Origin of the sequence: Variovorax sp. VaC1, from assembly GCF_043658315.1 — a bacterium.
In the GTDB taxonomy this organism is placed as follows: domain Bacteria; phylum Pseudomonadota; class Gammaproteobacteria; order Burkholderiales; family Burkholderiaceae_C; genus Variovorax.
In genome coordinates this window covers 1055734-1167831 of sequence record NZ_JBIGLT010000001.1, presented here as the reverse complement: position 1 = coordinate 1167831, position 112098 = coordinate 1055734, and the positions used below count along the sequence as shown (strand labels likewise).

The 112098-nt window shown below is 65.7% G+C and carries 104 protein-coding genes and 1 tRNA gene (2 of these 105 cut by a window edge); 28 read left to right on the top strand and 77 right to left on the bottom strand.

Annotated elements, in window-relative coordinates:
- The 10 genes in view from fabG to ACGLHS_RS05495 are tightly spaced (at most 15 nt apart) and all read right to left on the bottom strand, a layout consistent with a single transcriptional unit that may run on beyond the window.
- Nucleotides 1-57, bottom strand: partial view of a 3-oxoacyl-ACP reductase FabG gene (fabG, locus tag ACGLHS_RS05540; RefSeq protein WP_394477589.1) — the 5' end (the start) only. It extends 675 nt beyond the left edge of the window; only the first 57 of its 732 coding nucleotides appear in the window; its start codon is at nt 55-57; the stop codon falls past the left edge of the window.
- Nucleotides 54-527 (bottom strand): hydroxymyristoyl-ACP dehydratase, encoded by a 474-nt coding sequence (locus tag ACGLHS_RS05535; RefSeq protein ID WP_394477587.1) that lies wholly within the window; start codon nt 525-527, stop codon nt 54-56. The genes fabG and ACGLHS_RS05535 overlap by 4 nt, the downstream gene beginning before the upstream one ends.
- Nucleotides 524-1291 (bottom strand): class I SAM-dependent methyltransferase, encoded by a 768-nt coding sequence (locus ACGLHS_RS05530; protein WP_394477585.1) that lies wholly within the window; start codon nt 1289-1291, stop codon nt 524-526. Before ACGLHS_RS05530 ends, ACGLHS_RS05535 begins: the two co-directional genes overlap by 4 nt.
- The gene (locus ACGLHS_RS05525; protein ID WP_394477583.1) at nt 1288-2130 is read right to left on the bottom strand and encodes a polysaccharide deacetylase family protein; all 843 of its coding nucleotides are present in this window, start codon (nt 2128-2130) and stop codon (nt 1288-1290) included. Before ACGLHS_RS05525 ends, ACGLHS_RS05530 begins: the two co-directional genes overlap by 4 nt.
- Nucleotides 2130-4523 (bottom strand): MMPL family transporter, encoded by a 2394-nt coding sequence (locus ACGLHS_RS05520; protein ID WP_394477581.1) that lies wholly within the window; start codon nt 4521-4523, stop codon nt 2130-2132. The genes ACGLHS_RS05525 and ACGLHS_RS05520 overlap by 1 nt, the downstream gene beginning before the upstream one ends.
- Nucleotides 4520-5170, bottom strand: a complete 651-nt coding sequence (locus tag ACGLHS_RS05515) for a LolA-related protein (protein WP_394477579.1) — start codon at nt 5168-5170, stop codon at nt 4520-4522. Before ACGLHS_RS05515 ends, ACGLHS_RS05520 begins: the two co-directional genes overlap by 4 nt.
- On the bottom strand, nt 5142-6152 hold the full coding sequence (locus ACGLHS_RS05510; RefSeq protein ID WP_093237575.1) for an acyl-CoA synthetase: 1011 nt from the start codon (nt 6150-6152) through the stop codon (nt 5142-5144). Before ACGLHS_RS05510 ends, ACGLHS_RS05515 begins: the two co-directional genes overlap by 29 nt.
- Nucleotides 6152-7864 (bottom strand): AMP-binding protein, encoded by a 1713-nt coding sequence (locus ACGLHS_RS05505; protein WP_394477576.1) that lies wholly within the window; start codon nt 7862-7864, stop codon nt 6152-6154. The genes ACGLHS_RS05510 and ACGLHS_RS05505 overlap by 1 nt, the downstream gene beginning before the upstream one ends.
- Before the next feature lie 15 nt (nt 7865-7879).
- Entirely contained in the window at nt 7880-8524 is a 645-nt protein-coding gene (locus ACGLHS_RS05500) for a hypothetical protein (RefSeq protein WP_394477574.1), read from the bottom strand.
- Between the two features lie 5 nt (nt 8525-8529).
- Nucleotides 8530-8841, bottom strand: a complete 312-nt coding sequence (locus ACGLHS_RS05495) for a phosphopantetheine-binding protein (protein ID WP_093237572.1) — start codon at nt 8839-8841, stop codon at nt 8530-8532.
- Nucleotides 8842-8940: 99 nt separating this feature from the next.
- Between ACGLHS_RS05495 and ACGLHS_RS05490 the strand changes: the two genes are divergently transcribed.
- Both ACGLHS_RS05490 and ACGLHS_RS05485 read left to right on the top strand, forming a co-directional pair.
- Complete coding sequence (locus ACGLHS_RS05490; RefSeq protein WP_394477571.1) at nt 8941-10458, top strand: helicase HerA-like domain-containing protein; 1518 nt, start codon at nt 8941-8943, stop codon at nt 10456-10458.
- A gap of 89 nt (nt 10459-10547) precedes the next feature.
- On the top strand, nt 10548-11498 hold the full coding sequence (locus ACGLHS_RS05485; protein WP_394477568.1) for a class I SAM-dependent methyltransferase: 951 nt from the start codon (nt 10548-10550) through the stop codon (nt 11496-11498).
- 21 nt (nt 11499-11519) lie between these two features.
- Here ACGLHS_RS05485 and ACGLHS_RS05480 read toward each other — a convergent pair whose 3' ends face one another.
- From ACGLHS_RS05480 to ACGLHS_RS05385, 20 genes are all read right to left on the bottom strand, one after another.
- Nucleotides 11520-12044, bottom strand: a complete 525-nt coding sequence (locus ACGLHS_RS05480; RefSeq protein ID WP_013542102.1) for a phosphoribosyltransferase — start codon at nt 12042-12044, stop codon at nt 11520-11522.
- Between the two features lie 17 nt (nt 12045-12061).
- On the bottom strand, nt 12062-13393 hold the full coding sequence (locus ACGLHS_RS05475) for an adenylosuccinate synthase (RefSeq protein WP_394477566.1): 1332 nt from the start codon (nt 13391-13393) through the stop codon (nt 12062-12064).
- Between the two features lie 23 nt (nt 13394-13416).
- The gene (locus ACGLHS_RS05470; RefSeq protein WP_394477564.1) at nt 13417-14577 is read right to left on the bottom strand and encodes an ATP phosphoribosyltransferase regulatory subunit; all 1161 of its coding nucleotides are present in this window, start codon (nt 14575-14577) and stop codon (nt 13417-13419) included.
- A gap of 44 nt (nt 14578-14621) precedes the next feature.
- Entirely contained in the window at nt 14622-14810 is a 189-nt protein-coding gene (locus tag ACGLHS_RS05465; protein WP_394477561.1) for a DUF2065 domain-containing protein, read from the bottom strand.
- Between the two features lie 13 nt (nt 14811-14823).
- The gene (gene hflC / locus ACGLHS_RS05460) at nt 14824-15723 is read right to left on the bottom strand and encodes a protease modulator HflC (protein WP_394477559.1); all 900 of its coding nucleotides are present in this window, start codon (nt 15721-15723) and stop codon (nt 14824-14826) included.
- Nucleotides 15724-15740: 17 nt separating this feature from the next.
- Complete coding sequence (hflK, locus tag ACGLHS_RS05455; protein WP_394477557.1) at nt 15741-17108, bottom strand: FtsH protease activity modulator HflK; 1368 nt, start codon at nt 17106-17108, stop codon at nt 15741-15743.
- 74 nt (nt 17109-17182) lie between these two features.
- Complete coding sequence (gene hflX, locus ACGLHS_RS05450) at nt 17183-18352, bottom strand: GTPase HflX (protein ID WP_394477555.1); 1170 nt, start codon at nt 18350-18352, stop codon at nt 17183-17185.
- Between the two features lie 54 nt (nt 18353-18406).
- Nucleotides 18407-18652, bottom strand: a complete 246-nt coding sequence (gene hfq / locus ACGLHS_RS05445; protein ID WP_012747311.1) for an RNA chaperone Hfq — start codon at nt 18650-18652, stop codon at nt 18407-18409.
- A gap of 194 nt (nt 18653-18846) precedes the next feature.
- A complete protein-coding gene (gene der / locus ACGLHS_RS05440) occupies nt 18847-20190 on the bottom strand; it encodes a ribosome biogenesis GTPase Der (protein ID WP_093237563.1) in 1344 nt (447 codons plus the stop codon).
- Nucleotides 20191-20250: 60 nt separating this feature from the next.
- Nucleotides 20251-21393, bottom strand: a complete 1143-nt coding sequence (bamB, locus tag ACGLHS_RS05435) for an outer membrane protein assembly factor BamB (protein ID WP_394477551.1) — start codon at nt 21391-21393, stop codon at nt 20251-20253.
- A gap of 7 nt (nt 21394-21400) precedes the next feature.
- On the bottom strand, nt 21401-22093 hold the full coding sequence (locus ACGLHS_RS05430) for a YfgM family protein (protein WP_394477549.1): 693 nt from the start codon (nt 22091-22093) through the stop codon (nt 21401-21403).
- A gap of 6 nt (nt 22094-22099) precedes the next feature.
- Nucleotides 22100-23410, bottom strand: coding sequence for a histidine--tRNA ligase (gene hisS / locus ACGLHS_RS05425; RefSeq protein WP_394477547.1), 1311 nt, complete (start codon nt 23408-23410; stop codon nt 22100-22102).
- Nucleotides 23411-23425: 15 nt separating this feature from the next.
- Nucleotides 23426-24703, bottom strand: coding sequence for a flavodoxin-dependent (E)-4-hydroxy-3-methylbut-2-enyl-diphosphate synthase (gene ispG / locus ACGLHS_RS05420; RefSeq protein WP_394477545.1), 1278 nt, complete (start codon nt 24701-24703; stop codon nt 23426-23428).
- Entirely contained in the window at nt 24700-25647 is a 948-nt protein-coding gene (locus ACGLHS_RS05415) for a helix-turn-helix domain-containing protein (protein ID WP_394477543.1), read from the bottom strand. The genes ispG and ACGLHS_RS05415 overlap by 4 nt, the downstream gene beginning before the upstream one ends.
- Nucleotides 25640-26494, bottom strand: a complete 855-nt coding sequence (pilW, locus tag ACGLHS_RS05410; RefSeq protein ID WP_093237557.1) for a type IV pilus biogenesis/stability protein PilW — start codon at nt 26492-26494, stop codon at nt 25640-25642. Before pilW ends, ACGLHS_RS05415 begins: the two co-directional genes overlap by 8 nt.
- A gap of 4 nt (nt 26495-26498) precedes the next feature.
- On the bottom strand, nt 26499-27647 hold the full coding sequence (gene rlmN, locus ACGLHS_RS05405) for a 23S rRNA (adenine(2503)-C(2))-methyltransferase RlmN (RefSeq protein ID WP_394477541.1): 1149 nt from the start codon (nt 27645-27647) through the stop codon (nt 26499-26501).
- Between the two features lie 21 nt (nt 27648-27668).
- A complete protein-coding gene (ndk, locus tag ACGLHS_RS05400) occupies nt 27669-28094 on the bottom strand; it encodes a nucleoside-diphosphate kinase (protein WP_013542117.1) in 426 nt (141 codons plus the stop codon).
- Nucleotides 28095-28245: 151 nt separating this feature from the next.
- Nucleotides 28246-30081 (bottom strand): pseudouridine synthase, encoded by a 1836-nt coding sequence (locus tag ACGLHS_RS05395; RefSeq protein ID WP_394477538.1) that lies wholly within the window; start codon nt 30079-30081, stop codon nt 28246-28248.
- Nucleotides 30078-31004, bottom strand: coding sequence for an SMC-Scp complex subunit ScpB (gene scpB / locus ACGLHS_RS05390; RefSeq protein WP_394477536.1), 927 nt, complete (start codon nt 31002-31004; stop codon nt 30078-30080). Before scpB ends, ACGLHS_RS05395 begins: the two co-directional genes overlap by 4 nt.
- Nucleotides 31005-31133: 129 nt before the next feature.
- Nucleotides 31134-32147, bottom strand: coding sequence for an RluA family pseudouridine synthase (locus ACGLHS_RS05385; protein ID WP_394478177.1), 1014 nt, complete (start codon nt 32145-32147; stop codon nt 31134-31136).
- Nucleotides 32148-32182: 35 nt separating this feature from the next.
- Between ACGLHS_RS05385 and ACGLHS_RS05380 the strand changes: the two genes are divergently transcribed.
- Complete coding sequence (locus ACGLHS_RS05380) at nt 32183-32989, top strand: outer membrane protein assembly factor BamD (protein ID WP_093237553.1); 807 nt, start codon at nt 32183-32185, stop codon at nt 32987-32989.
- A gap of 89 nt (nt 32990-33078) precedes the next feature.
- On the opposite strand, the gene ACGLHS_RS05375 is transcribed toward ACGLHS_RS05380, so the two are convergent.
- Together ACGLHS_RS05375 and ACGLHS_RS05370 are read right to left on the bottom strand one after the other, a co-directional pair.
- A complete protein-coding gene (locus tag ACGLHS_RS05375) occupies nt 33079-35133 on the bottom strand; it encodes an ATP-dependent DNA helicase (RefSeq protein ID WP_394477533.1) in 2055 nt (684 codons plus the stop codon).
- Nucleotides 35130-35333: a DUF465 domain-containing protein gene (locus ACGLHS_RS05370; RefSeq protein ID WP_093237551.1), complete on the bottom strand. Its 204-nt coding sequence runs from the start codon at nt 35331-35333 to the stop codon at nt 35130-35132. The genes ACGLHS_RS05375 and ACGLHS_RS05370 overlap by 4 nt, the downstream gene beginning before the upstream one ends.
- Nucleotides 35334-35439: 106 nt before the next feature.
- Here ACGLHS_RS05370 and ACGLHS_RS05365 point away from each other — a divergent pair, with 106 nt between their 5' ends.
- Complete coding sequence (locus ACGLHS_RS05365) at nt 35440-36210, top strand: PP2C family serine/threonine-protein phosphatase (protein WP_093237550.1); 771 nt, start codon at nt 35440-35442, stop codon at nt 36208-36210.
- 25 nt (nt 36211-36235) lie between these two features.
- On the opposite strand, the gene ACGLHS_RS05360 is transcribed toward ACGLHS_RS05365, so the two are convergent.
- The 8 genes from ACGLHS_RS05360 to ACGLHS_RS05325 all read right to left on the bottom strand — a co-directional run bounded on the left by ACGLHS_RS05360 (nt 36236) and on the right by ACGLHS_RS05325 (nt 47270).
- A complete protein-coding gene (locus ACGLHS_RS05360) occupies nt 36236-36901 on the bottom strand; it encodes a hypothetical protein (protein WP_093237549.1) in 666 nt (221 codons plus the stop codon).
- Entirely contained in the window at nt 36898-37995 is a 1098-nt protein-coding gene (zapE, locus tag ACGLHS_RS05355) for a cell division protein ZapE (protein ID WP_093237548.1), read from the bottom strand. Before zapE ends, ACGLHS_RS05360 begins: the two co-directional genes overlap by 4 nt.
- A gap of 76 nt (nt 37996-38071) precedes the next feature.
- Nucleotides 38072-39502, bottom strand: coding sequence for a dihydrolipoyl dehydrogenase (gene lpdA, locus ACGLHS_RS05350; RefSeq protein ID WP_093237547.1), 1431 nt, complete (start codon nt 39500-39502; stop codon nt 38072-38074).
- Nucleotides 39503-39516: 14 nt separating this feature from the next.
- A complete protein-coding gene (odhB, locus tag ACGLHS_RS05345; protein WP_394477529.1) occupies nt 39517-40782 on the bottom strand; it encodes a 2-oxoglutarate dehydrogenase complex dihydrolipoyllysine-residue succinyltransferase in 1266 nt (421 codons plus the stop codon).
- Between the two features lie 54 nt (nt 40783-40836).
- Complete coding sequence (locus ACGLHS_RS05340; RefSeq protein ID WP_093237545.1) at nt 40837-43713, bottom strand: 2-oxoglutarate dehydrogenase E1 component; 2877 nt, start codon at nt 43711-43713, stop codon at nt 40837-40839.
- 179 nt (nt 43714-43892) lie between these two features.
- Nucleotides 43893-45830: a propionate--CoA ligase gene (locus ACGLHS_RS05335; protein ID WP_394478175.1), complete on the bottom strand. Its 1938-nt coding sequence runs from the start codon at nt 45828-45830 to the stop codon at nt 43893-43895.
- 114 nt (nt 45831-45944) lie between these two features.
- The gene (locus ACGLHS_RS05330; protein ID WP_394477527.1) at nt 45945-46550 is read right to left on the bottom strand and encodes an isochorismatase family protein; all 606 of its coding nucleotides are present in this window, start codon (nt 46548-46550) and stop codon (nt 45945-45947) included.
- A gap of 12 nt (nt 46551-46562) precedes the next feature.
- Nucleotides 46563-47270, bottom strand: coding sequence for a TetR/AcrR family transcriptional regulator (locus tag ACGLHS_RS05325; protein ID WP_394477524.1), 708 nt, complete (start codon nt 47268-47270; stop codon nt 46563-46565).
- A gap of 123 nt (nt 47271-47393) precedes the next feature.
- Here ACGLHS_RS05325 and ACGLHS_RS05320 point away from each other — a divergent pair, with 123 nt between their 5' ends.
- From ACGLHS_RS05320 to ACGLHS_RS05310, 3 genes are all read left to right on the top strand, one after another.
- The gene (locus ACGLHS_RS05320; RefSeq protein ID WP_394477522.1) at nt 47394-49019 is read left to right on the top strand and encodes a 4-hydroxyphenylacetate 3-hydroxylase family protein; all 1626 of its coding nucleotides are present in this window, start codon (nt 47394-47396) and stop codon (nt 49017-49019) included.
- Between the two features lie 18 nt (nt 49020-49037).
- A complete protein-coding gene (locus tag ACGLHS_RS05315; protein ID WP_394477520.1) occupies nt 49038-49832 on the top strand; it encodes an alpha/beta hydrolase in 795 nt (264 codons plus the stop codon).
- A 419-nt stretch (nt 49833-50251) separates the two neighbouring features.
- On the top strand, nt 50252-50827 hold the full coding sequence (locus tag ACGLHS_RS05310; protein ID WP_093237539.1) for a C40 family peptidase: 576 nt from the start codon (nt 50252-50254) through the stop codon (nt 50825-50827).
- 412 nt (nt 50828-51239) lie between these two features.
- Here ACGLHS_RS05310 and lpdA (ACGLHS_RS05305) read toward each other — a convergent pair whose 3' ends face one another.
- The 4 genes from lpdA (ACGLHS_RS05305) to aceE all read right to left on the bottom strand — a co-directional run bounded on the left by lpdA (ACGLHS_RS05305) (nt 51240) and on the right by aceE (nt 58158).
- Nucleotides 51240-53060 (bottom strand): dihydrolipoyl dehydrogenase, encoded by a 1821-nt coding sequence (gene lpdA, locus ACGLHS_RS05305; RefSeq protein WP_394477517.1) that lies wholly within the window; start codon nt 53058-53060, stop codon nt 51240-51242.
- Entirely contained in the window at nt 53057-53650 is a 594-nt protein-coding gene (locus tag ACGLHS_RS05300; RefSeq protein WP_093237537.1) for an MFS transporter, read from the bottom strand. Before ACGLHS_RS05300 ends, lpdA (ACGLHS_RS05305) begins: the two co-directional genes overlap by 4 nt.
- The gene (aceF, locus tag ACGLHS_RS05295) at nt 53647-55317 is read right to left on the bottom strand and encodes a dihydrolipoyllysine-residue acetyltransferase (RefSeq protein WP_394477515.1); all 1671 of its coding nucleotides are present in this window, start codon (nt 55315-55317) and stop codon (nt 53647-53649) included. The genes ACGLHS_RS05300 and aceF overlap by 4 nt, the downstream gene beginning before the upstream one ends.
- Before the next feature lie 126 nt (nt 55318-55443).
- On the bottom strand, nt 55444-58158 hold the full coding sequence (aceE, locus tag ACGLHS_RS05290) for a pyruvate dehydrogenase (acetyl-transferring), homodimeric type (protein WP_093237535.1): 2715 nt from the start codon (nt 58156-58158) through the stop codon (nt 55444-55446).
- 219 nt (nt 58159-58377) lie between these two features.
- Here aceE and ACGLHS_RS05285 point away from each other — a divergent pair, with 219 nt between their 5' ends.
- The 5 genes from ACGLHS_RS05285 to ACGLHS_RS05265 all read left to right on the top strand — a co-directional run bounded on the left by ACGLHS_RS05285 (nt 58378) and on the right by ACGLHS_RS05265 (nt 65213).
- Nucleotides 58378-60918, top strand: coding sequence for a PAS domain S-box protein (locus tag ACGLHS_RS05285; RefSeq protein ID WP_093237534.1), 2541 nt, complete (start codon nt 58378-58380; stop codon nt 60916-60918).
- Nucleotides 60915-61547, top strand: a complete 633-nt coding sequence (locus tag ACGLHS_RS05280) for a response regulator transcription factor (RefSeq protein WP_012747279.1) — start codon at nt 60915-60917, stop codon at nt 61545-61547. The genes ACGLHS_RS05285 and ACGLHS_RS05280 overlap by 4 nt, the downstream gene beginning before the upstream one ends.
- A 76-nt stretch (nt 61548-61623) precedes the next feature.
- Nucleotides 61624-62475 carry a bifunctional methylenetetrahydrofolate dehydrogenase/methenyltetrahydrofolate cyclohydrolase FolD gene (folD, locus tag ACGLHS_RS05275; protein WP_394477511.1) on the top strand — a complete coding sequence of 284 codons (852 nt, stop codon included), beginning with the start codon at nt 61624-61626 and terminating at the stop codon, nt 62473-62475.
- Nucleotides 62476-62480: 5 nt separating this feature from the next.
- Complete coding sequence (locus ACGLHS_RS05270) at nt 62481-64538, top strand: M3 family metallopeptidase (RefSeq protein ID WP_394477510.1); 2058 nt, start codon at nt 62481-62483, stop codon at nt 64536-64538.
- Nucleotides 64539-64568: 30 nt separating this feature from the next.
- Complete coding sequence (locus ACGLHS_RS05265; protein WP_394477509.1) at nt 64569-65213, top strand: glutaredoxin family protein; 645 nt, start codon at nt 64569-64571, stop codon at nt 65211-65213.
- Nucleotides 65214-65232: 19 nt separating this feature from the next.
- On the opposite strand, the gene rpiA is transcribed toward ACGLHS_RS05265, so the two are convergent.
- A complete protein-coding gene (gene rpiA / locus ACGLHS_RS05260; RefSeq protein ID WP_394477508.1) occupies nt 65233-65955 on the bottom strand; it encodes a ribose-5-phosphate isomerase RpiA in 723 nt (240 codons plus the stop codon).
- 40 nt (nt 65956-65995) lie between these two features.
- On the opposite strand from rpiA, the gene ACGLHS_RS05255 reads away from it, so the two are divergent.
- Entirely contained in the window at nt 65996-67075 is a 1080-nt protein-coding gene (locus ACGLHS_RS05255) for a quinone-dependent dihydroorotate dehydrogenase (protein ID WP_394477507.1), read from the top strand.
- A gap of 18 nt (nt 67076-67093) precedes the next feature.
- On the opposite strand, the gene ACGLHS_RS05250 is transcribed toward ACGLHS_RS05255, so the two are convergent.
- The 4 genes from ACGLHS_RS05250 to ACGLHS_RS05235 form a co-directional block, all read right to left on the bottom strand.
- The gene (locus tag ACGLHS_RS05250) at nt 67094-67804 is read right to left on the bottom strand and encodes a phage holin family protein (protein WP_093237528.1); all 711 of its coding nucleotides are present in this window, start codon (nt 67802-67804) and stop codon (nt 67094-67096) included.
- Nucleotides 67805-67867: 63 nt separating this feature from the next.
- Nucleotides 67868-68164, bottom strand: a complete 297-nt coding sequence (locus ACGLHS_RS05245) for a DUF883 family protein (RefSeq protein ID WP_093237527.1) — start codon at nt 68162-68164, stop codon at nt 67868-67870.
- A gap of 161 nt (nt 68165-68325) precedes the next feature.
- Complete coding sequence (locus ACGLHS_RS05240; protein WP_394477505.1) at nt 68326-69429, bottom strand: NAD(P)/FAD-dependent oxidoreductase; 1104 nt, start codon at nt 69427-69429, stop codon at nt 68326-68328.
- A gap of 32 nt (nt 69430-69461) precedes the next feature.
- On the bottom strand, nt 69462-69584 hold the full coding sequence (locus tag ACGLHS_RS05235; protein ID WP_394477503.1) for a stereocilin: 123 nt from the start codon (nt 69582-69584) through the stop codon (nt 69462-69464).
- A gap of 294 nt (nt 69585-69878) precedes the next feature.
- On the opposite strand from ACGLHS_RS05235, the gene ACGLHS_RS05230 reads away from it, so the two are divergent.
- Together ACGLHS_RS05230 and ACGLHS_RS05225 are read left to right on the top strand one after the other, a co-directional pair.
- Nucleotides 69879-70481: an N-acetylmuramoyl-L-alanine amidase gene (locus ACGLHS_RS05230; RefSeq protein WP_394477501.1), complete on the top strand. Its 603-nt coding sequence runs from the start codon at nt 69879-69881 to the stop codon at nt 70479-70481.
- A complete protein-coding gene (locus ACGLHS_RS05225) occupies nt 70472-70849 on the top strand; it encodes a hypothetical protein (protein ID WP_394477499.1) in 378 nt (125 codons plus the stop codon). The genes ACGLHS_RS05230 and ACGLHS_RS05225 overlap by 10 nt, the downstream gene beginning before the upstream one ends.
- Nucleotides 70850-70917: 68 nt before the next feature.
- Here the strand turns inward: ACGLHS_RS05225 and ACGLHS_RS05220 are convergent.
- From ACGLHS_RS05220 to uvrB, 10 genes are all read right to left on the bottom strand, one after another.
- A tRNA-Val gene (locus tag ACGLHS_RS05220) sits at nt 70918-70992 on the bottom strand.
- A gap of 75 nt (nt 70993-71067) precedes the next feature.
- Nucleotides 71068-71775 (bottom strand): DNA polymerase III subunit epsilon, encoded by a 708-nt coding sequence (gene dnaQ, locus ACGLHS_RS05215; protein ID WP_093237523.1) that lies wholly within the window; start codon nt 71773-71775, stop codon nt 71068-71070.
- The gene (gene fdx / locus ACGLHS_RS05210) at nt 71775-72113 is read right to left on the bottom strand and encodes an ISC system 2Fe-2S type ferredoxin (protein WP_013542153.1); all 339 of its coding nucleotides are present in this window, start codon (nt 72111-72113) and stop codon (nt 71775-71777) included. Before fdx ends, dnaQ begins: the two co-directional genes overlap by 1 nt.
- Before the next feature lie 9 nt (nt 72114-72122).
- A complete protein-coding gene (gene hscA / locus ACGLHS_RS05205; RefSeq protein WP_394477496.1) occupies nt 72123-73982 on the bottom strand; it encodes a Fe-S protein assembly chaperone HscA in 1860 nt (619 codons plus the stop codon).
- Between the two features lie 4 nt (nt 73983-73986).
- The gene (gene hscB / locus ACGLHS_RS05200; RefSeq protein ID WP_093237748.1) at nt 73987-74505 is read right to left on the bottom strand and encodes a Fe-S protein assembly co-chaperone HscB; all 519 of its coding nucleotides are present in this window, start codon (nt 74503-74505) and stop codon (nt 73987-73989) included.
- Between the two features lie 63 nt (nt 74506-74568).
- Nucleotides 74569-74892 (bottom strand): iron-sulfur cluster assembly protein IscA, encoded by a 324-nt coding sequence (gene iscA, locus ACGLHS_RS05195; RefSeq protein ID WP_093237520.1) that lies wholly within the window; start codon nt 74890-74892, stop codon nt 74569-74571.
- A 1-nt stretch (nt 74893) separates the two neighbouring features.
- The gene (iscU, locus tag ACGLHS_RS05190; protein ID WP_093237519.1) at nt 74894-75307 is read right to left on the bottom strand and encodes a Fe-S cluster assembly scaffold IscU; all 414 of its coding nucleotides are present in this window, start codon (nt 75305-75307) and stop codon (nt 74894-74896) included.
- A gap of 50 nt (nt 75308-75357) precedes the next feature.
- The gene (locus ACGLHS_RS05185; RefSeq protein ID WP_093237518.1) at nt 75358-76578 is read right to left on the bottom strand and encodes an IscS subfamily cysteine desulfurase; all 1221 of its coding nucleotides are present in this window, start codon (nt 76576-76578) and stop codon (nt 75358-75360) included.
- A gap of 85 nt (nt 76579-76663) precedes the next feature.
- On the bottom strand, nt 76664-77200 hold the full coding sequence (iscR, locus tag ACGLHS_RS05180) for a Fe-S cluster assembly transcriptional regulator IscR (RefSeq protein WP_093237517.1): 537 nt from the start codon (nt 77198-77200) through the stop codon (nt 76664-76666).
- A 232-nt stretch (nt 77201-77432) separates the two neighbouring features.
- On the bottom strand, nt 77433-79550 hold the full coding sequence (gene uvrB / locus ACGLHS_RS05175) for an excinuclease ABC subunit UvrB (protein WP_394477492.1): 2118 nt from the start codon (nt 79548-79550) through the stop codon (nt 77433-77435).
- A 105-nt stretch (nt 79551-79655) separates the two neighbouring features.
- Between uvrB and ACGLHS_RS05170 the strand changes: the two genes are divergently transcribed.
- The 4 genes from ACGLHS_RS05170 (at nt 79656) to ACGLHS_RS05155 (ending at nt 83748) form a co-directional block, all read left to right on the top strand.
- Nucleotides 79656-80852 carry an amino acid aminotransferase gene (locus ACGLHS_RS05170; RefSeq protein ID WP_394477490.1) on the top strand — a complete coding sequence of 399 codons (1197 nt, stop codon included), beginning with the start codon at nt 79656-79658 and terminating at the stop codon, nt 80850-80852.
- 157 nt (nt 80853-81009) lie between these two features.
- Nucleotides 81010-82461, top strand: coding sequence for a polyhydroxyalkanoate depolymerase (locus ACGLHS_RS05165; protein WP_394477488.1), 1452 nt, complete (start codon nt 81010-81012; stop codon nt 82459-82461).
- 22 nt (nt 82462-82483) lie between these two features.
- The gene (locus ACGLHS_RS05160) at nt 82484-83113 is read left to right on the top strand and encodes an RnfABCDGE type electron transport complex subunit B (RefSeq protein WP_394477486.1); all 630 of its coding nucleotides are present in this window, start codon (nt 82484-82486) and stop codon (nt 83111-83113) included.
- Nucleotides 83110-83748, top strand: a complete 639-nt coding sequence (locus ACGLHS_RS05155) for a LysE family translocator (protein ID WP_394477484.1) — start codon at nt 83110-83112, stop codon at nt 83746-83748. Before ACGLHS_RS05160 ends, ACGLHS_RS05155 begins: the two co-directional genes overlap by 4 nt.
- A gap of 28 nt (nt 83749-83776) precedes the next feature.
- On the opposite strand, the gene yedA is transcribed toward ACGLHS_RS05155, so the two are convergent.
- On the bottom strand, nt 83777-84700 hold the full coding sequence (yedA, locus tag ACGLHS_RS05150) for a drug/metabolite exporter YedA (protein WP_394477482.1): 924 nt from the start codon (nt 84698-84700) through the stop codon (nt 83777-83779).
- A 118-nt stretch (nt 84701-84818) separates the two neighbouring features.
- Here yedA and ACGLHS_RS05145 point away from each other — a divergent pair, with 118 nt between their 5' ends.
- Nucleotides 84819-85316: an Lrp/AsnC family transcriptional regulator gene (locus ACGLHS_RS05145; RefSeq protein WP_394477480.1), complete on the top strand. Its 498-nt coding sequence runs from the start codon at nt 84819-84821 to the stop codon at nt 85314-85316.
- Here ACGLHS_RS05145 and ACGLHS_RS05140 read toward each other — a convergent pair.
- The 7 genes from ACGLHS_RS05140 to scpA are packed head-to-tail and all read right to left on the bottom strand — an operon-like array spanning nt 85306 to nt 94198.
- Complete coding sequence (locus tag ACGLHS_RS05140; RefSeq protein ID WP_394477478.1) at nt 85306-85800, bottom strand: VOC family protein; 495 nt, start codon at nt 85798-85800, stop codon at nt 85306-85308. The two genes, ACGLHS_RS05145 and ACGLHS_RS05140, sit on opposite strands and share 11 nt — an antisense overlap.
- A complete protein-coding gene (gene bioB, locus ACGLHS_RS05135) occupies nt 85797-86831 on the bottom strand; it encodes a biotin synthase BioB (protein WP_394477476.1) in 1035 nt (344 codons plus the stop codon). Before bioB ends, ACGLHS_RS05140 begins: the two co-directional genes overlap by 4 nt.
- Nucleotides 86831-88879 carry an acetyl-CoA carboxylase biotin carboxylase subunit gene (accC, locus tag ACGLHS_RS05130; protein ID WP_394477474.1) on the bottom strand — a complete coding sequence of 683 codons (2049 nt, stop codon included), beginning with the start codon at nt 88877-88879 and terminating at the stop codon, nt 86831-86833. The genes bioB and accC overlap by 1 nt, the downstream gene beginning before the upstream one ends.
- A gap of 20 nt (nt 88880-88899) precedes the next feature.
- Nucleotides 88900-90444: an acyl-CoA carboxylase subunit beta gene (locus tag ACGLHS_RS05125; RefSeq protein ID WP_093237507.1), complete on the bottom strand. Its 1545-nt coding sequence runs from the start codon at nt 90442-90444 to the stop codon at nt 88900-88902.
- A gap of 60 nt (nt 90445-90504) precedes the next feature.
- Nucleotides 90505-91554, bottom strand: a complete 1050-nt coding sequence (meaB, locus tag ACGLHS_RS05120) for a methylmalonyl Co-A mutase-associated GTPase MeaB (RefSeq protein ID WP_394477472.1) — start codon at nt 91552-91554, stop codon at nt 90505-90507.
- On the bottom strand, nt 91548-92021 hold the full coding sequence (locus ACGLHS_RS05115; protein ID WP_394477470.1) for a GNAT family N-acetyltransferase: 474 nt from the start codon (nt 92019-92021) through the stop codon (nt 91548-91550). The genes meaB and ACGLHS_RS05115 overlap by 7 nt, the downstream gene beginning before the upstream one ends.
- Nucleotides 92022-92035: 14 nt before the next feature.
- Nucleotides 92036-94198 (bottom strand): methylmalonyl-CoA mutase, encoded by a 2163-nt coding sequence (gene scpA / locus ACGLHS_RS05110; protein ID WP_394477468.1) that lies wholly within the window; start codon nt 94196-94198, stop codon nt 92036-92038.
- 125 nt (nt 94199-94323) lie between these two features.
- Here scpA and ACGLHS_RS05105 point away from each other — a divergent pair, with 125 nt between their 5' ends.
- Nucleotides 94324-94971, top strand: a complete 648-nt coding sequence (locus tag ACGLHS_RS05105; RefSeq protein WP_394477466.1) for a GntR family transcriptional regulator — start codon at nt 94324-94326, stop codon at nt 94969-94971.
- Nucleotides 94972-94989: 18 nt separating this feature from the next.
- On the opposite strand, the gene ACGLHS_RS05100 is transcribed toward ACGLHS_RS05105, so the two are convergent.
- The 5 genes from ACGLHS_RS05100 to ACGLHS_RS05080 form a co-directional block, all read right to left on the bottom strand.
- Nucleotides 94990-95775, bottom strand: coding sequence for an IclR family transcriptional regulator (locus ACGLHS_RS05100; protein ID WP_394477464.1), 786 nt, complete (start codon nt 95773-95775; stop codon nt 94990-94992).
- Between the two features lie 239 nt (nt 95776-96014).
- Nucleotides 96015-97025, bottom strand: a complete 1011-nt coding sequence (gene dusA / locus ACGLHS_RS05095; protein WP_394477462.1) for a tRNA dihydrouridine(20/20a) synthase DusA — start codon at nt 97023-97025, stop codon at nt 96015-96017.
- A 24-nt stretch (nt 97026-97049) separates the two neighbouring features.
- The gene (locus tag ACGLHS_RS05090) at nt 97050-97868 is read right to left on the bottom strand and encodes an AraC family transcriptional regulator (RefSeq protein ID WP_394477460.1); all 819 of its coding nucleotides are present in this window, start codon (nt 97866-97868) and stop codon (nt 97050-97052) included.
- 28 nt (nt 97869-97896) lie between these two features.
- Complete coding sequence (locus ACGLHS_RS05085) at nt 97897-98694, bottom strand: acetoacetate decarboxylase family protein (protein WP_394477458.1); 798 nt, start codon at nt 98692-98694, stop codon at nt 97897-97899.
- A gap of 74 nt (nt 98695-98768) precedes the next feature.
- Nucleotides 98769-99158 carry a response regulator gene (locus ACGLHS_RS05080; protein WP_394477456.1) on the bottom strand — a complete coding sequence of 130 codons (390 nt, stop codon included), beginning with the start codon at nt 99156-99158 and terminating at the stop codon, nt 98769-98771.
- A 113-nt stretch (nt 99159-99271) separates the two neighbouring features.
- Here ACGLHS_RS05080 and ACGLHS_RS05075 point away from each other — a divergent pair, with 113 nt between their 5' ends.
- The gene (locus ACGLHS_RS05075) at nt 99272-101011 is read left to right on the top strand and encodes a hypothetical protein (protein ID WP_394477454.1); all 1740 of its coding nucleotides are present in this window, start codon (nt 99272-99274) and stop codon (nt 101009-101011) included.
- A 27-nt stretch (nt 101012-101038) separates the two neighbouring features.
- On the opposite strand, the gene ACGLHS_RS05070 is transcribed toward ACGLHS_RS05075, so the two are convergent.
- Entirely contained in the window at nt 101039-101449 is a 411-nt protein-coding gene (locus ACGLHS_RS05070) for a PaaI family thioesterase (protein WP_093237497.1), read from the bottom strand.
- Between the two features lie 162 nt (nt 101450-101611).
- Here ACGLHS_RS05070 and ACGLHS_RS05065 point away from each other — a divergent pair, with 162 nt between their 5' ends.
- Nucleotides 101612-103171 (top strand): cation:proton antiporter, encoded by a 1560-nt coding sequence (locus tag ACGLHS_RS05065; RefSeq protein WP_394477451.1) that lies wholly within the window; start codon nt 101612-101614, stop codon nt 103169-103171.
- 145 nt (nt 103172-103316) lie between these two features.
- On the opposite strand, the gene ACGLHS_RS05060 is transcribed toward ACGLHS_RS05065, so the two are convergent.
- On the bottom strand, nt 103317-103499 hold the full coding sequence (locus ACGLHS_RS05060) for a hypothetical protein (RefSeq protein WP_394477449.1): 183 nt from the start codon (nt 103497-103499) through the stop codon (nt 103317-103319).
- Nucleotides 103500-103659: 160 nt separating this feature from the next.
- Here ACGLHS_RS05060 and ACGLHS_RS05055 point away from each other — a divergent pair, with 160 nt between their 5' ends.
- The gene (locus ACGLHS_RS05055) at nt 103660-105039 is read left to right on the top strand and encodes an NHL repeat-containing protein (protein ID WP_394477447.1); all 1380 of its coding nucleotides are present in this window, start codon (nt 103660-103662) and stop codon (nt 105037-105039) included.
- A 108-nt stretch (nt 105040-105147) separates the two neighbouring features.
- Here ACGLHS_RS05055 and ilvB read toward each other — a convergent pair whose 3' ends face one another.
- Nucleotides 105148-106929 carry a biosynthetic-type acetolactate synthase large subunit gene (gene ilvB / locus ACGLHS_RS05050; RefSeq protein ID WP_394477445.1) on the bottom strand — a complete coding sequence of 594 codons (1782 nt, stop codon included), beginning with the start codon at nt 106927-106929 and terminating at the stop codon, nt 105148-105150.
- 65 nt (nt 106930-106994) lie between these two features.
- On the opposite strand from ilvB, the gene ACGLHS_RS05045 reads away from it, so the two are divergent.
- Together ACGLHS_RS05045 and ACGLHS_RS05040 are read left to right on the top strand one after the other, a co-directional pair.
- Complete coding sequence (locus tag ACGLHS_RS05045; RefSeq protein WP_394477443.1) at nt 106995-107489, top strand: Lrp/AsnC family transcriptional regulator; 495 nt, start codon at nt 106995-106997, stop codon at nt 107487-107489.
- Between the two features lie 47 nt (nt 107490-107536).
- The gene (locus tag ACGLHS_RS05040; protein ID WP_394477440.1) at nt 107537-108193 is read left to right on the top strand and encodes a hypothetical protein; all 657 of its coding nucleotides are present in this window, start codon (nt 107537-107539) and stop codon (nt 108191-108193) included.
- Between the two features lie 12 nt (nt 108194-108205).
- Here the strand turns inward: ACGLHS_RS05040 and ACGLHS_RS05035 are convergent, their stop codons facing one another.
- Nucleotides 108206-109189, bottom strand: coding sequence for an OmpA family protein (locus tag ACGLHS_RS05035; RefSeq protein WP_394477438.1), 984 nt, complete (start codon nt 109187-109189; stop codon nt 108206-108208).
- Nucleotides 109190-109400: 211 nt separating this feature from the next.
- On the opposite strand from ACGLHS_RS05035, the gene ACGLHS_RS05030 reads away from it, so the two are divergent.
- Nucleotides 109401-110576 (top strand): serine hydrolase domain-containing protein, encoded by a 1176-nt coding sequence (locus tag ACGLHS_RS05030; RefSeq protein WP_394477436.1) that lies wholly within the window; start codon nt 109401-109403, stop codon nt 110574-110576.
- Between the two features lie 96 nt (nt 110577-110672).
- Here ACGLHS_RS05030 and ACGLHS_RS05025 read toward each other — a convergent pair whose 3' ends face one another.
- Nucleotides 110673-111146 (bottom strand): Lrp/AsnC family transcriptional regulator, encoded by a 474-nt coding sequence (locus ACGLHS_RS05025; protein ID WP_394477434.1) that lies wholly within the window; start codon nt 111144-111146, stop codon nt 110673-110675.
- Nucleotides 111147-111438: 292 nt separating this feature from the next.
- Between ACGLHS_RS05025 and ACGLHS_RS05020 the strand changes: the two genes are divergently transcribed.
- Nucleotides 111439-112098 carry the beginning of an amino acid permease gene (locus ACGLHS_RS05020; protein ID WP_394477431.1) on the top strand. Its footprint extends 774 nt past the window's final position, so only the first 660 of its 1434 coding nucleotides appear in the window; it begins with the start codon at nt 111439-111441; its stop codon lies beyond the right edge, outside the window.

Here is a 112098-nt window from a genome sequence, read left to right as displayed (position 1 = left end):
GGCACCGAGCGCACCGCTTGCGCCCGTGATCAGTGCGCGTTTTCCTTCGAGACTCATGACGGGGTTGTGCTTTCTGCTGCCAGCGGCGTGTTCAGGACCACCACGGCGCGGCCTTCGGCCAGCATGCGACCGTCGTCGGCCTTCACCGTGAACTCATAAAGGATCTGGCGTTCGTCGCCCGACAGGCGCCTGGCCTGCACCTGCAACGCGCCAGCAATGTCGTCGAGCCGCGCCACGGACAGCTTCACGTTGCGGGCGCTCGCCAGGAAGCCGGCCGAAGGCGTGCTGCCTTCAGCGGCCAGCAGGCCGCCGTGCAGTGCCATTGCCTGCGCGGCGTATTCGATCGCGTTCGGCGCCAGCAATCCGCCGGCGGTGCGCAGCGGGTTGCTCGCATCCGCGTGCGTCGTGGTGCTGCAGTGGATCGCGTCGGCATCCCAGCTTTCGAGCCGCTCCAGCAGGCACATGCTGCCGCTGTGCGGAATGCGCTGCGCGATGCCTGCGCGGTCGAGTGTCTGGGGTGCGCTCATGCAGCCGCTTCCAGATCGGCCACCAGCAGCACGTTCGCGAAGGGCGTGCCCTCGCTCATCGGAATGCTCTGCACGCGGAACCCGAGGCGCTGCAGCAGCGCCTTCCATTCGGCCAAAGGCCTGCCCCATGTCGGCGAAACCTTGTGGCCGCGGATGCGCGTCACCGTGCGGTCGACCCACTGGCTGATCGCAAAGCCGCGCCGGCTCGATGCATCGCCCACGCGCAGCAGCAATCGGGCCTGCGGATTGCCGCCACCCGCCAATGCGCTGTGCACGCGCTGCAGCACGCCCTCTTGCGCTTCGAGGTCCACGTAGTGCAAAACGTCGAGGATCACCACGAGGTCGCAGTCCGGCAAGGCTGCCGAGCACATGTCGCCGCACACCAGTTGGGGCGTGGGCTGCAGATGGCCGATGGAGGCCTGTGCGCGCGCCACATCTTTCGGCATCAGCTCGATGCCGGTGTAGTCGGCGGCGGCCGGCGTGGTGGACCACGACGACGGCCAACGGCCCTTCTGCTGCATCGCGCTCATCGACGCCAACAGGCTCGCGAAAAGGCCCTGCCCGCAACCGATGTCGACCACGCGCTGGTGCTGCGCACCGACCAGGCCGCGCTCCAGCAGCCCGCGAAACACCGGATCGCGCCCCAGCTTGCCGCGCGCGAAATGCCAGGCGAAGCTGCCGCCCTTCTTGTACGGAACCGTGGCGGCCTCATGCAGTTCACGCCACGCGGTGTCGGTGGATGCCGACGACATCACCGCGCTCATGGCTTGAGTCCTTCGGGCAGGGTGACGGCGCGCAATCCATCGGCGCGCAGGCGTTCGAGCAACAAGGGCAATACCTCCAGCAAAACGGGTTTTCCTTCGGCAGTGCACGCGGCGTTGCCGTCGTGCAGCAACAGGATGTCGCGCGCCTGCAGGTTGCGGCCGAGGCGCGCCATCACCTTGGCGGCATCGCCTTCGCGCGTATCGAAGCCGCGGCGCGTCCAGCTCACGAGCGACAGGCCCAGGCGATGCAGCACGGGTTCGAGAAAAGGGTTGCGCAGGCCGGCAGGCGCGCGAAAGCAGGTCGGGCGCTGGCCGGTGACTTCGGTCAGGATGTCCTGCGCGCGCGCGATTTCCTTGGCAAAGCCGCGTGGCCCCAGGAAAGAAAAGTTATGCCGGTGCTGCGCCGTGTGGTTCTGGATGCTGTGGCCCCGCGCCACAATCTCACGCGCCAGCTCGGGGTGTGCCAGCACGCGCTCGGCAATGCAGAAAAACGTGGCGCGCTGGCCGCAGGCGTCCAGCAGGTCGAGCACTTGGGGCGTGACCTCGGGCTCGGGCCCGTCGTCGATGGTGATCGCCACTTCGCGTCGCGCGGCGGCCGCTTCGGGCAGCCGCGTGACGTTGGGCCCCAGCAGGTTGCTGCGGGGCGTCAACCCGGCACCGGTGATCAGCGCATGGTTCAGCACGATGGCGCCGATGGCCCACGGCCACGCGCCCGGCACCAGCACGCCCGCGCCGATGGCGGCCACATGCCACGCCGCGCTGGCGCGCATGGCCGGCGGCCAGGGCCACGATTCGGAAGGTGCGGAGGCGGAAGAAGACATCGGGGCGGATTTTCCCATCAGCCCTGCGCCTTCGACGGCGCCACATGCCGTGCGAACGCAGCCGACAACAGCAGTGCCAACAACGCCCCCGGCGCAACCACGCGGCCGATGGACGACAGCGCCGGAATGTCCGAGATCGCGATCAGCCCGAACGACACCACCGTCGTCAGGTTGGCCAGCATCAGCGACGCCAGCGTGTCTTCGTCGGCACGCCCTGTCGTGCGCAACTGGTCGAAGAACAACGCGTAGTTCGAGCCCACCGCCACGATCAGCAGCAGCCCCACCAGGTGCAGGATGCCGAGCGCCGCCTGCATGACGGCCATGCCGCCCAGCGTGAGCATCACCGCGAACACCAGCGGCTGGCACACGGCCAGCAGACGGCGCCACGAACGCAGGTAGATGCCGAGCAGCACGACCACCGCCAGCGCACCCAGCAGCACCTGCACGAACGCCTCGTGCAGATAGCGCTGATAGAGGCCCGCAAGTTCGCGGCCGACGTCGACCACCTGCACCTCGGGGAGGCCCGCCAGCGCGGCTTCGAGCCGGCCCTGGTCGAAGGTCGCGCCGGGGTGCAGCACGACCAGCGTCGACCAGCCACCACCCGGGCGCTGGTACATCAAGGTGTTCACCACCGAGCCGAGCGGGCCGCCAACGAGGTCTGCCCGCTGCACCGGCGCGAGCTTGCGCGCGGCCTCGACATCGGCCAGGAACGGCCCGAGCCGCGACGCTGGCAGCGGCAGGCCCTGCGTGGCTTCGGCCAGGTGGGTGCGCAATCTGTCGCCGTCCGGCAGGCTGGCAAGGCGTGCCGTTTGCGCAGCCACGCTCGGCAGCACGCGCGTGACGGCCTCGTAGCCGACGAGTTCGCCCTTGTCCACCAGCGCGTCGAGGCGCGAGGCGGCAGCTTCGGTGTTGCGCAGCGCAGCCTGCTCGTCGTCGCCGTAGGCCACCACCAGCACGCCGCCGTCGCTGGCGCCGATGTCGTTGCGCAGCATTTCGTCCAGTTGCTGGGCCGCCTTGGGCACGGGGCTCATCGCGCCCAGGTCGGCACGCCACAGATGGCCGCCCTGCCACAGCACCAGCCCGAGCGCGGCCACGCCGAGCGCGGCCAGCGGCCAGCGCAGGCGCGGCAGCCCGCGCACCAGCACGCCGGCAGCCTTCGCCATGTGGCGGCGCATGCCCATGCCGGTGGCGCCATCGGGCGCGAGCATCGGCAGCACGTAGCGCGTGGCCAGCGCGGCGGACACCAGCCCGGCGATGGAGAACACACCCAGTTGCGCCAGTCCCGGAAAGCCCGAGAACACCAGCGCCGCAAAGCCGCACACCGAGGTCAGCAGCCCGAGCCGCACCGTGGGCCAGTGCACCTCGCGCCAGCGCCGCCAGCCGGTGCCGGCCACGGCGGCGCCGCGGGCCTGGATCAGGTAGTAGATGGCGTAGTCGACCGTCTCGCCGATCAGCGTGCTGCCAAAGCCCAGCGTCAGGCCGTGGACCGAACCGAACACGAGGCTCACGGTGGCCGTGCCGATCACCACGCCGGTGGCCACCGGCAGGAAGGCGATGACCAGGGCACGCGGCGAAGCGAAGGCCAGCAACAGCAGCCCACCCATCACGATGCCGCCCACGATGGCGAGGTGGATGGCCTCGGTCTTGATCTTGTCGCGGCTCATCACCGAGAACACCGGCGGCCCGCTCAGCAGCAGCGTCGGCCTGGCTTCGCCCATGTCGCGCGTGGCGGCCTCGAAGGCGGCGTGCACCTTCGCGATGGCCACCGCCTGCGCGTCGAGGTCGCTGCCGGCGGCGCGCGTGGTGGCGATCATGAGCGCGCGCGGCGCGGTGCGCGACATCCAGACGCCGTCTTCGCTGCGCGGCGCGCTGGCGGGCACCAGTTCCATCGCGATGCGCTGCGTTTCGCCGGTCGGATCGCGATCGAGAAATGGCTTGATGACGTTGCCGGCCGGCGTGCCGAGCATCGACAGTGTTTCGTTGATCGCATCGCGCAGGCCGGCGGCGGTGAACTGCGCGGGCGTGACGCCGGGCGACAGCTGGTAGCGATGGTCGAACACCCAGGTGCCCGCCTCGCTCCAGTCGCCGACATCGCCGTTCTGGATCAGGTCGAAGAGCTGGCTCTCGCGCATCGCCTTGCCGACCGCGCGGGACACCGCGGCACGCTGCTCGGCGCTGCTGCCGCCTTCGATGCCGAGCATCAGCGTGCGCGAGGCAACGCCGCTTTGCAGCTGCTCGATCAGCACGCGCTGGCGCAGGTCGGGGCTCTTGGGCAGGAAGGCCGAGAGGTCGGCGCCGATCTGCGTGCGGGCGATGACCATGGCGCCGCACAGCAGCACCAGCAACCACGCCACCAACACCACCGCCCTGCGCCGCCAGCCCGGCGGACCGCCCGCCTGCTGCGTGGTCACGGCGTGGCGCGTCCCGCCGCCGAGCCGGACGGGGCCGCGTTGGTTGGCACGGCCGCCGGCGCGTTCGGCGAGATGTTCATGACCGAGCGGTCACCGCCGACGAATTCCATTTCGAGCCCGAGCACATCGCTCGCGCGGCCGCTGATGCGGATGCTGCGCACCTGCGCGGCCAACCGGCTGTCCAGAGGCGTGAGGTCGAGTGTCCACCTGGTCGGCGCGCCGGTCACCGTGCTCTTGAAGTAGCGCTGCAGCGTGGCGCCATCGCCGGTCAGCGTGCCGCGCATGGCTTCGACGAGGCCGAGCAGCTCGGGCATGCTGTCGAGCGCCAGCGTGCGATTGCGTCCGCCGCGCGACAGCGTCAGCGTGTTGCCCTCGACCGCCATCGTCTCGATGCGCGGCGACAGCGTGCGGCGCACCAGCTTGTCGGGCGCGTCGAAGCTCAGCGTGCCGCTGGCATCGAGCGGGCCTTCGAGGCCATGCACGAAGCGTTGTTCGGTGAAGCGGGCCTCGCCGCTCTTCTGCTTGGCCAGGAGGCCCATCAGCTCGGGCAGGTCGAACGCCGCCCAGGCCGGCATGGCGCAGAACGCCAGTGCCAGCACCACGGCCCTGCAGAGCCAGTCAAGCCGAATCTTCGAGCCAGAAATCATGAAAGTTGAACCAGTTGTACGGGTAGGCGCGACACAGCGCTTCCAGGCGGGCGACATAGGCTTCGAGCGCCGCGCGAATGCGCTGCTCGCGCTCGGCGGCGCTGGACACCGGCTCGCCGAAATCGGCCAGCGGGTCGAAGCGGACATCGTAGCGCGCACCGCCGCCATAGAGGCCCGCCATGAAGAACACCTTGCGGCGCAGCAAGGCCGCCAGCCGGAAGGGGCCGTCGTTGAAACTGGCCGGCTGGCCCAGGAACGGCAGCACGATGTTGTTGCCGCGCTGGTGCGCGGGCTGGTCTTCGCTGCCGGGCAGCGTGCGGTCGGCCAGCATGCCGCCCAGGCCGCCGCCATCGAGCCAGTCGCGCAGCGCGAGCATCGAATGCGGGCGCCCCAGCGCGATGACGTGGGGCCGCAGCTCGGGCAAGGCGATGGCGTTGAGGATGGCCGTGATGCGCTGCGCGTTGTCCGGGTACATCAGCATCGCCAGGCGCAGGTTGTTCCGGTGCACCTGCTGCTTGCACGCGCCCATGGCCTCGAAGCTGCCCACGTGGGCGCCGAGCAGGAAAGCGCCCCGCCCTTGCGCGACTTCGGCGTCGATCGGCGCGTTGCCCTCGACCGTCACCTTGAACAGGTCCATGCGGCCGCGCAGGAAGTACACGCGGTCGAGCACCGTCGAAGAAAAGGCGTGCAGCAGGCGGTAGCCGTCGATCCACCCGGCCCGCGGGCCGACGGCCCTGAAAAGGTAGCGCTTGATGTGCCGGCGCTGCGCGGGCGCGAAAAGAAGAAAGTAGATGCTGATCGGCGGCAGCAGCAGCCGCGTGATGCGGCGCCCGCACACCAGCGCCATCAGGCAGATGAAGCGCAGCGCCAGCATGTTGCTGCGCTCGGGCGCACGGGTCCAGTCGCCCTTGGGCACCACGGCCCCCTGGTGGGTCTGCGCGGCCTCGTTGACGGCCTGCGCCTCGGCATCGGTGTGCTTCATCAGGCCGACTCTTGCACAGCCACCCATCGGCCACTGACAGCCACGACGCCGTCGCAGCGCACGTCGAATCGCACGCCACGGCCGGTTCCGGCTTCGGGAAGCAGCTCGATGGAGAGCGTGCTCCCCGGCCGCACCGGCGCCAGGAACTTGGCAGCCGCCAGCGTGGGATTCGCGCCCAGCCGCGCGACCAGCGCCGGCACCCGATGGATGGCTTCCATGACTTCGGCCAGCACCAGAGCGCCCGGAAGCAGCGGCTGGCCGGGGAAGTGGCCCGCGAAAACGGGGTGATCGGCCGGCACGGCCAGGCCCATCTGGACCGGCGTGTCGTCTTCCGCCAGCTGCGCCAGCGCGAATTCGCGCAGCGCCCGCACGGTGAGCTTGCCCGTGCCTTCGCGCGGGAAGGCCTTGACCTGCATCACGCGGCGCGGCACGAATACGGGTTCGAGGCGTTGCCGCAGCGCAGCAATGATCTCGTTCGCCGAAAGCGTCGGCGCCACGACAAACGCCACGGGCCGCACCACGCCGTCGGCCACTTCGTCGGGCAACCAGAAGGCGCCGTCCTCGACGCCCGGAATGCTGTTCAGGTGGTAGTTCAGGTGGGCGAGCGAGCTGCGCCGACCCGCCACGTGGATCAGGTCGTTGGCGCGGCCGAACAGTCGGAAGCGCCGTTCGTCGAGCAACTCGAGCACGTCGGCCATGGGCGTCGGCTCAGGCATGAAGTCGCCCTCGAAGATGAAGCGCTCGGGGCCATCGCCTTCGCCCGGCTCCGCATGGACGCGGATGTCGCCGAAGGTTTCCCAGACTTCGCTTTCGGTGGTGCGCCGCGTGGCGACCTGACCGGATTCGGTGCTGCCGTAGATTTCAAGGAGCACGCCGCCCATGGCCTGCTCGGCCTGCAGCGCGAGCTGTGGCGACAGCGGCGCGGTGGCCGACAGGATCAGGTCGACCGGCGGCAGTTCGATGCCCGACAGCAGCAGCGTCTTGAGGTGAAACGGCGTGGTGACCAGGGCGCGCGGGCGCGGCACCGAGGCAAGCGTCTGCGCCACGTCGGCCGGAAAGAATGGTCGGCCGCTTTCGAAGGCGGCACCGCCCAGCATGGCCAGCAGCACCGACGACTCGAGGCCGTAGCTGTGTTGCACCGGCACGGTGGCGACCAGCGTCACGCCTTCCAGGGTCGGGCGTTCGAGCACCCTGCACAGCCGCTTGACGGCCACCGCCACGTCGCCCACCAGCGTGCGCCAGGTCTTGGCATGCGGCTGCGGCACGCCGGTCGAGCCGGAGGTCAGCAGGCTGGCCGCGTGCATGGCGCCGTCGATCGACGGCACGGCGCTATCGCCTGCACCCGTTGCATCGCCGGCGCGGTCTTCGATCAGCACGCGCCGCATGCCGGGCGTCTGGAGCTTCGGGTCGTCGGTGAGTGCGAAAAGGCGGGTGCCGCCGGATTCGAGCAGGCGTGCGAGCGTGTCGGGGCGCGCATCGGGTGGCAGCAGGCTCGCGTGGCCTCGCACCAGCGCGGCCCCCAGGCTCACGGCAAAGGCGTAGCGATCGACGCAAAGATTGACCGCCGGCCCCTCGCCCGGCAAAAGCGGCGCGAAGCGGGCCACGTCGGCCAGGAACTGCCGCGTGCTCACCGGCACGCCGGCGCGCCATGCGAGCGGTGCATCGGGGTCGCGGTCCGCGAGCAGCGGCAGGAAATGGGTGTCTGTCGTCACGCGGGCTGCGCCTGTTTATCGGCCGCCGGCGCCGTGGTCCACCGACGAGGTGCCGTAGAACGCGCGCACAGCATCCACCAGGCGCGTGCGCTCGAACTCGGGATGCAGCCGGTAACGCACCAGGTGCTCGCCCACGAACAGCACCGCCACCATCACCGGCGACAGCACGTTGGCGAACAGCGACCAGTCGGAAAACGGCCGTGTCATGTAGATCGCGATCGACGCCACCACGACGAGGGCGAAGTACCCCGTCCAGATACGCGTGAGCTGCGTGGTGTAGGCCAGCATGTGGCCCTTGAGCGGATGAACGCGCTGGGCGAACTGTGTGATCAGCGGCGTGCTGTTGCCGCGCAGCGTGGAGCCGAACCAGCCGCACAACGCGCTGTTGATGGCCACGTGCTGCAACACATAGAGACGGTTGGGGTCGCCTGCTTCACCCAGGAACACAAGTGCAAAACCGCCGATGCCCAGCACCGCGACGGCAACGAAGCCCCAGCGGCCGAACCAGCTGGCGGCAAGGCCCATCGCGGCGAGCCAGAGAGGTCCGAGCAACACCACCACCGCCCACGGCGCCGTGGCGTGGAACAGGGTCATCCAGTGAGAGAGCCCGGCATAGGCGACTCCCACCAGCAGCAGGAGTGCCAGTCGCCATCGTGACATGGGGATCAGGAAGCGGCGCGATGCTGTGCGACGTGGGTCGCGAGCGTGCGCAGCGACTGAAAGATCTGCTGGTTGCGTTCGTCGTCCGAACGCAGCTGGAAACCATAGCGCCGCGAGACTTCGAGGGCGACTTCGAGAATGTCGATCGAGTCGAGCCCGAGGCCTTCGCCGTACAGCGGAGCGGTCGGCACGATCTCCTCGGGGGCCACCTCGAGATTGAGCGCGTTCACAAGCAGCACGGCCAGCTCTTTTTCAATCGGCGACTGTTCTGGCGCGTCGCCAGTGGCGGGAATGGGGGGCTGAGCAGTCGATGACAAAAAAACCTCCTGAAACTTTTTCCTGAACTACCGTGCGGGCCGTGGATTATAGGAGTGCCGCTTGATTAGACTGCCCGTTTCGATACGACGGAGCACCCCATGGCCGACCCCCTTCTGATCGCACGCCACGACACCATCGAGTGCAACCTGCTGCCCAGCCTGGCCAACCGCCACGGCCTGATCACCGGCGCCACCGGCACCGGCAAGACGGTCACCCTTCAGACGATGGCCGAGAAGCTGTCCAGCATCGGCGTGCCGGTGTTCATGGCCGACGTGAAGGGCGACCTCACCGGCATCAGCCAGAAAGGCGCCATCGGCGACAAGCTGGCCGCCACGCTCAAGGAGCGCGGCATCGAGGTGCCCGAGCCCTCCGCCTGCCCCGCCACGCTGTGGGACGTGTTCGGCGAACAGGGCCACCCGGTGCGCGCCACCATTTCCGACATGGGCCCGCTGCTGCTGAGCCGCATGCTCGACCTGAACGACACCCAGGCCGGCGTGCTGAACCTGGTGTTCAAGATCGCCGACGACAACGGCCTGCTGCTGCTCGACCTGAAAGACCTGCGCGCGATGCTGCAGTACGTGGGCGAAAACAGCAGCCAGTTCACCACCCAGTACGGCAACATCAGCGCCGCCAGCGTGGGCGCCATCCAGCGCGGGCTGCTGCAGATCGAGACCCAGGGCGGCGACAAGTTCTTCGGCGAGCCGATGCTCAACATCGCCGATTTCATGCAGACCGTGGGCGGCAAGGGTGTCATCAACATCCTGGCGGCCGACAAGCTGATGAACTCGCCGCGCCTGTACGCGACATTCCTCTTGTGGATGCTGTCGGAGCTGTTCGAGCAGTTGCCTGAAATCGGCGACCCCGAGCAGCCCAAGCTGGCCTTCTTCTTCGACGAGGCCCATTTGCTATTCAACGAAGCGCCCAAGGCGCTGGTGGAACGCATCGAACTGGTCGTGCGGCTGGTGCGCTCCAAGGGCGTGGGCGTCTATTTCGTGACGCAGAACCCGCTGGACATTCCCGATTCGGTGCTGGCCCAACTGGGCAACCGCGTGCAGCACGCGCTGCGCGCCTTCACCCCGCGCGACCAGAAGGCCGTGAAGGCGGCCGCCAGCACGATGCGGCAAAAGCCCGGCCTCGACATCGAGACCGCCATCACCGAACTCGCCGTTGGCGAGGCGCTCGTGAGCTTCCTCGACGACAAGGGCCGCCCGAGCGTGACCGAGCGCGTGTTCGTGCTGCCGCCGGGCAGCCAGCTCGGCCCGATCACGCCCGACCAGCGCAAGGCGCTGATCGCCAATTCGCTGGTGGCCGGCGTCTACGAAAAATCGGTCGAACGCGAGTCGGCCTATGAAAAGCTCAAGGGCCGCGCCGACAGCGCGCCCAATGCGCCGCCGGCCACCCTGCCGGGGAATAAACCCGCGACAGAAGCCTCGGGTTCAGGCATGGGCGGCATGCTCAACGACATGCTTTTCGGCACCACCGGCCCGCGTGGCGCAAAGCACGACGGCTTGGTGCAGACCATGGCCAAGTCGGCCGTGCGCACCATGGGCACGTCGGTCGGCAAAGAGATCCTGCGGGGGGTGCTGGGCGGGATCTTCGGCAGCAAGAAGCGCTGAAGAAAACCTCTGCCCGATTCCGCGGTTGGATTCGCCACGGCGCGGCGGCATCACTATGATGGCGCCCCCGCACGACATCCCCAAGGACCATGCCGCACGCCCACGAAGCGCTTTCCGAGACCGTGCAGCGCCTTTCGCGGGACAGGTTCACCCGCTTCGGCCGGCTGCCGCTACAGGGCTTCCAGACGGCTCGTGAACGCTTCGTGCGGCTCGACCCAGAGGCGACCCGGCTGCTGCAGGCGAAACGCGGTGAAATGCTGGACCTGCTGGACGACGAAACCGTGCGCGAAGCGTGGATCTCGGAGCACGCGCGCCAGCTGAGTGAAGTCGCCTATCGGCACAACCAGTTCCTGTCTCCCGCCGACATCGAGAGCTCACCAGCCGCGCCGATCTACAGGGAATTGCTGGCGCGGCTGCGCACGGCGCTGGCTGCGCCCTCTTCCCTGATGCCCCTCGACCAGGCCTTGCAACCCTTGCTGGCGGCGCACCACGCGGCGCTCTGGCGCTGGTCCACCGGCCTCTTGGCCGAACGTTTCGGGGATTCACTCGCACAACCGGTCTGCAGCGAGTACCGGGCCGAACTCCAGCTGAAGGTACTGGGCATCGACGTGCATCAGCTGGCGGAGCCGATCCTCGACCTGGGTTGCGGCGAAGGCGCTCACCTCGTGCGGCATCTGCGTGCGCTCGGACTCGCGGCCTGGGGAATGGACCGGCTGGCCGCACCCGACCACGTCGTCTGGCAAGGCGACTGGCTGGATGCCGACGCGCCGCTGCAGCCGCAAAGCTGGGGCACGGTGATCTCGCACATGGCTTTTTCCAACCACTTCCAACATCAGCACCTGCGGCGCGACGGCTCGGCGGCGGCCTATGCGGCGCGCTACATGAAAGTGCTGGAGGCGCTGAAACCGGGCGGGCGCTTCGCCTACGCGCCGAGCCTGCCCTTCTTTGAAGCGCTGTTGCCGCAGCAGCGTTTTCAGGTCACGCGGCGGCCCGTTGCGGGCACCGCGATGGAAGCGACCGAAGTGCTGCGGCGCACCTGAGCCTGTGGGCTCAGGGCGTGGTCAGACCGACCACTTCTCGAGCAGCTTTTCAGCGCCGAGCGAGTCGTAGCCCTCGAAGGGCTGATGGATCCAGGGGTTCGTCGCCAGGTACTCCACCGAGTAGTCGGGGGTGAAGGTCGACAGCGCCTTGGTCCAGATCACGGCGCTGCGCAGCTCGGTGATCGGCTTGTAGTTGTTGCGCAGCATGTCCATCACCGCATGCAGCGTGTGGCCCGAGTCGGCCAGGTCGTCGACCAGCAGCACCTTGCCGGCGATCTCGCCCTTGGGCGTGGTGATGAAGCGCGCGATGTCGAGGTGGCCCTGCACCGTGCCGGCATCGGCGCGGTAAGAGCTGGTCGACATGATGGCCAGCGGCTTGTCGAAGATGCGCGAGAGCACATCGCCCGGGCGCATGCCGCCGCGCGCCAGGCACAGAATGGTGTCGAACTCCCAGCCCGACTGGTGCACCTTGATCGCGAGCTTCTCGATCAGGTTGTGGTACTCGTCGTAGCTGACGTAGAGATGTTTGCCGTCTTCGGTCAACATGGTTCTTCTTTTCCTCTTCAGTCGGCCAGGTAGGGGTGGCGCATCATGATCGTGTGGTCGCGGTCGGGGCTGGTCGACACCATGTGGATCGGCACGCCGGTGACCTGCTCGATGCGCTGCAGGTACAGGCGCGCATTGATCGGCAGCTTGTCGTACTGCGTCACGCCGACGGTGCTTTCGCTCCAGCCTTCGAGGGTTTCGTAGATCGGCGTGCAGCGCTCGATTTCGTCGGCGCCCATCGGCAGGATGTCGGTGATTTCGCCGTCGAGTTCGTAGCCGGTGCACAGCTCCAGCTTTTCGAGACCGTCGAGCACGTCGAGCTTGGTGATGCACAGGCCCGACAGGCCGTTGACCTGCGCCGAGCGCTTGAGCAGCGCGGCATCGAACCAGCCGCAACGGCGGCTGCGGCCGGTGGTCACGCCCTTTTCGGCGCCCACGGTGCTCATGTGGTAACCCGGCGTGCCCGGCGTGGCCCAGTCGAGCTCGGTCGGGAACGGACCACCGCCCACGCGCGTGCAGTAAGCCTTGGTGATGCCCAGGATGTAGTGCAGCATGCCCGGGCCCACGCCCGAACCGGCAGCGGCGTTGCCGGCCACGCAGTTGCTGGAGGTGACGTACGGGTAGGTGCCGTGGTCGACGTCGAGCAGCGTGCCCTGCGCGCCTTCGAACAGCAGGTTGGCGCCGTTCTTGTGTGCGTCGTTCAGCTCGCGCGACACGTCGGCCATCATGGGCTTGAGCAGCTCGGCGTGCTTCATGGCCTCGTTGAAGACTTCGTCGAAGTCGATGGCCGGTGCGCTCAGAACCTGCGTCAGCACATGGTTGTGCAGGTCGAGCAGCACGCGCAGCTTGGCGGCGAAGCGCTCGGGGTGCTTCAGGTCCTGCACGCGCAGGGCGCGGCGGGCGATCTTGTCTTCGTAGGCCGGGCCGATGCCGCGACCGGTGGTGCCGATCTTCTCGATGCCGCCCTTTTCGCGGTAGGCCTCGCGCGCGATGTCGAGCGCGGCGTGGAACGGCAGGATCAGCGGGCAGGCCTCGCTGATGCGCAGGCGCGAACGCACTTCGACGCCCGCCTTCTCCAGCCCTTCGATTTCCTCGAACAGCTTGGCGGCGGAAAGCACCACGCCGTTGCCGATGTAGCACTTGACGCCGGGTCGCATGATGCCGCTCGGGATCAGGTGCAACGCGGTCTTCACACCGTTGATGACCAGCGTGTGGCCCGCGTTGTGGCCGCCCTGGAAGCGGACCACGCCCTGGGCGCTTTCCGTCAGCCAGTCGACCAGCTTGCCTTTGCCTTCGTCGCCCCACTGGGTACCGACGACGACCACGTTTCTTCCGGTGGTTACGCTCATGCTCGTTCCATTACTTCAAAAATTCAGATCGCTCGGACATTCCACTGGCCCGCTTGCTCGACGAGCTCGCGGTCACAGTGGAATTCATCGATTTCGCTGCCGTGTCCTGGCAGCACGCAGACAACCGTTTCACCGGCCTTGCGCAATTGGGCAATGGCCTGCCGCAGCCCGGCCGCGTCGCTCCAGGGCGCACGGATCGCGGCGCGCAGCGGCCGGGCCGGCAGCACGCCGACCAGTTCGCGCACGTCCAGGCTGAAGCCGACGGCCGGACGATTGCGGCCGAACACGGCGCCCACCTCGTCATAACGGCCGCCGCGCACCAATGAATCGGCCGCGCCCGGCACGTAGATGCCAAAGCGCATGCCGCTGTAGTAGGCATAGCCGCGCAGGTCTGCCAGGTCGAAGCTGATCTGGCGGCCCGCAACGCCGCTCAGGCCGGCCGCGAGCTGCTTCAGGTCGGCCAGCGCGGCGCCCACGGCGGGCGTGCCTTTCAGGGCCTTGGCGGCCTCGTCCAGCACCGACACGTCGCCGTACAGCTGGACCAGCGTCCGCAGCCCGTCGCGCGAGGCCGCGGGGAAATCCTTGGTGAGCGACTGCAGCTCGCTCGCGTCCTTGGCGGCCAGCGCCGCGTGCACGCGGGCCAGGGCCGCCCCGTCGACCGGCACGCCGGCGAACAGCGCACGCACGATGCGGGCATCGGCCAGGTCGACGATGACGCCGTCGCGCAAGCCGGCTGCGTCGAGGCAGTCAAGCGCCAGCAACAGGGTTTCGGTGTCGGCCTCGAGGCCGGCGTGGCCGTAGATCTCGGCACCGAACTGCAGCGGCTCACGCGTGGCGTGCGGCCGGTCGGGCCGGGTGTGAAGCACCGGGCCGCAGTAGCACAGGCGGGTCACGCCTTCGCGGTTCAGCAAATGGGCATCGATGCGCGCCACCTGGGGGGTGGTGTCAGCACGAAGGCCCATGCTGCGGCCGGAGAGCTGGTCGACGAGCTTGAAGGTTTGGAGGTCGAGCGCCTCGCCGGTGCCAGACAGCAACGACTCGAGATGCTCGAGCAGCGGCGGCATCACCAGCTCGTAGCCATAGCCACGGGCGGTATCGAGCAGCTGGCGTCGAAGTTCTTCGATGTGGCGCGCCTCGGAAGGCAGCACATCGGCAATGTGATCCGGGAGGACCCAGGCGGACATGGGAATCGGGGGCGTGGTTAAACCGGGATTCTACCGGGACCGCGCTACCCCAAGACCCAAAGGAGTGCCAAACCCAGCAAGATGCTGCAAAGTCCAAAGAAACGGAGCTGGCCGTCGCGCAGCTGCATGAGCTGCCCGAAGCCGCGCCGCCACCCTCCTGGCGACACGAAAGGCAGGACGCCTTCGATCACCAGGACGAGCGCCAGCGCGCTCCAGAATGTGTCGGCGCTCACGGCTCCGAACGAATCAACGACGAGGCGCGTTGGTGGTCGATCCCGAACCCTGCATGGCCCGGAAGAAGTCCGACGACGGGTCGAGCACCAGCACGTCGCTCTTCTTGTTGAAGCTCTGCTTGTAGGCCTCGAGACTGCGATAGAACTGGGCGAATTGCGGGTCGCGGCCAAAAGCCTCGCCGTAGGCGGAAGCGGCCTGGGCATCGCCCTCGCCCTTGATCTTCTGCGCGTCGCGGTAGGCATTCGCCACGATCACTTCGCGCTGGCGGTCGGCATCGGCACGAATCTTTTCGCCTTCGGCCGTACCGGTCGAACGCAGCTCGTTGGCAACACGCTTGCGCTCGGCTTCCATGCGGCGATAGACCGATTCGGTGATGGCTTCGACGTAGTCGACACGGGTGATCCGCACGTCGACGACATCCACACCCCAAGGCTTGGCGCCCTTCACCACCGACAGCACTTCGCGCTGCACGTCGGCCATCAGGGCCTCGCGACGCACCGAGATCAGGTCGCGCACGGTGCGCTTGTTGATGTTTTCCTGGAACGCATTGCGCACCACGCGGTTGAGCTGCATGGCACCCGCGTTTTCGTCGAGGCCGACGTTGCGGATGTAGGCCTGCGGATCGGAGATGCGCCAGCGCACGTACCAATCGATCACCACGCGCTGCTTTTCCGCGGTCAGCATGGGCTCGGTGTCGAGGCTGGACAGCGTCAGCAGGCGCTTGTCGATGTACGACACGTTCTGGAACGGCGGCGGCAGCTTGAAGTTGAGGCCCGGCTCGGTGATGACCTGCTTGATCTGGCCGAGGGCATAGACCACGCCGAACTGGCGCTGGTCGACCACGAAAAGGGTCGAGCTCAACAGCACGAGCAAGACGAGGATCGACGATGCGATGAATCCGATTCTGTTCATGTTCTTCTAGGCCTTTCTCAACGCACGTCGCGGTCACGCGAGCGGCCGTCACGGGCGCGCACATCGCTCGTCACAGGCGCCACCGGAATCACCGAGGACTGGGTCGGCGCGGTGTTGGCCGCGCTGGAGCTGGCCGCATCGACGGGCGTCGCCGCCGCGCTGTTGCCGCTCAGCTGCATCAGCTTGTCGAGCGGCAGGTACAACAGGTTGGAGCCCTGCTTGCTGTCGACCAGCACCTTCGTGGTGCTGGCGTAGATTTGCTGCATGGCATCGGTGTACATGCGGTCGCGGGTAACCTGCGGCGCCTTCTGGTACTCGGCCAACACGGCACTGAAGCGGCCGGCATCACCTTGCGCCTGGGCAACGATCCGCGCCTTGTAGGCTTCGGACTCTTCCTTGAGGCGCGATGCGGTACCCGTTGCAAGCGGCACCACGTTGTTGGCGTAGGCCTGGGCTTCGTTCTTGGCGCGTTCGCGCTCCTGGCCGGCCTTGAGCACATCGTCGAATGCAGCCTGCACCTGTTCAGGCGGACGCACGCCACCTTGCTGCAGGTTGATGCCGACGACTTCGACGCCGACCTTGTAGCGGTCGAGGATGGTCTGCATCAGCGCACGCACGCGCGGCGAAATCTGGTCACGCTCTTCAGCGAGCGCCGCATCCATCTTCATCTTGCCAACCACTTCGCGCACGGCAGTTTCGGCCACCTGCACAACGGTTTCGGCGGGCGACTTGCTCTCGTAGAGCCAGGCACGCGCATCGCTCAGGCGGTACTGCACGGCGAATTTGATTTCGACGATGTTCTCGTCTTCGGTCAACATGGCCGACTCGCGCAGGCCGGTGGAACGGACGATCGCGTCGCGCCCCACGTCGGTGGAGCGAATCTGCGTGGTCACGACCACTTCGTGGCGCTGGATCGGGTATGGCAGACGCCAATTGAAGCCGGCGCCCACGGTGGTCTTGTAGCGACCGAACTGGGTGACGACGGCCTGCTGGCCTTCGTTCACGATGAAGAAGCCGGTGCCCAGCCAGATCAGGACCGCCACGCCCAGCACAAGGCCAAGGCCGAAACCTGCGTTCTTCATGTCGGGCTTGAAGCCATTGCCGCCACCATTGCTGTTGCCGCCATTGGGACGATTGCCACCGCCCTTGCCGCCGCCGAAGAAACCGCCGAGCTTGCGATTGAGATCGCGCCAGAGTTCATCAAGATCGGGCGGACCCTGGTTGGGGCCTTGACCACGGGGGCGGTCGCCGTTGTTGTTGCCCGAAGGCGGAGGCGTCGGTGCGCCCGGGGGATTGGCATCAGGGGGGCGGTTGCCGGCCGGACGGTCGCCGTTGGAGGATGGCTCGTCGCCACGACCCCACCGGCCATCGTTCAGGTTGAACATGCCCAGAAACCCTCTCCGCGCTGGCTTTGAATTCATTCGCTTTGTTCTCTTGTCAGTGGCGGGATTGTGCCCAATCAATTGGCGGCATCGTGCAATTCAGCGTCCGCCTCAGGGGTCATCGTATCGGCTACGGAGCCCGACTGCCGAGCGAGCTCGGCGCGCAGCAGCGGCACGCCCTCGCCGCTCTTGGCGCTGAGGAAGATGCGGGGAACCTGCACGCCGTCGATTTCCATCTCGTCCTGCAGATGCAGCGGATGCTGCGCGCTTTCAAGGGCATCGAGCTTGTTGAATACCAACAGTTGCGGAACGGCTTCGGCGCCGATTTCGCGCAAGACCGACTGGACCTCGGCCATCTGCTCGGGGTAATGCGGATTGGAGGCGTCGATCACGTGCAGCAGCAGGTCGGCATCGACCGCCTCCTGCAGCGTCGCCTTGAACGCGTCGACCAGGCCGTGCGGCAGGTCGCGGATGAAACCCACGGTGTCGGAAATCGACACCTGGCGCCGAGCATCGCCCAGGTAGAGATTGCGCGTGGTGGTGTCGAGCGTGGCGAAGAGCTGATCGGCGGCGTACGCACGGGCCTTGACCAGCGCATTGAACAGAGACGACTTGCCAGCATTCGTGTAGCCGACGAGCGAGATGTTGAAGGTCTCGCGCCGCTCGCGCTGGCGGCGTTGCGTGCCGCGCTGCTTCTGGACTTTGGCAAGGCGCTCGCGTGTTCGCTTGATCGACTCGTTGATCATCCGGCGGTCGAGCTCGATCTGCTTTTCGCCCGGACCGCCGCGCACACCCGCGCCACCGGTCTGGCGCTCCAGGTGGGACCAGCGACGAACCAGTCGCGTGCTGAGGTACTGCAGACGAGCGAGCTCCACCTGCAACTTGCCTTCGTGCGAACGGGCGCGCTGGGCGAAGATTTCGAGAATGAGGAAGGTGCGGTCGTATACGGCCACATCGAGCTGGCGCTCGAGATTGCGCTGCTGCGCGGGGCTCAGGGACTGGTCGAAGATGACTTCGCTCGCCCTGTGCAGGGCGGCCAGTTCCTTGATTTCCTCGGCCTTGCCGCTGCCAACGAACAGCGCGGCATCGGGGGCCTTGCGTTTGCACGCGAGACGAGCGACAGGCGTCAGGCCCGCGGTCTGCGCGAGCAGGCCGAGTTCCTCGAGTTCGCTGTCGAAATGGGGCAGACCGAAGTCAACGCCGACGAGAACGGCGGCGCCTTCCTGGCGTGGGATCAGTTCAGACAAGCGGGATCAGAAATAGGGAAAAAGCGCGACGGCAAACCGCCGCGCTCCGCGCGATCAGGCTGCGGCGTCGTCGTTCTCGGCAGCCGAGAAGTTGACGGCACGACCCGGCACGATGGTGGAAATGGCGTGCTTGTAGACCATCTGCGTCACAGTATTGCGAAGCAACACGACGTATTGGTCAAAAGACTCGATCTGGCCTTGCAGCTTGATACCGTTCACCAAATAAATGGAAACCGGCACATGCTCACGACGCAAGGTGTTCAGAAACGGGTCTTGCAGAAGTTGCCCTTTATTGCTCACGATATTCTCCGTGTTCAAGAGTAGTTGTTGGAGAGAAGACCTTAACACAGGGTTTCTGCGCTGCAGCAACCGGGGTCAAAAGCCTTGAGAAAATAACGGCACTCAAAAGAGGGAACTTCTGCACCTGCTGCAACTCATCGGCAGCCATCGGCGCTCAAGCCCGCTCAAGCCCGCTCAAGCCCGCTCAAGCCCGCTCAATCGTCTTTGTCGGCAAACGGGTTTGCAGAGCTCTTGAACTGGATTCGCAAGGGCGTGCCGACAAGATCAAATTCCTTGCGGAAACGGCCTTCGAGAAAGCGCTTGTACGCCTCCGTCACATGCTCCAGCGAATTGCCATGAATGATGATCACCGGCGGATTCATGCCGCCCTGGTGCGCATAACGTAGCTTGGGACGGAACATGCCACCCCGCTTGGGCGCCTGGAATTGCACCGCCTCCAGCAGCAACCGGGTCAGCACCGGGGTCGACATCTTGCGAGTGGCCGATTTGTGGGCCTGCGCAATGGCCTGCCACACCGGACCCAGGCCCTGGCGCTTGATGGCAGAAATGAAATGCAGCGCCGCAAATTTCAGGAACGGCAGCCGCGTTTCGATCTGCCGCTGGATCTGCTCGCGCTGATAGCTGTCGACCGCATCCCATTTGTTGATGGCGATCACCACCGCACGGCCGCTTTCGAGGATGTAGCCCGCAATGTGCGCATCTTGATCGGTCACACCTTGCGTCGCATCGAGCAGCAACAGCACGACATTGGCCGATTCGATGGCCTGCAGCGTCTTGACCACCGAGAACTTCTCGATCGCCTCGAACACCTTGCCCTTGCGACGCAAGCCAGCCGTGTCGATCAGTTCGAAATGCTGGCCATTGCGCTCGAAGGGCACCGAGATGGCATCGCGCGTGGTGCCTGGCATGTCGAAGGCCACCAGCCGCTCTTCACCGAGCCAGGTGTTGATCAGCGTGGACTTGCCCACGTTGGGCCGCCCGGCCACTGCCAGCTTGATCGGCTTGTTGGCGTCGTCCTCGTCCGCTTCATCGTCCGGATCGGGCAAATGCAGCGGCTCGAGCGCCAGTTCGATCAGGTCGCGCATGCCCTGCCCGTGCGCGGCAGACACGCCGTGCACGTCGCCGAAACCCAGCTCGTAGAAGTCCACGAGCTTGGTGCCGTCATGCATGCCCTCGGCCTTGTTGGCCGCCAGCACGCAGGGCTTGCCGAGCCGGCGCAGTTCGTTGGCGATGTCGTGGTCTTGCGCCGAGAGGCCTTCGCGGGCATCGACTACGAAGATCACCACATCGGCTTCAGCCACGGCCTGCCGCGTCTGCTTGGCCATTTCCTTGTAGATGCCGCTGCCCGCGTCGGGCTCGAAACCGCCGGTGTCGATCACGATGAACTCGTGCTTGCCCAGGCGACCGTTGCCGTAATGGCGGTCGCGCGTGAGGCCGGCGAAGTCGGCGACGATGGCGTCGCGCGTCTGGGTCAGGCGGTTGAACAGCGTCGACTTGCCGACGTTGGGACGCCCGACCAGGGCCACGACCGGCTTCATGGCCGGCCTTTCGATGGCGCGGTTTTCATGGTCGGGCCTTGGGAGTGAGAAAAGGAGAAGTTATTCAGGGCGGTAACCAAACACGCCACCCTTGGCGGTCACGATCACGACCGTGTTGCCAGCCAAGACCGGCGCGACGGTGATGGCTGAACCATCGGGCGTGACGCGATTGAGCAGTGCGCCGTCTTCGCGCGAAACGAAGTGCAGGGTTCCGGTGTTCTCGCCAATGATGAGCGAGCGGCCCACAGCCAGCGGCGAGGTCAGTTCACGGTTCTTGAAGCGGGTCGATTGCCAGGCGCGCTCGCCGTCGGTACGACGCCAGGCCACGACGCTGCCGTCGGTCTCGGTGCCGTAGACAAAGCTCTGGTCCCCGCTGACGCCATCGGCGCCCATGGCCGGCTTGCTCCACGCCAACGCGCCGCGCTGGGTTTCGACGCAGCCGACGCTGGCGTAGTACGCACGCGCGCAGACCGAATCACCGACGCGGCTCACGCTGCCGGTCAGGTCGACCAGACGCTCCACGTCGTTGGTGCCACGCGGCGCCGCGATGGGCGACTCCCAACGCGAGGTGCCGTTGGCCGGGTTGATGCCCACCAGGCGGCCACCGATGCCGGCCACCAGCGTGTCGCCCACGGCGATCAGCACACCGGCCTTGCGCAGCACGAGGTTTTCACCAGCGCGCTGCTGGATCCAGAGGCGACGGCCGCTCTGGCCGTCCCAGGCGCTGATGCTGCGGTCGGCGGTCTGCACAAACACGCGACGACCAGCGACCAGCGGTGCGGTGAAGGCTTGGGCCGACAGCTTCTGCTTCCACAGGACCTTGCCGTTCTGCAGCGCAACCAGTTCGTTGTTGGTCGTGACCACGGCGGCCATCGCGCCGTCGCTACCGACGCCCGCAGCCAGCGGGGCGCCGGCATTGCCACGCCAGGTTTCACGACCGGCACGTGCGTCGATAGCGACCACCGTGCCGTCGCTGCCCGCCACGGTCACCGTGTCGCCGCTGACATCGGTGGTGAGAGGGAAGCCGACGTCCGGAATCTTCACCGTCCAGGACTGGCGCACGCCCATCAGGGACGGGTTGGCAGGAAGCTCGGCTGGCTTCGGCTTGCTGGTGCCAGAACAGGCGGCCAAGAGTGCTACCAAAACAATAGCTGATCCCGCACGCAGGGCGGTCGATTCAGGCATGAGACGCTTGAAATTCATGATGCGGTCAGGGAGTTTTGGGGGCGGCGGGAGTGACAGTGACGACCGGGGCAAGGCTCTTCGGGTCGACACCGACGGCGTTGAGCTTGATCTCGATCAGGCGGCGATAGTCGGAGGCGGCACCCAGACCCGTCCAGGCCTTGCGGTACTCGAGCTGTGCTTCGTCGCGCTTGCCTTGGGCCAGGTAGATGTCGCCCTTGCGATCGGCCACCAGCGGCTCGAATTCTGCGGGGACCTTGCCGTCGAGCTGCTTCAAGGCTTCGTCGTAGGACTTGCTGTCGAGCAGTTCGGCCGAGAGGCGCAACTTGGCGATCACCTGGTAGCCGGGGTCGATGGCGTTCTGAGCCACCCAGCCCAGCGCGGCGCGCGAGCCTTCGGCATTGCCCTTCTCGTACAAGGTCTTGGCGACCAGCAGGCCAGCCTGTTGCGCATAGGTGGTGGTGGCGAAACGCTCTTTCATGTCGCCCAGCACGCGCTGGATGCGCTCGACGTCGCCGGACTGCGTGCTGCGCTCGACCTCGTCGTAGAGCGCGGCAGCCTGCGCCGCCTTGTTGCGCTGGAAGTACTGCCAGCCGTTCCACGCCAGGAAAGCACCGGCGGCAAGCAGCACGACCCAGGTGATCAGGGTGCCGTAGGTATTCCAGAAATGCTTGAGCTGGTCGAGCTGTTCCTGTTCTTCGAGATCGAGATGGGTTGCCATGCGCTGTCAGATGTTGGGAGCCGGCGATTGTAGGGTGGCGGCCCAGGTGGCCACTTCAGCAAGCGTTCGGAAAGTTTGCGCGCCGCTTCCGTCGCGCAGCGCCTTGAGAGTCACTTCACCGCGTGCAAGTTCATCGGCACCGAAGATCAGGGCGTAGGTGGCACCGCTGTTGTCGGCCCGCTTGAACTGCGACTTGAAGCTGCCAAGGCCGTCGACCGTGGCCGCATGCATCTGCACGCGCACGCCTGCATCGCGCAACTGCTGCAGTGTGTGCAACACCACCGGCATGGCCGCGGCATCAGGCACGACCGCGTAAACGTCGGGCACGGGCATCGGGATGTGGGTGCCCTGCTCTTTCATCAGGTCGAGCACGCGCTCCACGCCCATCGCCCAGCCTACGGCAGGCGCCAGCTTGCCGCCGATCTGCGTGATGAGATCGTCGTAGCGGCCGCCCGCGCACACCGTGCCCTGCGAGCCGAGGCGATCGGTCACGAACTCGAACACGCTGAGGTTGTAGTAATCGAGCCCACGCACCAGACGCGGATTGATGGTGTAGCTCACGCCATTCGCATCGAGGATGGCCTTCAGGCCATTGAAATGCGCAAGCGATTCGGCCCCCAGAAAGTCGATCAGCTTCGGTGCCGACTCGACGACTTCCTTCATCGCCGGATTCTTCGTGTCGAGGATGCGCAGCGGATTGCTGTGCAGGCGGCGCTTGCCGTCCTCGTCGAGCTTGTCGGCATGCGCCTCGAAGTGGGCGATGAGCTGTGCGCGGTGCTGGGCCCGCTCCGCGGGCTGGCCCAGGCTGTTGAGTTCGAGGCGAACGTCGGTCAGGCCGATCCGCTTCCAGAGCGCGTTCGCGAGCAGGATCAGCTCGGCATCGACGTCGGGGCCGGCAAAGCCGAGGGCCTCCGCGCCGATCTGGTGGAACTGGCGAAAACGCCCGCGCTGCGGCTTCTCGCGACGGAACATTGGGCCGATGTACCAGAGGCGCTTGCCGCCGTCGTAGAGCATGTTGTGCTCGATCACCGCGCGCACCAGGCCGGCGGTGTTCTCGGGCCGCAGCGTCAGGTGATCGTTGTCGCCGTACTTGTCGGAGCGGTCGTGGAAGGAATACATCTCCTTCTCGACGATGTCGGTCACCTCGCCGATGCCGCGCACGAACAGCGCGGTGTGCTCCAGGATCGGCGTGCGGACGTTGCGGTACGCATAGCGCCCCATCAGGTCGCGCACGGTGGCTTCGAGCCACTCCCAACGCGCCGATTCGGGCGGCAATATGTCGTTCATGCCTTTGACGGCATTCAATTTTTCAGCCATGAGTCTGCGGAGGTGTCAGGCAGCGACGGCGTGCTCGCCGCCGAAGCGCTTTTCGATGTAGGTTTCGACGAGTTGGTGGAACTCGTTGGCGATATTGTCGCCGCGCAACGTGAGGGCCTTTTCGCCGTCGATGAAGACCGGCGCAGCGGGCGCCTCGCCCGTGCCGGGAAGGCTGATGCCGATGTCGGCGTGCTTGCTCTCGCCAGGGCCGTTGACGATGCAGCCCATGACGGCCACCTTCATCGTCTCGACGCCCGGATATTTCTTGCGCCAGACCGGCATCTGCAGGCGCAGGTAGTCGTCGATCTGCTTGGCCAGTTCCTGGAAGGTCGTGCTCGTGGTGCGGCCACAGCCCGGGCATGCGGTGACGCTCGGCACGAAGATTCGTAGGCCCAGGGCCTGGAGGATCTCAGAGGCAATCACGACTTCCTGCGTGCGCGATTCACCCGGCTGCGGCGTGAGCGACACACGGATCGTGTCGCCAATGCCCTCTTGCAGCAGGATCGACAAAGCCGTGGCCGATGCCACCGTGCCCTTGGTGCCCATGCCGGCCTCGGTCAGGCCGAGGTGCAGCGGGTAGTCGCAACGCTTCGCGAGTTCGCGGTAGACCGAGATCAGGTCTTGCACGCCGCTCACCTTGCACGACAGGATGACCTGGTTGCCGGCCATGCCCATCGATTCGGCCAGCCTGGCAGATTCGATGGCCGAGGTGATCAACGCTTCGTACATCACCTGCTTGGCGTCCCAGGGCTCGGCACGCTGGCTGTTGATGTCCATCAGGCTCGCAAGCAGTTCCTGGTCGAGGCTGCCCCAGTTCACGCCGATACGCACCGGCTTGTTCCAACGCATGGCGGCGTCGATCATCTGGCCGAACTGGCGATCGTGCTTGTCACCCTTACCGACGTTGCCGGGGTTGATGCGGTACTTGCTCAGCGCCTCGGCGCAAGCCGGATAGTCGGTCAACAGGCGATGGCCGTTGTAGTGGAAGTCGCCGACCAACGGCACGTCGATGCCCATGCGGTCGAGCTGCTCGCGAATGTAAGGCACCTGCGCCGCCGCCTCGGGCGTGTTAACGGTGATGCGCACCATCTCCGAGCCAGCAATGGCCAGTTCCTTGACCTGGATGGCCGTGCCGATGGCATCGACCGTGTCGGTGTTCGTCATCGACTGAACGCGAACCGGCGCGTCGCCACCCACCGTGACGACACGCGAGCCCCAGACCACGCTGGCCTGGCGCGAACGGCGCGGCTTCGGGGCCGCCGATTCGATGGGCTGGGGAGTGCAATCGGTCACGATGTCACCTCGAAACGTGCCACGCCACCACCACGGGTGACAGGCTTCAGATCGTAGGCCTTTCCGCGCACCTGCACATCGACAGCCGAGGCGCGGCCCACCACCACGGACAGCGGCAAGGTGCCCGACAGCCCGACCGTTTCGCCGGCCTGCAGGCTGCGGCGCAGCAGTTGCTTGCCGCCGGCCTCGGTCACGGTGATCCAGCATTCTTCGCGCGCGACGAAAACGAGCTGCTGGCTGCTGCTCTCTGCCGGGGCTGCGGGAGCGGCAGCCACTGGCGCCGCCGCAGCGTTGGTATTGGCTGCCGGCGCATCGCTCACAGGGCCGCTCGGCGCCACAGATTGCGTGGGAGCGGCTTCAGCCGCCACGCCCGTGCCGCCCGAAGGTTGTCCGCTCGCAGGGGGCTCGATCGTCGAAGCGGCGTCGGACTCACTGCGCGCGGTCAGGCGCGAGACGGAGGCGCCAATCTGATCAAAGACCGACTGGGGCAGCCAGAACAGCGCACCCGCGCCAACCAGCAGCAGCACCACGACCGTGAGCACCGCACGCGAAGGCAATCCGCTCGAGCGGCCACCGTTGTTGTTCCAGCGCGGCGTTCCCGAGCTGATGTTCGTCTTGATGGTGCGGTCGGCCACGGCCAGCGACACTTTCTGCGTGCTCGGCAGCTTTGCCAGCACCGGCGCGGGGTCGATGCGCAATGCCCGGCAGACGCTGCTGGCCAATGCACGCGCGAAGACCGGATCGGGCAGCGAGGCGATGTCGTCCGCTTCGAGCGCCATGAGTTTCTGCGGCGGCACCTTCAGCGCGGCCGCCACCATCTCGATGTGCAGCCCGTGGGCCTCGCGCGCTTCGCGAAGCAGGTCGCCAGCCGTCTTGTGCGTGATGTCGCCTTCCTCGAGCGGCTGCGCCGCGGAAGTGCCGAACTCCGAAACCCGATCAGTCATTGAAATTCCCGCGCTCGTACGCTGATGCCTCCCGCGACTGGGGGAAACGTCGCTGCAGTTGGCCTCCCAACTGTGCAACGGCCTCGCGGTTGTTGAGCTTGCGCTCGATCTTGATGCCGAGCCAGAGCGTCTCGGCGCTGGCCGAGGGGCTGTTGTTGACGCGGCGGATGTAGAACTGCGCGCGCGACCATTCTTCGCGCTGCGCGAGCACCGAGGCCAGGTTGAAGCCGACCACCGGATTGCCGGCATCGAGTTCGTAGGCCTGCATCAGGCTGCGCTCTGCCTGCGGGCGAAGGCCGGCCTTGAGCTCGCAGACGCCTTGCGTCATCAGCGTCTTGGCACGGTCGGTATAGCCGGGCACCGCGAGCGCTTCGGTGAACTGCTGCGCCGCATCACCATAGCGGTTCTGCTGGCACAGCAGCCAACCGTAGTTGTGGCGGATGTTGGGGTCGCGCGGATTGATGGCAATGGCACGGCGGAAGCTGTCTTCGGCCATGCCGGCATCTTCGAGCCGCATGTAGACCAGGCCGCGCAGGTTGTAGGCGTCGGCATAGTTTGGGTCGGCGACCAGCGCCTGCTTGATCTCGTCGAGGGCCACGGTGGTCTGGCCGTTCTGGAAATAGCCGGAGGCGAGTTCCATGCGCAGGCGCGCGCGGCGCTGCCGGCTGGTCTCGTCGGACTCGGTCACGATCTCCGAGCCCTGGCTCGAACTGCTGTCGGCCAGGCTGGTGGTGGTGGTCCGCGTGTTGACGCAGCCTCCGAGCAGAAACGCCACGGCAACGCCGGCAAAACTCGCGGCCAGCATTCGCTGCGCGCTTGCGGTCGTCATCGGAAAGGCCATGCTCATTGCGTCAATGCTCCTGGGGGGCGGTCTTTTGGACCGGATGCAAAACAATGGGTCGCTCGGTCGCGCGGCGCTGGGCCATGCGCTCGGCCGCGCGGGTGCGGTCCTTGACGTCGCCGGCGAGCTGTCCGCAGGCGGCATCGATGTCGTCGCCGCGCGTCTTGCGCACGGTCGTCACGAGCCCGGCCTCGCTCAGCGTCTTGGCGAACTCCAGCACACGCGGCTGCGGCGAACGCAGCAGGCCCGAGGCCGGAAACGGATTGAATGGAATCAGGTTGAACTTGCACGAAACGCCATGCGTTCGCACGAGTTCGATCAATTGCTTTGCGTGCTCGGGCTGGTCGTTCACGCCATCGAGCATGCAGTACTCGAAGGTGATGAAGTCGCGCGGCGCATGCACCAGATAGCGCTTGCAGGCTTCGAGCAGTTCGGCAATCGGATACTTGCGATTGAGCGGCACGAGGTCGTCGCGCAGCGCATCGTTGGGCGCATGCAGCGACACTGCCATCGCAACGGGGCAATCGGCGCCCAAGCGGTCGATCATCGGCACGACGCCGGAGGTCGACACGGTCACGCGGCGACGCGACAGCCCGTAGGCGTTGTCGTCGAGCATCGTGCGCAAGGCGGGCACCAGCGCCGAATAGTTCTGCAGCGGCTCGCCCATGCCCATCATCACCACGTTGGAGATGACGCGCTCATCGCGCTTCAGGTGTTTGCGAAGGAAGTGCTCGGCAAACCACAGCTGAGCAACGATTTCGCCCGTACCGAGGTTACGGCTGAAGCCCTGATGCCCGGTCGAGCAAAAGCGGCAACCGACCGCACAGCCGGCTTGAGACGACACGCACAGGGTGCCGCGGTCGTCTTCGGGAATGAATACGGCTTCGACGGCATTGCCGTCACCGACGTCGAACAGCCACTTGATCGTGCCGTCCTTGGATTCGTGCTGCGTGAGAACCGGGAGCGCCTCGACGCGCGCGGTGGTGGCGAGTTTTTCGCGCAGCGACTTGGCCAGATCCGTCATCTGGGTGAAGTCGCTGGCGCCACGCTGGTGAACCCAGCGGAACAGCTGCGTGGCGCGGAAACGCTTCTCGCCGAGTTTTTCGCAGAACGCAGCCAACCCCTCGAGATCGAAGTCGAGCAGGTTGGCCGTGGTCATGGAATCAGTCGACAGACAGCTTCAGCGTGCGTAGACGTTGAGGCCGGCGAAGAAGAACGAGACTTCGTTCGCTGCGGTTTCAGGGGCGTCCGAACCATGGACTGCGTTGGCGTCGATGCTGTCGGCGAAGTCGGCGCGGATGGTACCGGCGGCTGCCTTCTTCGGATCGGTGGCGCCCATCAGGTCGCGGTTCTTGGCGATGGCGTTTTCGCCTTCGAGCACTTGCACGAACACGGGGCCCGAGATCATGAACTCGACCAGGTCCTTGAAGAAGGGACGCTCCTTGTGCACCGAGTAGAACTGCTCTGCTTCGTTGCGCGACAGGTGCACCAGCTTGGCGGCGACGATCTTGAGGCCGGCAGCCTCGAAGCGGGAAACGATCTTGCCGATGACGTTCTTGGCGACGGCGTCGGGCTTGATGATGGAAAGGGTACGTTCGATAGCCATTGAAATGCTTCCTGAGCTTGATTTTGAAGTGTTTTGTCACAACTGCAACGAATTTGTTGCGTCACAAGTCGACAAAGCCTCTGATTTTAACCGGCGCAAGCCCCGGGATTGGCGAAAACCCCGTGAAAGGCCGCGCTGAAACGGCAGGCTTTCAGCGCCCGCGACGGCGTCCGCCGCCTTGGCCACCCTGGCCACCGAAGCCGCCACCACCGCCTCCGCCACGGCGACCACCCGGGCCACCGCGTTGCTCCTTGCGCTGGCGCGAGAAGCTGTCGGCGCCGATGTAGCCCAGCGAGGTCTTCATCGGATCGGGCTGGTTGGCACCGCTCGGCTGACGGTCGTCGCCCTGCTGGCGATTGCCTCCGCCCTGGCGGTTGTTACCGCCGCCATTGCCACGGCGCCCCTGCCCTTGCGGAGGGCCACCGTTGCCACCGCCACGGTTGGCACGACCGCCCCGGTCGCCACGCGGAGGACGGCCATCGCCCAGCGGACTGGGGATCGGCGCATCGCGCCCCTCGTCGCGCGGATCGCGCATCTCGCGCGGTTGCTGGCCGCCACCGCCATTGCGATTGCCACGGCGCTTCTTGTTGCGACCATTGCGGCCACCACCTTCGGGGCCGCCCGGGCCGCGTTGCGGCGGGCCCGCCGGGCGCGCGGCCGCACCACCGGACGCCTGGAACAGCGCGCGGATGTCGCGCTCGTCCAGTTCCATCCAGGCGCCGCGCTTCAGGCCACGCGGCAGCACCATCGCGCCATAGCGGATACGGATCAGCCGGCTGACCGCATGGCCCACCGACTCGAACAGCCGGCGAACCTCGCGGTTGCGGCCTTCGGAAATGGTCACGCGGTACCAGCAGTTGGAGCCTTCGCCACCGCCCTCTTCGATCGTGCCGAACTGGGCCATGCCGTCTTCGAGGCGAACACCGTCAAGGAGCTTCTGCTTTTCTTCGCTGCTGAGCGCACCCAGCACGCGCACCGCGTACTCACGCTCCAGGCCGAAGCGCGGATGCATGAGCTGGTTGGCCAAGTCACCAGAGCTGCTGAACAGCAGCAGGCCTTCGGTGTTCAGGTCGAGCCGGCCGACGGACTGCCACTTGCCCTGCTGCAGGCGCGGAAGCTTGCGAAACACGGTCGGCCGGTTCTGCGGATCGTCGTGCGTGACGACCTCGCCGGTGGGCTTGTGGTACGCGATCACGCGCGGCGGCGGTGGCGCGATGCGATAGCGGATCGGCTTGCCGTTGATCTTGACCTGGTCGCCGTATTGGATGCGCTGGCCGATATGGGCGGGCTCGTTGTTGACCGAGATCCGGCCCTGCAGGATCAGCGCCTCCATTTCGAGCCGCGAACCCAGGCCGGCCTGTGCCAGCACCTTGTGCAGCTTGGGCGAATCGGCTTCAGGCAGCAGCACGCGCTTGAGCGGTGGCACCTCGGGGCTTTCTTCGTCGGCATCGAACTGGCCCGAAATGACGTCGGCAAAGCGGATCGGCTCGGGCGGAAGCGCGTTGCGCTGCTCGCGCTCGGCGGCGCGGCGTGCGCGGTCGAGGTCGTCTTCCTCTTCGTCGGGCTCTTCTTCGTCCTCGTCGTCACCATCGTCCTGGTCATCGCGATGGCCGTGGACCACTTCTTCCGAAGGACGCGACGCCTCGACTGGTGCGGGAGCGCGATCTTCTTCGGGCGCCACGGCAGCGACCGGGGCCGCTTCAACTGCGGCAGCCGCGACAGCCGCGCCAGCTTCAGGGGCCGGGGCAACTGGCGCCGCTTCGAGCACGGTCGCCACAGCTTCATCGGCCACAGGCTGTTCGACAGGCTTTTTCTTGCGGGCACGCGGCTTCTTGGGCTCTTCGGCCTCCACCGGCGCAACAGCCTCAGGCGCTACCGATTCAATAGCATCACCCGCAGCCTTCTTGGGCGCAGCCGCTCTTTTCTTCTTCTTGATTTCGGGCTCGACCGGCGGCATTGCCGCGTCGTCGGTGTCGGATGGGCTCATGAGGTTTTTCCGGGAGAAACTGCGTGGGGATCGGCCTCGTCCAGGGACGTGGTGTCGGGTTTTGGCTCTGGCTGTGATGGGAATTCGGGCGCTGGGGCGGCCTCGACAGACGGCACCGGGTCAGCGTCTGCGTCCGACTCGGCAGCCGGTTCGGCGATGGGTTCGTGCTCGACCGTCGCCTCGGACGGGATCTCGACCGCGTCGGCTGCGGCTGCGTTTTCGGCCACCTGTGCCGCAGCGGCCTCCAAGACCTCGGGCGCAGCCTCCACGGTCGCGGGCTCGCCCACTGGAGCGGCAGCCTCTTGCGAAGCACCCTCCTTCGCAGAGGCTTGGGCCGTGCCCTCTTCGACCAACAGGTCCGGCTGGTCGCCCGACGCCTGCTCGAGCGCATCGACGAGCGCAGCCTGTTGCGCCGGGGTTTCGATCAGCGGCAATTCGCTGAGCGACGCCAGGCCCAGGTCGTCGAGAAACTGGCGCGTGGTGGCATAGAGCGCCGGCCGACCGACCGTTTCGCGATGGCCGATGACCTCGACCCAGCCGCGGTCCTCGAGCTGCTTGAGGATCAGCGAGTTGATCGTGACGCCGCGAATGTCTTCCATGTCGCCACGCGTGGCCGGCTGACGATAGGCAATGATGGCCAGCGTCTCGAGGGCGGCGCGCGTGTAGCGCGGCGGCTTTTCAGGGTGCAGGCGATCGAGGTGGTCGCGCATCTCGGGCCGGCTCTGGAAGCGCCAGCCACTGCCGACGCTCACCAGCTCCAGGCCGCGTTGCGCCCAGTCTTCCTGCAATTCAAGCAACAGCACCTTGATGGTGTCCACTCCCAGCTCGTCGTCGAAAAGCACGCGCATGTCGCGCACCGGCAGCGGCTGGCTCGAACAGATCAAGGCGGTTTCGAGAATGCGCTTGGCATCCGCCGTATTCATGGTTCGCGTTATCCGGGAAAAGGCGCCTGGTAGACGCTTGTTCAGAAGGATGAAAGAAGGAGGCGTTGCCGGCACTCGGCGAATGCAACGCGGGGCCGGCATCGAGGGGCCGGCGAGGCCCTCGGGCCGTCAGGCGCGATTGTAGTCCAGCCCCCAGGACTGCAAAGCCCGGGCGAGATCGGGCGGCGGCGGCGAGCGGAACTCCATCGCAGCCTGCGTGACAGGATGCACGAAGGCGAGCCTGAATGCATGGAGCGCCTGCCGCTCCAGCCCGACGGCAGGTGCGCCGCCATAGAGCGCATCGCCGACCAGCGGATGCCCGATGGACGCCATGTGCACGCGAATCTGGTGGGTGCGGCCGGTTTCGAGCGTGCACCGCACGGCACAGCCGTCGGCATGGGAATCGAGCCGCTCGATCAGCGTGCGCGCCGTCTTGCCCGGATGGCGCTCCAGATCGACCACCGCCATGCGCAGGCGATTGCGCGGATCGCGGCCGATGGGGGCGTCGACCTGTCGGGCGGCGCCGCCGAGCCAGGGCTTGTGCGCCATCGCCAGATACTGCCGCTTGACCTCGCGCGCGGCGATCAGCGCCACCATCGCGTCCATGGCGGCCCGCGTGCGCGCCACGACCATCAACCCGCTGGTGTCGCGGTCGAGCCGGTGCACGATGCCGGCGCGCGGCAGCAGCACGGCCTTCGGGTCCAGCGCCAGCAGGCCATTCAGCAGCGTGCCGCTCCAGTGGCCCGGCGCCGGATGCACGACCAGCCCAGCCGGCTTGTCGATGATGCGCAGGTGTTCGTCTTCGTGCACGGTGACGAGGTCCATCGACTCGGGGCGGAAGGCCTGGCTCTGCGGCGTGGGGCGCAACTCGATGCGCCCCGCCTGCCCCGCCTTCACCGTCGCCGAGACCTTGGTGAGCGTGCGCCCCTGAAGCTCCACCGCCCCGGCCTCGATCAATTGCTGCAGGTAGCTGCGGGAAAACTCGGGCACCAGCGCAGCAAGCGCGCGGTCGAGCCGCTGCCCGTGCTGGGCCTGGTCCACGACAAAGGGCCGCAGCTCGCTGGCTTCGATCGGATCAGCGCCCTCTTCGTGTTCGGACGCCTCCACAGTTTCAGGGGTATTGCCCGAAGGGCCGGTCGATATAATTGAGGGCAACTGTTTCACGAAAGCCGTATGTGATGTTTCGCGCCAAATTATCGGTCCCCACCTGGATCGCGCTCGGCTTAGCGGCTGCACTTGCAGCTGGCTGCTCTTCCACCAAGGAAGACAAGACCGCCGGCTGGAGCCCCAACCGCATTTATTCCGAAGCCAAGGACGAAGCCGGATCGGGCGGCTACGACAAGGCAATTCCGCTCTACGAGAAGCTCGAAGGCCGTGCCGCCGGCACGCCGCTCGCGCAGCAGGCTCAGCTGGAAAAGGCCTACGCCCAATACAAGTCGGGCGAAAAGGCGAATGCCATCGCCACCATCGACCGCTTCATGAAGCTGCATCCGGCCAGCCCGGCGCTCGACTACGCGCTGTACCTCAAGGGCGTGATCAACTTCAACGACGACCTCGGCATGTTCGCGTTCCTGACGCGCCAGGACCTGTCCGAGCGCGACCAGAAGGCCGCCAAGGAATCGTTCCAGTCCTTCAAGGACCTCGTCACGCGATTCCCCGATTCGCGCTACGCGCCCGATGCGCGCCAGCGCATGAACTACATCGTGAACTCGCTGGCTCAGTACGAAGTGCACGTGGCCCGCTACTACTACACGCGCGGCGCCTACCTGGCCGCCATCAACCGCGCCCAGATCGCGCTGTCCGACTACCGCGAAGTGCCGGCGCTCGAAGAAGCCCTGTACATCATGGTGAAGTCGTACGACGCCCTCGGCATGAAGGACCTGCGCGACGACGCGCAACGGGTGCTGACCACCAACTATCCCCAGAGCACGTTCCTTGCGAACGGCTTCCGCGGCAAGGACGATCCCTGGTGGAAGGTCTGGTAAGCCGGGACTTTTTTCCGCTTTCCAACAAAATCTCGCGCCTCGGCGCGTAACGCCAAAGCCTCCCTTACGGGAGGCTTTGGCGCTTCTGGCTAGCTCTTGAGCGCTTCCAGCGCCGCGTTGAAATCCGATTCGTTGTCCAGCCGGCGCATCGGTGGCAACGCCGCCAGCAGCCGGCGCCCGTAACCCATAGCCACCAGGCGCGTATCGCAGATCGCCAGCACGCCGCTGTCGGTCTCGCGCCGGATCAACCGCCCCGCGCCCTGCTTCAGCGCCACAGCCGCTTCGGGCAACGAGTAGTCGCTGAACGAACTCCGGCCCTGCGCCTCGAGACGCTGCGAACGCGCCTCGACCAAGGGATCGTTCGGCGGCGGGAATGGCAGCTTGTCGATCACTACGAGTTGCAGGGCATCGCCGGGCGCATCGAAGCCCTCCCAGAACGAAGCGGACGCGACCAGCACACAGCCCGCACGACCGTCGCTCGCGCCTTCCCGGAAACGGTCCATCAGCACGCGCTTGGGCAACTCGCCTTGCACCAGCACCTCGGGCCGCGCATCGGTTTCGAGCAGCTCGAACTGCTGCCGCATTGCGTCGCCGATGGTGCGCAGGGCTCGCAGCGTGGTCGTCAGCACCAGGGTGCGGCCACCGAGTTCGGCCGCACCATGCGCGGCCAATTGCGCGACCCGTTGGCTGTGCACCGGATCGTTGGGCTTCGGAAAAGCACGCGGCACGTACAGCGCAGCCTGCGAGGCGTAGTCGAAGGGGCTCTGCACACGCAGCACTTCCGCATCGTGCAGACCGCAGGGCTCGGTGAACCATCGCAACGTGGGCTCGTCGCCCAGCGTGGCCGACGTGAAGACCCAGGCGCGGCCGCCGTCCTCGTGCACCGGCTCCTCGCGCGCAACCTCTTCGCCATAGCCATCGACTTCGGTTTCGACCTCTGCAATCTTGAGCACGCGCTTGCGCATGGCCTCGGCGATGTCGAGCGGCGACTCGATCAACCGCAGCTGCGAGCCCACATCGACCCAGCGCACCGAATCGACCTCACAGGGCAATGCGAAGCGCGCCGTGCGCTTCGCGAGTTGCCGTGCCCGCTCGTGCAAACGCACGAAGTCGGGAGAAATTTCGCTGACCGTATCGAGCCCCTCGGCCGCCAACTCGAAAGAATGCTGCAGGTCGTCGAGCGACTGCTGCCAGGCGTCCGGATCGATGCCCTCGGGCGAAGCGCCCAGCCAGCGCAGCTTGGTGCCCGGCCATTGCTTGCCCACCACCAGCCGCAGCTCGCGCGCGGCGCGTTCGACCCCCGCGACCAGCTGCTGCCAGTCGACCAGTCCACGCGCATGCTGCAGCCCGGCACCGAGCATGTCGCGCGCGAAATCGAGCGCCTGCCCGCTGCCGAGTTGTGCGCCCAGGAACTGCACGCCGGTTTCGTTGAGTTGATGGGCTTCGTCGAACACCACCACGCTCACGGTCGGCAGCAGCTCCGCCATGCCGGTTTCGCGCACCGCCAGGTCGGCAAAGAACAGATGGTGGTTGATGACCACGATGTCGGCCGCCAGCGCCTCGCGCCGGGCCAGATTGACATGGCAAGGCTTGAACTGCGGACACTGCGCGCCCAGGCAGTTCTCGCGCGTGGACGTGATCAGCGGGATCAGCGGCGAACGCTCGTCGAGCCCCGGCAATTCGGCCAGATCGCCCGTGCGCGTGGCCTTCGACCATTGCTCGATCTTGGCGAGCGTGCGCAGGCTGCCGCGCTCCGGCAGCGACGCGTCGTGCCGTGCCGTGTCGAGGCGATGCAGGCACAGGTAGCTGCCGCGCCCCTTGAGCAGCGCCGTGCGCACCGGCAGCCCGAATGCCTCGACCAGCCGCGGCAGATCGCGGCCGAACAGCTGGTCTTGCAAGGTCTTCGTGGCGGTCGACAACAGCACGCGCTCGCCGCTCAGCAGCGCCGGCACGAGGTACGAAAAAGTCTTGCCCACACCGGTGCCGGCCTCGACGACCAGCACGCCGCCCTGGTCGATGGTGCGTGCAACAGCCATCGCCATTTCGGTCTGGCCCGAGCGTTCGCGGAATTGATCGGCAGCGCGCGACAACGCACCGTCGGGCGCGAAGGCGTCGCGCACCTTGTCTTCGAGGCTTTCCGTCACGCAGGTTCTCTCGGGTCGAGCATGTTTTCGACGCGCGTGATCTGGTCACGCAGCGCAAGGCGGCGCTTTTTCAGGCGCCGCAGCAAAAGCTCGTCTTGTGGCAACGCCTCGGCCAGCCGGTCGATGGTGGCGTCCAGATCGGCATGCTCGATGCGCAATTCGATCAGTTGGCGGGAAAGGGAATGAAGATTGGAGTCCAACGGTGGGGAGCGAACGCGGGGTTTTCGCGGCGCATGTTCATTCGATAATACGTCCTGACAAGAATCCCCGAGAAGACAGAAAACGCGCCCTGAGCGCATACGCCTCATGACTCAAGGCTTTCGACTTGCCGCGGCCACCGGACTCCACAAGGGTGACCGCCCCTACCAGCAGGATCAGGTGCTGATGATGAGCCATCCGCGCGTGCCCGGCTGCGTGCTGGGCGTCGTGGCCGACGGCATGGGTGGGCGCAGCGGCGGGCGCAAGGCCTCCGACCAGGTGCTGATGACCGCGCGCCAGCTCTTCACGCGCTACCAACCCGGCCGCGACAACCCCGAGGCCATGCTCAAGCAGATGCTGGAAGACTCGCACACGGTGATCAAGCTCACCGCCATCTCAAGCGAACAGGAACCTCACAGCACCCTCGCCGCCTTCCTGATGAATCCGAAGGGCGACTGCGCCTGGATCCACGCCGGCGATTCGCGCATCTATCACTTTCACGACGGCCAGCTCATCAAGCGCACACGCGACCATTCGTACGTGCAGGCGCTGATCGACCGCGGCCAGATCAGCGAAGCCGAGGCCAACACGCACCCGCAAGGCAACATCCTGCTGGGCTGCCTGGGCATGGCGACAACGCCACCGCCCATCGATCCGCACTACATCCCCAAGATGGAATCAGGCGATCTGCTGATGGCCTGCAGCGACGGCCTCTGGCACTACTTCAGCCCCGAAGAACTGGCGAGCGTGCTCTACGCGCAGCCGCCGCGCGATGCGGTTGAAATTTTGGTGGGGGAAGCACGCCGCCGGGCCCGTGGCACCGGCGACAACATTTCGATTGCCGTCCTGAAGCTCGACGCGCTCCCGGCAGCGGACTGACCGGCAGGCCGCTCCCGTATCTGCCTCAGCGCGCGGGCGCCGAGGCGGCCGGTGCCGGCGGCAACGGTGCGCCACGCGGCTTGCTGCGGTTGGCATTCTGCCGCTCGCGGCTGGCCCGGTGCTCCTCGGCACGCTTTTGCTTGTTTTCGTACTGCTGGACGGCAGTCGGCGCCTCGGCCCGGCGCTGCGCAGCCTTGGCCTGCTCGTCGGCGTTCGCCTTTTGCTTGGACTCGAACTGGCGCTGGCGCTCAGCATCCTGCGCCGCTGCCGAAGCCCGGCTGGCCGCATGGTCGGCGGCGCGCTGCTCGCGGTCCTTCTGGTTCTGGATCGACTGGTCCCGCTTCTCGGGCGAATCCTCCGAACGCGGCGTGCTCGCCTTCTGGTCGAGCTTCTGCAGCTCGGCCGCGCCACTGCGCTGGCGCTGGATGTCGTTGATCGCCGTTTCCTGGCGCTTGATGTTGGCCGTGTCGACGCGCCGCCGGTCGCGGCTCTCGCGCAGGCAGTCTTCGACCGCGAATTTTTTGTAGCAGGCCACCCGCTCTTGCAGAAAGCGCTTTTCGACGGCCTCGCGCTCGGCGGAAAGCCTGCTGCGTTCGGCATCGAGGTCGACACCGCCCGACGCCGCATTGGACTGCGCCCAAAGCGGCAGGCTGGCCAGTGTCATCAACAGGGCAAGAGCGATTTTTTTCATGTAAGTCGGGTGTCGACGACGCGTCGTTCGAGGGCAAGAAACTCGCTCGACTGCATCTCGGTGAGCCGGGAAACCGTGCGCGGAAACTCGTGCGCCAGGGGCCCCTCGGTGTACAACGCCTCCGGCGGAACCTCGGCCGACATGATGAGCTTCACGCGCCGGTCGTACAAGACGTCGATCAGCCAGGTGAAACGACGTGCTTCAGAGGCCATGCGCACCGGCATGTGCGGCACGTCGGACAGCAGCACCGTATGGAACTGGCTGGCAATTTCGAGGTAATCGTTCTGCGAGCGCGGTCCGCCGCATAACGTCTTGAAGTCGAACCAGACCACACCGCCGGCTTTGCGTCGTGCGCGGATCTCGCGCTGCTCGATGTGCAGCACGGGGTTTTCATCGGCCGTTTCGGCCAGCTTGTCGAAGGCCTTGCGCATTTCCTTTTCGGACGCCGCATCGTTGGGCGTGAGGTACATGCGCAGTTGCTCGAGCGTGCGGCGCCGGTAGTCGGTGCCGTTGTCCACGCTGAGCACTTCGAGCTTCTCGTTGAGCAGCGCAATCGCGGGCAGGATGCGGTCGCGATGCAGCCCGCCGGGGTACAGGTCGTCGGGCTTGAAATTGGAGGTGGTGACAAAGCCCACGCCGTTCTCGAACAACGCCACCAGCAGCCGATGAAGAATCATCGCGTCGGTGATGTCCGCGACGTGGAATTCGTCGAAGCAGATCAGCTTGTAGCGCTTGGAAATGCGCAGCCCCAGCTCGTCGAGCGGGTTGACGGTGCCCTGCAGCTCGCGCAGTTCGCGGTGCACCTCGCGCATGAACTCGTGAAAGTGCAGGCGCGTCTTGCGCCGCAGCGGCACGGCGTTGAAGAACAGGTCCATCAGGAAGCTCTTGCCACGCCCGACGCCGCCGTACATGTACACGCCGCGCGGCAGCTCCGGCCGGTTGATGAACTTCTTCAGCGCGTTGGAACGCTGCGCCTTGTACTCGGCCCACTCGTTCGCGCAGCGATCGAGCGCCTGGACGGCACGCAGTTGCGCGGGATCGCTCTTGAACCCGCGCGCCGCGAGTTCCGCTTCGTAAGCCTGTATGACGCTCAAGGGATTCAGATCGCTGGAAATTGAAAAGCTTCAATCACCCGGTTGACGGGCGATTGAAGCCGGTTCGCTCAAACAATCAGAAGTTGAGCGTGCGCTTGTCGACCGCCAGGGCCGCTTCCTTCGTGGCTTCCGACAGCGACGGATGGGCGTGGCAAATGCGCGCGATGTCTTCGGCGCTCGCCTTGAACTCCATTGCCACGACGGCTTCGGAGATCAGCTCGCTGGCTTGCGGGCCCACAATGTGCACGCCCAGGATCTCGTCGGTCGCGGCATCGGCCAGGAACTTGACCATGCCGGTCGTGTCGCCCAGCGCGCGTGCGCGGCCGTTCGCCAGGAACGGGAAGGTGCCGGCCTTGTAGGCGCGGCCCGAAGCCTTGAGCTGCTGCTCGGTCTGGCCGACCCATGCGATCTCGGGGTTGGTGTAGATCACCCAAGGCACGGTGTTGAAGTTGACGTGACCGTGCTGGCCCGCAATGCGCTCCGCCACGGCAACGCCCTCTTCCTCGGCCTTGTGCGCCAGCATCGGGCCACGCACCACGTCGCCGATAGCCCACACGTTGGGCAAGTTGGTCTTGCAGTCGTCGTCCACGGCAATCGCGCCACGCTCGTCGAGCTTCAGGCCCACGGCTTCGGCGTTCAGGCCGATGGTGTTGGGCACGCGGCCGATCGAGACGATCAGCTTGTCGACTTCCAGCGTCTGGGCTTCGCCCTTGGCGTCGGTCCAGGCCACGCTCACGCCCTTCTTGGACGACTTGATCTCGCCGACCTTCACGCCGAGTTCGATCTTGAGCTTCTGCTTGTCGAAAGCCTTCTTGGCTTCCTTGGCGATCTGCTCGTCGACCGCGCCGAGGAAAGTCGGCAGCGCTTCGAGCACCGTGACTTCGGCGCCCAGGCGACGCCACACCGAGCCCATTTCGAGGCCGATGACGCCCGAGCCGATCAGGCCCAACTTCTTTGGCACCGCGCCGATGCGCAGTGCGCCGTCGTTCGAGAGGATGTTCTCCTCGTCGAACGGCACGCCCGGCAGCGCGCGGGCGTTGGAGCCCGTGGCAACCACGATGTGCTTGCCGCTGATCGACTCTTCGGCTGCGCCCGCCACCTTGATCTCGTAGCCGGTTTCATCGGTCTTCACGAACGATGCGCGGCCATGGAAGAAGGTGATCTTGTTCTTCTTGAACAGGTACAGGATGCCGTCGTTGTTCTGCTTCACGACCTGGTCCTTGCGGGCCAGCATCTTGTCGAGGTCGAGGCCCAGGCCTTCGACCTTGATGCCGTGGTCGGCGAAGTGGTGGCCGGCCTGGTCGAAGTGCTCCGACGATTGCAGCAGTGCCTTCGAGGGGATGCAGCCGACGTTGGTGCAGGTGCCGCCCGGTGCGGGGCCGCCCTTGCCGTTCTTCCACTCGTCGACACAGGCGACGTTGAAGCCGAGCTGCGCCGCGCGAATGGCTGCGATGTAGCCGCCAGGGCCGCCGCCGATGACGATGACGTCGAATTGTTTGTTTGCCATCTGGTTCTCTCTCCTCAGATATCGAACAGCAGACGCGACGGATCTTCCAGCGCTTCCTTCATGGCAACCAGGCCCAGCACGGCTTCGCGGCCGTCGATGATGCGGTGGTCATAGCTCATGGCGAGGTAGTTCATCGGGCGGATGACGATCTGGCCGTTTTCGACCACGGCGCGATCCTTGGTGGCGTGCACGCCGAGGATGGCCGACTGGGGCGGGTTGATGATCGGGGTCGACAGCATCGAGCCGAAGGTGCCGCCGTTCGAGATCGAGAACGTACCGCCGGTCATGTCTTCGATGCCCAGCTTGCCGTCCTGGGCCTTCTTGCCGAACTCGGCGATCTTCTTCTCGATATCGGCAAAGCTCATCTGGTCGGCATTGCGCAGGATCGGCACCACCAGGCCGCGCGGCGAACCGACGGCGATACCGATGTCGAAGTAGCCGTGGTACAGGATGTCGTTGCCGTCGACCGAGGCGTTGATCACCGGGTACTTCTTCAGTGCGTGCACCGCGGCCTTCACGAAGAAGGACATGAAGCCGAGCTTCACGCCGTGTTCCTTGGTGAAGCTGTCCTGGAAGCGCTTGCGCAGTTCCATGACGGGTGCCATGTTGACTTCGTTGAAGGTCGTCAGGATGGCGTTGGTCGACTGCGATTGCAGCAGGCGCTCGGCGATGCGGGCGCGCAGGCGGCTCATGGGCACGCGCTGTTCCGGACGCTCGCCCAGGTCGGGCGCGCCGGTCGGTGCGCTCACCTGCGGCAGCGCGGGCTTGGCAGCCGGCGCGGGGATGGTGGCAGCCACGGCGGGCTTGGCGCCTGCAGCGACCGCGCCGAGCACGTCACCCTTGGTGACGCGGCCGTCCTTGCCGGTACCGGCCACGTCGCCGGTCTTCAGGTTGTTGTCTGCCAGCAGCTTGGCGGCGGCGGGCATGGCCACGTCCGACTTCGAACCACCAGTGGCGGCGGCAGCTGCTGCGGGGGCAGGCGCTGCTGCAGCCGGCGCAGCCGCGGGAGCAGCTGCCGGTGCGGCGGCCGAAGCCTTGCCTTCGGTGTCGATCTTGGCGATCAGCTGATCGGCCACCACGGTGGCGCCATCGGGCTGCACGATCTCGGCCAGCACGCCAGCCGAAGGCGCGGGCACTTCCAGCACGACCTTGTCGGTCTCGATCTCGATCAGGATTTCATCGACGGCGACGGCTTCGCCGGCCTTCTTCTTCCAGGTGAGCATGGTGGCCTCGGCCACGGATTCGGAAAGTTGGGGAACTTTGACTTCTACGATAGACATTTGGAGTGAGCTCCGTTTTGTTCTTGAGGGTGTTCGTGTGAAAGAGAACGGGTTTTACTTGGTCAGCACGAAGCCCTTGAGCTTGCCAAATGCGCCATCGACGAGCGCCTTCTGCTGTTCCTGGTGCAGGTGCGAGTAGCCCACCGCCGGCGATGCCGAGGCGGCACGGCCGGAGTAGCCGAGCTTCTGGCCTTCCTGCATGTTTTCGTGGATGTAGTGCTGCACGAAGAACCAGGCGCCCTGGTTCTGCGGCTCGTCCTGGCACCAGACCACGTCCACGAGGTTCGGGTACTTCTTGATCTCGGCGGCAAAGGCCTTGTGCGGGAACGGATAGAGCTGTTCGACGCGGATGATCGCCACGTCGTCGTCGCCCTTTTCCTCGCGCTTCTTGGCCAGGTCGTAGTAGACCTTGCCCGAGCAGGCGATCAGGCGCTTGACCTTCTCGGCCTTCAGTGCCTTGCTTTCCGGGATCACGGTCTGGAAGCTGCCCTTGGTGAACTCGGCCAGCGGCGAGGTCGCGTCCTTGTTGCGCAGCAGCGACTTGGGCGTGAGGATGATCAGCGGCTTGCGCAGGTTGCGCACCATCTGGCGACGCAGCACGTGGAAGATCTGGCTGGCCGTGGTCGGCTGCACCACCTGCATGTTGGTGTCGGCGCTCAGCTGCATGAAGCGCTCCAGGCGTGCCGAGCTGTGCTCGGGGCCCTGGCCTTCGTAGCCGTGCGGCAACATCATCGTCAGGCCGTTGATGCGGCCCCACTTGACTTCGCCCGAGGCGATGAACTGGTCGATCACCACTTGCGCGCCGTTCACGAAGTCGCCGAACTGGGCTTCCCAGATCACGAGCGTGTTCGGGTCGTTCGAGGCGTAGCCGTATTCGAACGCGAGCACGGCTTCTTCCGACAGGATCGAGTCGATGACGACGAACGGTGCCTGGTTTTCAGCGACGTTCTGCAGCGGCGTGTAGGTGCCGGTGTCGAACTTCTCGCGGTTCTGGTCGTGCAGCACGGCGTGGCGGTGCGTGAACGTACCGCGGCCCGAGTCTTCGCCCGACAGGCGAACCGGGTAGCCGCTGGCCACCAGCGAGGCGAAGGCCATGTGCTCGCCCATGCCCCAGTCGACGTTGACTTCGCCGCGGCCCATCGCGGCGCGGTCGTCCAGCACCTTCTTGACGAGCGGGTGCACGGTGAAGCCTTGCGGGGCGGTGGTGATCTTTTCGGCCAGGCGCTTCCACTCGGACGACGGAATGGCGGTGTCGCCGGCGTCGGTCCACTTCTTGTTGAGGTACGGGCTCCAGTCGACGGCGTACTTGCTCTTGAAGTTGGTGAGCACGGGGTCGACCGTGTTCTTGCCTTCGTCGAAAGCGGCGCGCTGCGCCTTGACCATGTCGTCGCCGAGCGTGTCGCCCAGGCCTTGCGCAGCCAGCTTGTCGGCGTACAGCTTGCGCGTGCCGGGGTGGGCGGCGATCTTCTTGTACATCAGCGGCTGGGTGAGCGAAGGCGTGTCCTGCTCGTTGTGGCCCAGCTTGCGGAAGCAGATGATGTCGACGACCACGTCCTTCTGGAACTCCATGCGGAAGTCCAGCGCGAGCTGGGTGGCGAGCACCACGGCTTCGGGGTCGTCACCGTTCACGTGCAGCACCGGTGCTTCGATCATCTTGACGATGTCCGAGCAGTACAGCGTCGAGCGGCTGTCGCGCGGGTCGCTGGTGGTGAAGCCGATCTGGTTGTTGATGACGATGTGCACCGTGCCGCCGGTGGAGTAGCCACGGGTTTCGGCCAGCGCCAGCGTTTCCATCACGACGCCCTGGCCTGCGAAGGCGGCGTCGCCGTGCACGATCACGGGCAGCACCTGCTTGCCCAGCGGGTCGCCACGGCGGTCCATGCGGGCACGCACCGAGCCTTCGACCACGGGGTTCACGATTTCAAGGTGCGAGGGGTTGAACGCAAGGCTCAGGTGCACCGGGCCGCCGGGGGTGGTCACGTCCGAGCTGAAGCCCTGGTGGTACTTGACGTCGCCGCTGGGCAGCTCTTCGGGGGCGGTGTGGTCGAACTCGGCGAACAGGTCGGCCGGCATCTTGCCGAGCGAGTTGACCAGCACGTTCAGGCGGCCTCGGTGGGCCATGCCGATCACGATTTCCTGCACGCCCTTGACGCCGGCCTGGTTGATCAGCTCGTCCATCGCGACGATGAAGCTTTCGCCGCCTTCGAGCGAGAAGCGCTTCTGGCCGACGTACTTGGTGTGCAGGAAGCGCTCGAGGCCTTCGGCGGCCGTCAGGCGATTGAGCACGTGCTTCTTCTGCTCGGCGCTGAGCTTCGGATTGGTCCGGGCGCCTTCGAGGCGCAGCTGCCACCAGCGCTTGTGGTTCTGGTCGGTGGTGTACATGTACTCGGCACCCATCGTGCCGCAGTACGTTTCGCGCAGTGCGTTGAGCAGGTCGCGCAAGGACATGGTGTCCTTGCCGAAGAATGTGTTGCTGGTGTTGAACACCGTCTCGAGGTCGGCATCGGTGAAGCCGTAGAACGAGGGCTCGAGTTCCGGAATGGCGGGACGCTCGGCGCGCTTGAGCGGGTCGAGGTCGGCCCAGCGGACGCCGACATTGCGGTAGGCGGCGATCAGCTGCTGGACGGCGGTGCGCTTGCGGCCGAGTTCGGAGTCGGCGCCGCTGGCCTGCACCACCTTGGTCGTGCCCTGCTTTGCGCGTTCGGCGAAAGCGTTGATGACCGGCAGGTGGGGGACGTCACGGGTGTTGCTGCCATCGGCAGCGGGCACGTTCTGCAGGGCGTCGAAATACGAACGCCAGTTGTCAGGCACGCTGCCGGGGTTGGAGAGGTAGTTCTCGTACATCTCTTCGACATAGGGCGCATTGCCGCCGAAGAGGTAGGTGTTGCCTTGGTAGGCGCTGTACGCCGATGGCGTCGATGAATCGCTCATGATTCGCTGACCTTCGCTTCCCTGTGGGAAGCACTAGCTGGTTAAGAAACCTTCCGCGACACGGCTGAACCGGTTGGCGGATGCGACTGTGGCTGGGGAAGGGCCTGAGTACCTTGGCATTGTGCCACGTCAACCATATGACGATTCGAGGAGGCTTCGCAACCCCCTACCCCGCTAACTCAGGCCAAAGAAAGTAACTGTTTGATTTGCTGCAGCGTGGCGGGGTCGTCGATGGTGGTCAGGTCGCCCGGATCGCGCTGCTCGCACACGGCCTGGATGGCGCGCCGCAGCAATTTGCCGCTGCGGGTCTTGGGCAGGCCACTGACGAAGCGCACGCGGGCGGGCCGCGCCAGCGCGCCGAGCTGGTCGGCCACCACTTGCATGATCTCGCCTTCGAGCTTGAGCGCCACGTCGGCGTCGGCCACGGCGCGGCCGTCCTTGGGAACGACGAAGGCCATTGCCACCTGCCCCTTGAGCGCGTCGGCCACGCCAACCACCGCCACCTCGGCCACGTTGGCATGGCCCGAGATGCTCTCTTCGATCTCGCGCGTGCCGAGGCGGTGGCCCGCCACGTTGATCACGTCGTCGGTGCGGCCCAGGATGTAGAAGTAGCCATCCGCGTCGCGAATGCCCCAGTCGAAGGTCGAATAGACCATCTTGCCCGGTACGCTCTTCCAGTAGGTATTGACGAAGCGCGCATCGTCTTTCCACACGGTCTGCATGAAGCCGGGCGGCGTCGGCCCCTCGACCACGACGACGCCCTTTTCATGCGGCGCGGTCAGTTCCTCGCCGGTCGACTCGTGCAGGATCTTGATTCGGTAGCCGTACATCGGCACGCCCGGGCTGCCGAACTTGCTGGCCTTGGCCTCGACGCCGTTGGCGATGGTGATCATCGGCCAGCCCGATTCGGTCTGCCAGTAGTTGTCGATGATCGGCACGCCCAGGCCTTCGCTGATCCAGCGCGCGGTCGGCTCGTCCAGCGGCTCGCCGGCCAGGAACAGCGCGCGCAGGCTCGACAAGTCGTATTTCTTGAGCAGCGCCGGGTCTTGCTTCTTGAGCACGCGCACCGCGGTGGGCGCGCTGAACATCACCGTCACCTTGTACTTTGCGACCAGCCGCCACCAGATGCCGCCGTCGGGCTGCTGGTCGATGCCTTGGGTGGGCAGGCCCTCGTACATGATGGTCGCCATGCCGGCGATCAGCGGGCCGTAGACGATGTAGCTGTGGCCCACGACCCAGCCGATGTCGCTGGTCGAGAAGTAGGTTTCGCCGGGCCTGCCGTCGAAGATGTGCCTCATGCTCGCAGCCAGCGCCACGGCATAGCCGCCCACGTCGCGCTGCACGCCCTTGGGCTTGCCCGTCGTGCCGCTCGTGTAGATCGTGTAGCTGATGTCGGTGGAAGCCAGCCAGGTGCAGGGCACTTCGGCCTTCAGGTGTTTCTGCCGCAGCTCGCTGGCCAGATGGTCCCGGCCCGCGACCAGCTCCATGGGGGCGAGGCCTCGGTCGGTCAGCAGCACTGCCGAGGGCTTGTGCTTCGACAGCCGGATCGCCTCGTCGAGCAGCGGCTTGTACGCAATGACCTTGCCGCCGCGCGAACCCGCGTCCGCGCTCACGACCACCTTCGGCTCGGCATCCTCGATGCGGGTGGCGAGCGATCCGCTGGCGAAACCGCCGAACACCACGCAGTGGATCGCGCCGATGCGCGCGCAGGCCAGCATCGCGAAAGCAGCCTCCGGAATCATCGGCATGTAGATGAGCACGCGGTCGCCCTTGCCCACGCCAAGTTCGATCAGGCTGGCGGCCGTGCGCTGCACCTCGGCGTGCAGTTCCTTGAAGCTGTAGCTTTTCTCGACGCCGGTTTCGGTCGAAACGAAGATCAGCGCCGGCTGGCCGCCCCGATCGGCCAGGTGGCGATCGACCGCGTTGTGGCACAGGTTGGTGGTGCCGCCGACGAACCAGCGCGCAAAGGGCGGCTGGCTGGCGTCGAGGATCTGTTGCGCGGGCGTTCCCCAGTCGATCAGCTTCGCCTGTTCGGCCCAGAAGGCCTCGGGCGCGTCCACGGACTGGCGATAGAACTCTTCGTAGCGGCTCATCTGGACTTGTCTCCTGTTCTGTATGTACTCCGTTCCGGCGGCATCGCCAAAACTGAATTCATAATTATGGAGACCGATCTTGCAGCAGGCTGACAACTGGAACAATCCGGTCGCGCCCTGCTGGCGGTCGCAGGCCGGCTATCGAATCAGCGCCTGGAGGTCGCGAAATGCGGGGTGTTCGGCCGTGCGCAGCCACTCGAAGCCGACCATTTCGGTGGTCACCAGCTCGGCGCCGGCACCGGCAAGCCGGTCGAAAGCGGCGTCGCGGTTGCGCTCGGTGCGCGAGCCGCAGGCATCAGTCACGACCCAGACTTCGAACTCGTCTTCCAGCAGGTCGAGCGCCGTCTGCAGCAGGCAGACATGGGCTTCGCAGCCGGCGATCACGATGGTGTTGCGTTCTTCGGCCGCTGCGGCGGGCTTCTGCAGATGCTTGGGCAGGCTGCGGGCATTGCCTTGCGGCACGGCCTTCGCCGGCGGGCGCAGCCATTCGCCGAGCCCTTCTTCGACGCCGCTGAAGTGCATCTTGGCCAGGGTCTTCTTGCAGAGGGTGCGGATGTCCGGCAGGTTCTCGCCCAGCTTCGACGGGTTCTGCTCGGTGCCCCACACCGGCACGTCGACCCATTGCGCCATCGTTGCGAGACGCACGGCGTTCTTCGCAACAGCCTCGTTCTCGAAGACCGCCGGCATCAGCCGAGCCTGGTAGTCGACCAGCACGAGTTGGGATTGCGAGGCGTCGAGCAGCATGAACCGATTCTTTCAGGTGATGTTTGGATTGGGCTGAACCGTACCACCGAAAAGATCGGCCTGGCCGGCGTCGCCGTCATCGGGCGCATCTTCTTCCATGCCCGGGGACGCGGCGCACCGCAGCACCAGTTGCGCCAGGTAGGCCTTGAAGAGCGCATCGGCCGACTGCCTGAACATGCGGATGCGCCCCGTGTGCTTCATCAGCAGCAGGCCGACACCGTGCGCGAAAAGCGCCGTGTTTTCCTGGAGCGCATGTGCCGCGTCGAGGCCGAGTGCCAGCAATGCGTCTTCGCAGGGGCGCAGGGCGTCATAGAGGCGGTCGTTGAGTTCGTGGTCCAGCTCGCTGGTCAGCCCGCGGGGTCGCATGCCGTGCACCAGATAAAAGCCAAGGTCGAGATCGCGCGGGTTGGCCGCGTAGAAATCGAACCAGGCCTGCGCCCTGGCGGCGAGCGTCTTGTCCGGCCGGCCCTTCGACACCAGGGCCTCCGCAACGGCGGCCTGCAGGCGCAGCAGCGACTCGTCGAGCAACGCGGCGTAGATCGCCTCCTTGCTGTCGAAGTACGAATAGATGGCGCCCGGCGTGTACCCAGCCCTTTTCGCGATCTCCCGAATGCTCGCGCCCTCGATGCCCGCCTCCGCGAACACCGCACGGGCTGCGTCGAGCACCAGCGCACGGCGTGCGTCGGTGAGCGTCTGGCGGCGCTGGAGCTTGGCTTGCATCGGCGGAATATAGCCGCTACCAGGTCAGTCGTTTATTATTTTTTACATTGATTGATAAATTGAACGATGTTCAAATAATTGACAGAGTCGCCAAAAACGAGCGACTTCATTGGAGACCACACGATGAACGCCCCACTTCCGACCTCGACCTTGATGTCTGGCGCCGACTACCGCGAGTCGCTACGCCGCTACCGCCCCACCGTGTTCGTGGACGGCCGCCGCGTCGACAGCGTGGCCGACGAGCCGGCTTTTCAGCCCGGCATCAATGCCATCGCCCTCACATACGACTACGCGCTCAAGAAAGAGTACGAGCCGCTGATGACCGCCATTCAGCACACCAGCGGCAAGCGGGTGAACCGGCTGTCGCACCTCAACACCAGCGCCGGCGACCTGCTCAACAAGCTCGAAGCCGTGCGCCTTGTCTGCCAGGAAACCGGCTGCGCCCAGCGCTACCTGACCCACGACGCGCTCAATGCCATCGCCCAGGTGTCGGCCCGCATCGACGATGCGCATGGCAGCACCGAGCACACCGCCCGCTTCCAGGAGTACCTGCACCGCATCCAGGACGAAGACCTGACGCTCGGCGTCGCCATGACCGACGCCAAGGGCGACCGCAGCCGCCGCCCGCACGAGCAGGCCAACGTCGACAGCTACCTGCACGTGGTGGAGCGCAACGCGCGCGGCATCGTCATTTCGGGCACCAAGGCCATCGTGACCGGGGCGCCCTATGTGCACGAACTGCTGGTCATGCCCTGCCGCAACATGGGCAAGGAAGACGCCGACTTCGCCGTCTGCTGCGCGGTGCCGCTGGATGCGCCGGGTCTCACCATCGTCGCGCGTCCGGCCGGCCGGCCCGGTGAAAAGCTCGAGCATGGCGACGCCCTGTTCAGCCGCAAATACGGCCAGAGCACCGGCGTGTGCGTGTTCGACAGGGTGTTCGTGCCGTGGGAGCGCGTGTTCTACGCCGGCGAGTGGGAGCACTCGGGCCATCTGACCTACAGCTACGCCACGCACCATCGCCACAGTTGCATCGGCGCCCGCGCCGGCTTCGGCGACCTGTTGATCGGCGCCGGCGCGCTGATGTGCGAAGCCAACGGCTTCGACCCGGGCAAGGAAAGCCATCTGCGCGAGCAGATGGTCGAACTCATCACCATCACCGAAAGCTTCTTCGCCTGCGGCGTGGCGGCCAGCGTCTACGGCAAGGCCGATGAACACTGCGAGGTCTTCATGCCCGATCCGGTGTTCAGCAACATCGGCAAGCTGCTGCTGGCCACGAAGATCTACGACATGCACCGCATCGCGCACTACGTGAGCGGCGGCCTGATCGTCACCCTCCCCGGCCCCGACGAAGACCACAACCCCGAGACCGCCGCCCGCCTGTCGGACGTGCTGCGCGCGAATCCGGCCGTTCCCTACGAGCAGCGCATCGAGACCGCCCGCCTCATCGAAGACCTGACAGCCGGCTACCAGGGCGGCTGGTACAGCGTGATCAGCCTGCACGGCGGTGGCTCGCCGGCCGCGATGAAGCAGGAGATCTGGCGCAACTACCCGGTCGGCTCCAAGGTCGAGCTGGTCGAACGCATCCTCGAGCGCGGCATCGCGGCCGATGGCTCGCCCGCCGCGGCGCCGCACGATCCGTCGCGCGCCATCACGAAGAATCGCCAGCCCGGCAAGTGCTGCGACACAGGCTGCACCACGCCCGGCCAGCCCGTGATGGTCGATCTGCCGGTGTCGTCACGACGCACCTGACTCAATAAACTGCGGCGAATGACGTTCTTCTCGAAACGGTTGGCCCTTGTCGCGCTGGGTCTTGGGGCCGCACTGCTTGCCGCAAGCTGCGGTGCCGTGCGCAAGACCACGGTGCCGATGACGACCAACCTGGAGAAGAGCGGCTGCATGCGCGACGCCGACACCCTGCTCGTGATGCTGCCGGGCGCGTATTCGACCCCCGACGAATTCGAGCGCGAAGGCTTCGTCCAAGCCCTGCGCGACAACCGGGTTGCGGCGGACGTGATGCTGGTCGATGCCCATCTCGGTTACTACAACGACAAGACCATCCTCGAGCGCCTGAGCGCAGACGTGATGGCACCGGCGCGCAGCCAGGGCTACCGCAAGATCTGGATCGTCGGCATCTCGGTCGGCGGCTTCGGCGGACTGCTCTATGCGCAGACGCACCCCGGCGAACTCGCGGGGCTGGTGACGCTTGCGCCCTACCTCGGCGAACGCACGTTGAGCACCGACATCGCCAACGCCGGCGGCATCGCGTCGTGGAAGGGTCCGCTGGTCGATCCGGCCGAGGCCGCCCCACGCACGCCGAACGACACCCAGCTATGGCAATGGCTGCGCGGGTACGCGGGCTTCACGCAGACAGGCACTGCCCGGCCGCCGCTCTACCTGGGTTATGGCATCGACGATCGCTTTGCCTTCAGCCACCGGCTGCTCGGCGCGGCGCTTCCCGCCGAGCGCGTCTTCACCACCGAAGGCGGCCATGACTGGCCGGAATGGTTGCGCCTCTGGCGCCGCATGCTCCCGACGCTGCCGCTGCAGAGCTGCCCCGCCTGAAGCGCAGCGAAAAAGCGCGGTTCAGTTCGGCTGCAGACGTGGCAGCTTGTGCTCGGCGATCACCTTGTCACCCTTGATCGGACCACTCCTGCGCCACGGCAGTGACACAAAACCCCAAGCCTGCAGCAGAGGCAAGGCGGTGAACAGAGCGAGAAAACACCAAACCCTGGAAGTTCATGGATTTACCCGGCAGTTCGCCCAATCTTGGCGGCAAATAGCGACCAAACCCAGAAGGACCGACGTTTCACGCACGACTGACAGGCCCGCTCAAGGCCAATCGCTTATGGGCCATAAACGTCCACCGTTACATTTTTTCTTCCGCGGGATTCAGAATCCTCAGGCAAATCAACGACTTACATATGCAATCGCTAATTCAGTTTAAATTGACATAACCGCGCGTCATCAATATCCTACGCGCCATGCGTTTTTTCGTCCTACCCGCGTCCCTCCTGCTTGCCGTCGCTGCCCACGCAGCCCCCCAACAGGACCGATCAGATGACGAGATGGCCCGCGTGCTCGCCGACAAAGGTCTGGTCGGGCAGTTCCAGCAGGTCCGTCAAACCGTCGCAGAACGAACTTCCGATCTGGTGGTGACTGCCATCGGCTTCCTCGGAGTCCCCTATCGCCGTGGCGGCAATTCGGCGGAAGCCGGCTTCGATTGCAGTGGCTTCGTTCGCGCCATGTACAACCAGACGGTCGGCCACATGCTCCCGCGCCGCGCCGAAGAACAAGCCGCCGCGACTGAAAAGATCGATCGCAGCCAGCTCAAGCCCGGCGACCTCGTCTTCTTCAACACGATGCGCCGCGCTTTCAGCCATGTCGGCATCTACGTCGGCGAAGGCAAATTCATCCACTCGCCCCGCTCCGGCGCACAGGTTCGTGTCGAAGACATGAATGGCAGCTACTGGCAACGCCGCTTCGATGGCGCGCGCCGCGTGCTCAGCGGGCCTGCGGACGAGGTCAAGGCGGCGGCTGTCGCCAACACCGGCAACTGAAAAGCCGGCCTCGACTCTTCCCCAAACCCGCCAATGGCGGGTTTTTGCTTTCTGGCTGGTTTGCAGGTGGAGGGACACTCGGCGGGCGATCTGTTTTTGACAGGTGAAGTTTGCCTCACGCATCTAAAGATCAGCTGAAGGCCCGCCACTCGCAGCCGCAAATCCAACGAATCCAATCCGGCAACTGGAATCAGCCCGACCGGGCCACCTTGCGCTTCCAGATCGCGCCGCCCACGATGTAGTGGTGAAAGTCGACCTTCAAGTGCAGCACGAGGACAACCTGGAACAGGGTCCACGTCAGCCGCGCCGCGCTTGATCAACGCCTACTGCGCAGCGCCGAAGAGAATGCAGCAGCCGCTGAGTTCTCCTGGGAGGGGCGGCAAGCCAAATTGCCGCCCGATTCCCTTCGGATCTACTTCTTCGCCGGCGGCAGATCGGTACAGGTACCGTGCGCCACTTCCGCCGCCATGCCGATGCTTTCGCCCAGCGTCGGATGCGGATGGATGGTCTTGCCGATGTCGATCTCGTCCGCACCCATCTCGATGGCCAGCGCGATCTCGCCGATCATGTCGCCCGCATGCGTGCCGACGATGCCGCCGCCGAGGATGCGATGCGTCTCGGCATCGAACAGCAGCTTGGTGAAGCCTTCGTCGCGGCCGTTGGCGATGGCGCGGCCCGAAGCCGTCCACGGGAAGTGGCCCTTCTTGACCTTGATGCCTTCCGCCTTGGCCTGGTCTTCCGTAAGACCCACCCACGCCACTTCAGGGTCGGTGTAGGCCACGCTGGGAATCACGCGGGCATTGAATGCCGCGCTCGACAGTTCCTTGTCGCCCTTCTGCTCGCCGGCGATCACCTCGGCCGCCACGTGCGCCTCGTGCACCGCCTTGTGCGCCAGCATGGGCTGGCCCACGATGTCGCCGATGGCGAAGATGTGCGGCACGTTGGTGCGCATCTGGATGTCGACCGGAATGAAGCCGCGGTCGCTCACCGTCACGCCGGCCTTTTCGGCGCCGATCTTCTTGCCGTTCGGGCTGCGGCCCACGGCCTGCAGCACGAGGTCGTACACCTGCGGTTCCTTCGGTGCGTTCTCGCCTTCGAAGGTGACCTTGATGCCCTCCTTCGTGGCCTCGGCGCCGACCGTCTTGGTCTTCAGCATGATGTTGTCGAAGCGCGGCGCGTTCATCTTCTGCCAGACCTTGACGAGGTCGCGGTCGGCGCCCTGCATCAGGCCGTCGAGCATTTCGACCACGTCGAGGCGCGCGCCGAGCGTCGAATACACCGTGCCCATTTCGAGGCCGATGATGCCGCCGCCCAGGATCAGCATGCGCTTGGGGTCGGTGCCCATCTCAAGCGCGCCGGTCGAATCGACCACGCGCGGGTCCTTCGGCATGAAGGGCAGGCTCACGGCCTGCGAGCCGGCCGCGATGATGGCGTTGCGGAACTTGACGGTCTGCTTCTTGCCCGTGGTGTCCCAGCTCGTGCCCGAGGTCTCTTCGACTTCCAGGTGGTACGGGTCAATGAAGTTGCCGACACCGCGCAGCACCGTTACCTTGCGCATCTTGGCCATGGCCGTGAGGCCGCCGGTGAGCTTGCCCACCACCTTGTTCTTGTGGCCGAGCAGCTTGGCGCGATCGACCGTGGGCGCGGCGAAGCTCACGCCCAAGTCGGCGAAGTGCTTCACCTCGTCCATGACGGAAGCCACGTGCAACAGCGCCTTCGAGGGGATGCAACCCACATTCAGGCAAACGCCGCCGAGCGTCGCATAGCGCTCGATGAGCACGACTTTCAGGCCGAGGTCGGCTGCGCGGAAGGCCGCCGAGTAACCGCCAGGGCCCGCGCCGAGCACGATCACATCGCACTCGACGTCGACCTTGCCACCGTAGGTAGACGCGACGGGCGCAGCGGCCGGAGCCGGTGCAGGGGCCGCTGCCTTGGGCGCCGGAGCCGCCGCGGCAGGTGCTGGCGCAGCGGCTGCGGGAGCAGGCGCCGCGGCGCCATCGACTTCCAGCGTCAACACGACCGAGCCTTCCTTGACCTTGTCGCCCACCTTCACCGCCAGCGACTTCACCACGCCAGCAGACGACGACGGAATCTCCATCGAGGCCTTGTCCGATTCGACCGTGATCAGCGATTGCTCGGCCTTGACCGTATCGCCGACGTTGACCAGCACCTCGATGACCGCGACTTCGTCGAAGTCGCCGATGTCGGGCACCTTGATTTGTTGTTCGCTCATTTGGACACTTTCAGTTTGAGTGTGAGAACGTCGACCGGTGGGGCCGAATTGCGATCGAATTCGCAGGCGGCGGCGATCCCCGCCTCCGCCACGTCGCGCGAGCTGCGCGACTTGATGTCATAGGCCGCGTGCATGGCGCCGAGCGCAAAGCTGCGTCCCGAGCCGATGGCCCAGAACTGCTTGAACTCGAACACCTCGCGGTAGCTGTAGATGCCGTAGATGCCGCTCTGGTTGGCCATCAGCATCGTGAACTGGCTCGACTCGTAGGGCTCGTGCTCGTCTTCCTTGGTCTGCATGAAGAACGAGTCCTTCAGCACCGGATGCAGCATCGTGAAGGTGCGAAAGATCTCGTGCTTGCTGCCGAACAGCAGCTTCTCGCGCTCCTGCGCGGCCAGCGCGTGCTGCAGCACCAGAAAGTGCGCGGCGGCGCCGGCCATGGCAAACAGGCTGGTGCCCGCCGCGTCCTCGACGGTGAAGATCTTCTGGTTCGCTTCGGCGTTGTGCGACAGGCGCGTGTCGCCGAAGGTCACCAGAGAATCGGCTGCCATCGTGACCTGGCCACCCTTTCGGACGGCCACTACGGTGGTCATAGCAGGATTCGACGGTAGTCCGCGAGGACCTGGCCCAGGTAGGCGTTGAAACGCGCTGCCAGGGCGCCATCGATCACGCGGTGGTCATACGACAGCGACAGCGGCAGCGTCAGGCGCGGCACGAACTGCTTGCCATCCCACACCGGCTTCATCTGGCCCTTGGAGAGGCCGAGGATGGCCACTTCGGGGGCGTTGATGATGGGCGTGAAATGCGTGCCACCGATGCCGCCGAGCGAGCTGATCGAGAAGCAGCCACCCTGCATGTCGGCCGAGCCGAGCTTGCCGTCGCGCGCCTTCTTGGCGAGCTCGCCCATTTCGGCGCTGATCTGCAGGATGCCCTTCTTGTCGGCATCTTTCAGCACCGGCACCACGAGCCCATTGGGCGTGTCCGCGGCGAAGCCGATGTTGTAGTACTGCTTGTAGACGAGCTGGTCGCCATCGAGGCTGGCGTTGAAATCCGGGAATTTCTTCAGCGCCGCAACCACCGCCTTGATCACGAAGGCCAGCATCGTGACCTTGATGCCCGACTTCTCGTTTTCCTTGTTGGTGGAGACGCGGAAGGCTTCGAGCTCGGTGATGTCGGCTTCGTCGTTGTTGGTGACGTGCGGAATCATCACCCAGTTGCGGTGCAGGTTCGCGCCGCTGAGCTTCTTGATGCGCGACAGGTCCTTGCGCTCGACCGGGCCGAACTTCGTGAAGTCGACCTTGGGCCACGGAATGAGGCCCAGTGCCGCACCGTCCGCGCTGCCACCGCCCGCCGGCGCCTTGGCCGCCGAGGCCTTGGTGCTGGCCTGGCCGCTCATCACGGCCTTGGTGAAGCTCTGGACGTCTTCCTGCGTGATCCGACCCTTGGGACCGGAACCCTTGACCTCTTCGAGCGGCACGCCGAGTTCGCGCGCAAATTTGCGCACCGAAGGCGAGGCATGCGGCAGGTTACCGGTCGGTGCCACGGTGGGCTCGTGCGGCGCGGCGGCCGCCGGGCTTGTAGCGGGTGCTGGCGAAGCGGCGGGTGCCGGTGCACTGGCGGTTGCGACGGCCGGTGCGGCTGCCGCAGCTTGTGCCGGCGCAGGTGCCGCGGCACCTGCTGCACCTTCGAGCACGGCAATCAGGTCACCGATGTTGACCGTGTCGCCGACCTTGACCTTGAGTTCCTTGAGCACGCCGGCAGCCGACGACGGAATTTCCATCGAGGCCTTGTCCGACTCCACCGTGATCAGCGACTGCTCGGCCGCGATCGTGTCGCCCGGCTTCACCAGCACTTCGATGACGGCCACGTCCTTGAAGTCGCCGATGTCCGGCACCTTGATCTCGACCGGGCCCGAAGCAGCCGGTGCGGCTGCTGGCGCCGCAGCGACAGGTGCGGGCGCTGCCGCCGCGGGTGCGGCAGCCGCCGGGGCCGATGCCGGAGCCGGCGCTGCAGCAGCCGCGCCTTCGGCGTCGAGCACCAGCACCACGGAGCCTTCCTTGACCTTGCCGCCGACCGCGACCTTGATTTCCTTGACCACGCCGGCGGTCGACGACGGAATCTCCATCGACGCCTTGTCCGACTCCACCGTGATGAGCGACTGCTCGGCCTTGACCGTGTCACCCACCTTCACAAGCACCTCGATCACCGCGACTTCATCGAAATCGCCGATGTCCGGCACCTTGACTTCCACTGCTGCCATATCGTTTGTCTCCCGCCGTGAGGCGCCGTTTCGTTCGTTGATTGGTAAGCCCCCAGGGCCGGGCTGCGCCCCGCCCGCCCCCGAGAGGGTCAAGCAAAGTGGTAAAGCCACTTTTGCTTGAGAGGGTCAGGCGTAGAGCGGATTGACCTTGTCGATGTTGATGCCGTACTTCTTGATCGCCTCGACCACCTTGGCCACCGGCACGGTGCCATCTTCGCTCAGCGCCTTGAGTGCGGCCACCACGATGTAGTGACGATTGATTTCAAAGTGCTCGCGCAGCTTGTTGCGGAAGTCGCTGCGGCCGAAGCCGTCTGTGCCCAGCACCTTGTAGGTACGGCCCTTCGGGATGAAGGGGCGGATCTGCTCTGCATAGGCCTTCATGTAGTCGGTCGATGCCACCACCGGGCCGGTCGAAGGCGCGAGTTGCTCGGCCACGAAGGGCACGCGCGGCGTCTGGTCGGGGTGCAGCAGGTTCCAGCGGTCGGCGTCCTGGCCGTCGCGCGTCAGCTCGTTGAAACTCGGGCAGCTCCACACGGAAGCCGACACGCCCCAGTCCTTCTCGAGCAGCTCTTGCGCTGCGAAGCTCTCACGCAGGATCGTGCCGCTGCCCAGCAGTTGCACGGTCGGCGACTTGGCCTTCAGTGCGGGGCCCTGTTTGGCCAGGTACATGCCCTTGATGATCTGCTCTTCGGTGCCGGGCTGCAGGCCGGGCATCGCGTAGTTCTCGTTGAGCAGCGTGATGTAGTAGTAGACGTTGTCCTGCTTCTCGACCATGCGCTTCAACCCGTGGTGCAGGATCACGCCCACTTCGTGCGCGAAGGTCGGGTCGTAGCTCACGCAGTTCGGAATGGTGTTGGCCAGGATGTGGCTGTGACCGTCTTCGTGCTGCAGGCCTTCGCCGTTCAGCGTGGTGCGCCCCGAGGTGCCGCCCAGCAGGAAACCGCGCGCCTGCATGTCGCCGGCCGCCCAGGCCAGGTCGCCGATGCGCTGGAAGCCGAACATCGAGTAGTACACGTAAAACGGCACCATGATGCGGTTGTTCGTGCTGTACGACGTGGCGGCAGCAATCCAGCTCGACATGCCGCCGGCTTCGTTGATGCCTTCCTGCAGGATCTGGCCGGCCTTGTCTTCCTTGTAGTACATGACCTGGTCCTTATCGACTGGGGTGTACTGCTGGCCATGCGGGTTGTAGATGCCGATCTGGCGGAACAACCCTTCCATGCCGAAGGTGCGTGCTTCGTCCACCAGGATGGGCACGACGCGCGGGCCGAGCGCCTTGTCGCGCAGCAGCTGCGTGAGGAAGCGCACATAAGCCTGCGTGGTCGAGATCTCGCGGCCTTCGGCCGTGGGTTCGAGCACCGCCTTGAAGGTGTCGAGCGCGGGCACCGTGAAGCTCTCGTCGGCCTTGACGCGGCGGTGCGGCAGGTAGCCGCCCAGTGCCTTGCGGCGCTCGTGCAGGTAGCGCATTTCCGGCGTGTCGTCGGCCGGCTTGTAGAACGGCAGCTCGGCGATCTGGCTGTCGGGAATCGGAATGTTGAAGCGGTCGCGGAAGGCCTTGATGTCTTCGTCGCCGAGCTTCTTGGTCTGGTGGACCGTGTTCTTGCCCTCGCCGATCTTGCCCATGCCGAAACCCTTGACGGTCTTGACGAGCAGCACGGTGGGCTGGCCCTTGTGGTTCTGGGCCGAATGGAAGGCAGCGTACACCTTCTGCGAGTCGTGACCGCCGCGCTGCAGGTTCCAGACCTCGTCGTCGGTCATGTGCTCGACCATCTTCAGCGTACGCGGGTCGCGGCCGAAGAAGTTCTTGCGAACGTAGGCGCCGTCATTGGCCTTGAACGACTGGTAGTCGCCGTCGTTGCACTCCATCATGATCTTGCGCAGCGCGCCGTCATGGTCCTTCTCGAGCAGGGCGTCCCAGCCCTTGCCCCAGATCAGCTTGACGACGTTCCAGTTGGCGCCGCGGAACTCGCCTTCGAGCTCCTGGATGATCTTGCCGTTGCCGCGCACCGGGCCGTCCAGGCGCTGCAGATTGCAGTTGATGACGAAGATCAGGTTGTCGAGGTTCTCGCGTGCGGCCAGGCCGATGGCGCCGAGCGATTCGACCTCGTCCATTTCGCCGTCGCCGCAGAACACCCACACCTTGCGGTTTTCGGTGTTGGCGATGCCACGCGCATGCAGGTACTTGAGGAAACGCGCCTGGTAGATGGCCATCAGCGGGCCCAGGCCCATCGACACGGTGGGGAACTGCCAGAACTCGGGCATCAGCTTGGGATGCGGATAGCTCGACAGGCCCTTGCCATCCACTTCCTGGCGGAAATTGAGCAGTTGCTCTTCGGAGAGGCGGCCTTCGAGGTAGGCGCGGGCATAGATGCCGGGCGATACGTGGCCCTGGATGTACAGCAGGTCGCCGCCGTGGTTTTCGCTCTCGGCGTGCCAGAAGTGGTTGAAGCCGGCGCCGAACATGCTGGCCAGCGAGGCGAAGGAGCCGATGTGGCCGCCCAGGTCACCGCCTTCGGCCGGGTGGTGGCGGTTGGCCTTGACCACCATCGCCATGGCGTTCCAGCGCATGTAGGCACGCAGGCGCTGTTCGATCTCGAGGTTGCCGGGGCTTCGGGCCTCCATCGAAGGCTCGATGGTGTTGACGTAGCCGGTATTGGCCGAGAACGGCATGTCGACGCTGTTCTGGCGGGCGTGTTCGAGCAGTTGTTCTAGAAGGAAGTGCGCCCGCTCGGGGCCCTCGCTCTGGATGACGGAAGACAGTGCATCCATCCATTCACGGGTCTCCTGGGCGTCCGCGTCATTCGCGGCCGAGCCGAACAGGTTCTCGGGATTTGCCGACATGCTTGTCTCTCCTTTTAGGGCTGTGGCTGTAATTTAGTGCGCTATGCAGCGAACGCGCGGGAGTTTCCCATAGAAATCTCAGAATTTCAAATGGCGCCTGACGATTTCTTAATGTGACATTTTGAAGATTCAGAAGAAGCGCGTGAACCCGACCGCGCCACGAGCAGTGGCACCGTGCCTTTTCGATGTTTCGCAGGGGGCATCCCCTAAACTCGGCCCATGTCCTTTCCCTCCCCGCTGGCGGCTGCCCGCAGTGCCGTGAATGCCTCGCCGTTGTCCTGGTGGCGCCGCTGGTGGCGCCGGCAGACGCCGGTGCTGCAGGACGCCGTCGCCATGCTCGCGCCGATGGCGGCCGTGCTGCTCTTTCTTGCGGCCATCGTCTCGGCCTTCTGGTATCTGCGCACCGAGGAAGTCGAGCGCGAGCAGGAGTCCGTGCGCCGCGACGTCGAGTACGCACAGCAGCGCATGCGGCTGCGCCTGCTCGAGCGGCAAGAGCAGCTGATGCGCATTGCGCGCGATGCCTCCAACCACGAGATCGACCCGATCGAGTTCACCAGCCGCGCCGAGTCTCTGGTCAGCCAGTTCCCCGAGCTGCAGACGATCACCTGGGTCGACGACCGCCGCCGCTTCAAGGCCGGCTATGCGGCACCCAGCGTGCACCCCGCGCAACAGCATCTGATCGGCGACGTGCTGCGCCCCGGTGACATCGAAAGCAACTACGCCCTGGCGCGCGAACTGCGCCAGCCGGTGTATTCACAACCCGTGGCCGGCGGCGACCCGCCAGCGATGCTGCAGCTGCATATTCCGCTGTTCGACCAGGGCCTGTTCGCGGGCGTTGTGCTCGGCGAGTTCTCGGTCGATGGCCTGCTGCGCTATGGCATGCCCTCCGAGGTACAGGCGCGCTACGCCGTCTCGCTGCTCGATGCCAAGGGCAACGTGATCGCCGGCAACACCACCAATCTGAAGGACAGCGGCACACGCCTGCTGCCATGGACCGAGCGCACCAACGAATACGAAGTGCCCGTGTCCCCGGTCGGCAATGCACTGGTGCTGCGCGCGCAGGCCTATCGCACCTCGCAGGGCGTGGTGGGCAACGGCCTGTTCTGGCTGGTCTGCGCGTTGAGCGTGCTCACGAGCTGGATGCTGATCGGCACCTGGCGCCACACCCGGCGACGACTGCAGGCACAGCAACGGCTGGTGGCCGAGACCAACTTCCGCCGCGCGATGGAAAACTCCATGCTGACCGGCATGCGCGTGCTCGACCTGCAGGGCCGCATCACCTACGTGAATGCCGCCTTCTGCGCGATGACGGGATGGAGCGAGGCCGAACTGGTCGGGCAATCGCCGCCCTTCCCCTATTGGCTGGAGTCCGACCGCGAGGTGATGAACGAACGCCTCGAAGAAGAACTGCACGGGCGCGCCCTGCCCGGCGGCTTCCAGGTCCGCGTGAAGCGCAAAAACGGCAGCGTGTTCAACGCCCGGCTCTATGTGTCGCCGCTGATCGACGCGCGCGGCCACCAGACCGGCTGGATGACCTCGATGACCGACATCACCGAGCCCACGCGCATCCGCGAGCAGCTCTCGGCGTCGTACGAGCGCTTCACCACGGTGCTCGAAGCCCTGGACGCCGCCGTGTCGGTCGCCCCCATCGGCAGCGAGGAACTGCTGTTCGCCAACAAGCTGTACCGCCTGTGGTTCGGCTCCGACACCGTGGGCCACCTGGGCATGGTGGCGCAGGCGGGCGTGCCGGCATCGAACGCGCACGACGAAGGCCTGGACGACGTCGACCCCTACGCCGGCCTGCCCATCGACACGCTGACCGCCGCGCAGACCGCCAACAACGAAATCTTCGTGCCGCACCTGGGCAAATGGCTCGAAGTGCGCTCGCGCTACCTGACCTGGGTCGACGGCCGCCTTGCGCAACTGGTGATTGCCACCGACATCACGCCGCGCCGCGACGCCGAGGAGCAAGCCGCGGCGCAAGCCGATCGCGCACAGGCCGCCAGCCGCCTCATCACGATGGGCGAAATGGCGTCGAGCGTGGCGCACGAACTCAACCAGCCGCTGACCGCCATCACCAACTACTGCAACGGGATGATGTCGCGCATCAAGGGCCAGACGATCGACAACGACGCACTGCTCGCCGCGTTGGAGAAGACGTCGAAGCAGGCCCAGCGCGCGGGCCAGATCATCCAGCGCATCCGCTCCTTCGTGAAGCGCAGCGAACCCAACCGCACGCCCGCTGACGTGGCGACCATGGTGAGCGAAGCGGTCGAGCTTGCCGGCATTGAACTGCGCCGCCGCAATGTGCGGCTGAACCACTACGTGGCCGCGCGGCTGCCGGTGGTGCGCGTCGACCCGATCCTCATCGAGCAGGTGATGGTCAACCTGCTGAAGAACGCGGCCGAATCCATCGACATCGCCGACCGCCCGCTGGCGCGCCGCAGCGTCGAACTCCGTGTGTTGCCGAAGGTTATCGAAGGTCATAACGCCATCGAGTTTTCGGTGCAGGACACCGGCAAGGGCCTGGCGCCGGAAGTGATGGACCGGCTCTACGAAGCCTTCTTTTCCACCAAGCCGGAAGGCATGGGCATCGGGCTCAATTTGTGCCGCACCATCGTCGAGTCGCACCGCGGCCGGATGCAGGCGGAGAACATCTACAATGGCCCGGATGTGATCGGATGCCGTTTTTCCTTCTGGATTCCGGTGTTGGACGCTATCAGTTCCGTAGCTAGCGACGAGGCAAAGGTACCTGCATGAGTTTGATTCCGAAGAAGGGCACGGTCTACGTCGTCGACGATGACGAAGCCGTACGCGATTCGCTGCAATGGCTGCTCGAAGGCAAGGACTACAGAGTCCGCTGTTTCGATTCCGCCGAATCCTTTCTCTCCCGATACGATCCGCGCGAAGTCGCCTGCTTGATCGTCGACATCCGGATGGCCGGCATGACCGGCCTCGAATTGCAGGATCGGCTGATCGAGAGGCGCTCCCCGCTGCCGATCGTGGTCATCACCGGCCATGGCGACGTGCCCATGGCGGTCGACAGCATGAAGAAGGGCGCCATGGATTTCATCCAGAAGCCTTTCAACGACGAAGAGCTCGTCACGCTGGTCGAGCGCATGCTCGAACATGCGCGCGGCGCGTTCACCCAGCACCAGCAGTCGGCCAGCCGCGACGCGCTGCTGTCCAAGCTCACGGGCCGCGAGGCGCAGGTGCTCGAGCGCATCGTCGCCGGCCGGCTGAACAAGCAAATTGCCGACGACCTCGGCATCAGCATCAAGACGGTGGAGGCGCACCGCGCCAACATCATGGAAAAGCTCAACGCCAACACCGTGGCCGATCTGCTCAAGATCGCCCTCGGACAGGCCGCACCGGCCGCCAAAGCCTAGAAGCTGTCCGACCGATAGCAATGGATGTCCCCCACGCCTGCGCAAGCGGGCGTTTTTACTTGGAAATTCGAAACCGATGACCGCCCAACTGATCGACGGCAATGCCCTCGCCAAAACCATCCGTGCCGAGGTCGCCGGCCGCACCGCCGCGCTGAAGGCCAGTGGCGTGAACCCGGCCCTCTCCATCATCCTCGTGGGCGACGACCCGGCGAGCCAGGTCTACACCAAGCACAAGGTCAACGACAGCACCGAGACCGGCCTGGAGGCCACGCTGGAGCGCTACCCCGCCGACATGAGCGAGGCCGACCTGCTCGCCCGTGTCCGCGCCCTCAACGACGATCCCAAGGTGCACGGCATCCTGGTACAACTGCCGCTGCCCAAGCACATGGACAGCCAGAAGGTCATCGAGACGATCTCGCCCGCGAAAGACGTCGACGGCTTCCACGTTGCCAGCGCCGGCGCCCTCATGACCGGCGCTCCCGGCTTCTGGCCCTGCACGCCGCACGGCTGCATGAAGATGCTCGAATCCATCGGCTACGACCTGCGCGGCAAGCACGCCGTGGTCATCGGCCGCAGCAACATCGTAGGCAAGCCGATGGCCATGATGCTGCTGGCCAAGAGCGCCACCGTGACCATCTGCCACAGCGCCACGCAAGACCTGGGTGCGCTCACACGCCAGGCCGACGTGGTCGTCGCCGCGGTCGGCAAGCTCAATCTGCTGACCGCCGACATGGTGAAGCCCGGCGCGGTCGTCATCGACGTGGGCATGAATCGCAAGGCAGACGGCAAGCTCGCGGGCGACGTCGATTTCGACGGCGTCAAGGAAGTGGCCAGCTGGATCACGCCCGTGCCGGGTGGCGTCGGCCCCATGACCCGCGCCATGCTGCTGGTCAATACCCTTGAAGCCGCGGAACGCGCCGCCAAGTAACTTCCATGGCCATGACGAACAACCCCCTCCTCGACTTCTCCGACCTTCCGCTGTTCGACCGCATCAAGCCGGAGCACGTTGCGCCCGCCGTCGATGCGCTGCTTGCCGAAGCCGAGACCGCACTGCAAACCGTCACGGCACCGGAGTTTCCTGCGGACTGGAATGCAATTTCGAAGGTGCTCGAAGTGGCGTCCGAACGCTTTGGGCGCGCCTGGAGCGCTGTAGGCCACCTCAACGCCGTGGCCGACACGCCAGAGCTGCGCGCCGCCTACAACGAAGCCATGCCCCGCGTGACCGCCTTCTGGACCAGCCTGGGCTCCGACGAGCGGCTCTACGCCAAGTACAAGGCCATCGATGTGGCCACGCTCAATGCCGAGCAGCGCCAGGCGCACCGCAACGCCGTGCGCAACTTCGTGCTGGGCGGCGCCGAACTGAAAGGCGAAGCCAAGAAGCGCTTTGCCGACATCCAGGAGCGCCAGGCCGAACTGAGCCAGAAGTTCAGCGAGAACGCGCTCGACGCCACCGATGCCTTCGCCTACTACGCGAAGCTGGGCGAGCTCGAAGGCGTGCCCGAAGACGTGGTGAGCGCGGCCCGCGCCGCCGCCGAAGCCGACGGCAAGGAAGGCTACAAGCTCACGCTCAAGATGCCCTGCTACCTGCCGGTGATGCAGTTTGCCAAGAGCAGCGCCTTGCGCGAAACGCTCTACCGCGCCTACGTCACGCGCGCCAGCGAATTCGGCGATGCTGCCCTCGACAACACGCCGCTGATCACCGAGATCCTTGCGCTGCGCGAAGAAGAGGCCAAGCTGCTCGGCTACAACAATTTCGGCGAGCTGTCTGTCGTGCCGAAGATGGCCGAATCGCCCGAGCAGGTCGTCAAGTTCCTGCGCGATCTCGCGACCAAGGCCAAGCCCTACGGCGAGCGCGACCTGGCCGACCTGCGTGCCTTCGCCTCGGAGCAACTGGGCATCACCGATCCGCAGCCTTGGGACTGGAGCTACATCGGCGAAAAGCTCAAGGAGGCGCGCTACGCCTTCAGCGAGCAAGAGGTGAAGCAGTACTTCCCTGCGCCGAAGGTGATGGCGGGCCTGTTCAAGATCGTCGAGACGCTGTTCGAAGTGTCGATCCGCCGCGACAGCGCGCCCACTTGGCACCCGAGCGTCGAGTTCTATCGCATCGAACGTGGCGGCCAGAAGGTCGGCCAATTCTACCTCGACCCCTCCGCGCGTGCAGCCAAGCGCGGCGGTGCCTGGATGGACGACGTGCGCGCCCGCTGGCTGCGCCCCGACAACGGCGTGCTACAAACGCCCGTGGCGCAATTGGTCTGCAACTTCGCCAGCGGCGTCGACGGCAAGCCGCCGCTGCTCACGCACGACGACGTGACCACCCTCTTCCACGAGTTCGGCCACGGCCTGCACCACATGCTCACGCAGGTGAACGAGCGCGACGTCTCGGGCATCAGCGGCGTCGAGTGGGATGCGGTCGAGCTGCCGAGCCAGTTCATGGAAAACTTCTGCTGGGAGTGGGACGTGCTCAGGCACATGACGGCCCATGTCGACACCGGCGAGCCACTGCCGCGCGCGCTGTTCGACAAAATGACCGCCGCCAAGAACTTCCAGAGCGGCCTGCAGACGCTGCGCCAGATCGAGTTCTCGCTGTTCGACATGCTGTTGCACACCGAGTACCACGCCGCCACCGCCAAGCCGGGCGATGTGATGGCGCTGCTCGGCAAGGTGCGCGCCGAAGTGGCAGTGATGCCCTCGCCGCCGTTCAGCCGCACGCCGAATACTTTCAGCCACATCTTCTCGGGCGGCTACGCGGCCGGCTACTACAGCTACAAGTGGGCCGAGGTGCTGAGCGCCGATGCCTACGCGGCCTTCGAAGAAACCGTGGGTGCCGATGGCGAGCCGAACATCGAGACCGGCCGCAAGTACCGCCAGGCCATCCTGGAAGCCGGCGGCAGCCGCAGCGCCATGGATTCGTTCAAGGCTTTCCGCGGCCGCGAACCCCAGCTTGATGCGCTGTTGCGACACCAGGGCATGGCGCAGGCACAGCCCGCTTGATGCGGCGCTGAAGCTTGCGATACTCGGGCGATGTATCCGATCTCTTACAAATTCCCGCTGCATCGCCTGGCTGGCCTCGCCCTTGTGCTCGTCGCTGCGAGCGCCATGGCACAGCCGGTCTACCGCCAGGTCGACAAAAACGGCAAGGTCACCTTCTCGGACCGCGCCCCCTCGGCCAGCGCCGAGCAGGCGGCGGGGCCGCAAGGAGGCATCAGCTCACCGGCCAATGCGGGGCTTCCGTATGAACTGCGACAAGTGGCGCAGCGCTACCCGGTCACGCTGTACAGCAGCGAAGACTGCGCCCCTTGCGGCGAAGCGCGCACGCTGCTCACCACCCGAGGCATTCCCTTCGAGGAACGCACGATCAAGAGCAATGAAGAGGTCGAGGCGCTGCAACGCATGAGCAGCCAGACGGCGCTGCCGCTGCTCACGATCGGATCGCAGCAGCTCAAGGGCTACTCGGACGGCGACTGGTCGAAGTACCTCGATGCGGCCGGATACCCCAAGAGCAACATCCTGCCCGCTGGCTACCGCAACGCGCCGGCCCGGCCGCTGATTGCCCAGCAGGCGGCGCCTGCACCGCGCCCTGCGGCGACGGCACCGGCGGTGCAACCCGCGCCGCCGCCGGCATCGAGCGAGCCGAGCCCCAACAACCCGGCCGGCATCAAGTTCTGACCCTGCCCGGTTCGCCTCTTCAGGCGAACTGCATCGTCTTCACGCCCGTGGCCGTGCCCAGCAGGCATACGTTGGCCTTCTGGTGCGCGAAAACGCCGACCGTCACCACGCCCGGCCATTGGCTCACTTCGGATTCGAAGGCGAGCGGGTCGCTGATCTGCAGGCCGGTCACATCGACGATGTGCTGGCCGTTGTCGGTCACCAGGGGCAAGCCGTCCTTCTCGCGAACCTGCGCAATGCCGCCCATGCTGGCGAACTGGCGCATCACGCGCTGTGCGGCCATCGGGATCACTTCGACCGGCAACGGGAAGGCGCCGAGCGTGCCGACAAGCTTGGACTCGTCGGCAATGCAGACGAACTTGCGCGACTGCGCCGCAACGATCTTCTCGCGTGTGAGCGCCGCGCCACCGCCCTTCACCATGAAGCCCCGGTGGTCGATTTCGTCGGCGCCGTCGATGTAGACGGCCAGTTCTTCCACCTCGTTGCTGTCGAAAACCGGAATGCCCAGCGCACGCAGCCGCTCGGTCGAGGCCACCGAACTGGAGACGGCGCCCTTGATCTGGTCCTTGATCGTGGCCAGCGCGTCGATGAACTTGTTGACCGTCGAGCCGGTGCCGACCCCGACGATCTCGCCCTTGACCACATAGGCCAGCGCGGCACGGCCGACCTGGGCCTTGAGTTCGTCCTGGGACAGCGGGGCGGAGGCTGCGGGAGCGGAAGATGGGGAGGCGGGTGCGGTCATCGCGGAGAATCCTTGGCTCATTGAAGTCGAGAATTATCCGATGCCCCTGCTGATGCCCTCCTCGCTCTACGGCCTGGCCCGCCCTTTCCTCTTTGGTTTCGACCCCGAACACGCCCATGAACTGACGCTCGACGGACTGGCGCGCACGCAGAACACGCCGCTGGCCTGCGCGTATTCCGCGCCACGCGTCGACGACCCCATCCAGCTCGCCGGGCTGACTTTTCCGAACCGCGTGGGCCTGGCGGCCGGCCTCGACAAGAACGCGCGCTGCATCGACGCCTTCTCTGCCATGGGTTTCGGCTTTGTCGAAGTCGGCACGGTGACGCCGAAGGCGCAGCCCGGGAACCCCAAGCCGCGCATGTTCCGCCTGCCGCAGCGCGACGCGCTGATCAACCGGCTCGGCTTCAACAACGAGGGGCTGGACGCCTTTCTTGCCAACGTGCAGAAGGCGCGCTTTCGCAAGGCCGGTGGCGGTGCGAAGGCACCGATGCTGCTGGGCCTGAACATCGGCAAGAACGCCGCCACGCCGATCGAGCGCGCGGTGGACGACTACCTGGCCTGCCTCGACGGCGTGTACCCGCATGCCGACTACGTGACGATCAACATTTCGAGCCCCAACACCGCCAACCTGCGATCGCTGCAGAGCGACGAAGCGCTCGATGCGCTGCTGGGCGCGGTGGCCGAGCGACGCGAAACGCTGGCGGCGCGCCACAACAAGCGCTCGCCACTGTTCGTGAAAATCGCACCCGATCTCGATGAAGCCCAGGTCGCAGTCATTGCCGCCACCCTGAAACGGCACGGCATGGATGGCGTAATCGCCACCAACACCACGCTCGCGCGTGATGCAGTCGCCGGCCTGCCTCATGCCGAGGAAGCGGGCGGACTGTCGGGAGCGCCGGTGCGCGAAGCCAGCAACCGCGTCATTGCGCAATTGCGTGCAGCACTGGGGAAGGATTTCCCGATCATCGGGGTCGGGGGCATCCTGAGTGCGGCCGATGCAAAGGCCAAGGTCGCGGCCGGTGCGGATGTGGTGCAGATCTATACGGGGTTGATCTACCGCGGCCCCGGGCTGGTCCGCGAAGCGGCTCAGGCGCTGCTGCGGGACCGCAGCAAGGCCTGAGGCTTTTTCTTCTCTTCTTCAGCGCATGCGCCAGAGAATCGGCGCAATGACTGCGGCCCAGCGCAGCAGGCGCTTGGGGCGGATCACCACGACGGCAGCTGCCGCGACCACGCCAGTGGCCACGGGATGCGCCTTTGCGATACGCAACGCCGCAGCGGCCGCTGTCTCATTGGGCGGTGGTTCGGCAGCGGCGCTTGCGGGCTGGGTCTCGCGACCGCCCTGCATCGTTGCGATGCGCTCGCGCTGACGGTCCATGCGCGCCAACAGTTCTTCGCGCGTGGCCGGTCGCGGGGGACGTGGCTCGTCTTCGTGCTGTTCCGGGTCTTTGCCAAGGCCGAAACGGTCCTGCACCCAGGCCCAGTCGCGCTCGAACTCATGGCGCGTCGGAATGAAGTTGCTGGACGCGTTGCGCAAGGTCAGCAGCAGGCCGATGGCCGCAGCAAGCCAGAGCGCAACCCACACACCGGCCACCCACCAGGCGGCCGTGGCGCGATACGGCGTGTCCCAGAAGTGCACCACCACCGCCATCGACAACAGGGCCACCGCCACCGTGGTCAGGCCCAGCACGGCAACCACGAACACGAGCATCAGCTTCAGGCGCTGCTTCTCGTCTTCCCAGGTCATGCGCAGCAGCTGCACCCGGTCTTCGGCCGCCAGAGCGCCTTCGGCGGCGGCTATGCGCAGCCGGCGAATCCGGGCATCGAGTCCGAACAGGGACCGTAGCCTCATGGGCTGGCTCCGTCAGTACGCCGGCAAGCCGGCGGGACGATGCCGCAGTGCGCGCTCAGGTGATCAGCGGCGGCCAAGCAACAGGCCCACCAGCACGCCGACCGCCAGTGCGGCGCCAGCGATCTGCCATGGTTCGTCGTGTGCGTAGGCGTTGGTGGCGGAGGCCGCGTCGCGCGCCTTCTTGGCAGCGAGCTTGCTCTTTTCGGCGGCGAGCTCGCGCGCGATGGCGAGCTTGGTGTCGATGCGTTGGCGAAGCGCCTTGATGTGGGGAACCGAATCCAGGTCCTTGCTGGCCAGCACGCCGCGCACGTCGCTTGCGATGTCTTCAGCTGCTGCTTCAAGATTTTGGGATGCACTCATTGGAATCTTTCCTCCGTGATGACACCGGCACCGCGCCGGCGGCTTCACGCCAGCATATGGCGTGCTGTCATGTTACAGGCTCGAAAGCCCCTCATGCGCGACAGATGTGCGGACTTGTGCCCGCGATCGCACGTCGAGGCCTTTCCATGCGCCCTGCTGGCTCAAGCGTCGGCCAGCATGGCGGCCACATAACGGCCGATGGCAAGGCTGCTCGTGAGGCCCGGGGACTCGATGCCGAAGAGGTTCACCACCCCCGGCACACCATGCGCCTCGGGCCCGTCGATCACGAAGTCGGCGGCCGGTTCGCCGGGGCCGGAAATCTTGGGCCGCATGCCCGCATAACCCGGGATCAGCGCGCCGTCGGGCAAGGCGGGCCAGTACTTTCGCACCTCGGCATAGAAGCCCTCGCCGCGCGCCGGGTCCACCACCAGGTCATCGGCGGAAGCGACCCATTGCACGTCGGGTCCGAACTTGGCTTGCCCGCCCAGGTCGACAGTCAGATGCACCCCCAGGCCGCCCGGCTCGGGCACGGGGTAGATGAGTCGACCAAAAGGTGCCTTGCCCGACAGGGTGAAGTAGTTGCCCTTGGCGAAGTATTCCGTTGGAACCGCTGCAGCGGGCAGGCCTTCGAAACGCCGGGCCAGCGCGGGCGCGCCGAGGCCCGCTGCATTGACGACGCTGCGGCAGCGCAGCGTGGTGCCGTCTTCCGCGATCAGCACGATGGCGTCGCTTTCGCATTCCGCACGCGTGATGGGCGATTTCAGCGCCAGCATGCCGCCCGCGTTCTCCAGGTCGCCCAAGAGGCTGAGCATGAGTGCGTGGCTGTCGACGATCCCGGTGCTCGGTGAGTGCAGCGCCGCCACGCAATGCAGTTGCGGCTCCATCGCGATGGCCTGCTCGGCACTGATCTGCACCAGGTCATCGACGCCGTTGGCCGCGGCCTTCGCCCGGATGGCGTCGAGCTGGCCAGCCTGCTCCGCCGAAGTCGCCACGATGAGCTTGCCGCAACGCTGGTGCGGCACGCCGCGCTCTGCCGCGTAGGCGTACAGCAGTTGCTTGCCCTCCACGCAAAGCCTCGCCTTGAGCGAGCCCTGCGGGTAGTAGATGCCCGCGTGAATCACTTCGCTGTTGCGCGAACTGGTCCCGGTGCCGATGGCACCTTCGGTTTCGAGCACCAGCACTTCCCGGCCGGCGAGCGCCAATGCGCGCGCCACGGCCAGCCCCACCACACCACCGCCGATGACGACGCAATCGATTTCGTCCATCGTGCGAGCTTAGCGCGGCTCGCGCGCGGGAATCACGACACGGTGGGTGGTGGCTCGGGGTCGGTGGGTTCGTCGGGCGGCGGACTTGGCCCTTCGTCGGGCTCGACGGGCAGGTTCGGCATGACAGGCGTCGGAAAATCAGGATGGGTGGCCACGGTCGCTCTCCTTTCCCTGCCGTTGTAGGCCGCTGCACGAAGGTCTGCGCCGGCGCCAAGCTGCACTTGCCGTCAGCGCGCACTGACAGCTCCGTTGGTCAACGCGCCTTGTGCCATCACAGGGGCCCGCAGAGACGGGCATTGCCATCGATCGCGACATCGCAACCGTGCGCAGGGCCCGCGAAACGCCTCCCTGCTGTACTACTTCCTTCGGCTTTGAAATCCCCAGTGGGTGTGTTGTACTTTCACGCGCTGCCACAGCTCGGCCAAGCCTTGTTTTCTTGAGGGAGAGAAATGTCCACCATCGATGCAAACGGGATGCTGATCGATCCCAAGGTGATTCTTCGGCGTTCGTCCGGAATCGAACACGGCGCGCTTCCCAGTGTGCTGGCCATCGTCGTTCACCAAACCGACTCGTCGACTGCCGAAGCCAGTCTCAACGGCTACCAGGTGGGCGGCAACGGCGCCCACTTCCTGATCGACAAGAACGGCCAGATCTACCAGACCGCCAGCGTCTATGCGCGCTGCTACCACGTCGGGAAGCTCATCAAGTCGAAGTGCCTGACCGTCAACAAGAGCAGTTGCGACACGGCCGCGATGGCCAAGATGCTGGCGATGTCCTGGACAAGCCAGATCAACGCGTTGGATGCACACGAACGCGCCAAGTCGTATCCCGACCGCTATCCAGTGAACAGCGACGCCATCGGCATCGAGCTGGTCGGTATGCACATCGACGACAAGACCTATGAGGCTGTGACGGCGGCGCAGAACACATCGCTCCAGTGGCTGATCGATGCGCTGTATGTGCAGTTCAACCTGAAGTCGAGCGACGTCTACAGGCATCCGACGGTCTCTTACAAGAACCCGGGCGAAGCGAGTTCAGCGGTATGGAAATGAGAGCTCGCGTCGTTGCGCTGATGGCGGCCGCGATGCTCGCGACATCTTGCGCTGCACCCGATGCCGCATTCACGAACATCTACATGGCCGACTTCCATTCCGACGAACCGGCCAGCTGCCGCACCTCCGACGTGCCGCAGAGCCATGGCAAGGCGCAGGAGTTCTTCTCGCGAGCCCGGCAGGTCGACTACAAGACCTTGCACGACAACTACGAGCTCGCGCCCTGCTATGTCGAGGGCACGCTGAACCGGCAGGGCAAGTCGTGCGACTGGCAGATTCGCGCCGGTGCCACGGGTTCGGTTCAATGCGGGGAGCAGAAGCTGTACTTTGCGTGCGATAGCTGCAATGACCTGTTCGGAGCCAAGTAGCTCCGGTCGTTTCGAGCAGCGCCCAAAACAAAAAAGCGACCTGGAAATCCAGGTCGCTTTTAAAAGTATGGTGGGCGGTGGAGGCTTCGAACCTCCGACCCCAGCAGTGTGAATGCTGTGCTCTACCCCTGAGCTAACCGCCCTTGACGCTGCTGTTTGACTGCAGCGTCTTGAAAACGTATCGCGTTCTGCGAAGCCTCAGATTATGCCACAGCTTTTTACGCGTTTTGGCGAAACAAGGTCTTGCCGTTGCTTGATTTGTCGAGTTGCGTCAGCACGGTCTCGTGCGCGGTCAGTTCATGCTCGGCCGCGAGGATCACCGGCAGCTCGAACTGGCTCAGGTCAACCGCCACCACGGTAGTGCCCTGCGCGGGCTCGTTCGAGGCCACATCGATCAGCAGCGCATCCTGTCCGCGCGTCAGGTTGATATAGACGTCGGCCAGCAGTTGGGCGTCGAGCTTGGCGCCGTGGAAGGTGCGGTTCGAGCGATCGACACCGAAGCGGTCGCACAGTGCATCGAGCGAATTGCGCTTGCCCGGGTACACCAGCTTCGCCATGGCCAGCGTGTCAGTCACTTCGCTGACGAAACTGCGCAGCGGCGGCAACCCCGCCATCTCAAGTTCCTTGTTGAGGAAGCCGACGTCGAAGGCCGCGTTGTGGATGATCAGCTCGGCGCCTCGCAGGTACTCGACGATGTCGTTGGCCAGCGTCGCAAACTTCGGCTTGTCGCGCAGGAAGTCGGTCGTCAGGCCGTGCACCTTGAGCGCGTCTTCATGGCTCTCGCGCTCGGGGTTGAAGTAGATGTGCAGATCGTTGCCCGTGAGCTTGCGGGCAAACAGCTCGACGCAGCCAAGCTCGATGACGCGGTCGCCGTTCTCGGCGGACAGGCCGGTGGTTTCGGTATCGAGGACGATCTGGCGCGACATCAGTGATTTTCCTTTGCGTGGTTGATCGAGTACTTGGGAATCTCGATCGTCACATTCTCCTGCGCCAGGATCGATTGGCAACTCAGCCGCGATTGCGGCTCCAGGCCCCATGCGCGGTCGAGCAGGTCTTCTTCACCCTCTTCCGCTTCGTTGAGCGAGTTGAAGCCTTCACGCACGATGACGTGGCAGGTGGTGCAGGCACAGCTCATCTCGCAGGCATGCTCGATGTTGATGTGGTTGTCGAGCAGCGCTTCGCAGATCGAGGTACCGGCGGGCGCGGTGATCTCGGCGCCTTGCGGGCAGTACTCGGGGTGCGGGTAGATCTTGATCGTGGGCATGTTGTTGTTCTAGAGAGATTCGACCTTGCGGCCAGCCAGCGCACGCGCAATGCCTGCGTTCATGCGCTGGGCGGCGAAGGCCTCGGTGTCATTGGCCAGGGCCTTCGTGACGGCTTCGATGACCGCGGCTTCATTGCCTTTGGCGGCTTCGCGCAGCTTCGCCATCGAGGCATCGATCACCGCGCGCTCGCTGTCGTTCAGCAGGTCGCCATCGGCATTCAGTGCGCTTTGCGTGGCGAGCAGCATGCGGTCTGCATCGACCCGCGCCTCCACCAGTGCGCGAGCCTGGATGTCCTGCTGCGCAGTGGAGAAGCTCTCTTGCAGCATGGTCGCGATCTGCTCGTCAGAGAGACCGTACGACGGCTTGACTGCAACGCTGGCCTCGACGCCGCTGCCCTGCTCCTTGGCACTGACACTCAACAGGCCATCAGCGTCGACAGTGAAGGTCACGCGAATACGTGCCGCACCTGCCGCCATCGGCGGGATGCCACGCAGCGTGAAGCGCGCGAGGCTGCGGCAATCGGCCACCAGGTCGCGCTCGCCCTGCACCACGTGCAGTGCAAGAGCGGTCTGGCCGTCCTGGTAGGTCGTGAAGTCCTGCGCCATCGCCGTGGGGATGGTCTGGTTGCGCGGCACGATGCGCTCGACCAGGCCGCCCATGGTTTCGATGCCCAGCGACAGCGGAATCACATCGAGCAGCAGCAGTTCGCCCGCGCCGTTGTTGCCGGCCAGTTGATTGGCCTGGATCGCTGCGCCCAGCGCCACGACTTCGTCGGGGTTCAGGTTGACCAGCGGTTCACGACCGAAAAAATCGGCCACGGCACGGCGGACCTGCGGCATGCGCGTGGAACCGCCGACCAGCACGATGCCTTGCAGGTCGTCCGGCTTGAGCTTTGCATCGCGCAGCGCCTTGCGCACGGCAGTGATCGTGCGATCGGTGAGCGGCTTTGTCGCCGCGTCGAAATGCTCGCGCGTCAGGTCGAACTGAACGGTGATGTTCGCCACATCGGCGCGGAAGGCGATCGAATTCGAATCGGTCAACGCTTCCTTCGCGGCGCGGGCGGCCACCAGCATGGCGGCCTTGTCGTTGTCGCTGCCGGCTTGCAGGCCGGTTTGGGCCAGCACGAAGTCGGCAAGCGCATGGTCGTAGTCGTCGCCGCCGAGCGCCGAGTCGCCGCCCGTCGCAATCACCTCGAACACGCCCTGCGCAAGCCGCAGGATCGAGATGTCGAAGGTGCCGCCACCGAGGTCGTAGACGGCGTAGACGCCCTCGCTCGCGTTGTCCAGGCCGTAGGCAATGGCCGCGGCCGTGGGTTCGCTGATCAGGCGCAGCACATTGAGTCCGGCGAGTTGCGCGGCATCCTTGGTGGCCTGGCGCTGGCCTTCGTCGAAGTAGGCCGGCACGGTGATGACCGCGCCATAGAGCTCATCGTCGAAGGTGTCTTCGGCCCGATAGCGCAGCGTCGCCAGGATCTCGGCACTGATCTCGACAGGCGACTTTTCGCCAGCCTGGGTCTGCACCTTCACCATGCCGCCATCGCTGCCCTCGATGCGATAGGACATCGCTTCGCGGTTCGCGATGTCGGCGAGTCCGCGCCCCATGAGCCGCTTGACGGAAGTGATGGTGTTGGTCGGGTCCTGCGCGCGTGCGGCAACCGCGTCGAAGCCGATCTGCCGACGGTCGCCGTCCAGGTAGCGTACGGCCGAGGGCAGCAGCACGCGGCCCTGATCGTCGGGCAGGCATTCGGCCACGCCATTGCGCACCGAGGCCACCAGCGAGTGCGTGGTGCCAAGGTCGATGCCCACGGCGATGCGGCGCTGATGCGGATCAGGCGCCTGGCCGGGTTCGGAAATCTGAAGAAGAGCCATGCCGTTATTGTCCCAACTGATCGAATTTGGCTTCGACGTCCTGTCCGAAGCGCTCAATGAACATGAGGGCTCTCACCTGCTGCGCGGCGGCGGGGTAGTCGCCCTTCTCGTCGATCAGCCAATCGAGCGATGAAAGCGCGCGTGCACGTGCGGCCTCGACCTCGGCTTGCAGCTTGTCGAGCGCATCGGCACCGTCGACATCGTCGAGCGCCTCGCGCCACTCCATCTGCTGCATCAGGAAGTCGGGTGGCATCGCCGTGTTGTTCTCGGCGTTCACGGGGGCGTCGTGCAGCCCGCAGATGTAGCTTGCGCGTCGCACCGGGTCCTTGAGCCGTTGGTACGCCTCGTTGATGCGCACCGACCACTGCATGGCCACGCGTTGCGCCGCAGCCCCTTGCGCGGCAAAACGGTCGGGGTGCGCCTCGCGCTGCAGTTCTTTCCACCGGGCGTCGAGCACGGCGCGGTCCTGCGCGAAAGTGGCAGGAACGGCAAACAGTTGGAAGTCGGTGTCGTTGAGATTCATGGCAAGAAAAAACCGCCAGCACATGACATGGTGGCGGCTGTGGTCGCAATCAGCGACGGCGCATCAGATGCGAAAGCTTTCCCCGCAGCCGCAACGGTCGCGCTCGTTCGGGTTGATGAACTTGAAGCCCTCGTTCAGGCCTTCGCGCACGAAGTCGAGCTGCGTGCCGTCGATGTAGGCCAAGCTCTTCGGGTCGACCAGCACCTTCACGCCGTGGTCTTCGAACACCACGTCTTCAGGCGTGAGTTCGTCGACGTACTCGAGCTTGTAGGCAAGGCCGGAGCAGCCGGTGGTCTTCACGCCCAGCCGCACACCCACGCCCTTGCCTCGCTTGCCGAGGTAGCGGGTGACGTGTCGCGCAGCGGCTTCGGTCAGCGTGACGGCCATGTCAGTGGACGGCTTCCGCTTGGTCGGCTTTGACGCCGTGCTTGGCCTTGTAGTCGCTCACTGCGGCCTTGATGGCGTCTTCGGCCAGGATGGAGCAGTGAATCTTGACCGGCGGCAATGCCAGCTCTTCGGCGATCTGCGCGTTCTTGAGCGCAGCGGCTTCGTCGAGCGTCTTGCCCTTGACCCACTCGGTCACGAGCGAGGACGAAGCGATGGCGGAGCCACAGCCGTAGGTCTTGAAGCGTGCGTCTTCGATCACGCCGGTTTCGGGGTTGACCTTGATCTGCAGCTTCATGACGTCGCCGCAAGCCGGTGCGCCGACCATGCCGGTGCCCACCGTGTCGTCGCCCTTTTCGAAGGAGCCGACGTTGCGTGGATTTTCGTAGTGGTCGATGACCTTGGATGAATATGCCATGGTGTACCTCTCAAACTTTGTTCAATCGTGGAGCGCTGGGCAAGCCCGCGTCAGTGGGCCGACCACTGGATCGTGCTGATGTCGACGCCGTCCTGGAACATCTCCCACAGGGGGCTCAGCTCGCGCAGCTTCGCGACGTTGTGCTTGATGGTCGAAATGGCGTAGTCGATTTCTTCTTCGGTCGTGAAACGGCCGATGGTCATGCGCAGGCTGCTGTGGGCCAGCTCGTCGCTGCGGCCCAGGGCGCGCAGCACGTAGCTGGGCTCCAGGCTGGCCGAGGTGCAGGCCGAACCCGACGACACCGCCAGGCCCTTGATGCCCATGATCAGCGACTCGCCTTCGACGTAGTTGAAGCTCATGTTCAGGTTGTGCGGCACACGGTGCTCGAGGTCGCCATTGATGAACACCTGCTCGACATCCTTCAGGCCGTCGAGCAGACGCTTCTGCAGGCGGCGCGCATGTGCGATGTCGTCTTTCATCTCGAGCTTGGCGATGCGATAGGCCTCGCCCATGCCCACGATCTGGTGCGTGGGCAAGGTGCCCGAGCGCATGCCGCGCTCGTGGCCACCGCCGTGCATTTGCGCTTCGAGGCGAATGCGCGGCTTGCGGCGCACATACAGCGCACCGATGCCCTTGGGGCCGTAGGTCTTGTGCGAAGCGAGGCTCATCAGGTCGATGGGCAGCTTCGTGATGTCAATGTCGACCTTGCCAGTGGCCTGGGCCGAGTCGACGTGGAAGATCACGCCCTTTTCGCGGCAGGCATTGCCTAGCGCGACCACGTCCTGGATCACGCCGATTTCGTTATTCACGAAGAGCACGCTGGCCAGGATCGTGTCGGGGCGAATGGCCGCCTTGAATTTCTCGAGATCGACGAGGCCGTTTTCTTCGACGTCGAGATAGGTGACTTCAAAGCCCTGGCGCTCCAGTTCGCGCATGGTGTCGAGCACCGCCTTGTGCTCGGTCTTCAGGGTGATCAGGTGCTTGCCCTTGCCCTTGTAGAACTGGGCAGCACCCTTGAGCGCGAGATTGATGGACTCGGTCGCACCCGAGGTCCAGACAATTTCGCGGGGGTCTGCATTGATCAGGTCGGCCACCTGGCCGCGAGCCTTCTCGACCGCCTCTTCCGCTTCCCAGCCCCAGGCATGGCTGCGCGACGCCGGGTTGCCGAAGTGCTCGCGCAACCAGGGAATCATGGCGTCGACCACACGCGGGTCGACCGGCGTGGTCGCGCCGTAATCGAGGTAGATCGGAAAATGAGGAGTTACGTCCATGGCTGGCTCGTGCTGGCGTGGGGGTTGTTTTTTAATCTGGGCTGCTCGTGACAGCGCCCGAAGGCGCGGTCAAAACTCAGGACACTCAGGACTTGGCGAACACATTGCCGAGGGCAAACACCGAATTCGGCGCGTTCACGCGAATCGGCTTGACCACAGGCTGCGCCGAGATCGCGCGCTTGACGACCGGCTTGTTCTCGATCTGCACGCCCTTGGCGATCTGGTCATCGACCAGCTTCTGCAGCGTGACGGAATCAAGAAACTCGACCATGCGCTGGTTCAGCGAGGCCCAAAGCTCGTGCGTCATGCAACGGCCGGCTTCACCGAGGCAGTTTTCCTTGCCACCGCATTGCGTGGCATCGATGGGTTCGTCAACGGACACGATGATGTCGGCCACGGTGATGTCTGCAGCCTTGCGGCCGAGGCTGTAGCCGCCGCCGGGGCCGCGTGTCGATTCGACCAGCTCGTGGCGACGCAGCTTCCCGAACAGTTGCTCGAGATACGACAACGAAATCTGCTGCCGCTGGCTGATCGCAGCCAGCGTGACCGGACCGGTGTTCTGACGCAACGCCAGATCGATCATTGCTGTGACCGCAAAACGGCCTTTGGTAGTGAGACGCATCGCAAGCTCCTTCAAGTGCTTACCGTTGAAATGACACCGTGGCCCTGGACCGCGGTGACTTCGTCTCCGCCCTGCCCGACCCCTGCTGCTGGTGAACCAGCCGGTAGGAGTCGGTCCTTCATCGCGAAGTTCTTTTTTGTTCTTGAGTATTTCGCTCAAGTATAACAGAAGACCTTCAGGTCCGCTCGGGTAAACCCCAGCGCGGATCGCTTGAAGAACGCGAACCTCTGACTTACTGCGGCAAAACCGCGATGTTGTCGCTTCCAGAGCCGCCAAAAGCCTGCTCCCGCAGCAGCGCCAGCTGGTCGCGCACCCGTGCCGCCTTCTCGAATTCGAGGTTGCGCGCGTGTTCAAGCATGAGCTTCTCGAGCCGCTTGATTTCCCGGGCGATGTCCTTCTCGCTCATGTCTTCGACCTTGGCGCGTTCCAGGTCGAGCTTGGCCATTTCCTTGCCGGTCTTCTCGCTGTAGACCCCGTCGATCATGTCGCGCACCTGCTTGACGATGCTGCGCGGCGTGATGCCATGGGCCTCGTTGTAGGCGATCTGCTTCGTGCGCCGGCGCTCGGTCTCTCCGATGGCCACCTTCATCGAATCGGTCATCTTGTCCGCATAGAGGATGGCCTTGCCATTGAGATTGCGGGCCGCACGGCCGATGGTCTGGATCAGCGATCGCTCCGCGCGCAGGAAGCCTTCCTTGTCGGCGTCGAGGATCGCCACCAATGAGACCTCCGGAATGTCCAACCCCTCGCGCAGCAGGTTGATGCCCACCAGCACGTCGAACGTGCCCAACCGCAGGTCTCGCAGGATCTCCACCCGCTCGACCGTGTCGACGTCGCTGTGCAGGTAGCGCACCTTCACGCCGTTGTCGCCCAGGTAATCGGTCAGCTGCTCGGCCATGCGCTTGGTCAGCGTGGTGATCAGCACGCGCTCGCCCTTGTCGACCCGAATGCGGATCTCCCCCAGCACGTCGTCCACCTGATGTGTGGCGGGCCGCACTTCGACCTCGGGGTCGATCAGGCCGGTCGGCCGCACCAGCTGCTCGACGACATTGCCTGCGTGATCTTTCTCGTACTGCGCCGGCGTCGCCGAGACGAAGATGCACTGGCGCATGCGCGTCTCGAACTCCTCGAACTTGAGCGGCCGGTTGTCCAGCGCGCTCGGCAGGCGAAAGCCGTATTCGACCAGCGTCGTCTTGCGCGCCCGGTCGCCGCTGTACATGGCGTTGAGCTGGCCGATCATCTGGTGGCTCTCGTCGAGGAACATCAGCGCGTCCTTCGGCAAGTAATCGGTCAGCGTGGCCGGCGGATCGCCGGGCGCGGCCCCGGAAAGATGGCGCGTGTAGTTTTCGATGCCCTTGCAATGGCCGATTTCAGCGAGCATTTCGAGGTCGAAGCGGGTGCGCTGCTCCAGGCGCTGCGCCTCGACCAGCTTGCCCGCGCCCACCAGCTCCTTGAGCCGCTCGCCCAACTCGGTCTTGATGGTTTCCACGGCGGCCATCACCTTGTCGCGCGGCGTGACGTAGTGGCTCGACGGATACACCGTGAAGCGCGGTACCTTCTGCCGGACACGCCCGGTCAGCGGATCGAAGAGCTGCAGCGACTCGATCTCGTCGTCGAACAGCTCGAAGCGGATTGCCAGTTCGCTGTGCTCGGCCGGAAACACGTCGATGGTGTCACCGCGCACACGGAAAGTGCCCCGCGCAAAATCCTGTTCGTTGCGCGTGTACTGCATGCGGATCAGCCGCGAGATCAGGTCGCGCTGGCCGACCTTGTCGCCCACCCGGGCAATCAGCCGCATCTCCATGTAGTCCTCGGGCGTGCCGATGCCGTAGATGGCGCTCACCGTGCCCACGATGACCGTGTCGCGCCGCTCCAGCACGCTCTTGGTGGCCGACAGCCGCATCTGCTCGATGTGCTCGTTGATTGACGAGTCCTTCTCGATGAACAGGTCGCGCTGGGGCACGTAGGCCTCGGGCTGGTAGTAGTCGTAGTAGCTCACGAAGTACTCGACCGCGTTCTTCGGGAAGAACTCGCGAAACTCGCTGTAGAGCTGCGCCGCCAGCGTCTTGTTGGGCGCGAACACGATGGCCGGGCGGCCCAGCCGCGCAATGACATTGGCCATGGTGAAGGTCTTGCCCGAGCCGGTCACGCCCAGCAGCGTCTGGAACACCTCGCCGTCGAGCACGCCCTCGACCAGCCCTTCGATAGCTTTGGGCTGGTCCCCGGCCGGCGGATAGGGCTGGAAAAGCTCGAAAGGCGAGTCTGGGTAGCGGATGAATTCGCCCTGTTTCGCCGGCCCGATCGGGTCCAGTTTCTTCAGGTCTGCTATGGCTTCGTTGTTCTCTGGCATGGCTGTTCCCGACAGGTGGCGATGGCGCCGGTAAAATTCAAGGCAACCGGAAAGCGTAGCGCAAGTCCGGTTGCCAGCGAAGCTTTCATCCCAAAGGACCTTTCCATGTCTATGTTCACCGCGGTCGAAATGGCACCGCGCGACCCGATCCTCGGCCTCAACGAGCAATTTGCAGCCGATACCAACCCCAACAAGGTCAATCTCGGCGTCGGCGTCTATTACGACGACAACGGCAAGCTGCCCCTGCTCCAGTGCGTGCAGGCCGCCGAACAGAACATGATGAAAGCGCCGACCGCGCGCGGCTACCTGCCCATCGACGGCATCGTGGCCTACGACAACGCCGTCAAGGTGCTGGTCTTCGGCGCCGACAGCGAACCCGTGCAATCGGGCCGCGTCGCCACCATCCAGGCCATCGGCGGCACCGGCGGCCTCAAGGTCGGCGCCGACTTCCTGAAGAAGCTCAACCCCAACGCCAAGGTCCTGATCAGCGACCCGAGCTGGGAAAACCACCGCGCGCTGTTCACCAACGCGGGCTTCGAGGTCGAAAGCTATCCCTACTACGACGCCGCCAAGCGCGGCATCAACTTCGACGGCATGCTGGCCGCACTCAATGCAGCGCCGGCCGGCACCATCGTCGTGCTGCACGCCTGCTGCCACAACCCGACCGGCTACGACATCACCTCGGCCCAATGGGACCAGGTGGTCGCCACCGTCAAGGCCAAGAACCTCGTGCCCTTCCTCGACATGGCCTACCAGGGCTTCGGCTACGGCCTGAAGGAAGACGGCGCCGCTGTCGCCAAGTTCGTCGAAGCCGGCCTGACCTTCTTCGTCTCGACCTCGTTCTCCAAGAGCTTCAGCCTGTACGGCGAACGCGTCGGCGCCCTGTCGGTGCTGTGCGAGAGCAAGGAAGAAGCCGGCCGCGTGCTGTCGCAGCTCAAGATCGCCATTCGCACCAACTACAGCAATCCGCCCACGCACGGCGGCGCCGTGGTGGCCGCGGTGCTCGGCACCCCCGAGCTGCGCGCCCTGTGGGAAAAAGAGCTCGGCGAGATGCGCGTGCGCATCAAGGCCATGCGCCAGAAGCTGGTCGACGGCCTCAAGGCCGCCGGCGTGAAGGAAGACATGAGCTTCATCACCACCCAGATCGGCATGTTCAGCTACTCGGGCCTGAGCAAGGACCAGATGGTCCGCCTGCGCAACGAATTCGGCGTGTACGGCACCGACACCGGCCGCATGTGCGTGGCTGCGCTCAACAGCAAGAACATCGACTACGTCTGCGCGTCGATCGCCAAAGTCATCTAGGTGACAGCAAAGTGTGAGGGAATCGTCTTGGCGACGATTCCTTCACGCTTGCACAAAGAAGGACCCTCGCAGCGGGGTCGATGTAGGGGTTAGGCCCCCTGCACCGCAGCGAATGCGCTGATATATTGCACCGCAACATTCCACTCCAAGACCAGCGATGCTTTATCAACTCTACGAAGCCCAGCGTTCCCTGATGGAGCCGTTCTCGGACTTCGCGCAGGCAGCCTCCAAGCTCTACGGCCAGGGCGCCGTGTGGGGCCAACTGCCAATGGCCCAGCGCATGGCCGCCGGCTACGACCTGCTCTACCGCCTGGGCAAGGACTACGAGAAGCCCGAGTTCAACATCAAGTCGGTCAAGGTCGACGGCGAAGACGTCGTGATCCAGGAAGCCATCGAGCTCGACAAGCCCTTCTGCGAGCTGCGTCGCTTCAAGCGCTTCACCGACGAGCCCCACATCCTCAAGACGCTCAAGAGCCAGCCCGTGGTGCTGATCGTGGCGCCGCTGTCGGGCCACTACGCCACGCTGCTGCGCGACACCGTGCGCACCATGCTGCAAGACCACAAGGTCTACATCACCGACTGGAAGAACGCGCGCCTGGTGCCGCTGTCCGAAGGCGAATTCCGCCTCGACGACTACATCAACTACGTGCAGGAGTTCATCCGCCTGCTGCAGGCCGAGTACGGCAACTGCCACGTGGTCAGCGTGTGCCAGCCCACGGTGCCGGTGCTGGCCGCCGTGTCGCTCATGGCCAGCCGCGGCGAACAACTGCCGCTCACGCTGACGATGATGGGTGGCCCCATCGACGCCCGCAAGTCGCCCACCGCGGTCAACAACCTCGCGATGAACAAGAGCTACGAGTGGTTCGAGAACAACGTGATCTACCGCGTGCCGCAGGGCTTCCCGGGTGAAGGCCGCCGCGTGTACCCCGGCTTCCTGCAGCACACCGGCTTCGTGGCGATGAACCCCGACCGCCACGCCAGCAGCCACTACGACTACTTCAAGGACCTCATCAAGGGCGACGACGCCAGCGCCGAGGCCCATCGCAAGTTCTATGACGAGTACAACGCCGTGCTCGACATGGATGCCGATTACTACCTCGACACGATCCGCACCGTGTTCCAGCAGTTCGAGCTGGTCAACGGCACCTGGGACGTCAAGAACCCCGATGGCCAGATCGAGCGCGTGCGTCCGCAAGACATCCGCTCGGCCGCGCTGCTGACCGTCGAAGGCGAACTCGACGACATCTCCGGCTCGGGCCAGACCGAAGCCGCACACAGCCTGTGCACCGGCATCGCCGACGCCAAGCGCGAGCACTACGAAGTCAAGGGCGCGGGCCACTACGGCATCTTCAGCGGCCGCCGCTGGCGCGAACTGGTCTACCCGAAGCTGGTGAAGTTCATCGCTGCCAACGACCAGCCGCAGAGCCGCGCCGGCACGCGGGAAAGCCTGGCCGCCGAAGACACGGTCAAGCCCGCACGCAAGACGGCCACCGCTGCCGCAAGAAAGAGCACCGCTGCGCCAAAGGCTGCCAAGACGGCCACCGTCGCGGCCGCACCCGCCAAGAAAGCCGTGGCGCGCAAGAAGCCCGCCACCCGCGCCGCGCGCTGAAACGCGCGCACGCCAACCGCCAGTGAACGGGCTCGCCGCACGCATCAACGACGCACTGCCGCAAACGCAGTGCACACGGTGCGGCTACCCGGATTGCGCTGGCTACGCACAGGCCGTGGCCGCCGGCGAGGCGGGCATCAACCAATGCCCGCCGGGCGGTGCCGAAGGCATCGAGCGGCTCGCGCTGCTCACGGGCCGCGCGCCCTTGCCGCTCGATCCCCAGTTCGGCACCGAAGGCCCGCGCGCCATGGCCGTCATCGACGAAGCCTGGTGCATCGGCTGCACGCTGTGCCTCGATGCCTGCCCGACCGACGCCATCATCGGCATCAACAAGCGCATGCACACCGTGATCGAGGCGCACTGCACGGGTTGCGAGCTGTGCATTCCGGTCTGCCCCGTCGACTGCATTTCGCTCGAAGTCGAAACGCCGGGCCGCAGCGGCTGGCAGGCCTGGTCGCAAGCGCAGGCCGAAGCAGCGCGGCAACGCTACAAGCTCCACGCCGCACACCGCAAGGCGGCGGCCAGCGAAGAGACAAAGGCGCCCGAAGCCGCAGCCCCGCAAGACGCCGACACGCGCAAGCGCTCCATCGTCGAAGCCGCACTGGCGCGTGCCCGCGCCGCCTCCCAACGCCCACCCGCCACCAAGCCATGACCCTCGACACCCTGCTCATCTACGTCGTCGCTTCGCTCGCGCTGGCCGTGATCCCCGGGCCGACGATGCTGCTGGCGCTCTCCAACGGCATCGAAGGCGGCATGCGCCGCGCGAGCTGGGGCATTGCGGGCGCGTCGCTCGGCAGCGTCACGCTGATCGCGGTCGTCGCGCTCGGGCTGGGCTCGCTGCTCGCGGCGTCGGAAATGCTCTTCAACGCGATTCGCGTGGCCGGCGTTGCCTACCTCGTCTGGCTGGGCATCAAGCTCTGGCGCAGCGATGCGACCGACCTCGGCACCGCGCTGGCCAAGTCCAGCATCGAGATTCGCCCGCACGGCCGCATCGCGCTGATGCGCAGCCTGATGGTGGCCCTGTCGAACCCGAAGACAGTGCTGTTCTTCGCGGCCTTCCTGCCGCAGTTCATCGACATCGCGAAGCCGCAAGGCCCGCAGTACCTGCTGCTCGGCGCAATCTTCGTGGTGCTCGACACCTGCGTGATGCTGGCCTACGCAGCCGCCGGAACGCAGGCGGTGCGCTGGCTCTCGCGCCGGGGCCTCAAGGCGCTGAACCGCGGCTGCGCCGTCGGCATGTGGCTGCTTGCGGCCACGCTGGCGTTCTGGCGCCGGCCGGGCACCTGAGCCTGAAGAACCTGAACGCCGCGAGCGCTCAGGCGCCGCTCTTCTTCGTTCGCTTGAAGAGCAGCAACAGCACCCCCGCAAGCACGACGCCCACCGCGTACCACTCGAAGCGCGAGACCGCCTCGTGGGCGATCCACACGCCCAACAGCATCGCGATCACCGGATTGACGAAGGTGTAGCTCGCCGCCAGTGCCGCCGGCGCCTGCGCGAGCAGCACCATGTACGCGTTGAACGCGATCAGCGAGCCGAACACCACGAGGTACACCCACGCCGCCACCGCCACGGGTTGCGGCGGCCAGGCCATCGTTTCGCCCGACACCGCGGCCAGCACCATCAGCACCACGCCGCCGCACAACATCTCGCTCGCGAAGCCCATGGCACCGGGCGCCAGCGGCAGGCTGCGCTGGCTCAGCACGCTGCCGAGCGACCAGCAGACGCATGCCACGCAGATCGCCATCAGCCCTTCGGGCGACGACTTGAAACCGCTGCCCTGCGTCAGCATCAGCACACCGACCAGCCCCAGTGCAATGCCGGCCGCCTCGAGCCGTGTCGGCCTGATGCCCCAGATCAGGTTCAGCAGCGCGATCAGCAACGGAATGACGGCGATGAAAGCCACCACCAGCCCCGAGCCAATCGACACCTCGGCATGGGCCGTGCCGCCCATGCCGCCACCGAGCATCAACGCGCCGACGATCAGGGCATTGCGCCACTGCAGGCGCGTCGGCCAAGGCGCACCGCGCCAGCGCATCCACGCCGCCAGCAGCACGCCCGCCACGAGAAAGCGCGACCCCATCTGCAGGAACGGCGGAAAGCTGATCAGCGCGTACTTGATCGCGAGATAGGTCGAGCCCCAGACCACCCAGGTGGCCGCGAGGCAAAGCCACAGCAGAGGCGGCAAACCGCCGCGCGCGGACGCGGGCCCGGCATGGGCGGGGGTAGCGAGTGTCGACATGTCGAGAGTGCTTTTTTGTCTTGTGTGGAATGCCGCTCATGGTATGAAAGCGACCTTTCGGCGGCCATGCAGATTTCATGGTTCTGCCTGCATCAAACCGTCGATTTAAAGGAGTTTCATGGACTTCGCCTTGAACCCCACGCTGGATGCCCACGACACCCGCATCCTGGCCGAACTGCAGGCCGACGCGCGCCTGACCATGGCCGAACTCGGCCGCCGTGTGCACCTGAGCCAGCCGGCCGTGACCGAGCGCGTGAAGAAGCTCGAGGCCGCGGGCGTGATCAGCGGCTACCGCGCCACGGTCAACCTCACGCGGCTGGGCTACGGCATCCGCGCGATCATCCGCGTGGGCCGCGCCGACTACGACCGCGTGGTCGCGCTGGTGCAGGAAACGCCCGAGTGCATCAATGCCTACAACGTGACCGGCGAGGACAGCTGGATCCTCGAGATCGCCGTGATCGACGTGAGCCACCTCGATGCGGTGGTCACCAAGTTCTGCATCCTCACCGAGACGGCGACATCGATCATCCTGAACCCGGCGCGCGAGCACCTGCCGATGCTGCCGCCTCAGCGCGCCGACGTGAAGCCGCCGATCAAGAAGGTGCTCAACGCGTAGCAGCGAGCGCGTTGAAAGCCGTCACCACCTCGGGCGGCGCCTGCACCATCTCGATCAGCACGCCCTCGCCCGCGATCGGAAACTCGTCGTTCGCCTTCGGGTGCAGAAAGCAGATGTCGAAGCCGGCCGCGCCCTTGCGGATGCCACCGGGCGCAAAGCGCACGCCCTGGGCAGTCAACCATTCGACGGCCTTGGGCAGGTCATCGATCCACAGGCCCACGTGGTTGAGCGGCGTGGTGTGCACCGCAGGCTTCTTCTCCGGGTCCAGCGGCTGCATCAGGTCGACCTCGACCTTGAACGGCCCGCTGCCCATCGCGCAGATGTCTTCGTCGACGTTCTCGCGCTCGCTCCTGAAGGTGCCCGTGACTTCGAGCCCCAGCATGTCGACCCACAGCTTCTGCAGCCGCAGCTTGTCGGGGCCGCCGATGGCGATCTGCTGGATGCCCAGCACCTTGAACGGACGGACGGGAGCCGCGGCCGTCATGCGCAGACCTCCACGGTTTCAGTGGTCGTGGTGCGGCGCGACTGCAGGCCCAGCTTGCGCAGCAATTGCACGTCGGCTTCCACATCGGGGTTGCCGGTGACCAACAGCTTGTCGCCGTAGAAGATCGAATTCGCACCGGCCATGAAGCACAGCGCCTGCACCGCATCGCCCATCTGCTGGCGCCCCGCTGACAGCCGCACGCGCGCCGTCGGCATCGTGATGCGCGCGACCGCGATCATGCGCACGAAGTCGAACGGGTCGACCGGTTCCGAGTCGGCCAGCGGCGTGCCGGGCACGCGCACCAGGCTGTTGATCGGCACCGACTCCGGGTAAGGGTTCAGGTTGGCCAGTTGCGCGATCAGCCCCGCGCGGTGCACGGGCGCCTCGCCCATGCCGACGATGCCGCCGCAGCACACGCTGATGCCCGCGCTGCGCACGTGGGCCAGCGTGTCGAGCCGGTCCTGGTAGGTGCGCGTGTCGACCACGTCGGTGTAGTACTCGGGCGCGGTGTCGAGGTTGTGGTTGTAGTAGTCCAGGCCTGCGGCCTTGAGCTGCTGCGCGTGGTGCGGCTCCAGCATGCCGAGCGTGGCGCAGGTCTGCATGCCGAGGCCCTTCACCGCCTCGACCAGCACGGCCACCTTCTCGACGTCGCGGTCCTTCGGCGCACGCCATGCGGCGCCCATGCAGAAGCGCGTGGCGCCGGCGTCCTTGGCGGCCTGCGCGGCGCGCACCACCTCGTCGACTTCCATGAGCTTCTGCGCCTTCACGCCGGTGTCGAACTCGGCCGACTGCGGGCAGTAGCCGCAGTTCTCGGGGCAGCCGCCGGTCTTGACCGACAGCAGCGTGGCCAGCTCGATGTCGCCTTCGGGAAAGTGCTGGCGGTGCACCGTCTGTGCCTCGAACAGCAGGTCCATCAGCGGTTTGTCCAGCAGCGCCTGGATCGCCTCGATCGTCCACGGGCCTTGCGGCGTTGCGACGGCTTTTGCGGGCCGGTGCAGCGTGATCGTCTGTTGCAGGTCGTTGGCACCCATCAGTTGAACTCCAGAATGATTTGATCGACCGCGAGAGACTCGCCCTTCGCGGCAGAAATCTTGCCGACCACGCCGTCTTGCGTAGCGAACAGCACGTTCTCCATCTTCATCGCCTCGATGACGGCCAGCTTCTCGCCGGCCTGCACATGCTGCCCCGGCTGCACCGATACCTCGACCAACAGGCCCGGCATCGGCGACATCAGGAACTTGCTCAGGTCCGGCGGCGCCTTGTAGGGCATCAGCTCCAGCAGGCGTGCACCCAGCGGCGACAGCACCATCGTCTCGATCTGCGTGCCATCGTGCGACACGCGCAGCGCCAGCGGGTTCTTGCCCGCGCCGCGCTCGACCTGCGCGGTAAAAGGCTTGTCGTTGACGATGCCCTGCACGCGGATCGCGCCCAGCGCAAAGCTGCTGTCGATCTTGTAGCTCTTGTCGCCCACGGCCACCGCGCTCGCGCCGGTCTTGCCCTGGAAGTCGGACACCGACACCGGGTGGTGCACGTGCTTGCCTTCCGGCCCCATCTCCACCACCACGAACTGCTCGCCCACCTTCACGCCATGGCCTTCGAGCTGCCCGCTGATGCCCGAGGCACGCGCGCGATAACGGCGATGCACATACGCGGCGAGCGCGATAAGGAACGACGGGTCGGAGTGCGGCACGTCTTCCGCATGGAAGCCCTTGCCGTAGTGCTCGGCGATGAAGCCGGTGTTGAAGTCGCCAGACACGAACTTCGGATGCGCCAGCAGCGCCGCCTGGAACGGGATGTTGCTGCTGATGCCGCGGATCACGAAGCCGTTGAGCGCCTCGCGCATGCGGGCAATCGCATGCTGGCGGTCCTTGCCGTGCACGATGAGCTTGGCGATCATCGAGTCGTAGTACATCGGGATCTCGCCGCCGTCGTACACGCCGGTGTCCACGCGCACGCCTTGCAGATGCTCGGTATCGCTCGCGAACATCGTCTCGGCCGGCGGCTGGAACTTCACCAGACGGCCGGTCGAGGGCAGGAAGTTGCGGAACGGGTCTTCGGCGTTGATGCGGCACTCGATGGCCCAGCCGTCGCGCTTCACTTCGGCTTGCGTCAGCGGCAACTTTTCGCCGGCGGCCACGCGGATCATCAGCTCGACCAGGTCAAGCCCGGTGATGCACTCGGTGACCGGGTGCTCTACCTGCAGGCGCGTGTTCATTTCCAGGAAGTAGAAGCTCTGGTCCTTGCCGACCACGAACTCCACCGTGCCTGCGCTCTGGTACTTCACGGCCTTGGCCAGCTGCACCGCCTGCTCGCCCATCGCCTTGCGCGTGGCGTCGCTGATGAAGGGCGACGGCGCCTCTTCGATCACCTTCTGGTGGCGCCGCTGGATCGAGCATTCGCGCTCGTTCAGATAAATGACGTTGCCGTGCGAATCACCCAGCACCTGGATCTCGATGTGGCGCGGCTCCTCGACAAATTTTTCGATGAACACGCGGTCGTCGCCGAAGCTGTTGCGCGCCTCGTTGCGGCACGAGGTGAAGCCCTCGAAGGCTTCCTTGTCGTTAAAGGCCACGCGCAGGCCTTTGCCGCCGCCGCCGGCCGAGGCCTTGATCATCACCGGGTAGCCAATGTCCTTGGCGATCTCGACGGCGCGTTCGGCCGTCTCGATGGCGTCGTTCCAGCCCGGAATGGTGTTGACCTTGGCTTCGTTCGCGAGCTTCTTCGAGGCGATCTTGTCGCCCATCGCCGCGATCGAATAGTGCTTCGGCCCGATGAAGGCAATGCCCTCTTCCTCGACCTTGCGCGCGAAGGCTTCGTTCTCCGACAAAAAGCCGTAGCCCGGATGCACCGCTTCGGCGCCCGTCTGCTTGCAGGCCGCGATGATGCGGTCGGCCTGCAGATAGCTCTCACGGCTAGGCGCGGCGCCGATGTGCACGGCCTCGTCGGCCAGCTCGACGTGGCGGGCTTCCTTGTCGGCGTCGGAGTAGACGGCCACCGTGAGGATGCCCATCTTCTTCGCGGTCTGAATCACGCGGCATGCAATCTCGCCGCGGTTCGCAATCAGGATCTTCCTGAACATGTTCTTCTTCTCCGTACCGCTCACAGTGGGATGTTGCCGTGCTTGCGCCACGGGTTCTCGAGCTTCTTCTCGCGCAGCATCACCAGCGAACGGCAGATGCGCTTGCGCGTCTCGTGCGGCAGGATCACGTCGTCGATGTAGCCGCGTGCGCTGGCCACATACGGGTTGGCAAAGCGCGCCTTGTATTCGGCCTCGCGGGCGGCCAGCTTCTCGGGGTCGTTCTTGTCTTCGCGGAAGATGATTTCCACCGCGCCCTTCGCGCCCATCACCGCGATCTCGGCGCGCGGCCAGGCGAGGTTGACGTCGCCGCGCAAGTGCTTCGAAGCCATCACGTCGTACGCGCCGCCATAGGCCTTGCGCGTGATGACGGTGATCTTCGGCACCGTGCATTCCGCGTACGCGTACAGCAGCTTGGCGCCGTGCTTGATGATGCCGCCGTACTCCTGCCCGGTGCCGGGCATGAAGCCGGGCACGTCGACAAAGGTGATGACGGGGATGTTGAACGCATCGCAGAAGCGCACGAAGCGCGCGGCCTTGATGCTGCTCTTGATGTCCAGGCAACCCGCCAGCACCAGCGGCTGGTTGGCCACGATGCCGACCGTCTGGCCTTCCATGCGTGCGAAGCCGATCACGATGTTCTTCGCGTAGTCGGGCTGCAGCTCGAAGAAGTCGCCGTCGTCCACCACCTTGAGGATCAGCTCCTTGATGTCGTAGGGCTTGTTCGGGTTGTCGGGCACCAGCGTGTCGAGCGAGTAGTCGGGCCGGTCGGCCGGGTCGCCCTGGCCGTTGTTGCCCAGGCGCACCGGCGGCTTTTCGCGGTTGTTGAGCGGCAGGTAGTTGTACAGGCGGCGCAGCATCATCAGCGCCTCGACGTCGTTCTCGAACGCCATGTCGGCCACGCCGCTGCGCGTGGTGTGGGTGATGGCGCCGCCCAGTTCTTCGGCCGTCACGCTTTCGTGCGTCACGGTCTTCACCACGTCGGGGCCGGTGACGAACATGTAGCTGGAGTCCTTCACCATGAAGATGAAGTCGGTCATGGCCGGCGAATACACCGCGCCCCCCGCGCACGGGCCCATGACCATGCTGATCTGCGGCACCACGCCCGAGGCCATCACGTTGCGCTGGAACACGTCGGCATAGCCGCCCAGCGATGCCACGCCTTCCTGGATGCGGGCGCCGCCCGAGTCGTTCAGGCCAATGACCGGTGCACCGACCTTCATGGCCTGGTCCATCACCTTGCAGATTTTTTCGGCGTGCGCTTCGCTGAGCGCGCCGCCGAAGACGGTGAAGTCCTGGCTGAACACAAAGACGAGGCGGCCGTTGATCATTCCGTAGCCGGTGACCACGCCATCACCGGGGATCTTCTGCTCGGCCATGCCGAAGTCGACCGAGCGGTGCTCGACGAACATGTCCCACTCTTCGAAGGTGTTGTCGTCGAGCAGCAGTTCGATGCGCTCGCGCGCCGTGAGCTTGCCCTTGGCGTGCTGCGCGTCGATGCGCTTCTGTCCGCCGCCCAGGCGCGCCTGGGCGCGACGCTTTTCGAGTTGTTCAATCAGTTCTTGCATGGTGTGGTTCCGAAGCTGTGTTCCTGAATTGCGATGCTTGGTCTTGTGTTTCTTGTGGCCTCACGGCCTGGCGGTGATGGCCGCCGCGGCGAGCAGGCTGCGCGCCGCCGTCGATGCCGGCAACGTGCCTTGCGCCACCTGCTGCGTGAGCTGCGGCAGCAGCTCGCGCACCTGCGGGTGCTGCCTGAACGCCTGCTTGAGCCCGGCATCGATGCGTTCCCACATCCACGCGGTGGCCTGCTTTTCGCGGCGCCTGGCGAGCTTGCCGTTGGCGGTCTGCAGCATCCTGAACTGCGTGACGGCGTCCCAAAACGTGTCGATGCCGGTGCCCGCCAGCGCGCTGAGCTGCAGCACCTTGGGCAGCCAGAAGCGCACCTCGGCGCCGCTGTGCGCGTCGTGCACCGCATGCGCGTGGTCGGGGTTGCCCTGGTGGCCGAACAGCCGCAGCGCCGAGGTGATCTGCGCCTGCGCGCGCGTCGCGGCGTCCTTGTCGATATCGGCCTTGTTGATGACCACGAGGTCGGCCAGCTCCATCACGCCCTTCTTGATCGCCTGCAGGTCGTCGCCGGCGTTGGGCAGCTGCATGAGCACGAACATGTCGGTCATGCCGGCCACGGCGGTTTCGCTCTGGCCCACGCCGACGGTCTCGACGATCACGATGTCGTAGCCGGCGGCCTCGCACACCAGCATGGCTTCGCGCGTCTTCTCAGCCACGCCGCCGAGCGTACCGCTCGACGGGCTGGGGCGGATGTAGGCGCGCTCGTGCACCGAGAGCCGCTCCATGCGCGTCTTGTCGCCCAGGATGGAGCCGCCCGAGACAGTGGACGACGGGTCGATGGTGAGCACCGCCACGCGATGCCCCTTGTCGATCAGCAGCAGGCCCAGCGTTTCGATGAAGGTCGATTTGCCGACGCCCGGCACACCCGAGATGCCGAGCCGAAACGACTGGCCGGTGCGCGGCAGCAGCGCCGTCAGCAGTTCGTCGGCCTGCGCACGGTGGTCGGCACGGGTCGATTCGAGCAACGTGATCGCCTTGGCGATGGCGCGGCGCTGTGCCATGCCGGGCGCATCGGCGACCGCGCGTTCGAGCGCGTCGACGCTGTTCAGCACGCGGCCTCCGACGCCACGCGCCAGCGGTAGTGCAGGTCCACTCCCTCTTCGCCTTCGAGCACGAAGCCGTGGCGCAGATAGAAGCGGTTGGCGTCGCTGCGCACGAGCGCGGTGAGCTTGATGTCGAGCTGCTTCTCGCGCGCCTGCGCCTTGGCCCAGCGCATCGCCCATTCGCCGATGCCGCGCCCCTGGAAGCCGGTACGCAGGTACAGATGGTCCAAGCGCAGCGCATCCGCGTCCTCGGGCTTGAGCGTGATGAAGCCGACGCGCTGCTCGCCGTCGAGCACGATGTGGTGCATGTACGGCACCACGAAACCGGCCGACAGGCGTTCACGCGAGCGCGTGAGGTCGAAGCGGCCGACGCGCTCCAGGCTCGGGCGCATCGCATCGATGCGCACGGCCAGCATGTCCTCGAAATCGCCGGAATCCACCGGCTGCAGCGACAGCCGCGACAAGAGATCGCTCACGTCGGTGCTTTTCTTCAGGCCGCAACCGCCGCGCGGATCTGCTCCAGCACGTCCTTGGCACTGGCCGGAATGGGCGTGCCCGGTCCGTAGATGCCCTTGACGCCGGCCTCGTAGAGAAAGTCGTAGTCCTGCCGCGGAATCACGCCGCCGACGAACACGATGATGTCGTCCGCGCCCTGCTTCTTCAGCTCGTTGATGATGGCGGGCACAAGAGTCTTATGGCCGGCTGCGAGGGTGCTCACGCCAACGGCGTGCACGTCGTTTTCAATCGCCTGGCGCGCGCATTCTTCCGGCGTCTGGAACAGCGGCCCCATGTCCACGTCGAAGCCCAAATCGGCGAACGCGGTCGCAACGACCTTGGCGCCGCGGTCGTGCCCGTCTTGCCCCAGCTTGGAAATCATCACGCGCGGACGGCGGCCCTGCTCTTCGGCGAAGGCGTTGATCTCGGTCTTGAGTGCTTCCCAGCCTTCGGCCGAGTCGTAGGCGGCTGCGTACACACCGGTCACCTTCTGCGTGTCGGCGCGATGGCGGCCGAACGATTTTTCAAGCGCGTCGGAAATCTCGCCGACCGTGGCGCGCAGGCGCACGGCGTCGATGCTCAATGCCAGCAGGTTGCCAGTGTTGTTCTCAGCGGCTTCGGTGAGCGCGTCGAGCGCGGCCTGCACCCTGGCGGTGTCGCGCGAGGCGCGGATCTTCTGCAGCCGCGCCACCTGCTGGTCGCGCACCATCACGTTGTCGATGGACAGGCTGTCGATCGCGTCTTCATTCTTGAGCTTGTACTTGTTGACGCCGACGATCACGTCCTTGCCCGAGTCGATGCGCGCCTGCTTCTCGGCGGCGGCCGCCTCGATCTTGAGCTTGGCCCAGCCACTGTCGACGGCCTTGGTCATGCCGCCCATGGCCTCGACCTCTTCGATGATGGCCCAGGCCGCATCGGCCATGTCCTGCGTGAGCTTCTCCATCATGTAGCTGCCGGCCCAGGGGTCGACCACGTTGGTGATGTGCGTCTCTTCCTGGATGATGAGCTGCGTGTTGCGTGCAATGCGCGAGCTGAACTCCGTCGGCAGCGCAATCGCTTCGTCCAGCGCGTTGGTGTGCAGCGATTGCGTGCCGCCAAACACCGCGGCCATGGCCTCGATGGTGGTGCGCACGATGTTGTTGTACGGGTCCTGCTCGGTGAGGCTCCAGCCCGAGGTCTGGCAGTGGGTGCGCAGCATCAGGCTCTTGGGGTTCTTGGGGTTGAACTCCTTCATGATGCGGCACCACAGGAGGCGCGCCGCGCGCATCTTGGCCACTTCGAGATAGAAGTTCATGCCGATGGCCCAGAAGAAGCTCAGGCGCCCGGCAAAGCCGTCAACGTCGAGGCCCTTGGCCAGCGCGGTCTTCACGTACTCCTTGCCGTCGGCCAGCGTGAACGCGAGCTCGAGCGCCTGGTTGGCGCCGGCTTCCTGCATGTGATAGCCGCTGATCGAAATCGAGTTGAACTTGGGCATGTGCTGCGCCGTGTACTCGATGATGTCGCCGATGATCCGCATGCTCGGTGCGGGCGGAAAGATGTACGTGTTGCGGACCATGAACTCCTTGAGGATGTCGTTCTGGATGGTTCCGCTCAACTGGTCCTGCGCCACGCCCTGCTCTTCGGCCGCGACCACGTAGCCCGCGAGCACTGGCAGCACGGCGCCGTTCATCGTCATCGACACAGAGACCTTGTCGAGTGGGATCTGGTCGAACAGGATCTTCATGTCCTCGACCGAATCGATGGCCACGCCGGCCTTGCCGACGTCGCCGGTCACGCGCGGATGGTCGCTGTCGTAGCCGCGGTGGGTGGCCAGGTCGAAGGCCACGCTCACGCCCTGCCCGCCGGCGGCCAGCGCCTTGCGGTAGAAGGCGTTCGACTCTTCGGCGGTCGAAAAGCCCGCGTACTGGCGGATGGTCCAGGGGCGCACCGCGTACATGGTGGCCTGCGGGCCGCGCAGGTAGGGCTCGAAGCCGGGCAGCGTGTCGGTGTACTTCAGGCCCTGCAGGTCGGCCGCGGTGTAGAGCGGCTTGACGCTGATGCCGTCGGGCGTGATCCAGTTCAACGCGCTCACGTCGCCGCCGGGGGCGGACTTGGCAGCGGACTTGGCCCACGCATCGAGGTCGGCTGGCTTGAAGGTGGGTTCGGGTGTGCTGCTCATGAGGGGCCGCTTTGCAGTGTCTCTGGTGTTCGCCAATTCGCTTGCACGGATTTGCAAGCCGGCCGCGAGTCTAACCGATCCATAATTATTAATTCAAACGCCTTTTTTGAAGTACAGTCCGGCCCATGTCCGCAGTCACCCTCACCCCCCGCGCCCTCTATGAAGAGGTGGCCGAGCTGCTGCGCCAGCGGATCTTCCGCCGCGAGCTGGAGCCCGGCAGCTGGATCGACGAACTCAAGCTCGCCGAGGAATACGGCATCAGCCGTACCCCCCTGCGCGAAGCGCTGAAGGTGCTGGCGGCCGAAGGCCTGGTGACGATGAAGGTGCGCCGCGGCGCCTATGTGACCGAGGTGTCGGAGCAGGACCTGGCCGACGTCTACCACCTGCTCTCGCTGCTGGAGAGCGATGCGGCCGGCGTGGTGGCCGAGCGCGCCACCGAGGCCCAGCGCGCGGAGCTGAAGGCGCTGCACGCCGAGCTCGAAGCGGCCGCAGCCCCCGGCACGGAAGACCGCGAGCACTTCTTTGCGCTCAACGAGCGTTTTCACATGCGGCTGCTGGCCATCGCCGACAACAAGTGGCGCGACCAGATGGTGGCCGACCTGCGCAAGGTGATGAAGCTCAATCGCCACAACTCGCTGCTCAAGGCCGGCCGCATTGCCGAATCGCTGGCGGAACACCGTTCCGTGATGGCCGCCATCGAAACACGCGACGCCGCCACGGCCATGGCGCGCATGCGCGAGCACTTCAGGAACGGCCTGGAAGCCGCCACCTGAGCGCACTCGCCCAGCCGCTCAGCCTGTACGGGCCGTCCCCGTCTCGGCCGCGATGCGCTGGGCCATGACCAGCAGGCGGGGCGCCACGCGCGTCAGCATCATCTCCCGCGGCAGCAGGTAGGCTGGGCCGGCGCAGCTCACCGCATAGCGTTCGCCGCGTGGCCCCTCCAGGGCAAAGCCCAGGGCGTGGATGTGCGGGTGCCATTCGCCGAACGAGCTGCAGTAGCCCTCGCGGGCGTACTCCTCGAGCCCGGCCATCAGCCGCGGCTGCATCACCGGCCAGTTCTCGCCGCTTTCGAGGCGGATGTCTTCCAGCAGCGCCGCCTGCTCGGCGGCAGGCAATGCCGCGAGGTAGGCGCGGCCACCGGCCGAGGTGGCGATGGCCAGCCGCGTGCCGACCTCGATGCGTGAACTGATGACCGCCAGGCGCGGCCGCAGCGAATCGATCACGAGGACGTCCAGCTCGTCGCGCACGCCGATGTGCACGCTGGCCCCCGCGAATTCGGCCAGCTCCACCAGATACGGACGGGCCACCGTCCGCAAGTCGAAATGCCGCAGGTAGCGGCTGCTCATGTCGAGCAGTGCCGGCCCCAGGCTGAAACGCTCGCTGTCTTGCGACTGGCGCAGGTAGCCCGCGCCGACCAGTGTCGCCGTGAGGCGCGACACGGTGGCCTTGGGAATGCCCGTCGTGTCGGCCAGTTCCCGATTGCCCATGGAGGCCCCGGCCATGCCGATCACCTTGAGTAGTGCCAAGCCGCGTGCCAGCGCGCTCACTTCCTCTTTGCTGCCAACAGCTTCGCTCATATGCAGAACCTTTTTTTATGTTTCCCTGACGCTCTTTATTCTTCAGCAAAAAGTGGCCCAACAGTCACACTTGTTGTTGCAATGTTTCAAAACATCGTTCTATTAAAAGAGCGTGAGATACCCGCCAAAGGGGCTGCTGAAGCCCTTCGCGAAGGGTGCAAACGAGCGGGACACGCAGGCCTGCGTGCCCTTTGGACATGTGACAAAAGAAGGAACCACCCGCGCGTGCGGGTACGCGCTCAGGCAGCCTGTGCGAACGGCTCGTGCGCGAGCGCCATCACCTCGTGCGGTGGGCGCGTCTTCAGGCGATGGTCGCTCCAGACCTGGCGCCAGCGGCGTGCGCCCGGCAGGCCGTTGCGCAGGCCCAGCATGTGGCGCGCGATCGACCACCAGTTGGTGCCGTTCTCGGCGGCATCGCGCACCATGTAGTCGCACATCAGCGACTCGACCTCTTCGCGCGTGAGCGACTGCGGCGCGGCACCGAAGAACTCGGCGTCCCACTCCGCCAGCCACCAGGGGTTGTGATACGCCTCGCGCCCGACCATCACGCCGTCGAGCAACCGCAGGTGCTCGTGCACCTGTTCATTGACGGTGATACCGCCGTTGATCGAAAACTTCAGCGCCGGAAAGTCGTGCTTCAGCCGGTGAACCAACGCGTAGCGCAACGGCGGAATCTCGCGGTTCTGCTTCGGGCTCAGGCCCTGCAGCCACGCATTGCGCGCGTGGACGATGAAGGTGTTGCAACCCGCCTCGCTGACCGTGCCGACGAAGTCGCGCACGAACTCGTAGCTTTCGATCTTGTCGATGCCGATGCGGTGCTTGACCGTGATGGGCACGTCCGTCACGTCGACCATGGCCTTCACGCAATCGGCCACGAGCTGCGGCTCGTTCATCAGGCAGGCGCCGAAGGCACCGCGCTGCACGCGCTCGCTGGGGCAACCGCAATTGAGGTTGATCTCGTCGTAGCCCCACTCCGCCCCGAGCTTGGCGCAGTGCGCGAGGTCGGCCGGCTCGCTGCCGCCGAGTTGCAACGCCACAGGGTGTTCTTCGGCATGAAAGCGAAGATGGCGCGGCACGTCGCCATGGATCAGCGCACCGGTCGTCACCATCTCGGTATAGAGCAGCGCGTGCCGAGACAGCAGGCGATGCAGAAACCGGCAATGACGGTCGGTCCAATCCATCATGGGGGCAACGGAGATGACCTTCTCTTCCAAAACGCGTGATCCTGTCGTGGGCTTCGGCCCGGACATCGGGCGCGCAAGGCCCGGATTTTCTCACGCGGCCCTTGTCACCCGCTGCCGGTCGGCCATGTAGTTGCCCGGCGTCACGCCGAAGCAGCGGCGAAACCACCGCGAGAAATGCGCCTGGTCGCTGAAGCCGCACTGCGCCGCCACGTCGGCCTGCGCGCAACCATCGCGCAGCAATGCCTTGGCCCGGCCAATGCGCGCGAGCCGCGCATAGTGCGCCGGCGTCATGCCGACCGCCACGCGGAACAGGCGATGAAAGTGCTCGCGCGACACGCCCAACCGCTGCGCCAGTGCGCCGGGGTCGATGCGGCAGGCGTCTTCCAGTTCGAGCGCGTTGCAGATCGCCTCGACACGGGCATCGCCCACCTGCCGCTCGATGGCCGTCAGTTCGCTGCCGGTGCAGGCGCGAAGAAGATGCTCCAGCAGGCGGCCGACCTGCTCGCCGTCTTGCGACAGCGCAGCATCGCCCAGCGCATCGGCCGCGGCCTTGTCCTGCCAGACCCCGCGATGCACGACACCGCGCTGCCCCACCGGCCAGCCCAGGCGCGCGCCGACCCAGGCATGCGGCACATACAGCATCACCATGCGAAAGCCCTGCGGACTGACACCGGCCGTGTGCAACGCGAAGGGCGCCATCACGACCAGATCGCCCGCGCACGCCAACAACCGCTCGCCATTGCAGGTGAACTCGCAGTGGCCTTCGAGGATGGCGCCCACGCTCCACTCCGCATGCCAGTGCAGCTCGAAGCGCGCCTTGGGGTCGGCCGAGAACATCGCCTCGATCTGCGCGCCGCCTTCCATCGGCAAGCCGATGACGTGCGAGGAAGCGATGGCGGAGGGATTCATCCCGCCGAGCGTAGCGGCATCGGCGGCATCAAGCGGCAAGCGCGCCGCGAACGGTCAGGCCCATCCAGCCCGCGCTGGCCTGCGTGGCCTGCACTTCGCCAAGCAAGGCCAGTTCCTCGACGGGGTGATCGTGAAACCGCAGCGTCGCGCTGCCGCCCGTCCAGCCCGACTCGACACGGTCCACGATGTCGGCGCGCAGGTAGCGCGGGGTTGCTGGAACGTCGGGCTTCGTCAGGTCGGGCCAGCCGATGGCCCCGATGGTCGGTGCGGCCAGGAAGCCCAGGCGTTCGGCCTTATCGCCCGACAGCGTGACCGTCGCATCGACCAGCCGCCGCTCCTTCACGCTGAGGCTCGCGCCGAGCCGGCTCCCCGCTGCCGCAGGCGCTGCCGCGGGATGCGTGAGTGGCAGGCTGCGCGTCACCCAGGTCTGGCCGATCTTCTTGGGCCAGCCCTGCAGCCAGCCGCGCAGCAGCGAGATGTCTTGATCGACGTAGATCAACGGGCAGAAGAAGCGCGTGCCCGCGCCCTGCCCCGCTTCGACTTCGAGCACCACGATGGTCTCGCGGTACTGCGCGTAGACCGGGTCGAGCAGTTCGCGTCCGTCGTTGCCGCAAGACTGCCAGTCAGCGAAATGAACGCAGCCGCGTCCGGTCGGCCGGCCCGCCTCTGCGGGAATCAGCAAACTGCCGCGCGCGGCGTCGAATGCGAAGGCGACGTTGACGAGCCAGCCGGCGTAGTGCCAGGGCGGCGCCTGCACGAGTGCGCTGCGGCCGGACGAAGTAAAAGGCGGCGTGAAGGAAGAAGAGGAAGAAGAGAAGGACGGCATCGGGTGTTCGCAAGTACAAGACCGCCGCACGATAGGCCCGCCGTCCGGGCCCGTCTTGTACGCCAGTGATCCCGCTATGCCTGCGGCACCATCGCGTGGTCGAGCACATCCATCAGTTGATCGACCGTGTAGGGCTTGCGCAGCCATGCCGTGCCGCGCATGGCGGTGTCGGGCTTCGGCTGCCCTGTCACGAAGATCACCGGCACGTTGTGCTCGCTCAGCAGCTTCTCTGCGAAGTCGTGGCCCGACAGCGTGGGCAGGCCGATGTCGACCATCACCACATCGAACGCACCGTCGAAAAAGCGCGAGATCGCAGCCTCGGCACTCGTCACGCCGGTGGCCCAATGGCCCAGAGCCTCGAGCAGTTTCAGCGTGGTGGCGAGCGTGTCGGCATCGTCCTCCACGAGCAGGACCCGGAGCTTGTGTGATTGCCGTTCTGGCGATGGAGGCGGTTCGGTTGTCATTGAAATGCATTTTTCCAGACAAAGCGTCGGCGTGCCGGGACAAGGCGGAACGCCTTTACCTAGTCGCAGATGGGCAGATCGATTGGCGAGTTCATCGCGGCACAATCGTCCGCGTGTCGCTCTTCAAACACTGCCTATCGGCGATCCTCACTCTGGCATTCGCCCTCGCCGCGCCCATCGCGCACGCGGCCGATCCGATCCTTCTTGTCACATCGCCTGTCGCCTTGCAGGCGGCGGAAAAGGCTGGTGCCGGCTTCACCCACTGGGTCGGTGACACCACGGTTTCCAAGGACGGCATCGCGACCAACCAGGCCTTGATGGGTTCGCCGTCATGGTCGTCCATCGCCGACCCGTTGCGCGAGAGCATTGCCGGCATCCAGCGACGCGACAAGCAGGCGGGTGTCGGCGTCTCGCGCTATCCGCACCGGCTGTTCGACGCACGCTGGCTAACGAGCCCCGATGCATTTTTCGAACTGGTCGGCGTGGCCAACCGCATGGACCGGCGGCCCTTTCAAAGCGGCGCATGCGGCGAGACGCGGCTGGTGTACCGGCTGGCCTACCGCACGGCAGCCATGCAGTCGCGCCTGCCGATGACGGTCAACGTCGAGTTGCGTGGCGATGCGCCCGATGCCGACGGCAGTTGCGCCAGCAGCACGCGACGCTGGCAACCACCGCAGGCCGTGGCGGCGAACGACGATGAAGCACTAGGCCGCTGGCTGGTGTCGTCCGACGGCCCGCTCGCGCCGCAGCGCCTGGCGCCCGCCCGCATCGCGCAGATCACCACCAACCTGCAAAGCGTGCGTTGGCCTTCCGCCGTGCGGCCCGACCTCGGCGGCCATGCCGAATACATGCTGCGCGCCTTCCGCTGGAACGCGGGTACACGGCGCTTCGATGTGGGTCCGCTGGAGAATACGCCCGACGTTGCGCGCCTGAAAGCCAATGCCCCCTTGCGCAAGGAACTGCAGCAATGGTTGCAGCAGCCCGCCAACCTGCGCGCTCTGGATGAAGCCACGCTGCAGATCCCCGAGAAGTTCCTCGCGACCGAAGCCGTGTCGGTGGCGCCGCGCGGACAGGAGCGGCTGGCGAACCGGCCCTTTGCGCAGCTCTTCGCGGCGAGCGAATGGCAGGCCATGCCCAGCACTCGCACATTGCAATCACCGCAGGCTGTGCTGCGCCGCCTCGACGACCTGAGCTGCGCGGGCTGCCACCAGAGCCGCGCGGTCGCTGGCTTTCACTTGCTGGGTGTGGATCGGCGCGGCGCCTCGCGCACTTTCACGGTGGGCAATGCACTCGCCTTGCCGCATTCGCCGCACATGCAGGACGAACTGGCACGGCGCGCCACCTACGTGCGCGCCGCGCTGACGACGCCACGGCCCGATCCGTTTCGCCCGCTGGCCGAGCCGGATGACGTGACCGCCATGACGGGCAGTGCAACGGCCACGGTCGGCGCGAGTTGCGAGCCCAGCCGCATCACGCGTTCCGCCAACCCGTGGCTGGACCGTGCCGAGAAGCTGCCGCGCATCGCCTGCGAAGGCACCGCCTCGGTGTGCGAAACCACTTCGGTCGGCTTTCCAGGCGGCATGTGCTCGGGGCCCTGCAATCCGCTCGACAAGAACGGCACCTGCGGCGGCATCGCGATCCTCAGCGATTTCAACCAGTGCCTGGCCGCGAACAAGCCTTTCGGCGAATGCCTCGCCAGACATACACGACCTGGCAACCTGCGCAGTTGCTCGGCGCAACAGCCCTGCCGCGACGACTACATCTGCGCGCAGGCCGAAGGCCAGCCCGAAGGGCGCGGCGCCTGTATTCCGCCCTACTTCCTTTTCCAGATGCGGGTGGACGGCCACTCCTGACCATCGCTCACCCGTCCGCTCAAGAGATCAAGTGGCCGGATCGAGCACCAGTTGCGTCTGCGTGACGACGGCGCAGAGCTTGCCCTGCTCATTCGTGATCGAGGTCTGCCAGACCATCGTGGTGCGTCCGCGATGCAACGCCACGCAGGTGCCCGTCACCGTGCTGCCCAACCGTGCGCCGGCAATGAACTTGGTGCTTGAATCGGTGGTCGTCGTGCGCTTGCCGCCCGACAGATTGACCACAGTACCGACCGCGCCCAGCGTGTCGGCAAACGCCATCGAGGCGCCACCATGCAGGATGCCGCCGGCGGTGCAGAGGTCTTTGCGCACCTCCATCTGCGCCACCACGCGGTCGGGCTCCAGCACCGTGAAGCGGATGCCCATCAGGTCAGGAAAGAGTCCGGCAAACAGCTTCTGGATGTCTGCAATATCGGTCATCGATGTCTCCTTGGATCTCCTGGAAGTTCGACAGACTAGCGGAAAGGCCACAAGAACACCTGCATCACCTGCACCGCGCGCCACACGGCCTGATCGACCCTCGGCGATCGACCGGGCCTCTCTTAGTATTCCGTGCACAACACGAAAAACTGAGAGGCCCCGGTGGAGATCTTCGAAAACATCCTTCTCATGCTGGCCGCGGCGTGCCTGCTGCTCCAGCTCTCGCGCCGCCTCGCATTGCCCTACCCCTCGCTGCTGGCGCTGGCGGGCGTCGGGCTCGGCGCGATGCCTTGGGTGCCGCACATCCATTTCGATCCGCAGCTGGCGCTCGCGCTCTTCATTGCACCCGCCCTCCTCGACTCGGCCTTCGACACCTCGCCCCGCGAGCTGCGCCACAACTGGATGCCGCTGGTCTCGCTGGTGCTGGTGGCCGTGCTGCTGACCACCGCCGTGGTGGCATGGGCCGGCTGGGCCTTCGCGGGGCTGCCGATTGCCGCGGCCATCACGCTCGGCGCCATCGTCGCGCCGCCCGATGCGGTGGCCGCAGCGGCGGTGATGCAGCAGTTCCGCATTCCACGGCGCACGCTGTCGCTCATCAACGGCGAGAGCCTGCTTAACGACGCCGTGGCGTTGCTGGTGTTCGGCGTGGCGGTGTCGGCGGCGGGCGCCGCGCATCAGCCCATTGCGAGCTCGTTGCCGATGCTGCTGGTGGCGGTGCCGGGCGGCGCGGTGGTCGGCGTGCTGCTCGGCAAGGTCTCGCTGCACTTCGTGAGCCCGCTCTTCAGGGGCACGCGCTCGGCCATCATCCTGCAGTTCGTGATGACCTTTGCCGCATGGATCGTGGCCGAGCGGCTGCACCTGTCGCCGATCATCTCGGTGGTCGCCTTCGGCATGACGCTGGGCCGCTACGCACCGAGCCGCAACGCGCCGCGTGACCGCGTGCAGTCGTATGCGGTGTGGGGCGCGGTGGTGTTCACGCTCAACGTGCTGGCGTTCTTTCTGATGGGGCTGCAGGCGCGCGGCATTCTCGATCGGCTCTCCGGCCCCGCGCTCATGCACGCGCTGCAGTTCGCGGGCCTCGTGCTCGCACTGGTCATCGGCGTGCGGGTGGTGTGGGTGCTGTTCTACGGGGCGGTGATGCGCGCGGTGAAGCACCGGCTGGGCCTCAAGCCCAAGGGCGTGTCGATTCCGTCCAGGCGCATCGGCTTCCTTGTCGGCTGGTCGGGCATGCGCGGGCTGGTCACCATGGCCACGGCCTTTGCGCTGCCGGCGGATTTTCCGGGGCGCGACCTCATCGTGCTGAGCGCGTTCGCCGTCGTGCTCGGCACGCTGGTGATCCAGGGCTTCACCATCGGGCCGCTCATCAAGGCGCTGAAGATCGATCCCGACGAATCGCAGGACAAGGAAGTCTCGCTCGCGCGCACCGCGATGATGGATGCGGCGCTTCTTGCGTTGGAGGCCGAGCGCGGCGCAGAGGCCGATGCCGTGCGCGATGAGTACCGCGCCGCGCGGACCATCGCCGCCGACGAAAGCCAGCCGCAGGCCACGACCGCGCACGACCGCCTGCGCGCCACGGCGATCCGTGCGCAGCGACGGGCGCTCGATGCGCTGCGCGAGAGCGGGCAGATCGAGGACGACACCTACCACCGGCTCGAAGAGGAGATGGATTGGGCGGAGCTCAATGCCATTCCTGCCAACGATGTGCGGCTGCAGAGCGTGTAGCGTTTGCGCCAGCTCTTTCTCCTTCCCCTTCCGGGGGAAGGTTGGGATGGGGGCACGACAGCGTTCGATTCATCGCAACGCCTGACCGAACGCCGCTTGCCCCCACCCCTGCCCTCCCCCGGAAGGGGAGGGAGAAAAACCGGGATCAGGCCTCGTCCTCGTACCAGCGGTCCTTCATCACCGGCTCGAGGAGGAGATGGACGGGGCGGAGCTCAATGCCATCGATGTTGTCAGGCCCCCTGCCAAGAACGCGGGACCAGTTCGCGTCTTCCGTGCCCATCGTCAGGATCGTGACGTCCGAAGTCCAGCTGGCGGACCAGGGAGCCATTGCTAGAGCCAGATGAGATGGCCGACCGCGAGAAATACCCAATTCAGGGGATACCTCAAGACACCACGGTTAACAATAATTGACATTTAGAAGCCTCCTGCGCGCCCGTCGGCAGGGGGCTTCTTTTTGTCGAGTCATACAACCATAAAGAGGAGTCAAGATGCTTTTCAGTCAAGCAAGTTCGGTCGCGCGAATCGGCGCCGTGGCCGGTGCGGTCATGTTGGTGGCATCGTGTGGCGGGGGTGGAGGTGGTGGTTTTCTGCCGGTGGTCGCACCGAACCCTCCGGCGACGGTGCCGCCCGTCGTGAACCATTCCATTGGCGGCACGGTCACCGGCCTTGCCGGCCACCTGGTGCTGCAAAACAATGCCGGCGACGACCTCAAGCTGTCGGCCGATGGCAAGTTCACCTTTGCAACGACCCTGGTCGAGGGCTCGGACTACAAGGTCAGCATCCGCAAGCAACCCCTGTGGCAGTTCTGCACCGTCACCAAGGACACCGGCAAGGCCTCGGCCGACGTGAGCGACGTGACGGTGGCCTGCTCGGCCGCGGCGGCCAAGGTCGAGACGCTCGCCGGCACCGGCACCTCGGGCACCGCCGACGGCAAGGGTACGGCCGCATCGTTCGATCTCCCTTACGGCATCGCCCTCACAAAGAGCGGTGGTCTGCTCATCGGCGACTGGTCAAACAACCTCTTGCGCAAGATTTCGCCCGAGGCCGACGTCACCACGTTTGCCGGCAACGGAGTCTTGGCGTCGGTGGACGGCAACGGCCTCAACGCTTCGTTCAAGGACCTCGCCAGCTTCACCGTGGATGCGACCGACACCGCCTTCGTCGCGGACGCCCAAGGCCATCGAATCCGCAAGGTCACATCGACGGCCGATGTGACCACGGTAGCGGGCAATGGCACGAAGACCACGACCGATGGCAACGGAACCGCCGCCACCTTCAACACGCCCATCTCGGTGGCCGTGGATGCTGCCGGCAATCTGTACGTTCTGGAGTATGGCGGCGGCGTCGTTCGCAAGATCGACCCGGCCCTCAATGTCACCACGCTGGCCGGCAGCAGCCCGCCGGGCTTTGCCGACGGCACGAAAACCGACGCGAAATTCGGGCGCGGCTACAACATTGCCATCGATGCGTCAGGCAACCTCTACGTCGCCGACAGCAGCAACCATCGAATTCGCAAGATCACCCCCGCCGGTGTGGTCACGACATTTGCAGGGACGGGGACGCCCGGTGCCACCGATGGCCCCGGCAACTCCGCGACTTTCTCCGATCCCCGCGGCATCGCTGTCGATGCGGACGGCAATGTCTACGTGGCCGATTTCGGGAGCAGCCTGTTGCGCAGGATCACACCGGCAAGGGTGGTCTCCACGCTCGCCGGCCAAAAGGGTGTTACGGGTGGGCAAGACGGCATCGGCGCGGCTGCCACGTTCAATCAGCCGCAAGGGCTCACGATCAACGCGGCGGGCACGCTGTATGTCGCCGACACCTACGGCCAGTTGATCCGCAAGGTCACGCCGGTTCAAGCGCCCTGAGGCGCGCTGCGGCGACGTGCACCGAGCGCGTCGCCGCGTGCAAGGCCAGCCACCGCCTGCGGCGGTGAGCGGCGATGGAGGCCGCGCGATGTTGCCAGGCCCCTGCCCTCACTCCCCCTCGTACCACCGGTCCTTCGCCAGCATCACGCGGTGATGCCCATGCCCCGACGGCATCATCGGAAAGCAGTTCTCCTGCGCCGCGACCTGCACGTCGAGAAAGAACGGTCCATCGCTGGCCAAGCACTCGGCCAATGCATCCTCCAGCTCGGCCGGGTCCGACACGCGCCGTGCGCCCCAGCCGAAGGCCTTGGCCAGCGCGACGAAATCAGGCAGTGCCTCGTTCCAGCTATGGCTCAGGCGGTTGCCGTGGTTCAGCTCCTGCCACTGGCGCACCATGCCCATGTAGCCGTTGTTGCACAGCACCAGCTTCACCGGCACGCGGTGCTGCACGGCGGTCGACAGCTCCTGGATGTTCATGAGCACCGACGCATCGCCGCTCACGCAGACGGTCAGAGCCTCCGGGTGTCCGATCTGCGCACCGATGGCCGCGGGCAGCCCATAGCCCATGGTGCCGGCACCGCCCGAGGTGAGCCAGTGGCGCGGGCTGTCGAAGCGCAGGTACTGCGCGGCCCACATCTGGTGCTGGCCCACGTCGGTCGACACGATCGCATCGCGCCCGCCGATGGCCCGTTGCAGCGACGACATCAGTTGCTGCGGCAGGATCGAATCGGCGCGCGGGGCAAAGGCCAGGCAGTCTTCGGCGCGCCAGCGTTCGATGCGTTCCCACCAAGGTGCAAGCCGCTCTGGCGCGAAGCCCTCGGCCGGCAGCATGGCCAGCAAGGCGTCGACGATGGCACCGCAATCGCCCACCATCGGCACATCGACGTGCACCACCTTGTTGATGCTGCCCGGGTCGATGTCGATGTGGATCTTGCGTGCATGCGGGCAGAACTCGTCGAGCTTGCCGGTCACGCGGTCGTCGAAGCGCGCACCGACGCACACCACCAGGTCGGCCTCGTGCATGGCGAGGTTCGCCTCGAGCATGCCGTGCATGCCCAGCATGCCGATGAACTTCGGGTCGGACGCGGGGAACGCACCCAGCCCCATCAGCGTGAGCGTGCACGGCGCATGCAGGCGATGCACCAGCTGCGCGAAGGCCTCGCAGGCCGCGGGGCCCGAGTTGATCAAACCGCCACCGCCATAGAGCACCGGCCGGCGCGCCGTCGACAGCAGATCGGCCGCGCGCTGCAGCATCGCCTTCGGTGGCAGCGGCGCCCTGCCCGTGCGCAAGGGACGCAGCGGCGCAGGTTCGGCACCGTGGCCGAGGCGCAGCAGCTGGATGTCCTTCGGCACGTCGAGCAGCACCGGCCCCGGGCGGCCCGAGCTGGCGATTTCGAGTGCGCGGCGCACCAGTGCCGGCACGTCGTCGGCCGAGCGCACCTGCCGGTTCCACTTGGTCACCGAGCGCGACATGCCGAGCGCGTCGCTCTCCTGAAAGGCCTGCGTGCCGATCACCGCCGTCGCCACCTGCCCGCTGATGCACAGCACCGGCACCGAATCGCTCATGGCATCGAGCAAGCCCGTGATGGTGTTGCCCACGCCCGGCCCCGAGGTCACCAGCACCACGCCCACGCGCCCGGTGCTGCGCGCATAGCCTTCGGCCGCATGCACGGCCGCCTGCTCGTGGCGCACCAGCACATGGCGCAGCCGGGGTTCGCCGTGCAGCGCGTCGTACAGCGGCAGCGCGGCGCCGCCGGGGTAGCCGAAGATGGTGTCGACGCCGCATTCAACCAGCGTGTCGAGCAAGGCCTCGGCACCGTTGCGCACGCGGGGCGTGGCCTCGGGGTGGAGGGACAGGGAAGGCGTGAGGGGAAGGTCGAGCAGTCTCATGCCGTCAATTCTTCCGGTTTGAGCGCAAAATATGCTTCTTTCTTTTGGCTCTTTGGACCTGATTCATGAAGATCAATCGGCAAATCACGGGTGACAACGAAGGATCTTTCGACAAGATCGATCTGGCCATCCTGCGGGTGCTGTTGCTCGACTCCCGCAAGACCCTGCAGGAGATCGGCAACGAGGTCGGCCTGTCGCCCACCAGTTGCTGGACGCGCATCAAGAAGCTCGAAGCCTCGGGCGTGATCAAGCGCTACACCATCGACGTCGATCCGGCCAAGCTCGGCTACCACGACTCGGTGATCGTGCAGGTCACGCTCGAAAGCCACACCGACGAAACCCTCTACGACTTCGGCCGCGTGCTCGCGACGATCCCCGAGATCCAGGAGGCCTACCTCGTCTCGGGCGACTACGACTACTACATCCGCATCGCCGTGCGCGACACGCGCGACTACGAGCGGTTGCTGCGCGAAAAACTCTACAAGATCCCCGGCATCCGCCACAGCAAGTCGCACTTCGTGCTGCGTGTGCTGAAGGAAACCAGCGTGCCCCTTATCTGAAAGGGGCGAACATCGCCATCGACTGAACTCCCGCAAAGGATTTTCGGATGTTCGACTTCTTCAAGAAAAAATCGCCGGCTCCGGCTCCGGCTCCGGCTCCAGCTCCGGCCGCCGAGGCCGCGCCCGCCGTTCCCCAGCCCCTTGACGGGCGCGAAGGGCACGTCGGCGCCATCGAGTCGCTGACGCTCGACGGCACGATGTACTTCTTCGGCTTCGACTTCGGCAGCGACCTCGTGCTGTCGCCGCTGATCGCCGACATCGACCTCGCGGCGCGCTTCGCGAGCCGGCACATGGCGCAGCGCGACGGCGCGCACGACGAGGCCTACTGGCGCGAGCTCGCGGGCTACGCCGTCGACGGCTCGGAGCTCTGTACGGAAGCCGCAAGCCGCACCTTCACCACCGCATCGCTGGCCCAAACCGCTGCGAGCCTTGCACGCGTGCACCGCGAAGGCTTAGTCGAGCCCGGCTTCGCCGTCGGATACCACCTGCGCTATCTGCTCGGCGCGGCGGGCGGATGGCAAGCGCTGGAAGAAACCGACGCCGACGATGTCGACGAATGGATCAACGTCATCGGCGGCAACGAGCCGCTGGCCGAAGGTGCAACGCTGCAAGAGATCGCCGGCCGCCTGCAGGCCCACCTGAACGCGCTGGTCGATGCCGCACCCGGCAACTGGTCCACGAAGTTCGCGGCGTTGAAGGGCTGAGGCAGCGCGGCCTCAGAGCCGCACCAGCTCGACCCGCCGGTTCTTCGCGCGCCCTGCCTCGCTGTCGTTCGGCGCCACCGGCTCGGCCGCACCCGCGCCACGCGTGGTGAAGCGGCGCGGGTCCACGCCCGCCTTCACCAGCACGCCGATCACCGCGACCGCGCGGCGCCTGGAAAGGTCGTCGTTGTGCTTCGCGTCGCCCTGCGCATCGGTGTGCCCCACCACCGAGAGCTTGAGTGGCGGGTTGTTGCGCATGAGCTTGGTCATCTCGTCGAGCGTGGGCTGCGACTCGGGGCGGATCACGTCCTTGTCCAGGTCGAACAAGATGCCGTAGAGGTTGATGCGCCCCGTCTCGGCCAGGCTCTTCTGCATGGCCGAGGCATCGACGAACACGATCTTGTCGCCCTCCATCGCCTTGGCTTCCACCACGCGCACGAAGGCGTGGTTGCCGACATCGGCGTTGTGCTCGGCCAGCGCGATGCTGGCGTAGACCGTGCCGGTGGGGCCGGCTTTCCTGGCGAGCAGATAACGCCCGCTGACTGAAAAGTAGTTGCGCACGTAGTCGCCGCTCTTGCCCAGTCGCGGCCACTCGGGGTCGTCGAGCGCCAATGCAAAGTCGTAGGGCGTGGTGGTGTCCACGCTGTTGGGGCGCTTCTGGTAGCAGGAAGCATCGGCGGTGCCGCAGGCAAAGAGCACATCGAAGCCCTTGGCCTTCAGGCTCGCCTCGTAGTTGCGCAGCACTTCGAGCAGCGAACGGCCGGCGGGCAGCTTGTAGTGATAAAGCGAGACCTTGCCCTCGAGCTTCAGCAGATCGGGCTTGCCGCCGCCCCAGTTCTGGAACGGCTCCTTGATGAGGCCGACCTCGTCGTAGGCCGCCACCTTGGCGCCGTCGAGCACCGCACCTTCATAGCGGCCGACGAGCGGGTGGTCTTTCTCGGGCGGCGCGGCGGCGAAAGCGGCCGTAGGCGCCGAGATGGCCAGCGAAAGCCATGCCATGACAGCGAAGGAGGCAAGCGGCTTCATCTGTGTATCGAAGGGAGCGGCGACACCTTGAATGCTAGAGAGTGCACACGCTGCTGTGCATTCGACGGACGGCCTATGCCGCCCGATGGCTTTGCGCTGCATTCGCGGACGGTCCACAATCCGCCCCCTCCAGCGACAGGCAACCCAACAGTTCATCCACCCATCCATCAGGGGAAGCGCACGCATGCACCAAAGCGCCACGACGGTTCACGGATTCGCACACGACCGGTTCGCAGCCGCGAAGGAGGCCTTCGAAGCCAACTTCGCCAACGGCGAAGAACTCGGCGCCTCGTTCTGCGCCACGGTGAATGGCGAAACGGTGGTCGACCTCTGGGGCGGCTTCGCCGACGAGGCGAAGGCCCGGCCCTGGGAGCGCGACACCCTCGTCAACGTCTACTCCGTCACCAAGACCATGACCGCGCTCACGGCGCTGCTGCTGGCCGACCGGGGCGAACTCGACTTCTCAGCGCCCGTCGCGAAGTATTGGCCCGAGTTCGCGGCCAATGGCAAAGCGCGCATCACCGTTGCCCAGTTGATGAGCCACACCTCGGGCCTCTCCGGCTGGCGCCCCGCGTGCAGCGGCGAAGACTTCTACGACTGGCACAAGGTGACGTCGATGCTCGCCGCGCAAGCGCCGCTGTGGGAGCCCGGCACCGCCTCCGGCTATCACGTCTACACCTTCGGGTTCCTGATCGGCGAGGTGGTGCGCCGCATCACCGGCCGGAGCCTCGGCACCGTGTTCCGGGAAGAAATCGCGCAGCCGCTGGACGCGGATTTCTGGATCGGCCTGCCGGCGTCGGAAGACCATCGCGTGGCCGACCTCGTGGGCTTCGAAGTGCCGCGCAACACCGCCGACCTGCAACTGAGCGACATCCAGAAGGTCACCTTCATCGACACCCAGACCGACGTGCCCTCGACACGCACCCGCGCCTGGCGCGGTGCGGAGATTCCATCGGTCAACGGGCACGGCAATGCGCGCGCCATCGCGCAGATCCACGCCCTGCTCGCCAATGGCGGCGTCGCCAAGGGCAAGCGGATCATGTCGGAGGCCGGATGCCGCAAGGCGTTGGCGCAGCAGATCGATGGGCCCGACCTTGCGATGCGAGGCATTCACGTGCGATTCGGCCTGGGCTTCGGCTTGCCGAGCCCGATCCTGTCGCTTTCCCTTCCCAATCCCGACTCGCTTTTCTGGTCTGGCGGCGGCGGATCGTTCGCGCTCATCGACATGGATGCGCGCACGAGCTTCGCCTACGCGATGAACAGGATGCAGCGCGGAATGGTTGGCGACGAGCGTTCGTTTCGCATCATTCGCGCGATGTGGCGAGCGCTGGGAATCGGGGCGGACGCCGCATCGCCCTGAACCGACTGCGCGATGTACCCGCGCCGCCGTTGATGCGTGGGTGGATGTCCAACCCGCCGGCGAAGACCTCTCGTGAACCGGCGGATGGGGCACTCCTCATCTCGGCAACGGAAGGCGGCTCGATTCCTTGACGGTTTGCATGATCAGCGCGCTGCGCACCTCGCGCACGTGCGGCAAACACGCAATGACTTTGCGCATGAATTGCGCGAACGAATCGAGGTCTTGCTCGACGACGCGAAGCAGGTAGTCCTCTTGACCCGAGAGGATGTGACACGAGAGAACCTGCTCGATGGGTGCCAGGGCGCGCTCGAACTCCATCGCGTGCGTTTCATGGTGCGAGCTGATCTTCACAAACAGGAAGCCGTCGATCCCGTAGCCAAGTGCCCTGCGATTCAGGTCCAGGCGGTAGCCCTGAATGAGCCCGGCCTCCTCCATGCGCTTGACGCGACGCCAGCAAGGCGAGGTGGAACTGTTGGTCTTCTCGGCGAGGGCTGCCATGGACATCCGCGGATCGTCCTGCAGACAGGCAAGGATTTCACGGTCAATGGGTGCGAGCGTCAGTGGGTTCACGGCGATTCCTTTGGGCATACCTGAAAAATACGTTCAATCGGCATGATCGACCTGCATATCGGAAGTTATAGGCACAGCTTATCTACAAATCATGCTTTCCGAGAAAAATCAGGAAAACTTCTCCTGCCGCTTTTAAACACAATTTCGTCTGCATGCCATGCGTCTGTATGCGCGTTCAAAGGTGAATTCGGGCGCAAGCCCGACGTCACGCCAACGCGGAATCCGGAATGCGGTGTGAACGCAAAGGGCCCTGAGCCCCGCGCCATTGCAAAACCAACGAGAGACAGAAACGATGCAGGAGACACAGTTGAAGCGCGCGCTCAGCGCGCGACAGATCAGATTCATGGCGCTCGGGGCGGCGATCGGCGTTGGCTTGTTCCTGGGCTCCGCCAAAGCGATTCAGATGGCCGGGCCTTCTGTGCTTATCGCGTACATGGTCGCCGGCGCCATCATCTTCTTGATCATGCGTGCACTGGGAGAACTCGCAGTCGACAACCCGGTCTCCGGGTCCTTCAGCACCTACGCCGCCGAGTACCTCGGGCCCTTCGCAGGGTTCCTGACCGGCTGGAACTACTGGATCATGAACATCGGGGTGGGCATCGCCGAGGTCACGGCGGTGGCGATCTACATGAAGCTTTGGTTCCCCGATGTACCCCAATGGATCTGGGCGCTGGCCTCGGTGATCACCATCGGCGCGCTCAACCTGATCACCGTGAAGCTGTATGGCGAGCTCGAATTCTGGTTCGCCTTGATCAAGGTGGGAACGATGCTTCTGCTGATCGCAGGCGGCCTCGGGATGATCGTGCTGGGCTGGGGAAACAGTGGCGTTCCCATCGGCGTGGCCAACCTCTGGTCGCACGGAGGCTGGTTCCCGCACGGCGTTTCCGGCCTGCTGATGTCCTTGCCCATCGTGGTTTATGCCTACGCGGGAATCGAGATGATCGGACTGACG

What these genes read in the sequence shown, in the direction of transcription:
- lpdA (WP_093237547.1), bottom strand. Translation starts at nt 39,502, where the DNA reads ATGGCAAACAAACAATTCGACGTCATCGTCATCGGCGGCGGCCCTGGC.
- odhB (WP_394477529.1), bottom strand. Translation starts at nt 40,782, where the DNA reads ATGTCTATCGTAGAAGTCAAAGTTCCCCAACTTTCCGAATCCGTGGCC.
- iscU (WP_093237519.1), bottom strand. Translation starts at nt 75,307, where the DNA reads ATGGCATATTCATCCAAGGTCATCGACCACTACGAAAATCCACGCAAC.
- ACGLHS_RS05070 (WP_093237497.1), bottom strand. Translation starts at nt 101,449, where the DNA reads ATGACCGATATTGCAGACATCCAGAAGCTGTTTGCCGGACTCTTTCCT.
- ACGLHS_RS05225 (WP_394477499.1), top strand. Translation starts at nt 70,472, where the DNA reads ATGGAAATGAGAGCTCGCGTCGTTGCGCTGATGGCGGCCGCGATGCTC.
- dusA (WP_394477462.1), bottom strand. Translation starts at nt 97,025, where the DNA reads ATGTCCGGGCCGAAGCCCACGACAGGATCACGCGTTTTGGAAGAGAAG.
- der (WP_093237563.1), bottom strand. Translation starts at nt 20,190, where the DNA reads ATGAAGCCGGTCGTGGCCCTGGTCGGGCGTCCCAACGTCGGCAAGTCG.
- folD (WP_394477511.1), top strand. Translation starts at nt 61,624, where the DNA reads ATGACCGCCCAACTGATCGACGGCAATGCCCTCGCCAAAACCATCCGT.
- dnaQ (WP_093237523.1), bottom strand. Translation starts at nt 71,775, where the DNA reads ATGTCGCGCCAGATCGTCCTCGATACCGAAACCACCGGCCTGTCCGCC.
- ACGLHS_RS05395 (WP_394477538.1), bottom strand. Translation starts at nt 30,081, where the DNA reads ATGAGCCCATCCGACACCGACGACGCGGCAATGCCGCCGGTCGAGCCC.
- ACGLHS_RS05360 (WP_093237549.1), bottom strand. Translation starts at nt 36,901, where the DNA reads ATGAAAAAAATCGCTCTTGCCCTGTTGATGACACTGGCCAGCCTGCCG.
- ACGLHS_RS05055 (WP_394477447.1), top strand. Translation starts at nt 103,660, where the DNA reads ATGCTTTTCAGTCAAGCAAGTTCGGTCGCGCGAATCGGCGCCGTGGCC.
- ACGLHS_RS05105 (WP_394477466.1), top strand. Translation starts at nt 94,324, where the DNA reads ATGTCCGCAGTCACCCTCACCCCCCGCGCCCTCTATGAAGAGGTGGCC.
- ACGLHS_RS05230 (WP_394477501.1), top strand. Translation starts at nt 69,879, where the DNA reads ATGTCCACCATCGATGCAAACGGGATGCTGATCGATCCCAAGGTGATT.
- rlmN (WP_394477541.1), bottom strand. Translation starts at nt 27,647, where the DNA reads ATGACCACGGCCAACCTGCTCGACTTCGATCTCGAGGGGTTGGCTGCG.
- bioB (WP_394477476.1), bottom strand. Translation starts at nt 86,831, where the DNA reads ATGGGTGCCAACGACCTGCAACAGACGATCACGCTGCACCGGCCCGCA.
- ACGLHS_RS05470 (WP_394477564.1), bottom strand. Translation starts at nt 14,577, where the DNA reads ATGTCCGCCTGGGTCCTCCCGGATCACATTGCCGATGTGCTGCCTTCC.
- ACGLHS_RS05170 (WP_394477490.1), top strand. Translation starts at nt 79,656, where the DNA reads ATGTCTATGTTCACCGCGGTCGAAATGGCACCGCGCGACCCGATCCTC.
- ACGLHS_RS05265 (WP_394477509.1), top strand. Translation starts at nt 64,569, where the DNA reads ATGTATCCGATCTCTTACAAATTCCCGCTGCATCGCCTGGCTGGCCTC.
- ACGLHS_RS05045 (WP_394477443.1), top strand. Translation starts at nt 106,995, where the DNA reads ATGAAGATCAATCGGCAAATCACGGGTGACAACGAAGGATCTTTCGAC.
- ACGLHS_RS05185 (WP_093237518.1), bottom strand. Translation starts at nt 76,578, where the DNA reads ATGGACGTAACTCCTCATTTTCCGATCTACCTCGATTACGGCGCGACC.
- ACGLHS_RS05140 (WP_394477478.1), bottom strand. Translation starts at nt 85,800, where the DNA reads ATGACGGCCGCGGCTCCCGTCCGTCCGTTCAAGGTGCTGGGCATCCAG.
- hscA (WP_394477496.1), bottom strand. Translation starts at nt 73,982, where the DNA reads ATGGCTCTTCTTCAGATTTCCGAACCCGGCCAGGCGCCTGATCCGCAT.
- ACGLHS_RS05250 (WP_093237528.1), bottom strand. Translation starts at nt 67,804, where the DNA reads ATGAGGCTACGGTCCCTGTTCGGACTCGATGCCCGGATTCGCCGGCTG.
- ACGLHS_RS05365 (WP_093237550.1), top strand. Translation starts at nt 35,440, where the DNA reads ATGACTCAAGGCTTTCGACTTGCCGCGGCCACCGGACTCCACAAGGGT.
- ACGLHS_RS05085 (WP_394477458.1), bottom strand. Translation starts at nt 98,694, where the DNA reads ATGCCGTCCTTCTCTTCTTCCTCTTCTTCCTTCACGCCGCCTTTTACT.
- ACGLHS_RS05535 (WP_394477587.1), bottom strand. Translation starts at nt 527, where the DNA reads ATGAGCGCACCCCAGACACTCGACCGCGCAGGCATCGCGCAGCGCATT.
- ACGLHS_RS05080 (WP_394477456.1), bottom strand. Translation starts at nt 99,158, where the DNA reads ATGACAACCGAACCGCCTCCATCGCCAGAACGGCAATCACACAAGCTC.
- ACGLHS_RS05480 (WP_013542102.1), bottom strand. Translation starts at nt 12,044, where the DNA reads ATGTTGACCGAAGACGGCAAACATCTCTACGTCAGCTACGACGAGTAC.
- ACGLHS_RS05340 (WP_093237545.1), bottom strand. Translation starts at nt 43,713, where the DNA reads ATGAGCGATTCATCGACGCCATCGGCGTACAGCGCCTACCAAGGCAAC.
- ACGLHS_RS05155 (WP_394477484.1), top strand. Translation starts at nt 83,110, where the DNA reads ATGACCCTCGACACCCTGCTCATCTACGTCGTCGCTTCGCTCGCGCTG.
- ACGLHS_RS05030 (WP_394477436.1), top strand. Translation starts at nt 109,401, where the DNA reads ATGCACCAAAGCGCCACGACGGTTCACGGATTCGCACACGACCGGTTC.
- ACGLHS_RS05270 (WP_394477510.1), top strand. Translation starts at nt 62,481, where the DNA reads ATGGCCATGACGAACAACCCCCTCCTCGACTTCTCCGACCTTCCGCTG.
- ACGLHS_RS05125 (WP_093237507.1), bottom strand. Translation starts at nt 90,444, where the DNA reads ATGCAAGAACTGATTGAACAACTCGAAAAGCGTCGCGCCCAGGCGCGC.
- ACGLHS_RS05475 (WP_394477566.1), bottom strand. Translation starts at nt 13,393, where the DNA reads ATGAGCGTAACCACCGGAAGAAACGTGGTCGTCGTCGGTACCCAGTGG.
- ACGLHS_RS05245 (WP_093237527.1), bottom strand. Translation starts at nt 68,164, where the DNA reads ATGAGTGCATCCCAAAATCTTGAAGCAGCAGCTGAAGACATCGCAAGC.
- ACGLHS_RS05035 (WP_394477438.1), bottom strand. Translation starts at nt 109,189, where the DNA reads ATGGCATGGCTTTCGCTGGCCATCTCGGCGCCTACGGCCGCTTTCGCC.
- ACGLHS_RS05040 (WP_394477440.1), top strand. Translation starts at nt 107,537, where the DNA reads ATGTTCGACTTCTTCAAGAAAAAATCGCCGGCTCCGGCTCCGGCTCCG.
- bamB (WP_394477551.1), bottom strand. Translation starts at nt 21,393, where the DNA reads ATGAATTTCAAGCGTCTCATGCCTGAATCGACCGCCCTGCGTGCGGGA.
- ACGLHS_RS05525 (WP_394477583.1), bottom strand. Translation starts at nt 2,130, where the DNA reads ATGGGAAAATCCGCCCCGATGTCTTCTTCCGCCTCCGCACCTTCCGAA.
- ACGLHS_RS05165 (WP_394477488.1), top strand. Translation starts at nt 81,010, where the DNA reads ATGCTTTATCAACTCTACGAAGCCCAGCGTTCCCTGATGGAGCCGTTC.
- ACGLHS_RS05430 (WP_394477549.1), bottom strand. Translation starts at nt 22,093, where the DNA reads ATGGCAACCCATCTCGATCTCGAAGAACAGGAACAGCTCGACCAGCTC.
- hscB (WP_093237748.1), bottom strand. Translation starts at nt 74,505, where the DNA reads ATGAATCTCAACGACACCGACTTCCAACTGTTTGCCGTTCCTGCCACT.
- hflK (WP_394477557.1), bottom strand. Translation starts at nt 17,108, where the DNA reads ATGTTCAACCTGAACGATGGCCGGTGGGGTCGTGGCGACGAGCCATCC.
- ACGLHS_RS05100 (WP_394477464.1), bottom strand. Translation starts at nt 95,775, where the DNA reads ATGAGCGAAGCTGTTGGCAGCAAAGAGGAAGTGAGCGCGCTGGCACGC.
- ACGLHS_RS05485 (WP_394477568.1), top strand. Translation starts at nt 10,548, where the DNA reads ATGCCGCACGCCCACGAAGCGCTTTCCGAGACCGTGCAGCGCCTTTCG.
- ACGLHS_RS05490 (WP_394477571.1), top strand. Translation starts at nt 8,941, where the DNA reads ATGGCCGACCCCCTTCTGATCGCACGCCACGACACCATCGAGTGCAAC.
- ACGLHS_RS05380 (WP_093237553.1), top strand. Translation starts at nt 32,183, where the DNA reads ATGTTTCGCGCCAAATTATCGGTCCCCACCTGGATCGCGCTCGGCTTA.
- ACGLHS_RS05255 (WP_394477507.1), top strand. Translation starts at nt 65,996, where the DNA reads ATGCCCCTGCTGATGCCCTCCTCGCTCTACGGCCTGGCCCGCCCTTTC.
- lpdA (WP_394477517.1), bottom strand. Translation starts at nt 53,060, where the DNA reads ATGAGCGAACAACAAATCAAGGTGCCCGACATCGGCGACTTCGACGAA.
- ACGLHS_RS05060 (WP_394477449.1), bottom strand. Translation starts at nt 103,499, where the DNA reads ATGGCTCCCTGGTCCGCCAGCTGGACTTCGGACGTCACGATCCTGACG.
- ACGLHS_RS05280 (WP_012747279.1), top strand. Translation starts at nt 60,915, where the DNA reads ATGAGTTTGATTCCGAAGAAGGGCACGGTCTACGTCGTCGACGATGAC.
- ACGLHS_RS05310 (WP_093237539.1), top strand. Translation starts at nt 50,252, where the DNA reads ATGCGTTTTTTCGTCCTACCCGCGTCCCTCCTGCTTGCCGTCGCTGCC.
- ACGLHS_RS05500 (WP_394477574.1), bottom strand. Translation starts at nt 8,524, where the DNA reads ATGTCACGATGGCGACTGGCACTCCTGCTGCTGGTGGGAGTCGCCTAT.
- ACGLHS_RS05515 (WP_394477579.1), bottom strand. Translation starts at nt 5,170, where the DNA reads ATGATTTCTGGCTCGAAGATTCGGCTTGACTGGCTCTGCAGGGCCGTG.
- uvrB (WP_394477492.1), bottom strand. Translation starts at nt 79,550, where the DNA reads ATGCCAGAGAACAACGAAGCCATAGCAGACCTGAAGAAACTGGACCCG.
- iscA (WP_093237520.1), bottom strand. Translation starts at nt 74,892, where the DNA reads ATGGCCGTCACGCTGACCGAAGCCGCTGCGCGACACGTCACCCGCTAC.
- iscR (WP_093237517.1), bottom strand. Translation starts at nt 77,200, where the DNA reads ATGCGTCTCACTACCAAAGGCCGTTTTGCGGTCACAGCAATGATCGAT.
- rpiA (WP_394477508.1), bottom strand. Translation starts at nt 65,955, where the DNA reads ATGACCGCACCCGCCTCCCCATCTTCCGCTCCCGCAGCCTCCGCCCCG.
- pilW (WP_093237557.1), bottom strand. Translation starts at nt 26,494, where the DNA reads ATGAGCATGGCCTTTCCGATGACGACCGCAAGCGCGCAGCGAATGCTG.
- accC (WP_394477474.1), bottom strand. Translation starts at nt 88,879, where the DNA reads ATGTTCAGGAAGATCCTGATTGCGAACCGCGGCGAGATTGCATGCCGC.
- ndk (WP_013542117.1), bottom strand. Translation starts at nt 28,094, where the DNA reads ATGGCTATCGAACGTACCCTTTCCATCATCAAGCCCGACGCCGTCGCC.
- ACGLHS_RS05145 (WP_394477480.1), top strand. Translation starts at nt 84,819, where the DNA reads ATGGACTTCGCCTTGAACCCCACGCTGGATGCCCACGACACCCGCATC.
- ACGLHS_RS05315 (WP_394477520.1), top strand. Translation starts at nt 49,038, where the DNA reads ATGACGTTCTTCTCGAAACGGTTGGCCCTTGTCGCGCTGGGTCTTGGG.
- hflC (WP_394477559.1), bottom strand. Translation starts at nt 15,723, where the DNA reads ATGAACAGAATCGGATTCATCGCATCGTCGATCCTCGTCTTGCTCGTG.
- ACGLHS_RS05240 (WP_394477505.1), bottom strand. Translation starts at nt 69,429, where the DNA reads ATGGACGAAATCGATTGCGTCGTCATCGGCGGTGGTGTGGTGGGGCTG.
- ACGLHS_RS05415 (WP_394477543.1), bottom strand. Translation starts at nt 25,647, where the DNA reads ATGACTGATCGGGTTTCGGAGTTCGGCACTTCCGCGGCGCAGCCGCTC.
- ACGLHS_RS05510 (WP_093237575.1), bottom strand. Translation starts at nt 6,152, where the DNA reads ATGAAGCACACCGATGCCGAGGCGCAGGCCGTCAACGAGGCCGCGCAG.
- scpB (WP_394477536.1), bottom strand. Translation starts at nt 31,004, where the DNA reads ATGAATACGGCGGATGCCAAGCGCATTCTCGAAACCGCCTTGATCTGT.
- hisS (WP_394477547.1), bottom strand. Translation starts at nt 23,410, where the DNA reads ATGGCTGAAAAATTGAATGCCGTCAAAGGCATGAACGACATATTGCCG.
- aceF (WP_394477515.1), bottom strand. Translation starts at nt 55,317, where the DNA reads ATGGCAGCAGTGGAAGTCAAGGTGCCGGACATCGGCGATTTCGATGAA.
- ACGLHS_RS05090 (WP_394477460.1), bottom strand. Translation starts at nt 97,868, where the DNA reads ATGAATCCCTCCGCCATCGCTTCCTCGCACGTCATCGGCTTGCCGATG.
- ACGLHS_RS05325 (WP_394477524.1), bottom strand. Translation starts at nt 47,270, where the DNA reads ATGCAAGCCAAGCTCCAGCGCCGCCAGACGCTCACCGACGCACGCCGT.
- ACGLHS_RS05300 (WP_093237537.1), bottom strand. Translation starts at nt 53,650, where the DNA reads ATGACCACCGTAGTGGCCGTCCGAAAGGGTGGCCAGGTCACGATGGCA.
- fdx (WP_013542153.1), bottom strand. Translation starts at nt 72,113, where the DNA reads ATGCCCACGATCAAGATCTACCCGCACCCCGAGTACTGCCCGCAAGGC.
- ACGLHS_RS05285 (WP_093237534.1), top strand. Translation starts at nt 58,378, where the DNA reads ATGTCCTTTCCCTCCCCGCTGGCGGCTGCCCGCAGTGCCGTGAATGCC.
- aceE (WP_093237535.1), bottom strand. Translation starts at nt 58,158, where the DNA reads ATGTCGGCAAATCCCGAGAACCTGTTCGGCTCGGCCGCGAATGACGCG.
- yedA (WP_394477482.1), bottom strand. Translation starts at nt 84,700, where the DNA reads ATGTCGACACTCGCTACCCCCGCCCATGCCGGGCCCGCGTCCGCGCGC.
- ilvB (WP_394477445.1), bottom strand. Translation starts at nt 106,929, where the DNA reads ATGAGACTGCTCGACCTTCCCCTCACGCCTTCCCTGTCCCTCCACCCC.
- scpA (WP_394477468.1), bottom strand. Translation starts at nt 94,198, where the DNA reads ATGAGCAGCACACCCGAACCCACCTTCAAGCCAGCCGACCTCGATGCG.
- ACGLHS_RS05330 (WP_394477527.1), bottom strand. Translation starts at nt 46,550, where the DNA reads ATGCTGCTCGACGCCTCGCAATCCCAACTCGTGCTGGTCGACTACCAG.
- ACGLHS_RS05530 (WP_394477585.1), bottom strand. Translation starts at nt 1,291, where the DNA reads ATGAGCGCGGTGATGTCGTCGGCATCCACCGACACCGCGTGGCGTGAA.
- ACGLHS_RS05320 (WP_394477522.1), top strand. Translation starts at nt 47,394, where the DNA reads ATGAACGCCCCACTTCCGACCTCGACCTTGATGTCTGGCGCCGACTAC.